We start from the raw sequence: 115,343 nt of genomic DNA, 5'->3' as shown, positions 1-115,343 counted from the left end.
TCGAGCCGTTCAACACGTCAAAAGCCGCCAGTCTCACACCGGCGGCCTCAACCTCAGACGATAGAGAGAATCGATTGTCCGGGAGCATCAGAACAACGATTTCGCAGCCACAGCCGCGGCGCCCACCAGCGGCGCGGGCAACACCCAGAACAGCAGCACGACCACGCTCGATGCGCCCAGCACCAGCTTCAGCACCGGCGTCATCGGCTCATAGGGCGCCTTCGGCTCGTCGAAGTAGATGATCTTGACGACGCGCAGATAATAGAACGCTCCCACCACGCTCGTCAGCACGCCGATGATCGCCAGCGTGTAGAGCCCCGCCTCGATCGCCGCACCGAACACATAGAGCTTGCCGAAGAACCCGGCCCACGGCGGAATACCGGCGAAGGAGAAGAAGATCATCGCGAAGAAAAACGCGAGCGCCGGCTGCGAGCGGGACAGGCCGGCGAGATCGTCGATCCGGTCCACATAGACGTTGCCGTTGCGCAGCGCCAGAATACCGGCAAAGGCGCCGAGTGTCGTGGCGAGATAGATCGCCGTGTAGATCAGCACCGCCTCGACGCCCTGGGGAGTACCCGCCGCCAGTCCGACCAGCGCGTAACCCATGTGGCCGATGGAGGAATAGGCCATCAGCCGCTTGATGCTGCGCTGGCCGATCGCCGCGAACGAGCCCAGCGCCATCGATGCCAGTGCCACGAACACGATGATCTGCTGCCACTGATCGACGATCGCCGGGAACACCCCCATCAGCACGCGCACGATGAGCGCCATCGCCGCCATCTTGGGAGCCGCCGCCAGGAAGGCCGTGACGGGCGTCGGCGCGCCCTCGTACACGTCCGGCGTCCACATATGGAACGGAACCGCCGAAATCTTGAACGCCAGACCCGCGATGATGAACACCAGCCCGAAGATGAACAGCACGCCATGCCCACCGGCCAGCGCCGCGGCGATATCGGAGAAGACGATGCTGCCCGTCAGCCCGTACACCAGCGAAGAGCCGTAGAGCAGCATTCCCGACGACAGGGCGCCCAGCACGAAATACTTCAGCCCGGCTTCGGTGGAGCGCGCGTTGTCGCGGTCGAAGGCGGCGATGACGTAGATCGCAAGGCTCTGCAGCTCCAGTCCGACATAGAGAATCAGCAGGCTGTCGGCCGAAATCATCAGCAGCATGCCAAGTGTCGACAGCAGCACCAGCACCGGGAACTCGAACTTGTCGAGCCGTTCCCGCACGAAGAACTCGCGCGACATCGCGATAGCCGCCGCCGAGCCGATCAGCGCCAGCAGCTTCCAGAACCGGGCGAAACCGTCGAGAACGAACGAGCCGTTGAACGCCACGATCTTCTCCGGCCCCTGGAAGGCCACAGCAATCCCCGCCAGCACCAGCAGGACGAGCGCGAGCGCGTTGACGAGGCCGCTCGCACGGTCGCCCCTGACCGCGCCGATCAGCAACAGCGCCAACGAGCCTACGGCGAGCAGCAGTTCCGGCAGCACCACGCCAATCGCCGGGAGAGTCACGGATGTCATCGCTCTGGCCTCATTGCACGGTAACGGCTGCGGTCTTGACGAGCGCAAGCGCCGCTTCGGTAGATTTTAACAGATGCTCCGTCGCCGGAGCGAACACGTTCAGAATGTCATCGGGCCGCACGCCGTACCAGATGATGAGCAGGATCAGCGGCACGACGGACGCAATCTCACGCCGATCGAGATCAAGGATCGACTTGAGGCTTTCCTTCTCCAGCGGCCCGAAGATCACGCGCCGGTAGAGCCAAAGCGCATAGGGCGCGGACAGGATGAGGCCCGTCGCGGCGAAGAACGCAACCCAGGGATTGGCGCGGAAGGCGCCGGCGAGCGTCATGAACTCCCCGATGAAGCCGGACGTGCCCGGCAGGCCGATGTTCGCCATCGTGAAGATCATGAATGCCACCGCGTAGTGGGGCATGCGGTGCACCAACCCGCCATAGGCCGCGATCTCGCGCGTGTGCATGCGGTCGTAAATGATGCCCACGGCAAAGAACAGCGCCCCCGACACAAGGCCGTGCGAGATCATCTGGAACATCGCGCCCTGAATGCCCTGCTGGGTGAGCGTGAACAGCCCCATGGTGACGAAGCCCATGTGCGCGATGGACGAATACGCGATAAGCTTCTTGATGTCCTGCTGCGCCAGCGCCACCAGCGAGGTGTAGATAATCGCCACCACCGACAGCGCGAAGACTAGCGGCTGAAAGTAGACCGAGGCATCCGGGAACATGGGGATCGAGAAGCGGATGAAACCGTAACCGCCCATCTTCAGCATGATACCGGCCAGGATGACCGAGCCCGCCGTCGGCGCCTCGACGTGCGCATCTGGCAGCCAGGTATGCACCGGCCACATCGGCATCTTGACCGCGAACGAGGCGAAGAACGCAAGCCACAGCCAGATCTGCAGGTTCGGGTCGAATTTGAACGCCAGCAGTGTCGGAATATCGGTCGTCCCCGCCTGCCAATACATGGCAAGGATGGCGAGGAACATCAGCAGCGAGCCGAGCAGCGTGTAGAGGAAGAACTTGAAGCTGGCGTAGATGCGCCGCTTGCCGCCCCAGATGCCGATGATAAGGAACATCGGGATGAGGCCGGCCTCGAAGAACACGTAGAACAGCACCAGATCGAGCGCCACAAACACGCCGAGCAGCGTCGTTTCCAGCACGAGGAACGCCACGTAGTAGGCACGCACGCGCGAGGTGATCGAGTTCCACGACGCCGCGATGCAAAACGGCATCAGGAAGGTGGTCAGCAGCACCAGCGGAAACGAGAACCCGTCCACGCCGAGCTTGAAGGTCACGCTTTCGGCGAGCCACGGATGCGTCTCGACAAGCTGGAAGGCTGGATCGGCTGCATCGAACCGACCCCACGCGACGAGCGAGACGACGAAGGTGATGATCGTCGTCGCCAGCGCGATGGAGCGCGCGTTCGATTGCACGGCCGCGTCGTCGCCGCGCAGTGTCAGGATGACCGCCGCGCCGACCAGTGGCAGCAGCAGCAGGCCCGAAAGGATGCCAAGGCCAAACATCAGATCGCGCCCCCGAAAATGTACCAGGTGACAAAGGCCGCGACGCCGACAAGCATCGCGAATGCGTAGTGGTAGACGTAGCCCGATTGCAGCTTGACGACACGCCCCGTCACATCGAGCACCCGCGCCGAGACGCCGTCAGGCCCGAAGCCGTCGATCAGCCAGCCGTCGCCCCGCTTCCACAGGAAGTTGCCGAGCCGTTTGGCCGCGCGCACGAACAGGAAGTCGTACAGCTCGTCGATGTACCACTTGTTGAGCAGGAAGCGGTAAAGCAGCGGATTGGCGGACGCGAGCTGCTGCGGCTTCGCCGGATCCAGCACATAGAACCACAACGCGATCAGGAAGCCGGCGACCATCATCACGAACGGCGCAAGCTTCACCCACAGCGGCACCTCATGCATCTCGTGCAGGATGTGGTTGTGTTCACCCGTGAAGATCGCGCCCTTCCAGAAGGCGTCATACCCCTCGCCGATGAACGCGCCCGAGAACACGAGGCCCGCGAACAGCGCGCCCAGCGACAGCACCACCAGCGGCCCGCGCATCACCCAGGGACTTTCGTGCGGTGTATGATCGTGGCCGTGATGTTCGTCATGCGCGTGGTCATCATGCGCGTGATCGGCATGAGCATGACTGGCATGAGCATGCCCCTCTTCGGCATCGCTCCCCCAACGCGGCTTGCCCTCGAAGGTGAGGAAGTAGAGCCGCCAGGAGTAGAACGACGTCATCAGCGCCGCGAGCACCGTCGCGATAAAGGCGAAGGTCGCGCCCGGTGCGTGCGAGGCGTAGGCCGATTCGATGATCGCGTCCTTGGAGTAGAAGCCCGCCGTGAAGGGAAAGCCCGTCAGCGCCAGCGTGCCGACGGTCATGGCCGCGGCCGTGAAGGGAATGTACTTCCGCAGGCCGCCCATCTTGCGCATGTCCTGCTCATGGTGCATCGCGTGGATCACCGAGCCGGCGCCGAGGAACAGCAGCGCCTTGAAGAAGGCGTGCGTGAACAGGTGGAACACGCCCGCACCGTAGGCGCCGACCCCGAGCGCCACGAACATGTAACCGAGCTGCGAGCAGGTCGAATAGGCGATCACGCGCTTGATGTCGTTCTGGACGAGACCGACGGTTGCCGCGAAGAAGGCCGTCACCGCGCCCACAACGATCACTACCGACGAGGCGTCCGGCGCGTATTCAAACACCGGCGACATGCGCGCGACCATGAACACGCCCGCCGTCACCATGGTGGCGGCGTGGATGAGAGCGGAGACCGGTGTCGGGCCCTCCATGGCGTCCGGCAGCCAGGTGTGCAGCAGGAACTGCGCCGACTTGCCCATCGCACCCACGAAGAGCAGCAGCGACACCAGCGTGAGCGCATGCCATTCGAAGCCGATGAAGTGGAACGTCGCGTCCTTCAGTTCACCCGTGCGCGAGAAGATGTCGCTGAAGGCGACCGAATCGAACAGCACGAAGGTCAGCAGCAGACCGAGCATGAAGCCGAAGTCACCGACGCGGTTGACGATGAAGGCCTTCATCGCTGCCGCGCAGGCCGACGGCTTTTCGTACCAGAAGCCGATCAGCAGGTAGCTCGCGAGGCCCACGCCTTCCCAACCGAAGAACATCTGCACCAGATTGTCCGCCGTCACCAGCATCAGCATGGCAAAGGTGAACAACGACAGATAGGCGAAGAAGCGCGGCCGCGACGGATCCTCGTGCATATAGCCGATGGAGTAGAGGTGCACCAGCGCCGACACGGTATTGACGACGACCAGCATCACCACGGTCAGCGTATCGATGCGGAACGCCCAGTCGACGACGAGCGAACCCGACGTGATCCAGCGCGCCACCGGCACGGTGAACGTTTCCGTGCCGAACCCCACGGAGATGAACGCTACCCACGACAAGAGCGCGGATACGAACAGCAGGGACGTGGTGACGATCTCGCTGGCGCGCGCGCCGAGAAACCGGCCGAACAGGCCCGCGACAAGGAAGCCGACAAGCGGCAGAAAGACGATTGCCTGGTACATTCGGCCTGCCCTCAGCCCTTCATCAAGTTGATATCCTCAACCGCGATGGTGCCGCGGTTGCGGAAGTAGACCACCAGAATGGCAAGCCCGATCGCCGTCTCCGCCGCCGCCACGGTCAGCACGAGAAGCGCGAAGATCTGCCCCGCGATGGTGTTGGTGAATATCGAGAATGCGACGAGGTTGATGTTCACCGCCAGCAAGATCAGCTCGATCGACATCAGGATGACGATCACGTTCTTGCGGTTGATGAAGATGCCGAACACACCGAGCGTGAACAACACCGCCGCCACCGTGAGGTAATGAACGAGCCCGATTTCCATTTTCCCTCGCCCTCCTCAGACACCCTGCCTCGACGGCACTTTCTTCAACTCGATGACGGTCTTGTGCGAGCGTGCCACCTGCTCGGCGATATCCTGGCGCTTCACGTTCGGCTTGTGGCGCAGCGTCAGCACGATCGCGCCCACCATTGCCACCAGCAGCACGAAGCCCGCCGCCTGAAAGGCGAACAGATACTGCGTATAGAGCACCTGCCCGATGGCCTGCGTGTTCGTCACCCCCGCGGCCGGCGCATCGGCGACGGCGCCCGCCGCCACCTGCAGGCTCGCCGGATCGGCGAACAGCGTGCCCACGACCATGACGAGTTCGATGAGGAACACGATCGCCACCAGCGCACCGACAGGCAGGTATTGCAGGAAGCCCGCCTTCAACTCGGCGAAGTCCACGTCGATCATCATCACGACGAACAGGAACAACACCGCCACCGCGCCGACATAGACGACAACGAGCATCATCGCCAGAAACTCGGCGCCGATCAGGACGAAGAGGCCCGCCGCGTTGAAGAACGCGAGGATCAGGAACAGCACCGACGTCACCGGGTTACGCCCGGCGATCACCATGAACGCCGACGCGATGCAGATACCCGCAAACAGATAAAAGAAGGCCGCTGCAGCCATGCCCGGATCCCGCCTTTGTGGCCCTGTCAGCAAACTTCCGCATGATGACACAGCCGATTGATATCAAACGATAAACCCGGCGAACCGGGTTCAAATTCAGCGATAGGGCGCGTCCGCCGCGATGTTGCGGGCTATTTCCCGCTCCCAGCGCGCGCCGTTGGCCAGAAGCCGCTCCTTGTCGTAATAGAGTTCCTCGCGGGTCTCCGTCGCGAACTCGAAGTTCGGCCCCTCGACGATGGCATCGACAGGGCAGGCTTCCTGACAGAAGCCGCAGTAGATGCACTTCACCATGTCGATATCGTAACGGGTGGTGCGGCGCGTGCCGTCGTTGCGGCGCGGCCCCGCCTCGATGGTGATGGCCTGCGCCGGGCAGATCGCCTCGCACAGCTTGCACGCGATGCAGCGCTCCTCCCCGTTCGGATAGCGGCGCAGCGCATGCTCGCCGCGAAACCGCGGACTGATCTGCCCCTTCTCGTAGGGGTAGTTCAACGTCGCCTTCGGCTTGAAGAAATAGCGCATCGACAGCAGAAATGCCGACACGAACTCCTTCAACAACAGCGCCCTCGCAGCCTGATCGAGCCTCATCGCCCGCCTCGCTCTTTTAATACCGCGCACCCGTGCGCGAACCTCAACCACCGATGGCAAGGCCCATCAGAAAGCCCGCCAACGGAAACAAGATCACGGTACCGGCCAGCACCATCCGCCGGAAGCCGATGGCCCACCGTTCGAGTTCGTCTCGCGTCATGGCCACCGGTTCGTCCTCGTCGCATTCCGCCGCGTCGAGCCACGCCTCGATGACACGGGACGCAAGCCCGTATCCGATCAACCCCATTGACAGGCCGAGAAGCCCGCCAATTACCGCCGCCTGCGGCACAACCGCCGGCAGGCTCACCCGGCTTGCGCCCAGCCAGTCAACTTCAGCACGAACGCAACCGCGATCACCATGACGAGCGAGATCGGCAGGAACACTTTCCAGCCAAGCCGCATCAACTGGTCATAGCGATAGCGCGGCACGAAAGCTTTGGTCATGGCGAACATGAAGAACACCAGCGACATCTTGATCGTGAACCACACCACGCCCGGCACCCAGGTGAACGGGGGAATGCCGATCGGCGACGTCCAGCCCCCCAGGAACAGGATCGACGTCATCGCGCACATCACCATGATCGACACATATTCGCCGAGCATGAACAGCAGGTAGGGCGTCGAGCCGTACTCGACCATGAAGCCGGCCACAAGTTCCGATTCCGCTTCCGCCAGATCGAAGGGCGGCCGGTTCGTCTCGGCGAGCGCCGAGATGAAGAAGATGACCAGCATCGGGAAAAGCGGCAGCCAGTACCAGTTCAGGAACGTCAGCCATGGCAGGCCGAGCGACGTCGCGAGCCCGTGATCCTGCTGCGCGCGCACGATCTCGTTCAGGTTGAGTGATCCCGCGCAGAGCAGCACGGTGACGATGACGAAGCCAATCGACACCTCGTAGCTGACCATCTGCGCCGCCGAACGCAGCGCGCTGAGGAACGGATATTTCGAGTTCGAGGCCCAGCCGCCGATGATGATGCCGTAGACGCCAAGTGACGAAATCGCCAGGATGTAAAGAACGCCGACATTGATATCGGCGATCGCCCACCCGTCCGCGACCGGGATCACCGCCCAGGACGCCATCGCCAGCACGCAGGTGATCAGCGGCGCCAGCAGGAACAGGAACTTGTTCGAGCTGTCCGGGATCGTCGGTTCCTTGAACACGAACTTCAGCAGGTCCGCGAAGGACTGGAACAGACCATAGGGGCCGACGACGTTCGGCCCGCGCCGCAACTGCACGGCCGCCCAGATCTTGCGGTCTGCGAGCAGGATATAGGCGATGAACACCAGCAGCGCGACGAGCAGCAGCAGGCTCTTGCCGAGGATGAGCAGCACCGTGAGCAGTGTTTCCATCGATCCGCTCCTATTCTGCTGCCTGACGGGTGACGCCCAGTGCAAGCGCCGAGCATTCCGCCATGATCGCCGACGCGCGGGCAATCGGGTTTGTCAGGTAAAAGTCCGTCACGGGCGATTCGAAGCCCGCCCGCTCCACCGCGCCGCCCAGCGCCGCGAGCCGCTCGATGGCAACCGGATCGGCCGGCTCCACCGCGTCGATCCGCGCCAGATGCGGATGCGACACGAACAGCGACTGGCGCAACTGCGCGATGTTGTCGAACGGCAGCCTGTGGCCCAGCACATCCGAAAGCGCCCGGATGATCGCCCAGTCCTCTCGCGCCTGCCCCGGCGGGAACACCGCCCGGTTGGCAATCTGCGCCCGCCCTTCCGTATTGACGTAGATGCCGGACTTTTCCGTATAGGTCGCGCCGGGCAGGATGACGTCGGCGCGGTGCGCGCCCTGATCGCCATGCGTGCCGATGTAAACCACGAACGGACCGTCCGCGACCTTGATCTCATCCGCGCCGAGCAGGAACAGCACATCGACGCCGCCCGCTGCCTGATGGGCCGCATCGAGCCCGCCCTCGCCCGGCACGAGGCCGAGATCGAGTGAACCGACCCTCGCCGCCGCCGTATGCAGCACCGAGAACCCGTTCCAGCCGTCCTTGACGGCGCCAGCTGCCAGCGCTGCACGCGCCGCGAGCGACAGAACGCCGAGGCCGTCCGGGCGCGTCAGCGCGCCCTGCCCGACGACGACGAGCGGCTTTTCGGCGTTCTTCAACACTTCCGCGAAGGAATGCGTGCCGTCGGCAACGGCCGCCAGCGTCTCGGGCCCGGCGCCGAGATAGGTGTGCGTATAGGTCAGGTCGACCGGCTCGCCTATCACGCCGACCGACAGGTTGCCGCCCCGCCAGCGCTCGCGGAGGCGCGCATTCAGCACAGCCGCCTCGCGGCGCGGGTTGGTGCCGACGAGCAGCACTGCATCCGCCTCGTGCACGCCCGCGATGGTGGCGTTGAAGATGTAGCTTGCGCGCCCGAGAATAGGGTCGAGCACGGTGCCGTCCTGCCGCCCGTCGATGTTGGGCGAGCCGAGCCGCTGTAGCAGCGATTTCAGCGCGAAGCTCTCCTCGGCTGCCGCGAGATCGCCGACGATGGCGCCAATCCGGTCAGCCGCCGCCGCTTTTACCTTCTCGGCCACGCGCGCGAAGGCTTCCTGCCAGGTGGCCGGGCGCAGCCGGCCATTGTCGCGCACGTAGGGCTGGTCGAGGCGCTGCGTCTTCAGCCCGTCCCAGATGAAGCGGGTCTTATCGGAAATCCATTCCTCATTGATGGCCTCGTTCACACGCGGCATCACGCGCATCACCTCGCGCCCGCGCGCATCGACCCGGATGGATGAGCCCAGCGCGTCCATCACGTCGATGGATTCGGTCTTGAGCAGTTCCCAGGGGCGCGCCTTGAACATGTAGGGCTTCGAGGTCAGCGCGCCGACGGGGCACAGGTCGATGACGTTGCCCTGCAGCTCCGACCGCATCGCGCTTTCGAGATAGGTCGTGATCTCCATGTCCTCACCGCGCCCGATAGCGCCGAGGTCTGGCACACCCGCCACTTCCGTGACGAAGCGAACGCAGCGCGTGCAGTGGATGCAGCGGTTCATGGAGGTGCGAACCAGCGGGCCGATATACTTGTTCTCGACCGCGCGCTTGTTCTCGGCGAAACGGCTCGAATCGACGCCGTAAGCCATCGCCTGGTCCTGCAGATCGCACTCGCCGCCCTGATCGCAGATCGGACAATCGAGCGGATGATTGATGAGCAGGAACTCCATCACGCCCTCGCGGGCCTTCTTCACCATCGGCGATCCGGTGAGGACCACCGGCGGCTCGCCGTTGGGGCCAGGGCGCAGGTCGCGCACGTTCATGGCGCAGGAGGCCGTGGGCTTGGGCGGGCCGCCCTTCACCTCGACGAGGCACATGCGGCAGTTGCCGGCGATCGAGAGCCGCTCGTGGAAGCAGAAGCGCGGCACTTCCGCGCCCGCCGCCTCGCACGCCTGCAGCAGCGTGTACTCCGCCGGGACGTCGATCTCCTTGCCGTCTACGATGAGCTTTGCCATCGACCTTTCCCTTATTCCGCCGCCACCAGCACCGGCTCGCCATGCGGATTGGCCGCATAATCGTCGATGCGCTTCTCGATCTCGTGGCGGAAATGCCGGATCAATCCCTGGATGGGCCACGCCGCTGCATCGCCCAGCGCGCAGATCGTGTGGCCTTCGACGCGCGTCGTCACGTCGAGCAGCAGGTCGATCTCGCGCTTCTGCGCCCTGCCCTCGGCCATGCGCGAAATCACGCGCCACATCCAGCCCGTGCCCTCACGGCAAGGGGTGCACTGGCCGCAGCTCTCGTGCTTGTAGAACGCCGAGATGCGAGCGATCGCCCGCACGACGTCGGTCGACTTGTCCATCACGACCACCGCCGCCGTGCCGAGACCGGTCTTCATGGCACGCAGCGTATCGAAGTCCATCGGCGCGTCGATGATCTGCTCGGCCGGCACGAGCGGCACCGAGACGCCGCCGGGGATGACGGCGAGCAGGTTATCCCAGCCGCCCCGGATGCCGCCGCAATGGCGGTCGATCAGCTCGCGGAACGTGAGGCCCATCGCCTCTTCCACGTTGCAGGGCGTGTTCACGTGCCCCGACACGCAGAAGAGCTTCGTGCCCGCGTTGTTCGGCCGCCCGATGCCCGAGAACCACGCCGCGCCCCGGCGCAGGATGGTGCCAGCAACTGCGATCGACTCGACGTTGTTGACCGTCGTCGGGCAGCCATAGAGCCCCATGTTGGCCGGGAACGGCGGCTTGAGGCGTGGCATGCCCTTCTTGCCCTCAAGGCTTTCGAGCAGCGCAGTCTCCTCGCCGCAGATATAGGCACCCGCACCGTGATGAACATAAATATCAAAGGGATAGCCGTGGATGTTATCCTTGCCCACGAGCTTGGCCTCGTAAGCCTCGTCGACGGCCTTCTGCAGCGCGATGCGCTCCGCGATATATTCGCCGCGCAGATAGACATAGGCAGCGTGGGCACCCATGGCGAAGGACGCAATCATGCAGCCCTCGATCAGCAGATGCGGATCGTGGCGCAGGATCTCGCGGTCCTTGCAGGTGCCGGGCTCAGACTCGTCGGCGTTCACGACGAGATAATGTGGCCTGCCGTCCGACTTCTTCGGCATGAACGACCATTTGAGGCCGGTCGAGAAGCCGGCGCCGCCGCGCCCGCGCAGGCCCGACGCCTTCATCTCGTTGATGATCCAGTCACGGCCCTTTTCCAGCAGGAACTTCGTGCCGTCCCAGTTGCCGCGCTTCAGCGCTTCCGTCAGGCCCGGGCTATGGCGGCCGTAAAGGTTGGTGAAGATGCGATCCCTGTCAGCCAACATCGCGCTCACCCTTTCGTCTTGTCATCGGCCGCACGGTCCGCGGCTTTCGGCGCCGTATCGGGAGCTGCAGCCTGCTGGCTCTCGGGCTTGATCGGTTCCTTGCCCTCGGCCACACGGTGAGCCGGCGTATCCGCCACCTGCTCGCCGGCGCGCGTCGTCGCGGGCTTGGCCGGCTCCGGCACCGCCGCCTCGCGCTCGGCAAGAGCTGCCTTCTCGGCGGCCGCCTTTTCCTCCGCCGCCTTGGCCGCGGCCTCGGCGCGCGCGCGCGCCTCCTCTTCCTCGAAGCGCTTGCGCCAGCTACCCACCACCGAGCCGTCGTAGAGCGACGGCTCAAGCAGCGTATTAATCGCATTCAGCGGCTCGGAGGCCACGCGCCCGTTCTGCGGCCCGGGCTTCACCGGACGGCCCGCAGCGAGATCGTCGAGCAGCTTGTTGAAGCTCTCCGGCGTCAGATCCTCGTAGTAGTCGTTGTTGATCTGCACCATCGGCGCGTTGCAGCAGGCGCCGAGGCATTCCACCTCCAGCCACGAGAACAGCCCGTCCTCGGTGACGTGCCCCTGATGGCCGACACGCTGTTCCAGCACGTCCTGAATGTCCTGCGCGCCGCGCAGCCGGCACGGCGTCGTGCCGCAGAACTGGATGAAATAGCGCCCGACCGGCTGCAGGTTGAACATGGTGTAGAAGGTAGCGACCTCCAGCACCCGGATGTACGGCATCTTCAGCAGGTCGGCGATGGTGCGGATCGCCGGCTCGGAAACCCAGCCACCACCCTGCTCCTGCGCCTTCCACAGCAGCGAGATCACGGCCGAGGCCTGACGCCCCTCCGGGTACTTGGCGATGATCCGCTCAGCCCAAGCCGTATTCTCCGGCGTGAAGGCAAAGCCTTCCGGCTGAATTTCCTTTGGCGCTAGCCTGCGAACGGACATACCGTCACCCACTTCCTTGATCGCGTGAGAAACTCAGCGATCCACCTCACCGAACACGATATCGATCGAACCGAGGATTGCCGAGACATCGGCCAGCATGTGGCCCTTGCACAGGAAATCCATGGCTTGCAGATGCGCGAAGCCCGGCGCGCGGATCTTGCAGCGGTAAGGCTTGTTGGTGCCGTCCGCCACCAGATAGACGCCGAACTCGCCCTTCGGCGCTTCAACCGCCGCGTAGACATCGCCGGCGGGCACGTGGAAGCCTTCCGTGAACAGCTTGAAATGATGGATGAGCGCTTCCATCGAGCGCTTCATCTCGCCGCGCTTGGGCGCCACCACCTTGTGGTCCGCGCTGGACACGGGCCCCTGCCCGGCCGGCTCGCGCAGCTTGGCGATGCACTGGCGCATGATGCGCACGGACTGGCGCATCTCCTCCATGCGGATCACCTGCCGGTCATAGCAGTCGCCGTTCTTGCCGACGGGGATGTCGAACTCCATCTCCTCGTAGCATTCATAGGGCTGCGCCCGGCGCAGGTCCCAAGCCGCGCCCGAGCCGCGCACCATCACGCCCGAGAAGCCCCACGCCCAGCAGTCCTCCAGCGATACGACGCCGATATCGACGTTGCGCTGCTTGAAAATGCGGTTGGGGAGCACGAGGTCTTCGAGATCGTCGCAGACCTTCAGGAACGGATCGCAGAATGCCTCGATATCGTCGATGAGATCGAGCGGGAGATCCTGATGCACGCCGCCGGGGCGGAAATAGTTGGCGTGGAGACGCGCGCCACAGGCCCGCTCGTAGAAGATCATCAGCTTCTCGCGCTCCTCGAACCCCCACAGCGGCGGGGTGAGGGCGCCGACGTCCATCGCCTGCGTGGTGAAGTTCAGCAGATGCGCCAGAATGCGGCCGATCTCGGAATACAGTACCCGGATGAGCTGGCCGCGGCGCGGCACCTCGATGCCGAGGAGTTTCTCAACCGCGAGCACGAAGGCGTGCTCCTGATTCATCGGCGCAACGTAATCGAGCCGGTCGAAATAAGGCGTCGCCTGCAGGTAGGTCTTGTACTCGATCAGCTTCTCGGTGCCGCGATGCAGCAGGCCGATATGCGGATCGACCCTCTCCACGACCTCGCCGTCAAGCTCCAGCACGAGCCGCAGCACGCCGTGCGCCGCCGGGTGCTGCGGGCCGAAGTTGATGTTGAAGGTGCGAACGTCCGCCTCAGCCATGATTTCCGTCCTGACCGCCCGTGAAGAAAGCGATCGTTTCCGCTTCCGTCATCTTCTCCGTCTCGTTCGCGAGGGCGTAATAATCCGGCTTCACGTCGTAGAATATCTCGCTCGTCAGCCGCACGCCGTCATGTTCGCCGAAAGCCGCCACCGCGACCGCGTTATGGGCGCCGTCTTTCTGCCGCCAGAACAGGGACGAGCCGCATTCGCGGCAGAAGCCGCGCTCGCCCCACTCCGACGAATCGTAGATGCCGAGGGCGTCGCCCTTCACCATCGTGAGTTCGCCGCAGCGGCGTGCGAACCAGATGCCGCCCGACCAGCGCTGGCACATCGAACAATGACAGACGCCCGCCTCGTCGTTCTCCGGCACGGCCGTGAACTCAACCGCGCCGCACAGGCACCGGGCATTCAGGACAGCGTGACTCATGACGGCTTGCCTCCCGCCTTTTCGTCGCCCGGCAGCACATAGTCCGGCCCTTCCCACGGCGACAGGAAGTCGAAGGTCCGGAACTCCTGCACCAGCTTCACGGGCTCGTAGACGACGCGCTTCTTCTCGTCGTCGTAGCGCACCTCGACGTAACCGGTGAGCGGAAAATCCTTGCGCAGGGGGTGCCCCTCGAAACCATAGTCCGTCAGCAGGCGGCGCAGGTCCGGATGATCCGCGAACAGCACGCCGTAGAGATCGTAGGTCTCGCGCTCGTACCAGTCGGCGGCGGGAAACACGCCCACGGCGCTGGGAACCGGCGAGAACTCGTCCGTCTGCACCTTCACCCTGATTCGCCGGTTATGGCGCGGCGACAGCAGGTGATAGACGATATCGAAGCGCTCGTCGCGGTCGGGATAGTCCACGCCGCAGATATCGGTAAAATTGATGTAGAGGTTCGCCGGATCGTCGCGCAGGAAAGTCAGCACCGCGACAATGGCTTCGCGCTTCGCCAGCACCGTCAGCTCGCCGTAGGCGACGAGCGTGCCCGTCACCGCGTCGGGAAGCGCAGCGGCAATAGCAGCCGCATGCTGCTCCAGCGGGGAGAGCAGTGGCCCCGCCTCCTGCACCTTGTCCTCGGTATCTGCGCTCATCGCGACAGCCCTCCCCTAGCGCTCGATCGTGCCGACGCGACGGATCTTCTTCTGCAGAAGCAGCACGCCGTAGAGCAGCGCCTCTGCTGTCGGCGGACAACCCGGCACGTAGATGTCGACCGGCACCACGCGGTCGCAGCCGCGCACCACGGAATAAGAATAATGGTAGTAGCCGCCACCGTTCGCACACGACCCCATCGAGATCACGTAGCGCGGTTCGGGCATCTGGTCATAGACCTTGCGCAAGGCGGGCGCCATTTTGTTGGTCAGCGTGCCGGCGACGATCATCACGTCCGACTGGCGCGGGCTGCCGCGCGGCGCGAAGCCGAAGCGCTCCACGTCGTAACGCGGCATCGACACCTGCATCATCTCCACGGCGCAGCAGGCAAGGCCGAAGGTCATCCACATCAGCGAGCCGGTGCGCGCCCAGTTGATCAGCTCGTCCGTCGCGGTGACGATGAAGCCCTTGTCGGCCAGTTCATCGTTGATGCCGGTGAAGAACGGGTCGTTCGCACCGACGGGCTTGCCCGTGTTCGGGTCGATGATGCCACGCGGCGCGGGAGCCACCAGCGTGCCGGGCGCGCTCGCCCCTGCCGCCGGACCGCCGGGTTGTCCGATCAATCCCATTCGAGGGCTCCCTTCTTCCATTCATAGACGAAGCCGACGGTGAGCACGCCGAGGAACGCCATCATCGACCAGAAGCCGAGCCAGCCAAGTTCCCCGAACGTGATCGCCCACGGGAACAGGAACGCCACTTCCAGATCGAAGATGATGAACAGGATGGCCACCAGATAGAAGCGGACATCGAACTTCATGCGCGCGTCATCGAAGGCGTTGAAGCCGCATTCGTAGGCCGACAGTTTTTCCGGATCGGGATTCTTGTAGGCGAGGAGGAACGGGGACACGAGCAGCGCAAGGCCGATCACCAGCGAAACCCCCAGGAAAATGACCAGCGGCAGATAGTCCGACAGCAAATCCTGCATTCGATCCTCCAACGGCATCCCCCTTCCGGAAAACCGGACGAGGCGGTGGCTCACGAAACATGAGCCTGAGCGCGCGAGCCGTATCCAGAAACATTCCGGCGGAAACTACAGGAAAACCTGAAAAATTCCCCGCCTTAGACCGGTTCGCATGTGCGACGAAGGCTTATCGCACGCTCCGCCACGACGCAAGTACCCCCGGCGACCTTCACCCTTGTTTTTGCTTGCCCTACGACTTTAGGCTAAGGTGACGAAGTGTCCTACGACACGGAACGTTCTGCCATTTCAAGCGTTATGGTTTTAACGCAGGGATATGTCAGGAGATATGTCATGCACGATGATCTGCTAAAACCCGCCCGCCTGCAGTACTGGTCACCCGGCCGCCACGCCCGGCCCGAGCACGCGATCGATTTCCCCACGTTGGAAGACGCCGTCGCCTTCGCGATGACGCATCACAACGCCAACCGGGAGATTGCGTGGATCCGCACCGAAAGCGGCACGACGCTGCTGCCGTCCCGCATCGCCACGCTCTGGGAACTGCGCACCAACCGCGCCGCCTGACGTGCGGGCCGCGGAAGAGAGACGCGGGGAAGAAAGCGTCGCGGGACGGTCCTCACCGTGCCGCGACGTGCCTGCGTGCCGGAGACGGCTGTCAGTAGTCCCACTCCATGCCGATGCCGACCGAACCCGCTCCTTCCGCACCGGCCTCGCCCTGCAGCTTGATGTGGTCGGTGATGTTCACGTCCACCGTCACGCGGCTCGACGCCGGCGTCGCCCCCTGCTTGATGCCGAGATATATATTGTCGTTGATCCGCTTGCCGATGCCCACGTCGACATTGCCTGAGTCGTCCGCGCCGACGTCCACCGAATCAACGCCCAGCGACCGTCCGAGGCTTCCCAGCGCATCGCCGCCGCCCACGCCGGTGAGCTGCGCGATGGCCTGCGCCAGCCGGATGGTCTGCGAGGTCGAGAGCCGCGTAACCGGCCGTCCGAACAGCAGCCGTGCGAACACCTCGTCGCGCGGCAGTTCCGGCTGCGACGAGATCGAGATCTTCGGATTGGACGCATAACCCGAGACTCCGATCTGCGCCGTGACGTCGGAGGCGGGCGCCTCCGCGAGGAAATCGAGCGTCGGATCGAGGCTGCCCCCCACGAACGACACCTCCCCGCGCGAGAAGGTCAGCGTGCGGCCGACCACGGCGAGCGTGCCGCGCCGCATCTGGAAGCCGCCGTCGATCATCGGCGCGCCGCTGTCGCCGCGCACCCGGAGCGTTCCGCCGAGTTCCGCGTTGATGCCCTGCCCGCGCACGAAGACCCGGGAGGGCGCATTGATCGCCACGTCGAGTCCCAGCACGAAGGGTTTCGACGCTGCCGCCTGCGCGGCCGCGGCCTCCTGCCGTTCGATGCGCGCCCGTACACGCGGCGGCGGATGCACGTGCTGCACCTCGATGGGCGCGAGCGACAGCGGAAAGCGGTTGGGAATCGTGATCTGCAGGTTGTCGACGTTGATCGCGCCCGCCAGCTTCGGCGAGTGGGCTAGCGGCCCGGTGATGGCGAGGTCGAGGTTCGAGACCATGTTGACCATCTCGCTCGACACGAGCTGCGCCTTGTTCGCCTTGATCGTGATGTTACCCGGGAAGCCCGCGGCCGGATCGACGGCCACGCGCCCGGCGCCGTTCACTGTGCCGCCGTTGCGGGTGCGGGCGGAGAGGCTGGTGATCACAAGTTCGCGCTCGCTGCCCGTCACCACCGCCTGGATGTTGTCGAAGAACAGCCCCTGCACCGGGTCCGAGAACTGCCCGCCGGCGACGCGCACCGTGCCGCCAACCGCCGGCGCCGCCGTGGTGCCGCGCAGACGCAGGTCGATGTTCGCCCGGCCCGTCAGCGTCTGGCCGCTCGCCGAAAGGATGGTGTTGGCGATGCCGAGGTCGATCGGCCCGGTCACGGCGAGGTCGAGGTTGCCGTCGCCGAGCGGCGCCGAGCCCTGCACACGCAGCGTGACGTCGTTCTGCGCCCGGATGGTCGAATCCGTGGTCACGCGCCCCTGCCCCAACGTGCCGCTCGCGGCGATGGCAAGCGGCCTCACGCCGGCGTTCGACATCGCCGGCAGCGTCAGCCCTGCCACGTTGAGGCGGTAGCGCCCGTCCGGCCGCGCGGCGGCGCCGGTCACGTTCGCATCGCCGGACACCGTTCCCGCAAGGCCGAGGTCGGGCGCGAACAGTTCCGCGACGGCGAGCGGGAAGTTCTGGATCGTGGTGTTGATATTGAGTCGCTCGCCGGCGTCGCCTGCCACGCGCAGCCGCCCGCTGCCCGAGCGCACTTCGAGGCCGGCAATGCGCACCGTGCCGCCGGAGAGGTCGATACGCGCATTGGGCGCGACGTCAAGACGCTGGCGCCCGCGCGATACCCGCGCCTGGCTGATGGTGATGCTCGTCGCCTCGCCCAGAGCCACTCGTGCGGCTGCATTGACGTCCGAACCCTGCACGACGCCATCGATGCGCACATCGCTCGCCTGTCCGGTTCCCGTCGCGGTGATTGTGGCGCGCGGCACGGCAACGCCGCTTGCGATGGCCTCCGTCACATCAATCCGCGCGTCGAACACAGGCCGGCGCAGGAGATCGCGGCCGGAGGCATCGATGCGCGCGCTGCGCAGCGAGGCGCCGAAACCCGCGAACTGGTCGATGCCGCCGGAGACCCGCGCGTTCTGGCCGCCGTTCACCGCCGCAAGATCCGCCTGCAGGTTCACCCGGCCGCCCAGTTCCGTAAGCAGCAGCGGCCCGAGATCGCCGAGATTGCCGGCAACGACATTGACGCGCCCGGTCGCGAGTTGCGCCGCGTTGAGCGCCACCGCGCCCTTGACCGAAACGGAGCCCAGCGCGATATCGAGGTCGTCGACGCGGGCCGCCCCGTCGCGGGCGCGGGCGAAGCGCCCGGTGCCGCGTGCCGCCTTGCCGTCGACAGAGCCGCCGAGCGCGAGCGTCCCGCTGACGGCACCAAGCAGATCCTTTGCATCCACGTCGAGTTTCAGCGCCTCGATAGGCCGCCCCATGGCGCGGGCCTGCGGCACCGACACGGTCGCCTTGCCGTCGAGCTTGTCCAGATTGCCGGTGAGCGCCACGGTGATATCGCCGCGCCCTTGCAACTGTGAATCAACCTTGGCGAGATCGGGCAGCGACAGTTTCGCTACCACGTCGGCCTTGCTTTGCGTGGCCGAGCCGTTCGCCGACAGATTGACGTGCGCGCCGTCGACCTTCAGCGCCTTGAAGCCGAAGCTGCCGTCCTCGCCGCGTTCGACGCCGCCCGCGAGCGTGAGCTTGCCGCCCGTCAGGCCGTCCGCCTGCGCCACGCCGGTGCGCAGCCCCTCCGCCGCGCCGTCGAGCGTGACGGACAGGCGCGAAAGATCGAAAGCCACATCGACATCGGCATCGAGCCGCGCGCGGCCCGCCAGTTCCGGCCCGGCGAACGCCCTGAGCGCCGCGAGGTCGGCCTTCTCCAGCGCCACCTTGCCGATGATCTCGTCCGGATCGACGATACCGGCGAAACGCAGCGAAAGCGGCGCGAGCGCGAGATGAGCGCTGTCGATCTTCGCCACCAGCGTCCGATCCGCGCTGCCGCGCACGGCGAGCTTCGCCGCGCCGCCAAGTGCCTGGGTGAGCGCGGCGTCGGGCGTGGCGATGCCGGCGATATCGCCGTCCACCGTCAGGTCGAAGCGCGTTGCCTCGTCGGCGACCGGCCCCTTGCCCAGAACATGCGCGGCGATTTTCACCTGTCTGGCGCGATAGCCCGTCGCCGCGAGGTCGCCCGCGGCGATCTCCGCCGTTGCGTCAAGTGCGGAAAGCGTGCCGCCCACGTTCACATCGAGTGTCGCGCCGGACCACGAGACGGGCGCGAGATGCGCGAACACGAGCGGCGGCCCCGCCGTCACGCGCGCACTGCCGGAAACCGCCTCCGTCGCCGGATCGAAGCTGCCCTGCGCGGTGAGCGCGGCCGCTGCCGATGTCAGTTTCGCCTGCGTTACGGCGATCTTGCCGTCGTCGTCGAAGCGCGCGGTCACGGCGAGCGCGCTGCGGCCGCTGGCGAGCGGCGCCACGGTCTGCGGCAGCAGCGCGGCGATGTCGGCGTCGATGGCCGCCGTCAGCACGCGCCCGGCATCCTGCCGCTTCACGGCGATCTCGCCGTTGGCACCCGCCTTGCCGGCAAGATCGAGCCGCAATTGCCCCTGCCAGTCATCGAGCGGCCCCGCCCCCTTTGCCGCGAAGCTGAGCGGCGGCAGGTCCGGCACGCCCGCGACTTGCGACACGATGCCGCCGGCCGGCTCCTGCGCCAGCACGTCAAGCGTCAGCACTTCGCCCTCCGGCGCGTAGCCGAAGCGGCCGGTGATGCGCCCCTCCTGCCCGTCGATGCGGTCGACGGCGAGATCGACGTTGAGCCCCTGCTTCAGATCGACGAGTTCGGCCGAGCCCTTCACGGCAAGGCTCGCCGCCTGCCCGAACAGCGCCGGGCCGAGCGCCACCTCGCCCACCTTCAGCTCGTTGAGGCGAATGCCGAACGGCAATTGCGGCAGCCCGCCACCCGCCGGCGGCGTCTCTGCCGCCGCCGCGCCCGAAGACGCCGGCGCGCGCGCCACTGCCACCTTGTCCGCCTCGACGACCGAAATATCGAGCACGCCCGAGAGCAGCGCGAGCGGGCTCCACGCCAGCCGCGCGCGGTCGACGTCGAGCCACACGCCCGTCCCGTCGCCGACCTTGACGTCACGCACCGTCATGTCGAATGGCACCGCGCCTTCCAGCCGGCCGATGGACAGCGACAGGTCCGGTCCGTTCGCCACGCTCTCGATGATATCGACCAGCGCGGCGCGCCCGGTGTCGGTGCGGGTCATGAAGAAGAACCCGCCCACCGCCGCCACAGCGACGCCGCCTGTCAGTCGCAGCAGCAAGCCCGCGAGTCCCAGCTTCCCCCGCGTACGTCTTATGTGGCCGCGCCGATATCCGTTGTCATCGTTCAAAACGCTTGTCCCAGGCTGATGTAAAGTCCATAGGGCGGATCGCCCTTCTCGCGGTTCAGACCGCGCGCGACATCGAGGCGGATAGGGCCGATGCTGGTGTAGTAACGCAGGCCCAGACCCGCCGAATACCGCAGCGTCTCGTTGAACTCCGGCGTCGACGAGCGGAACGCCATGCCCGCGTCCGCGAACGCCACGACGCCGATGGTGTCGGTGACCTTGGCGCGCAGCTCCGCCGAGCCCTCGAACAGGCTGCGCCCGCCCACCACGACGCCAGCGGCGTCGGCCGGCCCAAGACTCTGGTAGTCGTAGCCGCGGACCGAGCCGCCGCCGCCGGCGAAGAAGCGATGCGGCGGCGGAACGCTCTCCAGTCCCGACCCGACGATGGAGCCGACGCGCGCCCTGCCCGCAAGCACGTAGCGCCTGTCCGCGTCCAGCGGCAGGTAGCCGGAGGCGCTGACGTCGATTTTCGTCATGTCCACAGTCGAGCCGAGGAACGACGGATAGGGCGTGACCTTGCCGGAAAGCCGCACGCCCCGCGTGGGATTGAGCTTGTCGCCGGTGTTGTCGTAGGCAAGCTGCACCGGCAAGCCGACCAGCGTATACCAGCCGCTGTTGGTGTAGCTGGTGTTGGTGGGCGCCGTATACTTGGCGCGCTCCACGTCGATGCCGATCTGCCCCGTGAGTTCGTCGGAGAAAGTGCGCTTCACGCCGACCGAGCCGATGACGCCCTGGCGCGTGTAGGTTTCCGTGATCTCCTTCAGCGCCGCGACGTCGGCGACGAGATCGTCCTTCACCGTGAAGATGCCGGGCTTCAGGAAACTGGCGCCGACCTTGTAGCCGAGTTTGTCCAGCGTGGTTGCGCGGCTGCGACCGTTGATCGTGTTGACATCGGTGCCCGAAACCTGCGCCTCCAGCCGTAGCCGCTCCGCGCCGCCGAACAGGTTCCTGTGGCCCCAGTAGACGTTGGCGGCCGGCCCCTCCGTGGTGGAATACTTGGCGCCGAAGCCCACGAAGCGCGGCAGCCGTTCGCTCACCTTCACCTCGATCGGCAACTCGTTCCCCGCCGTCAGATGCTCGGCCTCGACGACGCGCACGGAGTCGAACACGTCATACGCGCCGAGTTCCCGCCTCAGTCTGGCGATCGGCTCCGGCGAGAACACATCGCCTTCCTTGAACGGCACCCGCGCACTCACGAAATCCGGATCGAGCCTTTCGGTTCCCGAAACCGTCACCGGCCCGAAGCGGGCCTTCGGCCCGGTGTCGACGTGAAACACGACGTCCATGACGAGGCGCGAGTGATCCACCGTCGCCTGCCGCCCCGGCACCCGCGCAAGTGCATATCCCTGATCGCGGAAATAGCTGACGAGCGCCGCTTCCGTGCTGAGGACGGCGCTGCTCACCGCCGGCTCGCCGGCCCGGATGCCGAGCTTCTCCCAGTCCGGCGACGGCAGCGGCCGGCGCGTCGTGGCATCGATCAGCGCGAAGCGGCCGAAGGAATAGCGCTTGCCGGGCGTCACGGCGATGCGTACCGGCACCGGTCCCGGATGGCGCGCGGCCTCGATCCGTCTCGCGGCATCCGGACTGTCGAGCGGCGCGCCGGCGAGCGTGATATCGACGCGCCCGTTGTAATAGCCCAGCGCCTCCAGCGCCGAGATCAGCCGGCCCTTGTCCGCGTTGGCGCGGGCGATGAGCCCGATCGCGCCCGACGGCAGTTGCCGCCTGAGACGTTCGAGATCGGACACCTCCGTCAGCTTCGTCGCGGCGCTGTCTTCGGGAATGTCGAATGTCACCGTGTAGGTGACGCCGTCGGGCACCGGTATGGGCTCGGCCTCCTCCTGCGCCTCGCGCCCGAGGATCCGGTCGTAGAGGCGGCCGAAGAACGAGCGGCGCGGCTTGTCGTCCGCCGATGCGGAGGCCGGGGTATCCTGCGCCCATGCGCGGCCCGCCTCCGGCCCCGGCGCATACACGAGTGCCGCCAGCGCCAGCGCGGTCAGCGAAATGCCCCGGCGCGCACCCGCGCCGGCACAGGGGTGCCTCCGCCCGCAGGCCGGCGAAAAGGCCGCTTCGCGGATCGGATCGGGAGCCGGTATGGTTCTCTCTTCAGTCACGCAACGTCGGGCCTCTCACGCACACTTTCTCACCAGATGCATCCGCGCGAAAGCTAATTACGCCCCGTTCATGCCACGAATGAGGCACTTCGGACGAGAATGCGTCGGCTCGCCAGTTCCGGGACACAACGGCACGGGCCCGACGAAACTGATGACAGGATGCTTATAACAAGCCTCCTTTGGCGATTGGTTAACGCTAAACCGTCATCCAGCATTCATTGCGCCAATCGGAAAGTCTCGCACAAGCGCACCCATGGCATTGTCCGGGGACAGCGAGCGGACGTGAAATCCGGGCCGCGCCGCCCCACTGTCATCACATGCGTATGCTTTGCCATAGCATGGCGCATGCGCCCACCCACCTTGCATCCAAGTCGTCAGCGAGATGTTATACGACCATGCTGGATCAGATTTTCCGCCTAGCGGGCATTATCGATTTGGGCGTCACGGACGCGGATAAAACCGGCACGGATAATACCGGCCCGGAAAGAGCCGGCTCGCGCGGGGAAACCGTGGACGGCGAGGAGAGCGGTGAGCGGCCCGAACAGGAAATGCCAAACATCTCCCCCCGTGATGCAGGCAAGCGGGCGGCACCCGCCGCGCCGCAACTGGGGCTTGCGCTCGGCGGCGGCGCGGCGCGCGGCTGGGCGCACATCGGTGTGATCAAGGTGCTGGCGCGGGAGGGCCTGCGGCCGGCCGTCATCGCCGGCACGTCGATCGGCGCCGTGGTAGGCGGCTGCTATGCCGCCGGCAGGCTCAGCGAGCTGGAAGCCTTCGCCCGCTCGCTCACCAAGCGCCGCATCGTCTCGCTGATGGATTTCCACCTCAACGGCTCTGGCCTGCTCGGCGGCGACCGCCTGCAGAAGCTGCTGCACGAGCATCTCGGTCCGACGCAGATCGAGGACCTGCCGATCCGCTTCGCGGCGGTGGCGACTGAACTCGGCTCCGGCCACGAGGTCTGGCTGACGCGCGGGCCGCTGGCGGAGGCACTGCGCGCCTCCTATGCGCTGCCCGGCGTGTTCGACGCCATCCGCGTGCGCGGCCGCTGGCTGATGGACGGCGCGCTGGTCAATCCTATCCCGGTGACGACGGCGCGCGTTCTGGGAGCGGAGGCGGTGATCGCTGTCAACCTCAATGGCGACCCGCGCGCCCGCGCCGCCATCATGCCCGCGATCGACCTCGACACGGAGGACGATCCGCCGGCGGATGCCTCTGGATCGGGCGACAGCCTGCGCCGCAGCTTCTTCGCGCCGCTGCAGAACGCCCTGCCCGCGACGCTCGCCGCCGGGCCGTTCAGCGCCAGCGTATCAGGCCCGCGGCGCGAACGCGGCCCCGGCCTTGCCACCGTGCTGATGGACGCCTTCAACATCACGCAGGATCGAATCGCCCGCTCGCGCCTGGCGGGCGATCCGCCGGACATCACCATCTCCCCCCGGCTGGCGCGCGTCGGCCTGTTCGACTTCGACAACGCCGCCGAGATCATCGAACTCGGAGTGCGCGCCACCGAACGCGCCTTGCCCGACATCGAGGAATACCTGACGGGCAGGCTCACGTAAGCGGCGGCTTCAGGCCGTCGCGATATATTCGCGCAGCGCCTGGTGCTCGTTCTCGAACTCCGCCAGACGGTGCTTGACGACGTCGCCGATGGAGATGATGCCCGAAAGTCGGCTGTCCTCCATCACCGGCACATGGCGGAAACGGCCCGCCGTCATCATTTCCATCACGTCGTCGAGGGTGTCGTAAGGCGTGCAGGTCTTCACCCGCGACGTCATGACGCGCGACACGGTGTTGTCGAGCGCGCGCGGACCTTCGCCCGCGAGCACGCGCACCACGTCGCGTTCCGACAGAATGCCGAGCACAGCGCCGTCGACGCCCGTCACCACCAGCGCGCCGACACGCCGCTCCGCCAGCACGTCCACTGCCTCGCGCAAGGTCCGCTGCGGCGAGATGGTGATGACCGAACGTCCCTTGCCGTTCAGGATCGCAGTAACTGTGGTCATGGTGACCTCCCTTCTGATCGTGCCTCCTCTCTCACGGGCATTCGCTGCTTAACCGGAGAGAACCCTTATGCCCGTCTGCGCGGGCTTTACATCTATTCCATTGTGCCTTCCGTCGCCCGTGAAGGCAAGGCTTCCCTTCAGTGTTGCCCGCCCCGGCGGCGGGAGACGGGATCGAGCGGCAGGAAAAGCACGAGCCCCGCGAGGAAGCCGCCGATGTGCGCCTCCCACGCAATGGCGCCTTCCGCGCCCATGATGCCCGATGCGAAGCCAGCGAGCAGGTTGATGACGAACCATGCGACGATGAACGCCAGTGCCTGCCTGTTTTCCAGCAGCGCGATCAGCGGCTGCGCCGGCGCATCGAACCCCCGGCCCCCGCGCCCGAACAGGGCGCCGCCGCCCGAGAACACGAAGCGCGACGCCGCCGCCATGACGCCCGAGATCGCGCCCGATGCACCGACCATCGGCAACACGTCGTCGGGACGCATCAGCCAGTAAAGCAGCGCCCCGGCAACGCTCGACAAGACGAACAGCACCAGAAACCGCACGGTGCCGAACCGCCGCGCCACCGGCGTGCCGAACGCCAGCAGCCACAGGGCATTGAACGCCAGATGCATCCAGGAAGCATGCAGCAGGCCGTAGGTCAGCGCGGCCCAGGGCGCCGACCCGGTCGACAGCACATAGCGGGTGAGCGCCATCTGCTCGCCGCCGCCGGCGACCGCCGCCTCGACGATGGCCTGCGCCTGCGCGGGATCGAAGAACAGCGTCAGCCGGGCGGGAATGAAGGCGAACGTGAGCATCGCCTCGACTGCGGTACTTCCGGAAAGCAGCGACCGCAGGCCGTGCACCAGCACAAGGGCGGCGATGATGGCGACGATCACGGTCGGCGCATTCACGATCGGCTCGCGCGCCGGCGCGCGACGCGGATACGGATCGGGCCGATAGTCGGGCGGAGGAAGGTCTGACACGGGCACCTGCGCTGAATGGGAACGGCCGCGCGGGCGGACCGCGCACAACGCCCGCGACACTATCACGTCGGTGCGCGGTCCGGAAAGACGCTCCGGGCAGGGGCGCAGGATGCCGTCCACATATCGCGCCGCTTCTTTTCGGGTGCGGTCTTGACAGATCGGACAGCAACTGCATGTTTCCTGTCCGTTCACTTGTGATATGGCATATACCGGCGTTGGGCGGTCAGGGAATCAGACGATACGATGACGGATAACGATGATCTTTTCGGCTCGGCGGGGGAGGCCGCGGGCTCCCGGTCGGCCGCGACGGCCAGATCGGCCGCGGCCGGCAAGTCCTCCGTGACGTCCAGATCGTCCGCCGCCGCAAGGCCCGCGAGGAAGCCGGCCGCGGCGGAGCCCGCGCCCGCGTCCACCGAGGCCAGCTACACCGCCGCCTCCATCGAGGTGCTTGAGGGGCTGGAGCCGGTGCGGCGGCGCCCTGGCATGTACATTGGCGGCACGGACGAGAAGGCGCTGCACCACCTGTTCGCCGAAGTCATCGACAACGCCATGGACGAGGCGGTGGCCGGGCACGCGAGCTTCATCGAGGTGGAACTGGAGGCTGACGGCTTCCTCAGCGTCACCGACAACGGCCGCGGCATTCCCATCGACCCACACCCGAAGTTTCCGGACAAGTCGGCCCTCGAAGTCATTCTCACCACCCTGCATGCCGGCGGCAAGTTCGATTCGAAGGCTTACGAAACCTCGGGCGGCCTGCACGGCGTGGGCGTGTCCGTCGTCAACGCGCTCTCCGAAAAGCTGGAGGTCGAGGTGGCGCGCGGGCAGACGCTCTACCGGCAGGATTACGCGCGCGGGCTGCCGCTCGGCCCGCTGCAGACGGTGGGGCGCGTGCACAACCGGCGCGGCACCAAGGTGCGCTTCAGGCCCGACGCCGAAATCTTCACCGCGGGCTCGCGCTTCGACCCCGCCCGCCTCTTCCGTATGGCGCGCTCCAAGGCCTTCCTGTTCGGCGGTGTCGAGATTCGCTGGCGGTGCGCGCCGGCGCTGCTGGCCGGCAACGACAAGGTTCCGCCCGAGGCCACCTTCCGTTTTCCCGGCGGCCTGAAGGACTATCTCACGCAGGAGATCGAAGGCCGCACACTCGTCGTCGACGGCCTCTTTTCCGGGCGCATCGACAAGTCCGGCGGCGACGGCAGGCCGGGCGGGCACGGCTCGCTCGAATGGGCTATCGCCTGGTATGCGGAGGACGACGGCCATGTCGCCTCATACTGCAATACCATCCCGACACCCGAGGGCGGCACGCATGAACAGGGCCTGCGCAACGCCCTGCTGCGCGGCCTGCGCGACCACGCCGAGCGTGTCAACCAGAGCAAGCGCGCGGCCCAGATCACGGCGGAAGACGTCATGGTTTCCTGCGCGGCCATGCTGTCCGTGTTCATCCGCGAACCGGAGTTCCAGGGCCAGACGAAGGACAGGCTCGCGACCGCCGAAGCTTCCCGCATCGTGGAAAGTGCGGTGCGCGACGCCTTCGACCACTGGCTCGCCGCATCGCCCCAGCAGGCGGGCCGCCTGCTCGACTGGACGGTGGACAGGGCCGAGGAACGGCTGCGACGCCGTGCCGAAAAGGACATCGCCCGCAAGACGGCAACCCGCCGCCTGCGCCTCCCCGGCAAGCTCGCGGACTGCACGAAGGCGGGGGCAGCGGGATCGGAGCTTTTTCTGGTGGAGGGTGATTCGGCGGGCGGCTCGGCCAAGCAGGCGCGCGACCGCGCCACGCAGGCCATCTTGCCGCTGCGCGGGAAAATCCTCAACGTGGCTTCAGCCGGACGCGATAAGCTCCTGCAGAACCAGCAGATCGCCGACCTCATGCTGGCGCTCGGCTGCGGCATTGGCTCCGCCTACCGCGGCGCGGATCTCCGCTACGAAAAGATCATCATCATGACCGACGCCGATGTGGACGGCGCGCATATCGCCTCGCTCCTCATCACCTTTTTCTGGCGCCAGACGCCGCGCCTCATCGACGAACAACATCTCTACCTCGCGGTGCCGCCGCTGTTCCGCCTGACCCACGGCGGCAAGACCGTCTACGCGCGCGACGAGGCGCACCGGCAGGAACTCATGCGCACGACGTTCAAGGGCAAGAAGGCCGAGATCGGCCGCTTCAAGGGCCTTGGCGAGATGCTGCCGGCGCAGCTCAAGGAAACCACCATGGACCCACGCAAGCGCACCCTGCTGCGCGTCGTCGTCGAGGAAGACGCGCGCCCGCAGACCAGCGATGCCGTGGAAAGGCTGATGGGCAACAAGCCGGAAGCGCGCTTCTCCTTCATCCAGGAAAACGCCGCCTTCGCCACGGATCTCGATATCTGACGCGGGGCGGCCGAATATCTCCGCGGGATGCCGAAAAAAGCCGCGCGGCGGAGGCAAGTTTTAACGATCATGCCGAATAGTGACGCTTGCGGAACACATTAAGAACTTGTATAGTGTTCGTGTTTCGTTTCATGGAATCCCGTTCCACGAAATGCCGCAGGGCGCTGATCCGGGAAGGATGTGTAGACCATGTTGACGCGCAAGCAACACGATCTGCTTCGTTTTATTCATGAACGCATGCGGGAATCCGGGGTTCCGCCTTCGTTCGACGAGATGAAAGATGCGCTTGATCTGCGCTCCAAATCGGGCATTCACCGCCTCATCATCGCGCTGGAGGAACGCGGCTTCATCCGACGCCTTCCCAACCGCGCCCGCGCTATCGAGGTGATTCGCCTGCCGGAGGCATTGTCCGCGCCGGTTCCGCGCGGGCGGTTCAGTCCCAGCATCGTCGAGGGCGGCCTCGGCCGGGACGGCGGCGCTGTGCGGGAAAGCGGACGCGAGACTGCGAGCCCGGTACGCGCCAGCGGGAACGTCTTGCGCGCCGCGGGCGAGCGGGTGAGCATCGATTCGGGTGAAGCGACGGCCGGCAACACGACGCAGATCCCCGTGATGGGGCGAATCGCGGCCGGCACGCCGATCAGCGCGATCCAGAACAGCAGCCACACGCTGGCGCTGCCGCCGGAGCTGCTGTCGTCGTCGGGGGAGCACTTCGCCCTTGAGGTGCGCGGCGATTCGATGATCGAGGCCGGCATTCTCGACGGAGACACGGTCATTCTGCGCAAGCAGGATATGGCGGAGACGGGCGATATCATCGTCGCTCTCATCGACGACGAGGAAGCTACCCTGAAGCGCCTGCGCAAACGCGGCTCCTCCATCGCGCTGGAGGCGGCCAATCCTGCCTACGAAACAAGGGTGCTCGGCCCCGACAGGGTGCGCATCCAGGGCAAGCTCGTCAGTCTGGTCCGCCGTTACTGAGGCGTATCGGGCAGCGAACACGCGAGCAGGCGTCTCTTCCGGCGCCATTCTCCGCAAAGCTTTGATTTGGCAAGTCTTTTATTTCAACGATTTAGCTGATCAGATCATTCCACCTGATCGGAGTGTACTCTAGCGTCCTGCGGGCCGGCGCCAGGGCCGCCCTTCCCCGCCGGCCACATTGCTGTCATGCGTGCTTTCCACGATCAGTCCGCCATTGCCGGATGTCAGCGCGATGGCGCCCAACCGTTGCAGGTCTTCGCGATCGATCACATAGGCTGCGGCACAGTCTGGCGGCGTCTGGCGGGGCGTGATCAGCAGGGCGGCGCGCCTGCAATCCTCGGCGAGCGCAGCGGGGTCGCGGGTGAAGGCGACGCTGCGGCCATCGGCGAGCCGGGCGACGCAGCCGAACCTGTCGCAGGCGACGTTGTGTTTGAGCGCGGGATCGTCCGCTCGGCGCCCGTCGCCGTCCGCCTTCAACCACTGCTCGACGACGAAGGCGGAAGGATTGCCGAGGATGACGAATCGACCGCCGGCGCTCCGCACGGCGGCGCCGCGTCCCTCGCGGTCGATGCGAACGTCGGGCCGCGCGGGCGCGGCGGCAAACGCAACACCGACCGCCACCGGCAGAACAGCGAGCCACCGCAGCGGCGTCGACCACAGGCAGGCCCAGAGCATACCGAAGGCGAGCAGCGAAAGGGCGCCGACGCCGAAAGCCGGCACGACGACAACAGCGCCGGGAAAGCCGGCGGCGATCCGCGCGCCCGCCAACACCGGCACGGCAGCGAGGCCGGCGAGATGCCAGAAGGGGCCATCGAGACCGAGCGGATAAAGCGCCACGGCAAGGAAGGAGAACGGCATGACCACGAGTTCGACGATGGGCAGGCCGAAGGCATTGCCCAGGATTCCCCACGGGTTGAAGGTCTGGAAGTGATAGGTGCTGAAGGGCCCGGTCGCGAGCATCGCCACGACTGTGGTCATGACGCTCATCACCGTCATCCGGTAAAGCCGCCCCTGCCGCCCGTCGGCGGAGGACGCACCCGGCGGCCCGCCTTCCCGCAGTGGCAGGGCGTTCGCCGCCGGCTCGGGGTCATCCCACCGCTCGAAGAGCGCGATCAGTGCCGCCACGCCGGCGAACGACATCTGGAAGCTCGGACCGAGCATGGCTTCGGGCTGCAATGTCAGGCACACCAACGCTGCGAGCGCGAGGTTGCGCATGGAAAGCGCCGGCCGATCGGCGAGAATCGCACCCATGACGATCAGCGTGACGCACAAAGCCCGCAGGGTATCGATTCCCGCCCCGGAAAATACGCAATAGCCGCTCGCGCCGACGATACCGATGACGGCGGCGATTTTCCGGATCGGGTAGCCGACCGCAAGGCCGGGAATCAGCGCAAGCGACAGGCGGGTGAGAAAAAAGAGCGTGCCGGCGACGAGCGTCATGTGAAAGCCGCCGATGGAGACGACATGGTAGATGCCGGCGGCGCGCAGCGCCTCGTTGGTCTCGTCGGCGATAAGTCCCCGCTTGCCCGTCACCAGCGCGGCGACGAAGGCCGCCTCCTGCCCTCTCACCCGCGTCTCGTGCGCCGTTTCCGCGCGCTTGGCACGGGTTGCCGGTGCCCGCTCTTGCCCGCCGGCCGTCTCGACGATACGGTCCGTCAACAGGTTGCGCTGCACGTCGATCCACGCCGCAAGCCGCGTAAGCAACGTCGCGTCTGCTGTCGCGGAACCGTTACCTTCGGGAAGCCGCAACGGTCCCGTCGTCGAGCCGACGGCGCCGATACGGCCGAAAAACGCATCCCGCGCGAAGTCGTAACCGCCCGGCCGCGCCGGTCCGGGCGGCGGCACGAGCCGCGCCGTCACCTGAATGCGTGTACCCGCTTCTATCTTGACGCCTTTCCGGAATGTCACGCGCACCCGCGCCGGCCGCTCGTCCGGCCCGAGTCCCGCGAACGAGGACACGTCGATCACCGCGCGCGGCCCTTGCAGGCGCTTCTCCACCGAGCGGACGTAGCCTTCGAGCGGCCCGATGACGATGCGGTCGAGAACGGGCTGCATCACAAGCGCCGTCCGCAGGGAGCCGGCCGAGAAGCCGAGAAAGAGCGCGCCAAGGAAAATGGCCGTCAGGCGGGTACGCCACGAATGGCGCAGCAGGAAAGCAGCCACGGCCGCAGCCGCCGCGAACAGCGGTGCGAGCCAAGGTGCCGGCTCCTGGTCTGCCGAGAAATAGAGAGCGATTCCAAGTCCGTAGACCACCGGCAACCACAGAAACGGCCGACGCCGCCCCGCCTCGGTCCGCAGCCAGTGCAGCAGGATGTCCCGCCAGCGGTCACCGAATCGGCCGATGCCGATTCCCGCCCATCGGGCCGGCCGCGCAGGCAGGACGCTGATCCATCGGCGTTCCCCGCCCATCGATTGCCCGCGCTCCCTACCCCGCAGCCCCAACTCGTGTTACACCGCCTACTATCACCGTTCCGGGCGCTTCGGCCAAGCCCGATCCGCCACATTTGGCACAAATGGATGGCGTATCAGGCCCGGAATGTCCTTTTCATCGTCAACGTTTTCCGGAATATCCGCTGCAATGTCCGCTCCTGTCGTCACGCGCTTTGCCCCTTCCCCCACCGGTTTCCTGCATATCGGCGGCGCACGCACCGCTCTTTTCAACTGGCTGTATGCGAAGCACCACAAAGGAAAGATGCTGCTGCGCATCGAGGACACCGATCGCGAACGCTCGACGGAAGCGGCGGTCGAGGCCATATTCGACGGGCTGCGCTGGCTCGGGCTGGACTGGGATGGCGACGCCATCCGCCAGTTCTCGCGCGCCGGCCGCCACCAGGAAGTGGCCGAGACGCTGCTCGCGCAGGGGAAGGCCTATTATTGCTACGCAACGCCGCAGGAGCTGGAGGCGATGCGCGAGCAGGCACGCGCGGAAGGCCGGCCGATGCGCTATGATGGCCGCTGGCGCGACCGCGGTCCCTCGGAGGCGCCGGCCGACGTTCGTCCGGTGATACGCCTCAAGGCGCCGCAAACCGGCGAGACCGCCATCGACGACCTCGTGCAAGGCCGTGTCTCGTGGCAGAACGAAAATCTCGACGATCTGGTGCTGCTCCGCTCTGACGGCACGCCGACATACATGCTCGCCGTCGTCGTCGACGACCATGACATGAGCGTGACGCACATCATCCGCGGCGACGATCACCTCACCAACGCTGCGCGGCAAAAGCACATCTACGACGCGCTCGGCTGGCCCGTGCCGGCGATGGCGCACATCCCGCTGATTCACGGACCGGACGGGGCGAAGCTGTCGAAGCGCCATGGCGCGCTTGGCGTCGATGCCTACCGCGCCATGGGCTACCTTCCCGGCGCCCTGCGCAATTATCTGGTGCGCCTCGGCTGGAGCCACGGCGATCAGGAAATTTTTTCCACAGAGGAAATGATCGCCGCGTTCAGTCTCGAAAACGTCGGACGCTCCCCGGCGCGGTTCGATTTCGCCAAGCTTGAGAATCTCAACGGTCACTACATGCGCGCGGCGGATGATGCCGAACTCGTCGCTGCCGCCGAGCGCATCCTGCCCGAAGTGGGGCCAGCCCGCGGCCTGCCGGACGCGCTCGACGCGGTGACGCGGGACAAGCTGCTCACGGCCATGCCCGGCCTGAAAGAGCGCGCGAGGACATTGGTTGAACTCATTGAAAGTGCGTATTTTATCTTTGCCGCCCGCCCGCTCGCCCTCGACGACAAGGCCCTCGGCCTGCTCGGAAACGGCGGCCGGGAACGACTGGCGCTGGTCGCCGAGAAACTCGCGGCGGCAGGCGAATGGACGCCGGAGACGACCGAAAACGTGGTACGGGAGACGGCGTCCGAAGCCGGCGTGAAGCTGGGCCAGATCGCGCAGCCGCTGCGCGCGGCGCTCACCGGGCGTGCCACCTCCCCCGGCCTTTTCGACGTTATGGCCGTCCTCGGGCGCGAGGAAAGCCTTGCCAGGATACGCGACCAGCTGGCAGTCGCGTAACCGGCGCCTCCCGCGTTACAACGTTGGAAAAATGAAACCCGCGACGTGTTTCTGAACGGCGCGGCTTTCGGTAGGGAGATTGCCGCACGTCGGGCCGAAACGGATTGCTTCGCCCGGTTCGACACGCGGCCGGCGCCACACGGTCCCGGCGACGGGAGAGGGGCCCGATCTTTCACATGCTTGAACGGCTGCCATGAATGCGCTACGCAAGCATCCGTCTTACCTCGATCGGATCGAAAACCACAGATTGTCGCGGATTTTTCATTATCATTTCAATCCCGGCTGTGCGGCTTTCGCTAGATCACTCAGCAAAGGGATTCATCCATGAGCGTGAAGACGAGCACGTTGACGATCGACGGGAAGGCGATCGAACTGCCGGTTAAAGCTGGATCGATTGGTCCCAGCGTCATCGACATCGCCCCGCTTTACAAGCATACGGGGATGTTCACCTACGATCCCGGGTTCACCTCCACCGCGAGCTGCGAATCGCAGATCACCTATATCGATGGTGACGAGGGTGTGCTGCTGTATCGCGGTTACCCGATCGAGCAGCTCGCCGAACACGGCGACTTCCTCGAAACCTGCTACCTGCTGCTCTACGGCGAACTGCCGACGCTGGCCCAGAAGCAGGACTTCGACTATCGCGTCACGCGCCACACGATGGTGCATGAGCAGATGACCCGGTTCTTCCAGGGCTTCCGCCGCGACGCGCATCCCATGGCGGTGATGGTCGGCTCCGTCGGCGCGCTGTCGGCGTTCTATCACGACTCGACCGACATCTCGGACCCGCAGCAGCGCATGATCGCCTCCATGCGCCTGATCGCCAAGATTCCGACCCTCGCGGCAATGGCCTACAAGTACTCGATCGGCCAGCCGTTCGTGTATCCGAAGAACTCGCTGGACTACACGTCGAACTTCCTGCACATGGCGTTCTCGGTGCCGTGTGAGGAATACGTGCCGAACCCGGTGCTGTCGCGCGCGCTCGACCGTATCTTCATCCTGCATGCCGACCACGAGCAGAACGCCTCGACGTCGACGGTGCGCCTCGCCGGTTCGTCCGGCGCCAATCCTTTCGCCTGCATCGCTGCCGGTGTCGCGTGCCTGTGGGGCCCTGCCCACGGCGGCGCAAACGAGGCGGCGCTCAAGATGCTGGAGGAGATCGGCACAGTCGACCGCATCCCGCACTTCGTCGCAAAGGCCAAGGACAAGAACGATCCGTTCCGTCTCATGGGCTTCGGCCACCGCGTGTACAAGAACTACGACCCGCGCGCCAAGATCATGCAGCGCACCACGCACGAGGTGCTGAGCGAACTCGGCATCAAGGACGATCCGCTGCTGGAGGTCGCACTCGAACTGGAGCGCATCGCGCTGCATGACGAGTACTTCATCGAGAAGAAGCTCTATCCGAACATCGACTTCTACTCCGGCATCACGCTGAAGGCGCTCGGCTTCCCGACCTCGATGTTCACGGTGCTGTTCGCACTCGCGCGCACGGTGGGCTGGATCGCGCAGTGGAAGGAGATGGTCGAGGATCCGTCCCAGAAGATCGGCCGTCCGCGCCAGCTCTATACCGGTTCGCCCCAGCGCGACTACGTGCCGGTCGAGCAGCGCTAGAGCGCGTTCCGATCAGAATTCGCTCAAAATAAGGAATTCAGAAGCTGTCCTGTTTCAACGTAAACGGGACAGCTTCTAACGCATAAAACCGGAAAATGGATACCGTTTTCCGGACAATATGATGCGAAAATAATTGAATAGGGCGGCGACACGATTCTTGGTTTACGCGCGCCGCCCTTGCCTCGCTCATAATATCATGTCGGCATCAGATGGCCGCGGATCTCGAATCCGCGGCCATTTTTTACGCGCCGCGTCATGCGCCATGGCGTGATTCTTCCAACCCGCGGCCAGCCTGTGGCAATTTTGCCCGCATTTTCGCCACATACGATGTGAATTCAGGCACCCGGACCCCTGAGAGGGCTGGACAACATGCCAAAATTCGACTGCTATAGGCTCGGTCGGGACCGCGATGACGGCCAGATTCAAACATGGTTCTGATGGAGTTCGATAGCCGGTCGGAATACCCGGCATCTTGATTGCCAAGACATACTTATTGTCAAGACAGCCTGCTAACCGAGACGGACGGACAGGTTTTCGATCGGCCGCATACCGCGTGAGGCGGCTGGAAGAGATCTGTTTTCCGGTTCGGATTGTCCGGCGGAGCTGATAATCTTCAAAAAATACTCAGGGGGCATCTCATCGATGGAAGTTTTCGTGCAGCAGCTCATTAACGGGCTGACTCTTGGTTCAATTTACGGCCTCATCGCCATCGGCTACACGATGGTATTCGGCATCATCGGCATGGTGAACTTCGCCCATGGCGATGTGTTCATGGTTTCCGCCTTTATAGCGCTGATCTTTTTCCTGCTGCTGACGACGTGGCTCGGGGTCAGTTCCCTCGCGATCGCGCTGCTGATCGTGCTCGTGCTGGCCATGGCGATGACCGCGCTCTGGGGCTGGACGCTGGAACGGCTGGCCTACCGACCGTTGCGCGGCTCGTTCAGGCTGGCGCCCATGATCTCGGCCATCGGTGTCTCGATCTTCCTGTCGAATTTCGTCCAGGTGGCGCAGGGAGCGCGCAACAAGGCAGTGCCCCCGATCATTTCCGACGTGATCGTGCTGTTCGAGCGGGACGGCTATGCGGTCGCGCTGTCCTACAAGCAGATCATCATCATGGCGGTCACCACCGTGCTGCTCACCGCCTTCTGGTTCGTGGTGCGCAAGACGTCGCTCGGCCGGGCGCAGCGCGCTTGCGAACAGGACCGCAAGATGGCGGCGCTGCTCGGCATCGATGTCGACCGCACCATCTCGCTGACCTTCGTGCTGGGCGCGGCGCTCGCGGCGGTGGCGGGCACGATGTACTTCCTTTATTACGGCGTGGTCGGCTTTTCAGACGGCTTCGTGCCGGGCGTGAAGGCGTTCACGGCGGCCGTTCTCGGCGGGATCGGCTCACTGCCGGGTGCCGTGCTCGGCGGGCTGATCATCGGCCTCGTGGAAACGCTGTGGTCCGCCTATTTCTCCATCGAATACAAGGACGTCGCCGCCTTCTCGATCCTTGCCATCGTTCTCGTCTTCATGCCGTCGGGCATTCTCGGCCGGCCTGAAGTCGAGAAAGTTTGACGGCGGGGGGCAGACGATGACCGCTTATCACAACGCTGTTTCTCCTACAGCGACGGCCAGGCCCTCCGCCCTGGTGCAGGCGCTGCGCGAGGGCGCGGTCGCGGCGCTGGTGATGCTGGGGCTGTCGTTCCCGATCCTGCTCTTCCGCACGGATCAGGGCCCGAGCCTGCAGCTCGTCCTCACGCCCCGCGTCGGCCTGGTGGCGACGCTGTGCGCCATCGCCTTCGCCGCGCGCGTGCTGGTCCATCTCAACGCCGTGCGGCGCGAACGGGCGGCTGCGGCACGCGCGGCGAACGCGCGGACCGTCGCGAAGGGGGCTGAAGCCGCGCCGGGCGCCGTCGCGCGCATCATGGGGACGATCGGCGTGCCGCTCTTCCTCGGCATGGCGATCACGTTTCCGCTGCTCGCGAGCCTCGCGGCAGGCAGCCTCAACGGCGCCCGCTACTGGATCGACCTCGGCATCCTGATCCTCACTTATGTGATGCTCGGCTGGGGGCTCAACATCGTCGTGGGCCTCGCCGGCCTTCTCGACCTCGGCTACGTGGCGTTCTACGCGGTGGGGGCCTATACCTACGCCCTGCTGTCGACGACGTTCGGCCTGTCGTTCTGGATCTGCCTGCCGGTGGCGGGCGTGCTCGCGGCGTTCTGGGGCATCATACTCGGCTTTCCCGTGCTGCGGCTGCGGGGGGATTATCTTGCCATCGTGACGCTCGCCTTCGGCGAGATCATCCGGCTGGTGCTGATCAACTGGGTGGAACTCACCAACGGGGGCGCGGGCATTTCGTCCATTCCGCGCGCGACCTTCTTCGGCATCCCCTTCGAGCGCGGCGAGGGCGGCTTCGCGGCAACGTTCGGCCTGCCATTCAACGCCATGCACCGCATCGTGTTCCTTTACTATCTCATCCTGGTGCTGGCGCTGGTCACCAACGCCGTTACCATGCGGCTGCGGCGGCTGCCCATCGGGCGCGCGTGGGAGGCGCTGCGCGAGGACGAGATCGCCTGCCGCTCGCTCGGCATCAACACGCGCAACACGAAACTCACGGCTTTTTCCATCGGTGCGGGCTTCGGCGGGTTCGCGGGCGCGTTCTTCGCCGTGCGGCAGGGCTTCGTCAGCCCGGAGAGCTTCAACTTTCTCGAATCGGCAATCATCCTCTCAGTCGTGGTGCTGGGCGGCATGGGGTCGCAGTTCGGTGTCGCGATCGCGGCCGTCGTGATGGTTGGCGGGCCGGAACTGCTGCGGCATCTGACATTCACAAAGGCGATATTCGGCGCCGATTTCGATCCCAACGACTATCGCCTGCTGATATTCGGTCTTGCGATGGTCGTGATGATGGTATGGCGCCCGAGAGGGCTGATCGCGCACCGCGATCCCTCGATCGTACTGAAGGAGCGCAAGGCGATATCGGGGTCGCTCGTCAAGGAAGGGAACGGATAATGCGTTGGGAGAACGATCCCATTCTCACCGTGGAGCATCTCCGGATGCGCTTCGGCGGACTCGTGGCGGTCAACGATCTGTCCTTCAAGGTCGGCCGCCGGGACGTCACGGCGCTGATCGGCCCCAACGGCGCGGGCAAGACGACCGTCTTCAACTGCATCACGGGCTTCTACAAGCCGAACGAGGGCATGCTGACGCTCCGGCAGACCGACGGCGACGCCCATCTTCTGGAGCGCCTGCCGGGCCATCGCATCGCGCAGGACGCGCGGGTGGCGCGCACGTTCCAGAACATCCGGCTGTTCTCCGGCATGACAGTGCTCGAAAACCTGCTGGTGGCGCAGCACAACACGCTGATGCAGGCATCCGGCTTCACGCTCGCCGGCCTTTTCGGTCTGCCCGGCTTCCGCAACGCGGAGAAGGCGGCGGTCGAGAAGGCGCGCCACTGGCTGGAGAAGATCAACCTGATCGACCGCGCCGACGATCCTGCGGGCGATCTGCCTTACGGCGACCAGCGGCGGCTGGAGATCGCGCGCGCCATGTGCACCGACCCAGTGCTCCTGTGCCTCGACGAACCGGCGGCGGGCCTCAACCCGCGCGAAAGCCAGGAACTCAACACGCTGCTGCTGTCGGTGCGCAATGACCACGACACCGCCGTGCTGCTGATCGAACATGACATGTCAGTTGTGATGCAGATATCCGATCACGTCATCGTGCTCGATTACGGCACCAAGATCGCGGACGGCACGCCGGAGGAAATCCGCAACGATCCGCGCGTCATCGCCGCCTATCTCGGAGTGGATGACGAAGAGGTCGAGCAGATCGAGGCGGAGGTGGGGGCATGAGCGCCGTGATGCAACAGGAATCCGCGAGGGCGCCGCTGCTCTCGATCCGCGGGGTGAAGACCTATTACGGCAACATCATCGCGCTGAAGGGCGTCGATATCGACGTCAACGAGGGCGAAATCGTCACCCTGATCGGGGCGAACGGCGCGGGCAAGTCCACGCTGATGATGACCATCTTCGGCAGCCCCCGCGCGCGCGAGGGCACCATCACCTATGCGGGACGGGACATCACCCGCCTGCCCACCCACGAGATCGCGCGGCTCAACATCGCGCAATCGCCGGAAGGGCGGCGGATATTTCCGCGCATGACGGTGTACGAGAACCTGCAGATGGGCGCGGCCATCAACCAGTTCGCCCATTTCGACGCCGATCTGGAGCGGGTCACCGTGATGTTCCCGCGTCTGAAGGAGCGCCTGCACCAGCGCGGCGGAACGCTCTCGGGCGGCGAGCAGCAGATGCTGGCGATCGCCCGCGCGCTGATGAGCCGGCCGAAGCTGCTCCTGCTTGACGAGCCCTCGCTCGGCCTCGCGCCGCTCGTCGTGAAGCAGATTTTCGACGTCATCCGCGAACTGAACCGGAAGGACGGCATGACGGTGTTTCTCGTCGAGCAGAATGCCTATCATGCGCTCAAGCTCGCGCACCGCGCCTATGTGATGGTGACGGGCGCCATCACGCTTTCGGGCAGCGGGCGGGAGTTGCTGGAAAATCCGCAGGTTCAGGCCGCATATCTGGAAGGCGGGAGGTAAACATGCAGGGCATTCTTTACGAAGAATCGTCGGTGTGGCTGTTCCTGTTCGTCACGCTGGTGCTCGGCGGCGGCGCGGCGTGGATGACGGGGCGCGCGCTGGCGGTCACCTGGGCGCCGGTGTGGCAGGGGATCGTCTACTTCCTGCTGCTGGGGGCGGCGGTGCGCTTCATCCATTTTGCGCTGTTTCATGGCACGCTGTTATCGCTACATTACTATCTCGTCGACTCGGTCTTCCTGATCGTCATCGGTCTCGCCGGGTTCCGCTATACGCGCGCACGGCAGATGACGACCCAGTATTCGTGGCTTTACACACGGACGGGTCCTTTCACCTGGCGTGACAGGAACGCGGCGTGACGCTTCACCGTGGTGAATTTTATCGTGAACGGAGGGGTTATGTAATGAAGAAAACGATCGTTGGAACTCTGGCTCTGGGCCTGAGCCTTGCGTTGTCCGGCGCGGCCTTCGCGCAGGTGAAGATCGGCATCGGGGCGCCGCTGACCGGCCCCAACGCCGCTGTCGGCGACCAGTTCCAGAACGGCGTGGAGCAGGCCGTCGCCGATCTCAACGCGGCGGGCGGCATTCTGGGCGAGAAGATCGAGGTGAGCCTCGGCGACGACACGTCCGATCCCAAGCAGGGCGTGTCCGTGGCCAACAAGTTCGCGGGCGAGGGTGTGAAGTTCGTGGTCGGCCACTATAACTCCGGCGTGTCGATCCCGGCGTCGGAAACCTATGAGGAAGCCGGCATCCTCCAGATCTCGCCCGGCTCAACGAACCCCGTCTTCACCGAGCGCGGTCTGTGGAACACCTTCCGCACTTGCGGCCGGGACGACCAGCAGGGCGCTGTCGCGGGCGAATATCTCGCCAAGCACTACAACGGCAAGAACATCGCCGTCGTCCACGACAAGACGCCCTATGGCAAGGGTCTCGCGGACGAGACCGTGAAGGCGCTGCAGGCCAAGGGCCTGAAAGCCGTCGTCTACGAAGGCGTCAACACCGGCGAGAAGGACTACTCCGCCCTCGTCTCCAAGCTGAAGGCGGCCAATGTCGACGTGGTGTACTTCGGCGGCCTCTACACGGAAGCGGGCCTGATCACCCGCCAGATGCGCGACCAGGGCCTTTCCGCGCCCCTGATGGGCGGCGACGGCATCGCATCATCTGAGTACGCGGCCATCGCCGGTCCCGGCGCGGCAGGCACGCTGATGACCTTCAGCCCCGATCCGCGCAAGAACCCGGCCGCGCAGCAGGTGGTCGAGAAGTTCAAGGCCAAGAACTTCGATCCCGAGACCTACACGCTCTACAGCTATGCCGCCGTGCAGGTGCTGGCGCAGGCCGCCGAGGAAGCGAAGTCGCTCGATCCGGAGAAGGTTGCAGAGACCATTCGTTCCGGCAAGGCCTTCAAGACCGTGATCGGCGATCTGTCGTTCAACGAAAAGGGCGATATCACCCGTCCGGACTACATCGTCTACGAATGGCGCAAGACGGCTGACGGCAACGTCGGCTACTCGGGCAACGAGGTCGAATGACCGTCGGCTACCCCCGACATTCAGAAACCCCGGCGGGCAATCGCCGGGGTTTTTCGTGGAAAGGCCGCCGGATGGCTGAGAAAACAGCCATCACGCCCCTGCCTGCCGCTATCCGATCTGCCCGAGCGCCGGAAACGTCTCCAGCAGCCAGAACGAGAACTGGTTGATGCTCCCGGTGAGAAAGGCGATGCCGGTGAGCACCAGCAGGCCGCCCATCACCTTCTCGACAAGGGCGAAGCGGGTACGCATGCGCCGGATGAACGACACCAGCGGCTTCATGACGAAGGCGGTGGCGATGAAGGGAATACCGAGGCCCAGCGAATAGACGGCGAGCAGGCTCGCCCCGCGTCCCACGCTGTCCCCCGACCCCGCGACCGCGAGAATGGCGGCGAGGATCGGGCCGATGCACGGCGTCCAGCCGAAGGCGAAGGCCAGCCCCATGACGTAGGCGCCCCAAAGCCCGGCGGGCTTGTCCAATTGCATGCGCGCCTCGCGATAGAGGAAGCCGAGGCGGAAGACGCCGAGGAAATGCAGCCCCATGATAATAATGACGATGCCGGCCAGCATGCCGAGCACGTCGAGATACTGCCGCACGACCTGCCCCAGCGCGGAGGCGGTCGCTCCGAGCAGGACGAAGACGGTCGAGAAGCCGGCCACGAACAGCAGCGAGGCGAAGAAGGCCCGCCGCGTCACGCCCGCGTCGTGGCGTTTGGTCAGACTGTCAAGCGTCGTTCCGGTGAGGAACGTGACATAGGGGGGCACCAGCGGCAGGACGCAGGGGCTCAGGAAGCTCAGGAGGCCGGCGAGAGCGGCCGCTGGATAAGTGACGTCGATCATGCAAGGGCTTGTATCCGCGAGGCCCCGTCCGCGGCAATATGGCATGAACGCGCATGGGCCGATATAGCGGCAATTTGATCGGCGAAAGTTCCGGAGGGCAGCATGGCGGATGAAACGCACAATCTGATCACCGATGTTCCGGGCCTGTGCGTCGGGCATGCGCACGATGCCGGCGCTGCCACCGGCGTCACGGTAGTGGTGTTCGACGAAGCGGCCGTCGCCTCGCTCGCCATTCTGGGCGGCGGGCCGGGCGTGCGCGACACCGCCCTGCTCGAACCGGAAATGACGGCGCAGGCCGTCGACGCGCTGGTGCTTTCGGGCGGTTCCGCCTTCGGGCTCGATGCGGCCGGCGGCGCCATGAGCGCGCTGGCGCGCCACGGGCGCGGCTATGCGGTGGGAAGCGTGCGGGTGCCGCTGGTGCCGCAGGCTGTGATATTCGACCTCCTCAACGGCGGCAACAAGCCCTGGGCCTCGGGCGTCGGGGCGCCGCCGCACCGCGAACTCGCCGAGCAGGCGGTCGAGGATGCACTCGCGTCCAGCGGGGTCTTCGTGCTCGGCACAATCGGCGCGGGCTATGGCGCCACGACGGTGAACCTCAAAGGCGGCATCGGCTCCGCCAGTGCACGCACCACGGAGGGCCACAGTGTCGGCGCCATCGTGGCCGTGAACGCGGTGGGGTCGGGCGTAATCGGCGGCGGCCCGCACTTCTGGGCCGCGCCGTACGAGCAGAACGCGGAATTCGGCGGGTTCGGCCTGCCGCCCTCCATTCCGCCGGAAGCGCTTGTGCCGCGTTTCAAGGGCGGGCCGGGCGAGAATACGACGATTGCCATCATCGCCACCGACGCGGCGCTGACCAAGGCGCAGGCAAAGCGTCTGGCGCTCGCTGCTCACGACGGCATGGCACGGGCGTTGCGCCCCTCCCACGCGCTGCTTGACGGCGACACCGTCTTCGCCGCCTCGACGGGCAGACGGCCGCTCGGCCCGTCGCCCTATGAACTGTCGGCGCTCGGAGTTGCCGCTGGCGATTGCCTGGCGCGGGCGATTGCACGCGGCATCTTCGAGGCGACGGCCCTGCCCTTCCCCGGCGCGCAGTTGGCCTGGCGGGACAGGTTCAGCCCAACGCCGCGATAAGCGCGCGCACCTCCGCCGCAGGATCGGCCGCGCGCATCACGCCGCCCATGACAGCGACGCCGGCAGCGCCCGCCGCGAGACAGACAGGAGCGGAATTCGCATCGATGCCGCCGATGGCGATCACCGGCACGCGCGCCGCCTGCACGATGACCGCGAGACCCGTCGCGCCAAGCCACGGCCCATAACCCGGCTTGCTGGCAGTGGCGAAGGCCGGACCGGCGATAATGTAGTCGAGGTGGGCGGGATCGGCGTCGCGCGCCTGCTCCGGCGTGTGCACGGACTGGCCGATGAGCGCATCCTCGCCGAGCACGGCCCTCGCCGCCGCCGCGTTGGCGGCCTCCGGCAGATGGACGCCATCGACCCCCGCCCGCAACGCAATCTCCGCCGCGCCGTGAACGGTGACGCGCCCCCCGACGGCGGCGGCGCGCCGCTTGAGGTCGCGTGCGAGTTCCACCTGCGCGTCGGCGTCCAGATCCTTCTCGCGCAGGCTGATCCAGCGGCAGCCACCCGCGAAGGCCGTGTCCGCCAGCGGCCCCAGCCCGCCCGCGCCGCCCGCAAGCTGACGCCTGTCGGTGACGATGAGGACGGACGGCGCTGGAAGCCGCCGGTTCACGATTCGATCAGGCCGAGCTGCGGGCTCGATGCCTCCGCGTTGCGGCGCCGGGGAATCCGCCCGGCGAGATGCGCCAGCCTGCCGCCGGCCACCGCGTGCCGCATCGCCATGGCCATGCGCACGGGATCGTTGGCCTTGGACACCGCCGTGTTCAGCAGCACCGCCGAGCAGCCGAGTTCCATGGCGAGCGCGGCGTCGGAGGCCGTGCCGATGCCGGCGTCCAGCACCACCGGCACGGCGCTCCGCGCGCAGATCATCTCGATCATGTGCGGGTTGGAGATGCCGAGGCCCGATCCGATCGGCGAGCCGAGCGGCATCACGGCGGCCGCGCCCGCGTCCGCCAGCTTCCTGCAGGCGATGGGGTCGTCCGTGCAATAGGGCAGCACCACGAAGCCCTTGTCGACGAGTTCGGCGGTGGCGCGCAGCAGTTCCTCGACGTCCGGATACAGCAGTTCGCGGTCGCCGATTACCTCCACCTTCACCCAGTTGGTGCCAAGCGCCTCGCGCGCGAGTTCCGCCGTCAGCACGGCATCGCGCGCAGTCTGGCAACCCGCCGTGTTGGGCAGGAAATGCACCGCGCCGGCGAGCACGTCGACGAGGCTCTCGGCCGCACCTGTCAGGTCGATGCGGCGGATGGAGGCCGTGGTCATCTCGGTGCCGCTTGCCTTCACCGCGTCCAGCATCGCCTTCTGGTTGGGATAGCCCGCCGTGCCGAGGAACAGGCGCGATGTGAACGTGCGCCCGGCGATAACCAGCGGGTCGTCGTGAATGTCCGTTGCCATGATATCAGCCGCCCTGCCTTGCCTGCACGATCTCGATGCGGTCGTCGGCGTGCAGCGCCGTCAGCATCCACCTGTCGCGCGGCAGCACCGCGCCGTTCAGCGCCACCGCCACGCCGCGCGTGTCGAGGCCGATGTCGTGCCGGGCGAGAAGCGCCGCCAGCGTCGCGTCGCCGACCTGCTCGCTTCTGCCGTTTACACGCACCTGAATTTCACTCATTTTCCCGATCCCGGTTCGATCTTTTCAGCTTATGCCGCATGGGCATGAAAACGTTCCAGCGCGAAGGGCGCCGCCAGCGGATCGTGCTCGCCGTCCAGAATGAAGCGCGAGACGATGTCGGCCGTCACCGGCGTGAGCAGGATGCCGTTGCGGTGATGGCCCGTGGCGTAGACGAGGCCCGCGACCGGCCCTGGCCCCAGGATGGGCGCGTCGTCGCGGCTGCCGGGCCGGAAGCCCGCCCACGTCTCGATCAGCGGCAGTTCCTCGATGCCGGGCAGCGCGCGCCAGGCGTTCTGCAGCAGCGAGAGGATGCCGCCCGCCGTCAGCCTGTCGTCGAAGCCACGCTCCTCCGCCGTCGCGCCGACGATGAGCCGCCCGTCGATACGGGGCACGAGGTAGACGCCGGATGCCCAGACCACGTGGCGAATCAGCGGGTTACCTGCATCCATGCCAACCGCCAGCATCTGCCCCTTGATGGGCCGCACGGGCGGGCGAATGTCCGGCGTGAGTCCGCCGATACTGCGCGACCATGCGCCCGCCGCGAGCACGACGGTGGATGCCGCGTGGCGCTCGCCGCCGACTTCGACACCCGCCGCGCGGCCGTTTTCGATGACGATGCGCTCCACCGCCGCATCCTCGCGCAGGTCCACGCCGGCGCCGATTGCCGCGGCACGCAGGGCAGCGGCGAGTTTGCGGTTGTCGACCTGATGGTCCTCCGGGCTCCAGACCGCGCCGCTGGTGCTCGCCAGCAGCGGCTCTCGCGCGCGCACCTCGCCAGCCGGCAGCCATTCAACGGGCAGGCCGGCCTTTTCCTGCAGCGCGAAGTGGTGGCGAAGCCGCGCTTGCTCGTCGGCATTGAGCGCCACATGCAGCGTGCCCTCGCCGCGAAGACCGACCGACAGGCCGGTCGCGGTTTCGAGTTCGGCGGCGAAGCCCGGCCACAGGCGCTGGCTCTCGCGGTTGAGGGGCAGAAGCCAATCCTCGCCCGGCTCAAGCTCGGTGCAGGCGGCGAGCATGCCCGCCGCCGCATGGCTCGCGCCGCTGCCGGCCTTGCCCTTGTCGAAAACGGTGACGTGCGCCCCACGGCCGGCCAGTCGCCACGCGACCGACAGCCCGATGACACCGGCACCGACAATAATAATGGAGTCAGACGACTGCGTAACCAACGGCGCCTCCCTACGCTGGAATGACCCAGACAGGTTCGATGGGTATTATCTCAGCCGCGCCCGATGCGCGGCACCCCAGTGCCTATGGTTGGAACATCGTATCTTTTGCCGACTTTGGCAAGTGGAATCGCGCAAGAAGCAGGGTGCGGCGAGGAGCCTCAGGTCGCCGCGCCGTCCTCAAGCGCATCCTCGTCGTCGCGCAGCGCGTCATCGTCGCTGGGCGACGGCACCGAGAAGCTGCGCGGCAGGCGCCCGTCGAGGAAGCCCGCGCCCCTGAGGTCCTCAAGGCCGGGCAGTTCGTCGATGGAGGCAAGGCCGAAGTGGGAGAGAAATTCCGGCGTGGTGCCGTAGGTCACGGGGCGCCCGGGCGTGCGGCGGCGGCCGCGCAGCCTGATCCAGCCCGTTTCCATCAAGGTGTCGAGCGTGCCGCGCGAGGTGGCGACGCCACGGATTTCCTCGATCTCCGCCCGTGTCACAGGCTGGTGATAGGCAATGATCGCCAGCACCTCAAGCGCCGCGCGGGAAAGCCGGCGTGGCTCTTCCACCTCCCGCACCAGCGAAGGCGCTAGATCGGGCGCAGTGCGGAACGCCCACTTGCCCGCCACCCGCGCGAGAGTGACGCCGCGCCCTGCGTAGTCGGCTTCAAGCCGCGCGAGGATGCGCGCGAGATCGGCATCGCCGGGGATGCGCGCGGCAAGCTCCTCCTCCGCCACGGGTTCGCGCGAGGCGAACAGGATCGCCTCGACCACGCGCAGCGCGCGCGCTTCGGCAGCGCTGTTGCCGTGGTCCGTCATGCCACCTCCCGCACCGTGTCCGGGTCCCCGCTGTGTGGCGCGCCGGCACGCCGGCGCAGCATGAGGGGGGCAAACGGCGCGTCCTGCCGGATGTCGACGTGGCCCTCGCGCACCATCTCCAGCATCGCCGAGAGGGCGGACGCGCGCACCGTGGCGCGCATGGCGGGCGTCGCCATGTAGCTTTCGAGCCATGGGTCGAGCATCGTCCATTCGATCGCCCCGCCGACGAGGCGCTGCAAGGCCTCGCGCGCCTCCGCCAGCGACCACACCGTCCGCTTCTGCAAGGTGACGCGGGCGTTGACCATCCGCTGCCGGTTGTCCGTATAGGCCCGCAGCAGTTCGAACAGGGAAACGTTCCACTTCGCGCGCGGGACGATCGCCATTTCCTCCGGCGCGCCGCGCGCCAGCACATCGCGCCCGAGGCGCGGCCGTCCGGCGAGCTGTTGCGCAGCGCGGCGGATCGCCTCCAGCCGCCGCAGACGCAGCGCCAGCACGGTGGCCAGATCCTCCGCCACCGGCTCCTCCGCCGGCGCGGGCGCGGGCAGAAGCAGGCGGGATTTCAGGAAGGCGAGCCACGCCGCCATCACCAGATAGTCGGCGGCGAGTTCAAGGCGCAACTGGCGGGCGGCCTCGATGAAGGCGAGATACTGCTCCACCAGCGCCAGAATGGATATCTGCGTGAGGTCGACCTTCTGGCGGCGCGCGAGTTCGAGCAGCAGGTCGAGCGGCCCCTCGAAGCCGTCGACATCGACGATCAGCGCGGGCTCCGCCTCGCGCTGCTGCGGCGCGTCGAAATCGTCCGACATGGTATCCGCGCGGGATGCCCCGTCCGCCACTCTTGCCAGTTCCCTTTATCGCAGCAGTTCAGCCATGGCGGCCGGATGCCGCTCCGTCCATCTTGCTTGCACGTGATCTGTCCGAAAAGTGGCAGCCACTCTTCCGGATCATGCGTCGGAGCGCGCGCGCCCTTCCGTCGGATCGCCCTGCGCCGGCGCAACCGCGCTGACGAGAGGATTGGTGCTGGCGGGCCGATTTGCAAGTGCGGCGGCGACCGCGGCCTCGAACCGCAGGCGCTCATCCACAGGATCGAAGGCTTCCGGCGGATGCTCCAGCAGACCGAGCGCCCGCGCGGCGCGGACGGCGGCCTCCCCGGCGAGGTCGGGCGCGGCGGCGGCGAGTTCCCGCATCTCCGGCAGGACGCCGTTGCAATGCAGCGCGATGTCACAACCGGCAGCGAGCGCGGCAACTGCCCGTTCGCCGATGGTTCCCGAGAGCGCGTTCATCGACAGGTCGTCCGTCAGCAACAGGCCGCCGAAGCCGATGTGGCCGCGCACGATACGCTCGATCACGATGGGCGACACGGTCGCCGGCCGGTCCGGGTCGACGGCGGCATAGACGACATGCGCCGTCATGGCGAGCGGCGCGTCGGCGAGCGCGCGGAACGGCACGAAGTCGTGCGCGGCAAGCTCCGCCTCGCTCGCTTCCACGACGGGCAGCGCCCTGTGGCTGTCGGCGTTGCCCCGCCCGTGTCCGGGAATATGCTTGACGACCGGCAGCACGCCGCCGGCGAGATATCCCGCCATCGCCGCACGACCCAGCGCTGCGACGCGCTGCGGTTCCGTGGCATAGGCGCGGTCGCCGATCACGTCGTTCGCGCCCGCGACGGGCACGTCGAGCACGGGCGCGCAATTGGCGGTGATGCCGACGGCACGCAGATCCGCCGCGATCAGGCGCGCGCCGAGACGAGCGAACTCGCTCTCCATCAGGCCATAGACCGCGCCCGGCGGATAGGACGGCCAGTGCGGCGCGCCGAGGCGCTGGACACGTCCGCCTTCCTGATCGACGAAAACCGGCGCCTCAGGTCGGCCGACGCTCTCGCGCAGCGCCGCCGTCAGCGCCCGCACCTGATCGGGAGAGACCACATTGCGCCTGAAAAGGATGAACCCCCAGGGATCGGCGCTGCGGAAAAGCGCGCGTTCCTCATCCGTCAGCGTGGGGCCAGCACAGCCCAGAACCAGCGCTTTCATGCAACCAAACCCGTATCCATCGCCAGCGTATCGCCGCTATCTGCTGCCCGGCCTCTGGCCGGACATGCGGAAGCGTCCGCCGGTCCGTCAGACCGGCAAACGCCCCGCGTTTTCCTCATCGCGGCCTTCACGCCTCAGTTGCGCGCCACGAAGCACTGACCGCCCGAGGCCTGGATGCGTACGCACAGCGCCGTCGCGGCATCGCGCGTGGGGAAGGAACCGACCCGCAGGCGGTAGATGGTGCGTCCGCCAGCCTGCGCGCGCACGATATTGGGCGAGTAGCCGGAGAGTTCCCCGTGGCGACGCTGCAGGGAGGCGAACAGGTTGCGCGCCTCGCCCTCGCTGCCGGGGGCCGCGAGTTGCACCGTGAAGTTGCCGCCGGCCGCCGTGGGCGAGACGGGCTGCGGCGCGGCAGGCGCCGGCGCGGCCGCGACCTGCTGGTTGGGGCGGCCGGCCTGCGGGCTGATCTGCAGCGGCGCGATCTGCATGGGCGCGCGCGTCGCCGGACGGTTGACGCCGGCCGGACGCGGAACGGGCGCCGCCGCAGGCGTTGCAGCGGCGGGCTCCGCGACGGCAGGCGCGGTCACGGCGGGCGTTGCCGGCGACGAGGTTTCCGGCGTTGCCGTGGCGAGCTGCTCGATGGTGGGCGCGGCGGGCGCCGGCGCCGTGGGTGTTGCCCGCCCGTTCGACGGCAGGATGCTGCCGTCGGGGCGCACGGACACGGTGCGCACGCGCTTCGGCTCGCCGAGCGCGACCATGGCCGGGCTCGTGGGCTCCGGTGCCTCGGGCAGCGTCACGTCCGCCGCGGCGCCGGGCGGCGTCGTGGTCGTGGTTTCGCCCGCCTGCGGCATGGCCTGGCCCTGCTGGCCCAGCACCTGATTGATGTCGACGGGCTGCTCGCGATTGTCGACCACCACCGAGCCCTCGCCGGTCGGCGCCTGGTTGGTGTGCTCGTATATCGCCTTGTTTGTATTGGGTATTTCCGCACCGCCGGGGGTTTCGGGCTCAACCTTCACCGGCTGGCCGTCAGCGGTGATGACAGGCGGCTCGCCGCTGGCGCTCTCTCCGCTGCCGCCCCTGAACATCAGCGTACCCGCCAGCGCCACGGCGCCGAGACCGAGCGCGACGGCCGCGATGACGAGGCCGCGGCGACGGCGCGGCGCCGGCTCCGCATAGCCCACATCGGCATAGCCGTCTTCGTAACCGTCATCCGCTGCCTGCTGGCGGCCGTCATCGGCGTAAACGCCGTAACCGTCCTGCTGCGCGCCATAGCCATTTTGCGCGGGGGCGGCCTGCGTGCCGTAACCGTCCCATTCCCGCTCGTCGGGGCCGGGCGCGTTGCCGGAGGCGGCAAGCTGGTACGCATCCTGTGCGTAATAGTCGTCGGCGGAAGGCCGGGGCGTGCCGGACGCGCCTTCCAGTTCGCGGCTGAATTCCTGTGCGTAGACATCCGGCGCCGGCTCCTTCGCCACCGGAACCGCCGGGCTGCGCAGCCACTCGGGCATGGGCTGCGAAGGATTCGGCTGCGAAGGATTGGGTTGCGCCAGCTGTTCCTGCGGCTGTGCCTGCACGCCAGGCTGGGCCGGGCGCGGGCTGAGATGGGCGAAGGCACGTTCGATCTCGTTCACCCAGTCGGGCTGCGGGCCCCCGGCGGCTGGCGCGGGTGAAGGCGCCGGAGGCTCTACCGGCCGTACGGGCGCGGGCCCCCTGGACTGGGGAAGCCCCTGCCCGACGAGGCGCGCGAGTTCCGCAAGCGGATCCTCGCCGCGTGGCGCCGGAGCGGGCGTGCGCCAGTTCTGCTCTTCAAGACCGTCTCTGTCACGCATGACGTGGGCTCTGCTGTTGTTACTCATGGGTGCAGTGATCCTTCAGGCAAGCCTGGATTCATGCCAGGCGGGAGGCCGACCGAAACACCGACGGGGCCAATCCGGTCCAGGCCAGTCCACCACCACATTCACGCCAACCGTCGAACAGCCACCCTCTCACGAAGAACGCCGTGTCCGCACCTTCAGCGCATTTCATCAGGCGCTGCCACTCCCAGAACGGCAAGCCCGGACGCCAGAACCGACCGGACCGCCTCCACGAGAGCCAGCCTCGCCGCCGTCAACTGTCTGTCAGTTTGATTAACAAACCGTAATTGCGGCGCATCCTTGCCCCTGTTCCACAGGCCATGGAACGCAGCGGCCAGTTCATACAGATAAAAGGCCACCCGATGCGGCTCATGGTTCGAGGCGCCGGCTTCGATCACCCGGGGGTACTGCGACACCAGCTTGAGTATATTTATTTCCGCTTCGTCCGCCAAGACGGCGAGATGCGCCTCGCCAAGCTTTTCCCGGCTCGTGTCGAGATCAGGCAAGGTCTCGCGCGCCTGCCGGAAGATCGACGCGCAGCGCGCGTGCGCATACTGCACGTAGAAAACGGGATTATCCTTCGACTGCTCCACCACCTTGGCGAGATCGAAATCGAGAGGGGCATCGTTCTTGCGGTAGAGCATCATGAAGCGCACCGCGTCGCGCCCCACCTCGTCGATCACCTCGCGCAGGGTGACGAAGCTGCCCGCACGCTTCGACATCTTCACCGGCTCGCCTTCCCGCAGCAGCTTCACGAGCTGGGCGAGAAGCACGATCACCTTCACGTCATCGCCGCCCACCGCGCGGCCCACCGCCTGCAGGCGCTTCACATAACCGCCGTGGTCGGCGCCCAGCACGTAGATGAGGTCCCTGAAGCCGCGCACGTACTTGTCGCGCAGATAGGCGACGTCGGCGGCGAAATAGGTGTAGCTGCCGTCCGACTTCACGAGCGGCCGATCGATGTCGTCACCGACGTCCGTCGCGCGGAACAGCAACTGCTCGCGGTCCTCCCAGTCCTCCGGCAACTGGCCCTTGGGCGGCGGCAGGCGCCCGGTATAGACGAAGCCGCGCTCCTGCAGCGCGTGGATCGTCGAGCTGATGGCGCTGTCCCCGTTCCCCGCGTGCAGGGTGCGCTCCGAGAAGAAGACGTCATGGCGGACGCCGAGCGCCGCGAGGTCGTCGCGGATCATGTCCATCATCGCATCGATGGCGACATCGCGCACCTGCGGCAGCCATTCGGCCTCCGGCTTGTCCAGCAACGCGCGGCCGTATTCCCCGGCAAGCCTCTCGCCCACCGGGACGAGATAGTCGCCCGGATAGAGTCCTTCGGGAATGCCGCCGATGGCTTCGCCCAGCGCCTCGCGGTAGCGCAGGAAGACGGAGCGCGCCAGCACGTCCACCTGCGCCCCGGCATCGTTGATGTAGTATTCGCGCGTCACGGCATGGCCCGCGAAGGCGAGGAGCGAGGCCAGCGCGTCGCCGAACACCGCACCGCGTCCATGGCCGACATGCATGGGCCCCGTGGGATTGGCGGAGACGTATTCCACGTTGACCGGCCGATCCGCCTTCGCTGCGCCGCGCCCGAAATCCGCGCCCGCGCCGAGCACCGCGCCGAGCACCTCGTGAAACACCTCGTGCCTGAGCCGCAGGTTGATGAAGCCCGGCCCCGCTGTCGCAGCGCTTTCCACGCCCTTCTCCTGCGCGAGGGCGGCGACGAGGAGCTGCGCGAGCGCACGCGGGTTGGTGCCGGCGGGCTTCGCCAGCACCATCGCGGCGTTGGTCGCGAGATCGCCGTGCGCGGGATCGCGCGGCGGCTCCACCACCACCCGCGACAGGTCAAGCCCTTCCGGCAGCTTGCCTTCCGTCACCAGCTTCTCGATGACGGCGATGAGCCGGTGCTGATAGATGTCGAAAATGTTCATGAATGCCTCGATGCGCCGGCAACGGCCCCGTGCCGGTTCATTGCAAATGCTGACGCGCGGCCTATCGCAATTCCGGGGTATCGTCAAACAGGCGCCTGTGCGCATCGAGGGCGTAGCTGTCGGTCATGCCGGCGAGATAGTCGGCCACGCGCCGGCGCAGACGGGCCTCGTCCGCGCTCTCCAGCCCCTCCTGCCATTCGAGCGGCATCAGGCGCGGCTCCGCGAGCAGACGCTCGAACAGATCGCGCACGACGCGGTCCGCGCCCTCGCGCACGTGCACGACGCGCGGATGCCGGTACATATAGGAGAACAGGAAGGCCTTGATGTCCCGGTCCGCCGCGATGATGGCGGGCGAGAACGCCACCACCGGCGCGCGGGCATGGCGCACGGCCGAGGCATCGGCGGGGGAGAGCGCCGCGATGCGCGCCTCGCTCTCGCGGATCACGTCCTCAACGAAGCGCGTGATGATGCGCCGGCCCAGCTCATGCACGGTGCGAACGCTTTCGAGGCCCGGATACCGCGCCGCGATCTCGTCCAGCAGGCCGGCGACGAACGGGATGGCGCGCAGATCCGCGAGCGTGAACAGGCCCGCACGCAGCCCGTCGTCGATGTCGGCGGCGTCATAGGCGATGTCGTCGGCCAGCGCGGCGGCCTGCGCCTCCGCGCTGGCGAAGGTCGAGAGTTCGAGAGCGTGGACGGCGTCATATTCGAGGATGGCGCCCGGCACGCCGGTCGCCCTGTATCGCCCGAAGGGCCGGCCCTCCGCGTCGCAGAGCGGTCCGTTGTGCTTGACGAGCCCCTCAAGCGTCTCCCACGTCAGGTTGAGGCCGTCGAAGCCCGCGTAGCGGCGCTCCAGCCGGGTGACAATCCTGAGCGCCTGCGCGTTGTGATCGAAGCCGCCGAAGCCCTTCATGCAGGCGTCCAGCGCCTCTTCGCCCGTGTGGCCGAAGGGCGTGTGGCCGAGGTCGTGCGACAGCGCGAGCGCTTCCGCCAGATCCTCGTCGAGGCCCAGCGCGCGGGCGAGCGCGCGGGCGATCTGCGACACCTCGATGGTATGCGTGAGGCGCGTGCGGTAGTGATCGCCCTCGTGATAGACGAACACCTGCGTCTTGTGCTTCAGGCGGCGGAAGGCCGTGGAATGGATGATGCGGTCGCGGTCGCGCTGGAACTCGGACCGCGTCGGCGACGATTCCTCCGGAAACAGCCTGCCGCGCGTTGCAGCCGGATCGCTCGACCACGGCGCCCGCCACCGCTCGCCATGCAGCGGCCTCCTGAATATGGCCTTGTCGAAAACGTTCAAGACACCGATCCCCTGATAATCTCTCCGGCCAGCATGCCGGCGGCGGGCAGCGGCCATTCACAACGCGCCCGTTGCAGCGGGCCGGTCCCCGCATTACCTTTGTGCGTGAGGTACCACGGACGGACAGTATCGCAATACAAAGGTTGCAGCGCCATGACCATCTCACCATCCACCGGGACGACGGACGCCGCAAGCCCGATCACGCTGACCGACAGCGCGGCGCGGCGCATCAGGCGTGTACTGTCGAAGGAGCCCGAAGGGGCGATGCTGCGTGTCAGCGTCAACGGCGGCGGTTGCTCCGGCTTCCAGTACGCCTTCGACATCGACAGAACCCGTAACGACGACGATATCGTGGTGGAGAAGGACGGAGCCGTCGTGCTCGTCGATTCCATCTCCCTGCAATATATGGACGGCTCGGTGCTCGACTTCGTCGACGATCTGATCGGCCAGTCGTTCAAGATCGACAACCCCCACGCCGCGGCCTCCTGCGGCTGCGGCACCTCGTTCTCGATCTAGACAGGAAGGATCGTGGGCGTTTGCGCCCGCGATCCGGAAACGCACCCCCTACGTCAGCCACAGCCTCTCGACCTGTTGCCGAAACCCGCCTGTTCTTTATTCGTTCCAAACGATGTGTTACTGCTTATTTCCGTTGGATCAACCGGAAGGCAAGACAATGGAAGACAGGCGCACACTGTTTCGACAACTACACCAAAACCCCGGGACGTTCATTATTCCCAATCCGTGGGATGTCGGCACCGCCCGTATTCTCGCGGCCATGGGCTTCCCGGCTCTTGCGACGACCAGCGCCGGCATGGCGTTCTCCATGGGAATAGCGGAGGGCCTGGCGCCCCGCGAGGATGTTCTTGCACATTGCAAGGCGCTGGTGGAGGCAACGCCGCTCCCCGTTTCGGCCGATCTTGAAAAGGGCTTCGGAGACAGTCCCGCGAGCGCGGCGGAAACCGTTGTGGCCGCCGCCGGTATCGGCCTCGCGGGGTGCTCTCTCGAAGACCACACGGGCGATCGGCGGCAACCGATCTACGATTTCAACCACGCTGTGGAGCGCATCGAGGCGGCGGCGCAAGCCTGCCGGTCTCTTTCCCACGATTTCATCCTGACGGCGCGCTGTGAGAACCTCCTCTGGGGGCGCCCGGATCTCGACGACACGATCAGGCGTCTGCAAGCTTTCGGGAACGCCGGAGCGGATGTTCTTTATGCTCCCGGGCTCACTGATATCGACACGATCCGGACTGTATGTGCAGCTGTCAGCAAGCCGGTCAACGTCGTCATGGGCATGCCGGGAGCAACTTTCGGCGCAACGGAACTGGCGGAGGCCGGGGTCAAGCGCATCAGCGTCGGCTCGGCCCTGGCGCGCCTGGCCTTCGGTGCATTCGTGCGCGCGGCGCGGGAGATGCAAGCTCATGGCACCTTCCGGTTTTCGGAGCAGGCCATGGGCTTCGCCGAACTGGAGGGATTCTTTACCGGAGAGGCGAAAACCTGACGTCGTTCTCCCGCCGCTCCCCTTGCCTGAACGGCAACAATCTGTCATAAGCGCCGCTTCATCAGAGTCGCCCGGCTAAAAGGGCTGCCGTGGCGGTTCGATGTGCTTTCGAGCAACATCAGGCCGATTCATCCCCGCGCACGCGGGGAAGGTGCGGTATTACGAAAGGAAGCCAAATGCCCAAGCTGAAGACGAAATCGGGCGCCAAGAAGCGCTTCAAGATCACCGGCACCGGCAAGGTCGTCGCTGCCCAGGCGGGCAAGCGCCACGGCATGATCAAGCGGACCAAGAAGTTCATCCGCAACCAGCGCGGCACCATGACCCTCTTCGAGGGCGATGCCAAGAACGTGAAGCAGTACTTCCTGCCCAACGGCTGAACCTTTTCCGTTTCCACCCGGTATTTTGAGGAGCCAAAGCAATGGCCCGCGTCAAACGCGGCGTGACGTCTCACGCCAAGCACAAGAAGGTTCTGAAGGCAGCCAAGGGCTTCTACGGCCGCCGCAAGAACACCATCCGCACCGCCAAGGCCGCCGTCGACCGGTCGATGCAGTACAACTACCGCGACCGCAAGGTGAAGAAGCGCACTTTCCGCGCGCTCTGGATCCAGCGCCTCAACGCGGCGGTGCGCGAATACGGCCTCACCTACAGCCGATTTATCGACGGTCTCGGCAAGGCGGGCGTCGATGTCGATCGCAAGGTTCTCTCCGATCTCGCCATCCGCGAGCCGGAGGCCTTCAAGGCGATCGTGGAAAAGGCGAAGTCGGCGCTCCCCGCCGCAGCCTGATCCATTGATGCTTCAAGGCCGGGCATACCAATGCCCGGCCCCCTCCTTTCCGGGATCCGTGCGTGACGGCAACGCCTTGCCGCGAAACGTATCGATGTGGCCGGAAGGGCTTGACGGTTCCCCGGCCATTGCCGACAAGCAGGCAGCCAGTGCCAGCTTGCAGTGTCATCTTGGCGCGCCGAGGAACATATGTCCGATCTTTCCCATCTCGAAACATCCCTGATCGAAGCCGTCAACGCCGCAGCCAGCGAGGCGGCGCTGGAGGCCGTGCGCGTCACCGCGCTCGGCAAGAAAGGCTCCGTCTCCGAACTGCTGAAGACGCTGGGCAGCATGACCCCCGACGAGCGCAAGGAACGCGGCCCGTTGATCAACGGTCTGCGCGACCGCGTCGCCGCCGCCCTCGCCGACCGCAAGGCCACCCTGCAGGAAGAGGCGCTTTCCGCCCGCCTCGCGCAGGAGCGCGCCGACGTGACGCTGCCCGTGCAGGAAGGCCCGCAGACCCGCGGGCGCATCCACCCCATCAGCCAGGTCATCGACGAGTTGACGGCGATCTTCGCCGACATGGGCTTCGCCATCGCCGAGGGGCCGGATGTCGAGACCGATTTCTACAACTTCACCGCGCTGAACTTCCCCGAAGGCCATCCGGCGCGCGAGATGCATGACACGTTCTTCTTCTCTCCCGACGCGAAGGGTGAGCGCAAGGTGCTGCGCACGCACACGAGCCCCGTGCAGGTGCGCACCATGCAGGGGCAGAAGCCGCCGATCCGCGTCATCTGCCCCGGGCGCACCTATCGCTGCGACTCGGACCAGACGCACACGCCGATGTTCCACCAGGTGGAGGGCCTCGTCATCGATCGCTCCGCCCACTTCGGCCACCTGAAATGGATTCTGGAGGAGTTCTGCAAGGCGTTCTTCGAGGTGCCGAATGTGAAGATGCGCTTCCGCCCGTCGTTCTTCCCGTTCACGGAGCCGTCGGCGGAGGTGGATATCCAGTGCGCGCGCAAGGGCGGCGACATCCGCTTCGGCGAGGGCGAGGACTGGCTGGAAATTCTCGGCTGCGGCATGGTGCATCCGAATGTGCTGCGCAATGTCGGGCTCGATCCCGATGAGTATCAGGGCTTTGCCTGGGGCATGGGCATCGACCGCATCGCCATGCTGAAATACGGCATGCCGGACCTGCGGCCGTTCTTCGAGGCGGATGCGCGCTGGCTGTCTCACTACGGCTTCCGCCCGCTCGACCTGCCGTCGCTGGCGGGCGGCCTGAGCGTCTGATCCGAAATCCGGGACAAGGAAGCAAAGCGATGAAATTTTCTCTCTCCTGGCTCAAGGATCACCTGGCGACGGACGCCTCGCTCGACGAGATTCTCGACGCGCTGAACCGCATCGGCCTTGAGGTCGAAGACGTCGAGGACAAGGCGAAGGAGCTTGCGGCCTTCCGGATCGCGCATATCCTCACCGCCGAGCAGCACCCCAATGCCGACCGGCTGCGCGTCTGCTCCGTCGACACCGGCGAGGGGGCGCCCGTGCAGATCGTCTGCGGCGCTCCCAACGCGCGCGCCGGGCTGAAGACGGTATTCGCGCCGCCCGGCACGCATATTCCCGGCAAGGACATCACCATCGCTGTCGGCGCCATCCGCGGCGTCGAGAGCCGGGGCATGATGTGCTCGCCCGAGGAACTCGACCTGCCCGGCGACAGCAGCGGCATCTTCGAGTTGCCGGACGATGCGCCCGTCGGCGCATCCTATGCCGCGTGGGCCGGGCTCGACGATCCGGTCATCGATGTTGCCGTCACGCCCAACCGCCCGGATGCGCTGGGTGTCGCCGGCATCGCGCGCGATCTCGCGGCGGCGGGGCTCGGCAGCCTGATCACGCCCGACGTGGCGCCGGTGGCGGGCGAAGGCGAGAACCCGGTCAGGGTCATCCGCGATTTCGCACCCGGTGACGAAAGGCTCAACCCCGCCTTCGCCCTGCGCCTCGTGCGCGGCGTGAAGAACGGCCCCTCCCCCGAATGGCTGCAGAAGCGCCTGACGGCCATCGGCCTGCGGCCGATCAACGCGCTCGTCGACATCACCAACTACATCACCTTCGACCGCGGCCGGCCGCTCCATGTGTTCGATGCGGCGAAGGTGAAGGGCGACCTCGTCGTCCGCCGGGCGCGCGCCGGTGAGGAGTTGCTGGCGCTCGACGGCAAGACGTACAGGCTCGATGAGGGCAACGTCGTCATCGCCGACGACAACGGCCCCGAGTCGCTCGCGGGCATCATGGGCGGCGAGCATTCGGGCTGCGACGAGAACACGACGGACGTGCTGATCGAGTCCGCGCTGTGGGACGCCTTCACCATCGCCCGCACCGGCCGCGATCTCGGCATCATCACGGACGCCCGCTACCGTTTCGAGCGCGGCGTCGACCCCGCCCTCACGGTGCCGGGGGTGGAACTTGCCACGCGGCTGGTGCTCGACCTCTGCGGCGGCACGCCGTCCGAGGTGACGCTGGCGGGCGCGGTGCCGGATGCAGAGCGCACCATCGCGCTGCCATGGGCGGAGGTGAAGCGCCTCACCGGCCTCGACATCGCGCATGACGACGCGCGCGCCATTCTGCAGGCACTCGGCTTCGTCGTGACGGGCGACGGTGACACCGTGGACGTCGTCCGCCCCTCGTGGCGGCCGGATGTGGAGGGCAAGGCCGATCTCGTCGAGGAAGTCCTGCGCATCGCCGGCATCGACAACGTCACCTCGACGCCGCTGCCGCGCATCGAGCCCGGTATCACGAAGCCGGTGCTGACGCTGCTGCAGCGGCGCACGCGCCTCGCCCGCCGGCTTTATGCTTCGCGCGGGCTGGTCGAGGCGGTCACGTGGTCCTTCGTCAGCAAGGCGGAGGCGGAGCTGTTCGGCGGCGGCGACGCGCGGCTGGCGCTCGCCAACCCCATCGCCGCCGATTTGTCGGACATGCGCCCGAGCCTGCTGCCCGGCCTGATCCGCGCAGCGCAACGCAACGCCGACCGTGGCTTCGGCGATGTCGCCCTGTTCGAGGTGGGGCAGGTGTTCGCCGACGACACGCCCGAGGGCCAGACGACGAGCGCCGTCGCGCTGCGCCGAGGCTCCGCGCGGGCGGAAGGCGTGGGCAAGCACTGGGACGGCGGCGGCGAGGATGTCGGCATGTTCGACGCCAAGGCCGATGCCTTCGCCCTGCTGACGGCGCTCGGCATCGCCACGGCCGGCGTGCAGGTCGTCCCCGGCGGCCCGGCATGGTATCATCCTGGCCGCTCCGCGACCTTGCAGTTCGGGCCGAAGACCATCATCGGTGCGTTCGGCGAGTTGCACCCGAAGGTGCTGCAGGCGCTCGACGCGAAAGGGCCGCTCGCGGTGGCGGAAATCGTGCTAGACCGCCTGCCCGCCCCCAAGGAGCGCCCGACGAAGGCGCGGCCCAAACTCGTGCTGTCGGACTTCCAGCCGCTCAGCCGCGACTTTGCCTTCGTGGTCGATGCGGATGTCGCCGCCGGCGATATCATCAAGGCCATCCAGGGCGCGGAACGGGCGCTGATTTCGGACATCCGCGTGTTCGACATCTACGAGGGGCCAGGCATCGAGGCTGGCCGGAAGTCCGTCGCCACCGCCGTCACGCTGCAACCTGCCAGCAAGACGCTGACGGAGCCTGAAATCGAGGCAATCTCGCAGCGCATTGTCGAGGCAGTTGCCAAGAAAACCGGCGCAACGCTGCGCGGATAGGCCTTCCCGGCGCGCCGGCACGGTGACAGACTGAAAAGGGCCATGATTCCATTGCCCTTTTCCCCTTACATCGCCTAGAATCTGTCCTGTTTACGTTGAAACAGGACAGATTCTAGATTCCTTATTTTGAGCGGATCCTGATCGATCAGATGATTCCATCAGAACGTCTGGCGCTCTAAACAGGACAGGCCGATGACCATGCTGCGCGCTGCCTCCCCCCACGACCTGCGGGCCATCGCGGACCTGGGGCAGAGGCTTGAGGAGATCGAGGCCTGGCATGGTGGCGACAAGACCGTCCTGCGTGCGGCGCTGATCGACGCGCTGCGCCAGGCGCTCGACGAGGGCCACGCCGAGGCCGAGGCCGCGCTGATGCAGGACCAGAACGGGCTCGCCTGCGCGCGCCGCCTGTCACGCCTCACGGACGCCGTCGTGCGCGCCATCCACGCGGTGACGGTCCGCCATTTCCATCGCGTCAACGTTCCCTCCATGGGCGAGCGGCTGGCGCTGGCGGCTGTCGGCGGCTACGGCCGCGGCACCATGGCGCCGCATTCCGACGTCGACCTGTTGTTCCTGCTGCCCTACAAGCAGACCGCATGGAGCGAAAGCGTCGTCGAGACGATGCTCTACATGCTGTGGGACCTGAAGCTGAAGATCGGCCACGCCACCCGCTCCGTGGACGAATCGCTGCATGAGGCGCGGGGCGACATGACCATCCGCACCGCCCTGCTGGAGGCCCGCTTCCTCACCGGCGAAAAGAAGCTCTTCGAGGAACTCGAACACCGTTTCGCGGCGGAAGTCGTCGCCGGCACCGAGCAGGAGTTCGTCGTCGCCAAGCTCGCCGAGCGCGACACGCGCATCGCCCGTGCGGGCGCATCGCGCTATGTGGTGGAGCCCAACGTCAAGGAGGGCAAGGGCGGGCAGCGCGACCTCAACATCCTGTTGTGGCTGGCGCAATACGTCTACGGCGCGCGCACGCCCGATGCGCTGATCAAGGTCGGGCTGTTCGACAGCGCGGAGGCGGCGATGTTCCGCCGCTGCACGGAGTTCCTGTGGCGTGTGCGTTGCCACATGCATTTCGCCTCCGGGCGGGCGGAGGAGCGGCTGTCGTTCGGTCTGCAGCGCACCGTCAGCGAGCGAATCGGCTACGCGCGCCGCGACGGCATGTCATCGGTGGAGCGCTTCATGAAGCGCTATTTCCTCGTGGCCAAGGATGTCGGCGACCTCACCGCCGTCGTCTGCGCGGCGCTGGAGGCACGCCACGCCAAGCCCGAACCCGTGCTCGACCGTTTCATGCGCCGCCTGCGCCATCCCCGCCGCGTGCGGCTGGGAGCGAGCGGCTTCCAGGTCGACAACAACCGCATCACTGTCACGGGTGACGACGTCTTCAGCCGTGATCCGGTCAACCTGCTCCGCCTGTTCTGGCTTTCCGACAGGCACACGCTCGCCATCCATCCCGACGCGACGCACCTCGCGCGCCGTTCGCTCAAGCTGATCGACAGGGCCGTGCGGGAGGCACCGGAGGCCAACCGCCTGTTCCTGGACATCCTCACCTCGCGCAACGCCCCCGAAACGGTGCTGCGGGCCATGAACGAGGCGGGCGTGCTGGGGCGGTTCATTCCGGAGTTCGGCCGCATCGTCGCGCTGATGCAGTTCAACATGTATCATCATTACACGGTGGACGAGCATCTCATCCGCACGCTCGGCGTGCTGGCGCGAATCGATGCTGGCGAGATGGAGAGCGAGCATCCGCTGTCGCACCAGATCATCCACACCATCCAGCACAGGCGCGCGCTTTATGTCGCGGCCTTCCTGCACGATGTCGCCAAGGGGCGGCCGGAGGACCATTCGATCGCGGGCGCGAAGATGGCGCGCACGCTGGGGCCGCGTCTGGGCCTCGACGCCGCCGAGACGGAAACGGTGGCGTGGCTGATCGAAAACCATCTGGTGATGTCGACGGTGGCGCAGAGCCGCGACATCGCCGATCCGGAGACGATCCGCACCTTCGCCGCCAACGTGCAGACGCTGGAGCGGCTGAAACTGCTGCTGATCCTCACCGTCTGCGACATCAAGGCCGTGGGGCCTGGCGTGTGGAACGGCTGGAAGGGCGAGTTGCTGCGCACGCTCTACTACGAGACCGAGCCACAGCTCACCGGCGGCCACTCGGCCATTTCCAGCCACCAGCGCGTCGCCCACGCGCAGGCCGAACTGCGCAAGGCGCTGGAGGACTGGGACGAGGCGACCTTCGATGCCTACAAGGCGCGCCATTATCCCGCCTACTGGCTCAAGGTCGATGTATCCCGCAAGATCAAGCATGCACGCTTCATCCGCGAAACGGAGGCGGCGGGGCAGACGCTCGCCATCGCCACCGGGACCGACAAGTTCCGGGGCGTCACGGAACTGACCGTGTTCGCGCCCGACCACCCGCGCCTGCTCGCCGTCATGACCGGTGCGTGCGCGGCCTCGGGCGCCAACATCGCCGACGCGCAGGTTTTCACCACCACGGACGGCCTCGCCCTCGACGACCTGTTCCTCACCCGCGCCTTCGAGGATGACGACGACGAGTTGCGCCGCGCGCAGAAGATCGCCCGCACCATCGAGAGCGCCCTGAAAGGGCAGTTGCGCATCGCCGATCTGGTGGACCAGCGCCGCCCGCGCACGCCCAAACGCCCCTTCAACGTGCCGACAGAACTCATTATCGACAACAGTCTGTCGAAAAACTACACGGTGCTGGAGATCGCTGGCCTCGACCGGCCGGGCCTGCTCTACGACCTGACGACGGCGCTCGGGAAACTCAGCCTCAACATCGCCTCCGCCCACATCGTTACATTCGGCGAGAAGGCGGTCGACGCCTTCTATGTCACCGATCTCATCGGCGCCAAGATCACACAGCCGGGGAAGCAGGCGGCGATCCGCAAGGCGGTCATCGCTGTGTTCGACGACGAGGACGCCGGGCCGGGCTGAAGCCCGCCGCGACCGGCAGCTGGCGGCGATTTCCCGCATACCCTTGATTTTCCCGCGCCGAACGATGATATCGTCGCGAGGTGCTTTCCGTTCGGCAGAATCGGAAGGTTTTCGTTATTGTCCCTGTCACACCTAGCATCGATGGACCATGACCCAGAACATTAACGAGCGTGCGGAGGCAGCGGCCACCGACGGGACCGCCGACATTGAAACCGCTTCCGAGCAGACGATCGACGCCGGCCAGATCGCCCAGCTGGAGGCGGAGAAGACGGACCTGAAGGACAAGCTTCTGCGCACGCTGGCGGAAATGGAAAACATCCGCCGGCGCACGGAGCGCGAGCTTGCCGATGCCCGCACCTACGGCATCACCTCATTCGCCCGCGACGTTCTGTCCGTCTCCGACAACATCCGCCGCGCGCTCGACGCCATTCCGGCCGAGCAGCGCACGGCCGACGGCCCCCTGAAGGGCTTCGTCGACGGCATTGAGCTGACCGACCGGGAACTGGTGAAGACGCTCGCGCGCCACGGCGTGACGGAAATCTCGCCCCGCGGCGAGAAGTTCGATCCCCACCTGCATCAGGCGATGTTCGAGATCCCGGATGCGTCGGTGCCCAACGGCACCGTGGTGCAGGTGATGCAGACGGGCTTCAAGATCGGCGAGCGCGTGCTGCGCCCTGCTCTTGTCGGCGTCTCCAAGGGCGGCGCGAAGGCGCCGCCTGCACTGGACGACGATACGCCGATCATCTGATCGGCGCCGGCGGCGCGATGACGGGCGGCGGCAGGGGCTGGAACTGCTGCTGCCGCATTTGCTGATCGCGGAGCTGGTTCATCTGGAACTGCAGTTGCTGGTCGCGCTGCTGCGTGTCGAGCTGCTGCTGCAGCTGGCGGTTGGTATCCTGCAGCACGCGCTGCTGCCGCGTCTGCTGGGCCTGCGCCGCACCTGCGAGCAGCATGGCGGCAGCGACAACGGCGGCTGCTGGCGCCCGCCCTCTCAGGCCCCGGCCTGCTGCCGGTCCTACATGCTCAAACGTCGCGCCCATGATGGCGAACTCCCCCGACAAACGGTTCTCATACCGTATATATAGGATGTCGCGCCGCTATCCGCGACGGTTTTCGCGCGTGATGGCCTGACCTGTGCGCCGCGGTCAGCGGCCGCGCGTCGTGCGCTCGGGCGTGAGTTCGAAGCGCTTGTTGAGACGCTCCACCCGCGCGGATGTGAGTTCCGCCGCGCAGAAGCCGTGCTTGTCCTCCTGCTTGTAGTTGCGGCAGACCATGGCGCGCTCCGATGAAAAGGCCGCCTGCTCGGCAGCGGCATCGCGCTGCTCCGCGCCGGAGAGCCGCCTCAGCAGCTTGCGCGACACCTCCCGCATCTCGCGTTCGGCCTTGCCACGCTGGCGCTCGATGGCAGACGTGCGGCTGGCGAGTTCGTCGCCGTCCGGCCCCCAGAGCCCCTCCGGCTCCAGGCGGCAGTCTGCCTGCACGAAGGTGCACTCGCCGTCGGGAATCGAGACGCGCACAGCGTGCGGGAGCACTTCCACGACCAGTGGGCAGACGGGCGACTGCAGCCGGTAGCGCGACTGGCTGTAGGGTTCCTCGATGCGCAGCATCGGCGCCGGGCCGTCGCTGCCGAGGTCTATCGCGCAGCGGGCGGCACGGTCGGAAATGAGATGCCCGAAGGCCTGCAGGCGCAACCCGGCGACGCCGGGCTGCTGCTCGGTGATCGTGAGCCGCCCGCCCTCATGCACCGGCAGGCCATTGCGGTGGAAAACCTGTCCGAAGATATTGTCCGGCAAGGGCGCGGCCGGCGTGGCGGCGCGCGGCGGCGCTGCCGGTTGCGCGGCACCGGGCGCGGCGGGCGGCGCACCCGGCGCGGGCGTCTGCGTGGGAGGCGCGGGACGCGCCGGCCGGGCCGGGGAAGGCTGGCGCGGCGTGGCGCCTGCGGGCTCTGCGGGGTGGCTGACGGCGCCGGGCAGCACGAGCGGGCCCCCCGTCTGCGCCTGGGCCGCCGACAACGGTATCCACAGCGCCAGCGCCAGCGAAACGGACTTCTTCACGATGCTGGTGCCCCCCGTCATGCGACCCTCATTGCAAGCTTATGCTTTACGGACGCCGACTTTACCAGTCTTCCATAAACGTCGCGCTAACGGCAGCAGCTCCAGGGCTGTTTATAACTGGACTGTTTATAACCGCCCTGTGCCGCCGGGACGAGGCGGCGCGCCCAAAAATGTTCTGGCGACAGGGACATCCGGCACTTGCGAAGCAGACAAAAAACGACCACTTGATCTGACAGACGCGATACCGTCATCCTTGCTGCCGGCAGGTTCACACTTGCGGGCGGTTCGGGCCGGTCCTATATACGCGACCGACGCGCGGTAGAGCGTTGGCGGGCTCCACGCGGGCCCGTCCGATGTCAGTTACAGTCAAGCCATAAACCGGATCGCTACGGGGTCCGGGGGGCGGTCTGCTTGAAAGTGAGGGATCTCCATGGGTAAGGTTATCGGTATCGACCTCGGCACAACCAATTCCTGCGTCGCAGTGATGGAAGGGACGACGCCGAAGGTCATCGAGAACGCGGAAGGCGCGCGCACGACGCCCTCCATCGTCGCATTCACGGACGACGGCGAGCGCCTCGTCGGCCAGCCGGCCAAGCGCCAGGCGGTGACGAATCCGGAGCGCACGTTCTTCGCCATCAAGCGCCTGATCGGTCGCTCCTACGACGACCCGCTGACGCAGAAGGACCTTAACCTCGTCCCCTACAAGATCATTCGCGCCGCCAACGGCGATGCCTGGGTGCGCGCGGACGGCAAGGATTACTCGCCCTCGCAGATCTCCGCCTTCGTCCTGCAGAAGATGAAGGAAACGGCGGAAGCGCATCTCGGGCAGCCTGTCACGCAGGCCGTGATCACCGTCCCCGCCTACTTCAACGACGCGCAGCGCCAGGCCACCAAGGACGCCGGCAAGATCGCCGGCCTCGAAGTGCTGCGCATCATCAACGAGCCGACGGCAGCCGCCCTCGCCTACGGTCTCGACAAGCGCTCCACCGGCACCATCGCCGTGTACGACCTCGGCGGCGGCACGTTCGACGTGTCGATTCTCGAGATCGGCGACGGCGTGTTCGAAGTGAAGTCGACGAACGGCGACACGTTCCTCGGCGGCGAGGACTTCGATAACCGTCTGGTGGAATATCTGGCCGACGAGTTCAAGCGCGAGCAGGGAATCGACCTGCGCAAGGACAAGCTCGCCCTGCAGCGCCTGAAGGAAGCGGCGGAGAAGGCCAAGATCGAGCTGTCGTCCGCGGCCCAGACCGAAATCAATCTGCCCTACATCACGGCCGACGCGACGGGCCCGAAGCATCTCGCCATCAAGCTGTCGCGCGCCAAGTTCGAGCAGCTCGTCGAGGACCTGATCGAGCGCACCGTCGAGCCCTGCCGCAAGGCACTCAAGGATGCGGGCCTCGCGGCCGGCAGCATCGATGAGGTCGTGCTCGTCGGCGGCATGACGCGCATGCCCAAGGTGCAGGAAGTCGTCAAGCAGTTCTTCGGCAAGGAGCCGCACAAGGGCGTCAACCCGGACGAGGTCGTCGCCATCGGCGCCGCGGTGCAGGCCGGCGTGCTGCAGGGCGACGTGAAGGACGTGCTGCTGCTCGACGTGACGCCGCTGTCGCTCGGCATCGAGACGCTGGGCGGCGTGTTCACGCGCCTCATCGACCGCAACACGACCATCCCGACCAAGAAGAGCCAGGTGTTCTCCACGGCCGACGACAGCCAGACGGCGGTTACGATCCGTGTGTTCCAGGGCGAGCGCGAGATGGCGGCGGATAACAAGCTGCTCGGCCAGTTCGACCTGATCGGCATTCCCCCCGCGCCGCGCGGCGTGCCGCAGGTCGAGGTGACGTTCGATATCGACGCCAACGGCATCGTCAACGTGTCCGCCAAGGACAAGGCGACGAACAAGGAACAGACCATCCGCATCCAGGCCTCGGGCGGCCTGTCCGAGTCCGACATCGAGAAGATGGTCAAGGACGCCGAGGCGCATGCCGCCGAGGACAAGAAGCGCCGCGAGCTTGTCGAGGCCAGGAACCAGGCCGAGGGGCTCATCCATTCCACCGAGAAGTCGGTGGAGGAGCACGGCGACAAGGTGGGCGCGGCCGAGAAGACCGCCATCGAGAGCGCCATCGCCGACCTGCGCAAGGCGCTGGAAGGCGAGGACCTTGAGGCCATCAAGGCGCGCACGAACGACCTGATGCAGGCTTCGCTGAAGCTGGGCGAGGCCATCTACAAGGCGGGCCAGACCGCCGAGGGCGCCGCTGCCGGCGAGCAGGCGGAAGCGGGCGCGGGCGCCGCCGGACAGGGCGAGGATGTGATCGACGCCGACTTCCAGGAAGTCGACGACGACAAGAAGAAGCGCGCCTGATTTCATGACGGCCGGCCCGGCGTTCGCGCCGGGCCGTTTGCATCTTCTCGCATCGACAGCGACAATGCGGTTGGTGGGTTTGCCCTGCTTCGTCGGGGTACGGCGGGACCGACGACGTGATGGGGTCCGGTCATCGAAGGCAGGAACGGATGGCCAAGAGGGATTATTACGAGGCGCTGGGCGTTTCGCGCGGAGCGGTGGACGCGGAAATCAAGGTGGCCTTTCGCAAGCTGGCCATGCAGTATCACCCGGATCGGAATCCGGGTGACGCGCAGGCGGAAGCGCAATTCAAGGAAATCAACGAAGCCTACGAGGTCCTGAAGGATCCGCAGAAGCGCGGCGCCTACGACCGGTATGGCCATGCGGCCTTCGAACAGGCCGGCGCGCCGGGCGCCGCAGGCTTCGGCAACGATTTCTCCGACTTCATGACGGACATCTTCGACACGTTCTTCGGCGACACGCGCGCAGGCCCGCGCCAGCGCGGCGCGGGCGGGCGGGAACGTGGCGCGGACATGCGCTACAACCTCGAAATATCGCTTGAGGATGCGTATTCCGGCAAGACCGAGACCATCGAGGTGCCGTCCTCCGTCGTGTGCGAGGCCTGCACGGGCACCGGTGCGCGGGCCGGATCGAAGCCGCGCCAGTGCCCCACCTGCGGCGGCGCAGGCCGCGTGCGCGCCCAGCAGGGCTTCTTCGCCATCGAGCGCACCTGCCCCACCTGCCAGGGGCGCGGCCAGATTATCGAGAATCCTTGCGCCGTATGTGCCGGCGCCGGCCGCGTCACGCGCAACCGCACCCTCTCCGTGAATGTTCCGCCTGGCGTCGAGGACGGGACGCGCATCCGCCTGACGGGCGAAGGCGAGGCCGGTCTGCGCGGCGGACCGCCGGGCGATCTCTACATCTTCCTCTCGGTGCGGCCGCACGAACTCTACCAGCGCGACGGCGCGGACCTGTTCTGCCGCGTGCCGATCTCCATGGTGACGGCGGCGCTCGGCGGCGAGTTCGACGTGCCGACCGTGGCCGGGCAGGAAGTGCGCGTGCAGGTGCCGGCGGGCACCCAGACAGGCAAACAGTTCCGCCTGCGCGGCAAGGGCATGCCGGTGCTGCGTTCCCGCGATTTCGGCGACCTCTACATCCAGGTCGTGGTCGAGACGCCGCAGAACCTCACGCGCCGGCAGAGGGAACTGCTGGCCGAGTTCGAGAAGGAATCGTCCGGCGACACACATCCCGAGAGTGCGGGATTTCTGGCGCGGGTGAAGGATTTTTTCGAAGGCTTGGGAGGCGCTTCCTGAGAAATCGGTGAAATTCGCGCCGCTCCGGCTGCAAAATGCCATTATTGGCATTCGTTTTCATTGGATTTCCTAATCCGGACAATGCATTTTCAAGGCGGAAGGGTGTATCCGTGGGGGTGCGCCTGAGTAACCTCCACCAGCGAGGAAAGTCACACCCGTGTCTGAGCAACCCGTTCCCGAACAACACTTCTCCCAGAAACCCGGCCCGCGGCCGTCCCTCCTCAAGGACAAGCCGCAAGGCATCCGGGACGATGCGCGGTTTCTGAAATCGTGGGTGGAGCATCCGCTCGTCACCGGCGCGGTCAAGCCTTCGGGGCGTGCGCTCGCGCGCACCATGGCGAACTACATCGACCCCGCGCTGCCGGGCTTCGTGATTGAACTGGGGCCGGGCACCGGGCCCGTCACCGAGGCCCTGCTGAAGCGCGGACTGGCGCCCGAGCGGCTGGTGCTGGTGGAGTTCAACCCCGACTTCTGCAAGCTTCTGCGGCAGCGTTTCCCCGCCGTCAACGTCATTCAGGGCGACGCCTACGGCCTGGGCGAAACGTTGCGCGGCATTGTGCGGGAGCCGGCGGCGGGCGTCGTTTCCAGCCTGCCGCTGTTCACCAAGCCGTTGCCCCAGCGCCTGGCGCTGCTTGAGGACGCATTCTCGCTGATGCATCCGGGGGCGCCGTTCGTCCAGTTCACCTATGCCGTCGTGCCGCCCATCCCGAAGGAAGGGGGCAGCTACAGCGCCAGGCCGTCCGGCCGGGTATGGTGGAACCTGCCGCCGGCGCGTGTCTGGGTCTATCGCCGTGGCAAGTGACACGGCCCGCGACAGGCTGATCGTCGCCCTCGACGTGCCGGACGCCGGACAGGCGCGCGCGCTCGTGGAGCGGCTCGGCGACAGCGTGTCGTTCTACAAGCTCGGCATGGAAATCGTCTACGGCGGCGGGCTGGACCTTGCCAGCAGGCTGGTCGGCGAGGGCAAGCGGGTCTTCCTCGATCTCAAGCTGCACGACATCCCGACGACGGTCGAGCGGGCGACGGCGCAGATCGCGCGCATCGGTGCGACATTCCTCACCGTTCACGCCTATCCGCAGACGCTGGCAGCCGCCGTGTCGGGCAAGGCCGGATCATCGCTGAAGATCCTGGGCGTCACCGTCATGACCTCCTACGACAACGCCGATCTCGCCGCCGCCGGATACAGGTCCGGCGTGCGGGAGACGGTGGAGCGGCGCGCGCTACAGACGCGGGATGCGGGTGCGGACGGCATCATCCTGTCCGCCGCGGAAGTGGCGGAGCTGCGTGCCCTCGTCGGCGCCGACCTGCTGCTGGTGACACCGGGCATCCGCCCCGCCGGATCCGATGCGAACGACCAGAAGCGCATCGTCACGCCGGGCGAGGCGATCCGTGCGGGCGCGGATTATCTTGTCGTAGGCCGTCCCGTGACCGCCGCCGGCGATCCGCGCCGCGCGGCCGAGGCGATTGTCGAGGAAATCGCCGCAGCGTCGGCGCCGTAAGAATATCCGCGCATCCCGGCAAGCCTTCGGGAGCCGGACGCCAAGGAGGAAACAATGGCCAAGGGCTATCTCATCGCCCGGATCGATGTGACCGATCCCGACCAGTTCGCCGTCTACGCGAAGCTGGCCGCTGGCGCCAGCGCCAGGCACGGCGCGCGCGCCCTCGTGCGTGGCGGCCGCTTCGAGACGCTGGAGGGCGCGCCACGCGAGCGCAACGTGATTCTCGAGTTCGACAGTTTCGAGAAGGCGCGCGACTATTACTACTCGGACGACTACCAGGCGGCGAAGCAGGAGCGTGAGAACGCCAGCGTCGCCGAGTTCGTTGTGGTCGAGGGCGTGGATTGATCCATTCTTGCTTCAGGTGACGATTCAATGAGTGATTTTCGGCTTGTCGTTGTCGGGGCGGGCGGACGCATGGGCCGCATGCTGGTGCGCACGGTCTCGGAAGCGGCGGGGGTAACGCTCGCCGCCGCCATCGAGCGCCCCGGCGCCGCCGAACTCGGACGGGATGCCGGCGAACTCGCCGGCGTGGGCCCGCTCGGCGTGCCGGTGACGGAGGATGTCGCCGCCGCGTTCGCGACTGCGGACGGCGTGCTCGACTTTACCCGGCCCGAGGCATCGGTCGCCTTCGCGCGCGAAGCGGCACGCGCCGGAGTGGTGCACGTCATCGGCACCACGGGCTTCGCCGAGGCGGAGCTTGCCGAGATCGACCGGTCCGCGCAGGAAACAGTCATCGTGCGTTCTGGCAACATGAGCCTTGGCGTCAATCTGCTGGCGGCGCTGGTGCGCCGCGCGGCCAGGACGCTGGACGCGGATTTCGACATCGAGATCCTCGAAATGCACCATCGGCACAAGGTCGACGCGCCGTCCGGCACGGCGCTGCTGCTGGGCGAGGCGGCGGCGGCCGGGCGCGGCATCGCGCTGAAGGATCACGCCCAGCGGGTGCGCGACGGCTACACCGGCCCGCGCACGCCCGGCGACATCGGCTTCGCAACGTTGCGCGGCGGCTCCGTCGTGGGCGAGCATAATGTGATCTTCGCGGCCGCCGGCGAGCGCATCGAACTGGGCCACCGGGCGGAGGACAGGGGCATCTTCGCCCGCGGCGCCGTCAAGGCTGCCGTCTGGGGCAAGGGCCGCGCGCCGGGGCTTTATACGATGGCCGACGTGCTCGGCATCGCGGATATATGATAAACGCGATAAGATCGCCTGAGTTTTCGATTCCGCCTGTGGGAGATTGCTGAATGTCGCGCCTTCTTGTGCTCGTCCGTCACGGCCAGAGCGATTGGAACCTGAAAAATCTGTTCACCGGGTGGAAAGACCCCGATCTGACGGAAGCAGGCATCGCCGAGGCGCGCGCAGCCGGCAGGAAGCTGAAGGAACAGGGCATCGTCTTCGACCGCGCCTACACCTCCGACCTGATCCGCGCCCAGCATACGCTCGCGCTGATTCAGGAGGAACTCGGCCAGACGGATCTGCCTGTCGTGCGTGACCTGGCCCTCAACGAGCGCAACTATGGCGACCTTTCCGGCCTGAACAAGGACGACGCGCGCCAGCGGTGGGGCGAGGAGCAGGTGCATGTGTGGCGCCGCTCCTACGACGTGCCGCCGCCCGGCGGCGAAAGCCTGAAAGATACGGTTGCCCGCGTGCTGCCATATTATGTCCAGAACATTCTGCCGGCAGTGCTACGTGGCGAGAAGGTGCTGGTGGCGGCGCACGGCAACTCGCTGCGTGCGCTGCTGATGGTGCTGGAGAGGCTGACGCCCGAGACGATCCCGACGGTGGAACTCGCCACAGGCGTGCCGCTGGTCTATCGTCTCAACGCCGACAGCACCGTGGAGTCGAAAGCCATTCTGGAAGCGTGACCGGCGGTCATCGGGCTGCGCGGGCAAGAACGGGAGAGCAGATGAAAGCGGCTGGCAGGAGGAGTCTCATCGCGCTGGCGCTTCTGTGCGGCGTGGGGTTTGTGCCGGGCGCGCTGCTTGGTGCCGTTCCGCCCGCGTTCGCCGAGGAAGCGCCCGTGCGCGTGTTTCCGCCGGGGCTCGGCATCGGCCTCGTACCGCCGGCCGAAATGGTGCCCTCGGACCGCTTCGCCGGCTTCGAGGACGAGGCGCGCGAGTCCGCCATCATCCTGATGGAGATGCCGCCGGAACTGTTTGCCGGACTCGAAAAGGACCTGCGCGACCCGAAGCGCGAGCCGCAAGGGTTCGAGCTGATCCGGCGCGAGCCGTGGCCCGTGGAGGGCGGCAAGGGCGTGCTGGTGGAAGGCCGCCACGATATCGACGGCAAGAACGTCTACAAATGGGTGCTGGCGCGCGGAACGGCATCGGCCGCTTCGGCGGTAACGTTCCAGGTTTCCGAGCGGGCGCGCGACATCTATACGGACGATGTGGTGCTGCGCACCTTGCGCTCGCTTGCACAGCGCGACCATGCCGGCCTGCTGGCGGAGCTGGGCACGCTGCCCTTCACGATCGACGAGGCCGACGGCAAGGACAAGCGGCCCGCTTTCCGCATTTCCCGCGTGATTTCTGGCAGTTCCGTGATGCTGACGCTCGGCCCGAAGGACCTGGTGCAGGGCGCGGAACAACCTGTGATCATCATCGGCGGCAGCAAGGCGGCTATCGCCGGCGCGCTGGAACAGGACCGCTTCGCCCGTCAGTCTTTCGGGAGCCTCTCGGGCGTGCAGGGGATGCAGATCCGGCGGGGAGAGGGCGTCACGCGCGACGGCGTCGCGTGGCACGAGATGGAGGCCGACGCGCAGGATGCCACGACCGGCGCGAAGGTGCGGGTTCTGCAGGCCATCCGCTTCGACCGCGCGCAGTTCATCCGCTTCGTCATCGTCGCCCGGCAAGGAGTCTGGAAGGACGCCACTGCCTATTTCGAGCACCTGCGCGACACCGTTCGCCCGCGCCCGGAAGCCGCGGGCACGGAGACGAGAAACGAACCCGAATGACAATGGCCGGATGCCGGTAGCCACGTCACGCGAGGGCTCGCGAACTGGCTATATTGGTATAGAATGAAAACAGAACTGTTTCCGCATGCCGATTCCGCCCGTGGATCGGCCCTGAAGGTTGAACGCGCTTCCGTGACCGATCCGTTGCCCGACAAATCCGTGCCCGTCCCTTCCCTGTCGCTCGGCGAGAAGGCACGGCGGGCCGTGCAGCCGCAAGTCCCCTACCTCACGGGGCTGAATCTGGAGCAGCGGCGCGCGGTCGAGACGCTGGAGGGCCCGCTGCTCGTGCTGGCAGGCGCGGGTACGGGCAAGACGCGCGTGCTGACCACCCGCATCGCGCACCTCATCGCCACCGGCCGTGCTTTCCCCTCGCAAATCCTGGCGGTCACCTTCACCAACAAGGCCGCGCGCGAGATGAAGGAACGCATCACCGCGCTGGTGGGGGCGGTCGCGGAAGGCATGCCGTGGCTCGGCACCTTCCACGCCATCGGCACCAAGATCCTGCGCCGCCATGCCGAACTGGTCGGCCTGAAGAGCGACTTCACCATCCTCGACACGGATGACCAGATTCGCCTGCTGAAGCAGATCATCCGGGCGGAAAACCTTGACGACAAGCGCTGGCCGGCGCGGCAACTGGCGCACCTCATCGATAGCTGGAAAAACCGCGCCCTGACACCGGACAAGGTCTCCGCCGGCGAGGCGCAAGGCTTCGCCAACGGGCGTGGCGCGGCGCTTTACAAGCTCTATCAGGAGCGCCTCAAGGTGTTGAACGCGGTCGATTTCGGCGACCTGCTGGTCGAGACGATCCGCCTGTTCCGCGAGAATCCGGACGTGCTGGCCCGCTATCAGGACCGCTTCCGTTATATTCTCGTGGACGAGTATCAGGATACCAACGTCGCGCAATACCTGTGGCTGCGTCTGCTGGCACAGGGGCGGCAGAACCTCTGCTGCGTCGGCGACGACGACCAGTCGATCTACGGCTGGCGCGGGGCGGAGGTCGACAACATCCTGCGCTTCGAGCATGATTTTCCGGGCGCCGCCGTCGTGCGCCTCGAACGCAATTACCGCTCCACCGCGCACATCCTCGCCGCCGCCTCCCATCTCATTGCCCATAACGAGGACCGGCTCGGCAAGACGCTGCATACGGACGGCGCCGCGGGCGAGCCGGTCGCCATTACCGGCGCCTGGGACTCGGAGGAGGAAGCGCGCCAGATCGGCGAGGTCATCGAGACGCTGCAGGCGCAGGCGCATCCGCTGTCGCAGATTGCCGTGCTGGTGCGCATTTCCGCGCAGATGCGCGAGATCGAGGACCGCTTCGTCCAGCTCGGCCTTCCCTATCGCGTCATCGGCGGGCCGCGCTTTTACGAGCGGCTGGAGATTCGCGATGCACTCGCGTATTTCCGCTGCGTCGTGTCGCAGGCTGACGATCTCGCCTTCGAGCGCATCTTCAACACCCCGAAGCGCGGGCTGGGCGACGCGACGCTGCAGATACTGCACGCCTATGCCCGCCACGCCGGCATTCCGCTGATGCAGGCGGCACGCGCACTCATCGAGACCGAGGAGCTGAAGCCGAAGCAGCGTAGCACCCTGCGCGATCTGCTTGCCGCCTTCGACCGCTGGTCGCGGCAACTGGAAACGGTGCCGCACACGGAACTCGCGGAAATCGTGCTCGACGAATCGGGCTACACCACCATGTGGCAGAACGACCGGTCGCCCGAGGCGGGCGGGCGGCTGGACAACCTCAAGGAACTCATCCGCACGCTGGAGGAATTTCCTGATCTGCAGGCATTTCTCGAACACGTATCGCTCGTCATGGACGCTTCGGAGGGTGATTCGCACGAGCGCGTCTCCCTGATGACGCTGCACGCCGCCAAGGGCCTCGAATTCGATACCGTCTTCCTGCCCGGCTGGGAGGAAGGGCTGTTCCCCAACCAGCGCGCGCTCGACGAGCAGGGCCGGGCGGGGCTGGAGGAGGAGCGCCGCCTCGCGTATGTCGGCCTCACGCGCGCGCGCAAGTCGGCGCGGATCATGTTCGCCTCGAACCGCCGAATCCATGGCCTGTGGAACGCCACCGCGCCCTCCCGATTCATCGATGAGTTGCCGGAGGCACATGTCGAGGTCAAGGAGGCGCCGGCCGCATTTTCCTATGGCAATTATGGCCGCAGCCGCTTCGACCAGGGCAGCGGGGCCTTCGGCTCCACCTACAATACACCCGGCTGGACGCGGGCGCGCCAGAACAGCGGGCCGGGCTTCGGCGCGCCCACGGGCGCGCCGCCGGGCGGGCGCCGGGGCGGCGGCCATGGCCACACCATCGAGGGCGAGATCGTGGCCCGCGCCGCAGCCTCTTCCGCCTTCCGTGCCGGCGACCGGGTGTTCCACCAGAAGTTTGGCCCGGGCACGGTGGCCGCGGCCGACGGCAACAAACTGACGATCGACTTCGACAAGGCCGGGCGCAAGGCCGTGATCGACAGTTTCGTCAAACCCGCGTAAGCGTTCGGGACTTTTCCTTTTCATTCGGGACACCGACGATGCCGATGTATGAGGGCCTGCTGCCGCCCAACCCTACCCACGTCCTGCGCTTCGATACGGACGAGAATGCCGCCCAGGCCATGACGGCGCTGCTCGGCGAAGTGTTCGACCCCGCCGAGACGGCGGTTGCTTCGTTCGAGACCGAGGACGGGCACTGGCATGTCGAGGCCTATTTCGCCCATGCGCCGGACGAAGCGGGCGTGCGCGACCTGCTGCGCCTCGTCATCGGCGACCGGGCGGATGAGGTGACCTTTTCCGCCATCGCGCAGAAGGACTGGGTCCGGGCCAGCCTCGACGGGCTGAAGCCGGTGCGTGCCGGGCGCTTCCTCGTGCACGGCAGCCATGACCGGCATACCGTCCGCACCAATGACATCGCCATCGAGATCGACGCCGCGCTTGCCTTCGGCACCGGCCACCACGGCACGACGCTCGGCTGCCTGCTGGCGCTCGCGGATGAATTGCGCCGCCGCCGCCCGCAACGGGTGCTCGATGTCGGCACGGGAACCGGCATTCTGGCGCTTGCCGCCGCGCGCGCCGTCCGCCGCAGGGTGGTCGCGGGCGATATCGACCCCGTCGCCGTCGCGGTAGCGCGCGCCAACGCACGCCTCAACGGCGCGGGCCAATTCATCCGCTACTATGCCGCGCCCGGCGTGCGCCACGCGCTGGCGAACCGTCCGCGCCGCTTCGACCTCGTCTTCGCCAATATTCTGGCGAAGCCCTTGCGCCAGCTTGCCCCCGCCATTGCGGGCGTTCTCAGCGGGCCGGGTACCCTCGTGCTTTCCGGCCTCCTGCCGCGCGACGTGCCGGGCGTGCTCTCGGCCTATGCCGCGCAGGGCCTGCGCCTCTGGAAGCGCTCGGAACGCGAGGGATGGGCGACGCTCGTGCTCAGGCGCGGCGGAGCGGCACCCGGAACCGCACGCGCACACCGGCGCCCGGCAGGGTGAGGCGCCGGCGCAGATGCGACGAATGCGGTTGCTTAGGCGGCGGGCATGTGACATATATTGCGTGAAAACTGGCGTATTTTACATTGCTTTATCAGCTTTTTTGTTCCTTTTAAGGATATCGTCATGCCCACGATCGCCGCCGCAAGCTATATTCCCAACCTGAGCGAAGCGCAGCTCTCGGCTTTGCTTTCCGGCTCCGACGCCACTGCCGGGGCCAGCCTGTACAAGTTGGCCGCCAACGCCGCCGCCGGCGACGCCGACAGCATTGAGCTGCTGCTGAATCTGTCCGCGCGGGCCGACGCCATCGGCGACGAAGCCGAATCGATCCTGTTCAATCTCTTCTCCGGCCGGGCGGAAGGCAGGAGCGGCATCGCCGATCTCGTGGCCGCGGATGCCCTGCGCTTTTACGAACGCAACAAGGATTTGCGCGGCAAGGGCAAACTGTCTCCGGAAACCGCGGACAAGCTCACGACGCCATCCGCGCTTCTCTATCTGGCAGGCGCGGGCGCGGCGCAGATCAACGCGGCCGCAACCCGTTCTGAAATCGCCAGCGTGCTCGGTCAAGATGCCATTCTCGATACCGTCTTCCCCCTGCTGCCGTCGGGCCGGCGGGATGATCCGTGGAGTCACAACAGATTCCTGTCAAGCATCGAGGTGGACACGGCGATCGCCGCGCTGGCGAACGATAACGCCAACCAGGGTGACGTCTCGGCGCTCGGCGCCACCGAGATCGGTTATCTCGACATCAATGCACTGCTCGACGAACTGTCGAAAAGCGACAGGCCTATATTCGTACCCCTCAACGACGACGACCACTGGATGAGTCTCGTTGTTTACAAAGATGAGACCAGCACGCCCCGCGCAGTCTTTTTCAGCTCAAGAACGGGTTACTACGAGGGCCGCGAGCTTGCTTCGGGCCAGCGGGCGCCGGGCGTCAAGGCCCCCCTGCTCAATGCGCTGGCGGCCCTTGGAATCAAGGAAAACAGCATCACGGTCATCGAACAGGACATGCAGGACAATGTGCCCGACGGCTGCGGGCTGTTCACCGTGGAAGCGTTCTGGCGCGTGTCGGAAGGGGTGCGAATGGGAATGCCCCCCGAGGACGCCCTGCATGATCTCGTCGACGACTTCGTCGATATACCAGCCGAAGAGCAGGCCCGCTTCAATATCGATGCACGGCGGCAGATCCACGGCACCCTGCTCGCTTCCATGCAAATGCACGGGCAGTAAAGCCGCCGCCATCCCGGCGGCGGGACATCATCCCCGCCGCTTGGCGATCGCGTCAAATGCCTGCAGCCCGGCCAGCAATGTCTCCAACTGGCTGAGCGGCACCATGTTGGGGCCGTCGGAAGGCGCGGCGTCCGGATTCTCGTGGGTTTCGATGAATACACCCGCGACACCGACTGCAACCGCCGCGCGCGCCAGCACCGGCACGAAACGCCGTTCACCGCCCGTCGAAGCGCCCTGCCCGCCCGGCTGCTGCACGGAATGGGTGGCGTCGAAGATCACCGGCGCGCCAGTCGTCTGGGCCATGATGGGCAGTGCGCGCATGTCGCTGACCAGCGTGTTGTAGCCGAAGGAAACACCACGCTCCGTCACCAGCACGTTGGGATTGCCGCTCTGCGTTATCTTGGCGGCAACGTGGCGCATGTCCCAGGGGGCAAGGAACTGGCCTTTCTTGACATTCACCGCCCGCCCCGTCTGCGCGGCCGCGACCAGAAGATCGGTCTGGCGGCAGAGGAAGGCCGGAATTTGCAGCACATCCACCGCCTCTGCCACGGGCGCGCATTGCTCCGGCAGGTGAACGTCGGTGAGCACCGGCAGGCCGAGCGTTTCGCGGATCTCCGCGAAGATCGGCAGCGCCTCCGCAAGGCCCACGCCGCGCGCGGCCTTGATGGAGGTGCGGTTCGCCTTGTCGAACGACGTCTTGAACACCACGCCGATGCCGAGCCGCCCCGCGATCTCCCTGATCGCGGTGGCCACTTCCAGCGCATGCGCGCGGCTCTCAAGCTGGCACGGTCCCGCGATCAGCGCCAGCGGCAGTTCGTTGCCGAACCGGACAGCCCCTGCCCCTTCGCCGACGGTGACGATCGTCTGTTCGCCCTGTGCGTGCGTGTCGCTCAACTAATCGCTCCCGAAATCTGTCAGATCGCCATGCAGGCCGAGTTGGCGATGCCCGCCGTCAGCGATACCGCACCCAGAAACGTCGCCGCCGCGACCTCGCCATCCGCGATACGGCGCGTCAGGTCGGGGATGACGAGCCGGGCGAAGCCATAAGCGAGGATCTGCACGACGATGGCGATGAGCCCCCACACCACCAGATCGACGACGGTGCTGGTGTTGACGATGGCGCTGGACAGCGGCAGCGCGAAGCCGATGAGGCTCAGCCCCAACGACAGCGCCGCCGAGACGACGTTCCGCCTGATCAGCGTGAACTCGTTATGGGACGTTGCGAAAGTATAGATGAGCAGATACAGGCCGACGAGAAACGTCGCGATGATGAAATCGATCAGAAAATCGATGAACTGTCCCAGCGTCGTTACCATCGCCGCCAATCCCCCACTGCCACCGCTTTCGCCATACCACGGAAGGGGTGCTGCATACCAGCGCCCCGGTTGTCTCGTCAAACCAGCCGGCTTTGCTTGAGCGCCGCCTCGATGAAACTTCTGAACAGCGGGTGTGGCGCGAAGGGGCGCGACTTCAGTTCCGGATGGAACTGCACGCCGACGAACCAGGGATGGTCCATCCGCTCCACGATCTCCGGCAGCAGGCCGTCCGGCGACACGCCCGAGAAGCGCAGGCCCGCCGCCTCCAGCCGCTCGCGATAGTCCATGTTGACTTCATAGCGATGACGATGACGCTCGGAAATCTCCAGCGATCCGTAGATTTCCGCCACCCGGCTGTCCGGCGCGAGTTCCGCCTTGTAGGCGCCGAGGCGCATGGTGCCGCCAAGGTCGCTGTCCGCGCGGCGCACCTCACGCAGGTTGCCCTTCGCCCATTCCGTCAGCAGGCCGACGACGGGCTCGCTCGTGGGGCCGAATTCCGTGGAATTGGCCTCCTCGATACCCGCCAGCGACCGCGCGGCCTCGATCACCGCCATCTGCATGCCGAAGCAGATGCCGAAATAGGGCACGTTGTGCTCGCGGGCGAAGCTCACCGCCTTGATCTTGCCCTCCGCCCCGCGCTGGCCGAAACCGCCCGGAACGAGAATGCCGTTGACGTGTTCGAGGAAAGGCGCGGGGTCCTCCCGCTCGAAGATCTCGCTCTCGATCCAGTCCAGGTTGACCTTCACCCGGTTGGCGATGCCGCCGTGGGTGAGCGCTTCGATAAGCGACTTGTAGGCATCCTTGAGGCCGGTATACTTGCCGACGACGGCAATGGTCACCTCGCCTTCGGGGTTCTTGACCCGCTCGGAAATCGCCTTCCAGGCGCTGATGTCGGGCTCCGGCGAGCCCTCCATGCCGAAAGCGGCCAGCACCTCGTTGTCGAGCCCCTCCGCGTGGTAGGCGATCGGCACATCGTAGATGGAAGCTGCGTCGCAGGCTTCGATCACCGCGCTCTCGCGCACGTTGCAGAACAGTGAAAGCTTGCGCCGCTCCTCCACGGGGATCGGCCGGTCCGTGCGGCAGAGCAGGATATGCGGCTGGATGCCGATGGAGCGAAGCTCCGCCACCGAATGCTGGGTCGGCTTCGTCTTCAGCTCACCTGCGGCCGGGATATAGGGCAGCAGCGTCAGATGCATGAACACGGCATGGTTGCGCGGCAGTTCCTGGCCGAGCTGGCGAATCGCCTCCAGGAACGGCAGGCTTTCGATGTCGCCGACCGTGCCGCCGATCTCCACCAGCACGAAGTCGACATCGTCGTTGCCGTCGAGAACGAAGTCCTTGATGGCATTGGTGACGTGCGGAATGACCTGGATGGTGGCGCCCAGATATTCGCCCCGGCGCTCCTTCGTCAGGATATCGAGATACAACCTGCCGGTGGTGACGTTGTCGTCGCGCGTGCAGGGGCGGCCGGTGAAGCGCTCGTAATGGCCGAGATCGAGGTCGGTCTCGGCGCCGTCGTCCGTCACGAACACCTCACCGTGCTGGTAAGGGCTCATCGTGCCCGGATCGACATTGAGATAGGGGTCGAGCTTGCGCAGCCGCACGCGGTATCCGCGCGATTGCAGCAAGGCACCCAGCGCCGCCGACGCGAGGCCCTTCCCCAGGGAAGAAACGACACCACCAGTGATGAAAACGTACCGCGCCATGGAGACTCTCAATCCCCTCCCGTCGAAAAAGACCGATAGGGCAGCGGACGGAAAACCGAAATCACGCCGTCGCTCTATCTCTTCGCATACGCATCAAATCCCCCGGAAACGGCACCCGTTTCGTGATTTGACATTCCGGAGCGCTTTCCGATCAACCGCAAACATCCGATCGACGGAAACTCGCTCAAAAATCAAAAACTCGCAGACCGCTTCCCGATCTAAGCGCAACGTATTCCCTTGTCACGCCATTTGGAACGCATACCAGACCGACCCAAAGAGAAAGGGCCGGAACTCCGGCCCTCGTTTGCGGAGGCTACCGTTTCACCGGCAGTCCCTTACTCTGCATTCGGCACCTGCGGCCCGCTCGGAACGGCCGGCGCGGGGGCGGGTGCTGGCGCGGACGGCGCCTCAAGTTGCTGCAACTGCTGGAGCCGCTGGAAGCCGCTGTCGCCGCTGGGAGCACCGGACGGAGCGGTCGCGCCGCCCGTGGCGCCATCGAAGATGGACCCCGGCGCCGTCTGCCGGCCGGCGAGAATCGTCAGGCCGAGGCTCGTCAGAAAGAACAGCGCGGCCAGAATGGCGGTGGTGCGGGTGAGCACGTTGGCCTGCCCGCGACCGGTCATGAAGCCCGCGCCGCTGCCTCCGCCGCCCATGCCAAGGCCGCCACCTTCGGAGCGCTGCAGCAGCACGACGCCGACGAGTGCCAGCACAATAACGAGATGAACGACGATCAGAACGCTTTGCATATCATAACCCAGACGAGCCACATTTCAGGCATACGCCCCCGCCGGCGGAAGCGGCGCACGGATACCGGAAGCAGGCTGTAACATAAACATCATGTGACCGCAAAGAAAGGGGCGGTGCGATTTTCGCGTTTCCCCGCTTTTCCGGTCAGCGGTAATAATCAGCGATGGCAAGGAAATCGGCGGCTTCCAGGCTCGCGCCACCCACCAATGCACCGTCGACATGGCTCACCGACAGCAGGTCGAAGGCATTGTCGGGCTTGACGGAACCGCCGTAGAGGATGCGAATCGCCGCCCCGGCCTCGCCATAGCGCTCGACGAGCGCCGCGCGGATCGCCGCATGCACCTCCGCCACCTGCGCGGGCGTCGGCGTCAGCCCCGTGCCGATGGCCCAGACGGGCTCATACGCCACGACGAGATCGTCGCCGTTCGCCGTTTCGGGCAGCGAGCCGGCAAGCTGCGCGCGCACCACGTCGAGGGCGTTGCCGCCCTCGCGCTGCCCGCGGGTTTCGCCGACGCAAACGACCGGTGTCAGCCACGCATCGCGCGCGGCGAGCGCCTTGGCACGCACGACCGCGTCCGTCTCGCCGTGGTCGGCGCGCCGCTCGGAATGGCCGACAATCACGTAGGAGGCACCGGCGTCCGCGAGCTGCGGCGCGGAGACATCGCCCGTGTGCGCGCCGGACGCCTTGACGTGGCAATCCTGACCGCCGACCGAGACGCCCGAGCCGACCGCCACCACGCCGAAGGTGACGGTGAGCGTGGCGGGCGGGCAGATCAGAAGCTCGACCTTGCTGCGCAGCGCCGCGTCATAGCCCTGAATGATCGCCGCAAAAACCCGCGCCGACAGCTTGTTGCCGTTCATCTTCCAGTTGCCCGCGACGAGCGGGCGCGGGCGCGCCGATGTCATGCCATCCCTCTTCAAAAGCGTTTCTTCCACCAACGATGCATGCGGAAACGTGCTTGCAAATCCGTTCCCTGCAGCCTGCACCTTAGCCACGATCGCGGCACCGTGTCACCCTGTATATCGCGCCGGCGCGCTACCGCAAGACCGTCGCCCGCACCCACCACGCGGGATGCAGCCGCTGCAGTTCCCGGCTGGCGAGCGCCGCGCGGCTGCGGGTGTCGAACAGGCCGAACACCGTGGCGCCGGAGCCCGACATACGCGCCAGGCGGCACCCCGGCCGCGCGCGCAGCGCCGCCAGCACATCCGCGATGACAGGCGCGATCCGCAGCGCCGGCGATTCGAGATCGTTCCGCGTCTCCCGCAGCAGCGACCACAGCGCCTCCGGCGTCGGAGCGGCAGACACAGGCGGATGCGCGCCGCTCGCGGCATCCTCCCCCGGCGCAAGCCCGAGCGCGCGAAAAACCGCCGGCGTGGAAACGGCCACACCCGGATTGACCAGCACGGCGGGAAGCGCCGGCAGATGCAGGGGCGGCCCCACGATTTCCCCCGTCCCCGCCATCCGCCGCGCGCACGGGTCGAGACAGACGGGAACGTCCGACCCGCTGGCGCGCGCCGCCTCCAGCAGCCGGGAATCATCGGCCGGAATGCCATTGAGTTCAGCCAGCAGACGTAGCGCTGCCGCCGCGTCGGACGAACCGCCGCCGACACCGGCCGCGACGGGCAGCCGCTTCGTCAGGCGAAACGCACCCGCCCGCAGCGCGGGGCAGCGCTGCTGCAGGGCGCGTGCCGCCAAGAGAACCAGATTGTCGGCAACATCGCCGGAAGCCTGCGCCGTGGGGCCTTCGACGGACAGGGAAAGCGCATCGCCCGGCGTGAGGCGCAGCCGGTCGCCGAAACCCGCGAATGCCACGAGGCTGTCGAGCGCATGGAAGCCGTCTGCGCGCCGCCCGAGAATGTGGAGCGACAGATTGACCTTGGCGGGAGCGCGCGCGACGAGCGCCCCGCCGGCCATCCACCGCCCCCCCGCTTGCAGGCCATTCACCTGTCGGGAGCTTCCGACGGCACGGCGGGCGCCGGGGCCGGCGTGCCGGCGGGCACGGGCGCATCGTGTTTCGGCTTCCCTTCGCCGGCGGGCGCCGTCTCCGTCTCGGCCTTGATCACCTTGTCCGCCTTCTGCGGCGCGCTGGCGTCGGGCGCGCGGGTATCCTTTTCGTCGGGAAGCCCGTTCTTGATCTTTTCGAGAATCTTGGGCAGCTCTTCCGGCTCCGGATTGAGATCGCGCGCGTGGTTCCACTGGAACACGGCCTCGATGCGCCGGCCCACGCGCCAGTAGGCATCGCCCAGATGATCGTTGACGACGGATTCGGACGGCTTCAGTTCGATAGCGCGCTCAAGCTCCCGCACGGCGTCCTCGTAGCGGCCGAGCTTGTAATAGGCCCAGGCCAGGCTGTCGGCGATGTAGCCGTCGCGCGGCTTCAGCTCGACGGCGCGCTTGAGCATGTCGAACGCCTCGTCGATGTTCTCATTGCGGTCGACCCAGGAATAGCCGAGATAGTTCAGGATCAGCGCCCGGTCGCTGCCGATGCCTTCCCCGCCGAGTTCCAGCGCCCTCTTCAGGTCCGCCTCGGCCTTGGGCCATTGCTTCGACCGCTCGTAGGCGACGCCGCGGAAGTAATACAGCATCCAGTGGCTGGAGTCGGGCTTGCCCGCCTGCGCGATGGCGCGGCTATACGTCTCCGCCGATTCGGCATAGAGCTTGCGCGCCTGCTGCACGCCGCCCAGCGCCGACAGCACGTCGATGTCGTCGGGCTGGCGTTCCAGCACCTTCTTCAGATAGGCGATGGCGTCGTCGTGGCGTTCGAGCGCGTTGAGTGCGCCGGCGATCTGGATATCCGCGCTCGTGCGCAGCGGCGACTTGGCCGGCACCTTGTCGAAAGCGTCGATGGCGGCCTCATGCAGCTTCAGGCGCGACAGAATGTCGCCTCGCGTCATGGAGGCCAGCGCGTGCTCCGGATCGAGATGGAGTGCGAGGTTGAGGTAGATGAGCCCGGCCACCTCATCGCCCTGCCCGTTGCCGGCGGCGCCGAGGCCGTAGAGCACCTCCGCCGCGCCCTGCTGCGGCGTGGAGACGAGCGGCGCAAGCTTGCGCCCGGCCGCGAGTTCGGCCAGCGCATGACGCACAACGGGATGGCGCGGCAGCAGCGAATCGAACCGCTCGTAAACCGCCCGCGCGTCGTCCGGCTTGCCGCGATAGGAGAGAACGCGCCCGAAAGCGTCGACGACCCGCAGCGTCGTGCCTTCCGCGCTGTGGGCGGCGCGCAGCCGATCCTCGCCCTGCCGCGCGCTGCCGAGATAGGTCGCGATCAGGCCGGCGTGAAAGTCGCGGAATACGTTATAGACGCTCTCGCCGGTGAGATTGTCGACGGTGCCGACCGCCTCGGCGAAGTTCTTCGATCCTGCCCAGCTCCATGCGTTCAGCAGCGTGGCGGTGATGTCGGCCGACCGCCCGCGCCCGCCCCGGTTGAAGAAACGGCGCGCAGTGACGTACTGCTTCTTCTGCAGGGCTTCGACGCCGAGCACCAGTTGCGCCAGCCCGTTGTTACGATCCGTGCGTGCGACGTCGCGCGCCAGCGCGATGGCCTCCGGCATCGAGCCGTTGGCGAGAAAGGCGACGAAACCGCGCTCGCGCAGATCGGGATTGCGCGGATCGGCCTTCAGCGACTCGCGGAAATAGACCGCCGCCGCCCGCGTATCGCGCGAGGCGCCGGCGATGATCGCCGCCAAGAAATTGCCGTCGAGGGTTTCGGCAGGGGCGTAATCCGGCAGGATATCGTCGATAACGGACGTGCGCGCCAACGAGGGACCGACGCCGGCCCCGGACAGGACAGACACGAGCAAAGCGAGGCGCGCCACGCTTTCCAGGCGCGCGAAGCGCGCAAGGCGCGCAAGAGACATACCAGCCACCGGCAAATTCCCCGATCACGAATCCGGCCTGATACCGGTTCGAACAGTCTCTGCCAGAATGGCCCTTTCCGCGCCTGCGAGCAAGACGTCGCCGGTGCATCGCACGAAATTGTGGTGAGCGCGCCTTTAACGCCGCAGGCTCACGCTGGCGCAGGTGTCCTTCCGGATGCCTCGTTTTCGGGCAGTGCCGATAACGCCGCCGGACGGGGGCCGCCGTTCGCCCAGTCCAGCAGCTCGACCGTGTGCACCACCGGCACGGTTTCCCCCGCGACGGTGAAACCCTGCCCGATCTGGGTCATGCAGCCGATGTTGCCCGTGGCGACGATCCCGGCGCCGGTTTTCCTGATGTTGCCGATTTTGCGGTCGCGCAGTTGCTGCGCGATTTCCGGCTGCAGCATGTTGTAGGCGCCGGCCGAACCGCAGCAGATATGCCCTTCCGGCACGTCCTTCACCGTGAAGCCCGCCTTCCTGAGCAGGTTCTTCGGCTCGTCGCGGATCTGCTGGCCGTGCTGCATCGAGCAGGCGGAATGGTAGGCGACACTGAGCCCGCGCGTGCCGGGCTGCCAGTCGATCTTCAGCGCCGTGAGATATTCGGTGATGTCCTTCGCCAGCGCCGACACCTTCGCCGCCTTCCCGGCCCATTCCGGATCGTCCCGGAACATGAAGCCGTAGTCCTTGATCGTCGTGCCGCAGCCGGATGCCGTGACGATGATCGCGTCGAGCCCGTCACCGTCGATCTCGCGCGTCCAGGCGTCGATGGTCTGGCGGGCGAGCGTATGCGCCTGGCTCTCGCGCCCCATATGGTGCACCAGGGCGCCGCAGCAACCTTCCTCTGCCAGCACGACCTCGATACCGTTGCGTGTCAGCAGCCGGATGGTGGCAGCGTTGATGCCGGGGTCGAGCACCGGCTGCGCACATCCGCCAAGCAGCGCCACCCGCCCCCGGCGCTCGCCGATGGCCGGGATGACGCGCCGCCCGGCCGCATCATTGTCGGCCTCGGGCAGCCGGACCGGCGCCAGCGCGAGCATCGCCGAAAGCCTTCGGCCGACGCCCGGCACGCGCGCAATGACCCCGGCGAATGGCCGCGCCAGCGCGGAGGCCCGCAGGGCGAGGCGGAAGCGGTCACGGTAGGGCAGAACGGCGGCGATCAACGCGCGCACGAGCCTGTCGGCGAGGGGGCGTTTCCACGTCTGCTCGATATGAGCGCGGGCGTGGTCCACCAGATGCATGTAATGCACGCCCGACGGGCAGGTCGTCATGCACGACAGGCAGGAAAGGCAGCGGTCGACATGCTTGACCACCGGCGCCGTGGCGGGCTTGCCGCTCTCCAGCATGTCCTTGATCAGATAGATGCGCCCGCGCGGAGAATCCGCCTCGTCGCCGAGCAGCAGATAGGTCGGGCAGGTGGCCGTGCAGAAGCCGCAATGCACGCAGGTGCGCAGGATGCTCTCCGATTCGCGCATCTGCGGCGAATCGAGCTGTTCGGGACGGAAATGCGTCTGCATCGTTCAAACTCCCGCCGTCATGCGGCCCGGCTCCAGCACGCCTTCCGGATCGAAGGCACGCTTCAGTTCCCGGCTGAGGCGCGCCAACGGTTCGGGCTGCGGCTGGAAAACGGACACCGCCGCGCGCACCTCGACCGGCGCGCGCATCAGCGTGGCGTGGCCGCCATGCTGCGCCACGGCCGCGCGGACCGCCTTCTCGCCCGCATCCTCACCAGCCGGCGTCGACAGCCAGACGAGCCCGCCGCTCCAGTCGTAGAAATGGATCGCCTCGCGCTGGGCTTTCACCGCCGCCACGATGTCCGGCCCCCGCGCCGGCGCGGCGGAAATGCGCCACACCGCCCGCTCCCGCGGCTCCGCGACCGGCGCGGCATCGCGCACGCGGGACCAGACCAGGCGGCTGTCGTCGTCTTCCAGCAGCGAGTGGCCGCCGAAGGGCGCGAGCCTTTCGCCCAGCGCCGCGACTCTGTGGCGCACGGAAAAAGCCGAGCCCTCCAGCCGCAGCAGCGTCAGCGCCGGCTGCGGTTGCCCGCCATCGTGCCAACCGTCGGGCAGATGCGCCGCGCCGCTGACGCCATAGGGCGAGCCCATGGCGTCGCACAGCGCCGCCACGCCCCGCCGGTCATCGAGCCCGGCGAGCGCCAGCGTGATCTCGGCCTCGGGAACCGGCAGCACCTTGAAGGTCACCTCGGTCAGGAAGCCGAGCGTGCCCCATGATCCAGCCAGCAGCTTGACGAAGTCGAGACCGGTGACGTTCTTCATCACCCGGCCGCCGGATTTCACGATTTCGCCGCGCCCGTTGACGAACCGCACGCCGATCAGGCTGTCGCGGCAGGCGCCCGCCATGATGCGGCGCGGGCCCGACCAGTTGGCGGCGACGATGCCACCGATGGTCTGCTCGCCGTCCGTTCCCATCAGCAGCGCCGGCTCCGGCGGCTCGAACGTCAGCCGCTGCCCGCGCGCGGCCAGCACCCGCGCCACGTCGACGAGCCGCGTGCCGGCGCGCGCCGCGATCACCATCTCGGAGGGCTCATAAAGCGTGATGCCCTGGAGGCCGAGCGAGGTCAGGCAGTGCCCCGCGTTGCCCGGCCTGCCGATCCCCGCCTTCGTGCCGCTTCCCGCCAGCGCCAGCGGCGAGTGCGCCGCCTGCGCCTGCCTGATGACATCCGCCGCTTCCGCCTCGGACGCGGGCGCGTAAACCGTCATGCGTTCCATCCCGATGTGCTTGCGTTATTGTGCCGTGAGCCGCCCGTCGAGCGGAAAAACCTTGGCCGGGTTGAGCAGCCAGCGCGGATCGAAGACTGCCCGCGCCCGCATCTGCTGCTCCAGATCGGCGCGATTGTACTGATAGGTCATCAGGTCGCGCTTCTCGATGCCGACGCCGTGCTCGCCGGTGAGGCAGCCGCCCACGTCCACGCACAGCTTCAGGATTTCCGCGCCCGCCTTCTCCGCCCGCTCCAGATCGCCGGGCTTGGCGACGTCGTAGAGGATGAGCGGGTGCAGGTTACCGTCACCGGCGTGGAAGATGTTGGCGACGCCGAGGCCGTTTTCCGCGCAGATTTCGGCGATTCGCCGCAGCACCAGCGAGAGCTGGCCCGTGGGGATGGTGCCGTCCATGCACAGATAGTCGGCGATACGCCCCATCGCGCCGAAGGCCGACTTGCGCCCCTTCCAGATCGCCGCGCTCTCCGCAGCGGACTGGGAAACCCGGATCGCCAGCGGATCGAACGTACGGGCGATGGCCTCGATCTTCGCCAGTTCGTCCTCGATTTCCTCTTCCGATCCTTCCACCTCGACGATGAGCATCGCCTCCGCGCCGGTGGGATAGCCCGCCTTGGCGAAATCCTCGCAGATGCGAATGGCAGGGCCGTCCATGAATTCGAGCGCCACGGGAATGATGCCGGCGGCGATGATCGCCGTGACGCACGCGCCCGCCGTCTCGCTCGACGAAAAGCCGATCAGCAGCGGCCGCGCGCCTTCCGCCATGGGCAGGATGCGCACCGTCGCCTCCGTCACGAGGCCGAGCTGGCCCTCCGCACCCGTGAGCAGGCCGAGCAGGTCGTAGCCGGCCGCGTCGAGATGATCGCCGCCGATCTCGACGACGGTGCCGTCCATCAGCACGAGCTTCACGCCCATCAGGTTGTTGGTGGTCACGCCGTACTTCAGGCAATGGGCGCCGCCGGAGTTCATGGCGATATTGCCAGCGATGGTGCAGGCGAGCTGGCTGGACGGATCGGGCGCGTAGAAGAAGCCCTCGGCCGCGACTTCCTGGCTGATGGCGAGATTGGTGATGCCGGCCTCGACGCGCGCGGTCCTGTTGGCGTAATCGACATCGAGCACCCGGCGCATTTTCGAGACGCCGATCACCACCGAATCGGGGGCCGGGATCGCGCCGCCGGCGAGCGACGTGCCCGCTCCCCGCGGCACGATCTTGATGCCCTCGCGGTTGCAATAGGCCATCACCGCCGCGGCTTCCTCCGTCGAGGACGGCAGCACGACGGCGAGCGGCACCTGCCGGTAGGCGGCGAGCGCATCCGTCTCGAAGGCACGCCGCTCGTCCTCGCTCGTGATCAGCGCGTCCGGCGCGACGAGCCGCGCGAGATCGGCCCAGATGGCCTCGCGGCGCGCCAGTATGGCGGGGTCTGGTTCGGGAAAGGCAATCGAGGCCATGACGGTTCACCGTTTCCAACGCACCTGCCGACCGGATGGAAGCACCCGATCGCTCGGAAGTCGCGTCAATAAGGGATCGCAGACACGGACGCGGCCGAGTCTGGAACGCTTCGAACAATGAACAGCGCCCGCCCGCGCAAGTCAATGCACGGACGGGCGACAGACCTTTGACGAAATCGCACTATTGAGTGTCAGGGCGCGACGGGCACCGGGGCGGGCGCGGGCGGGGCAGCAGCGGGCTGCACGCCCGGGGCGCCGCCGGCGGGCGCCGCTTCCATGCCGACGAGGGCGATTTTCAGATAGCCGGAGGCGCGCAGGAGGTTCATCACCTCCATCAGTTCGCCGTAGGCGACTTCCTTGTCGGCGCGCAGGAAGATGCGCTCCTCGCGGTTGTTCTGCGTGAGGCGGTCGAGTTCGGCCTGCAGCACCTCGCGTTGCACGGCCTGCTCGCCCACGGAAAGCGTGAGATCGCTCTGTACCGTCAGGTACAACGGCTTGTCGGGCCGCTGCTGCGGCGTCGCGTTGGAGGCCGGCAGGTCGACCTGCACGTCCACCGTCGACAGCGGCGCAGCGACCATGAAGATGATCAGCAGCACGAGCATCACGTCGATGAACGGGGTGACGTTGATCTCGTGGTTTTCGGAGAGGTCGTCCCCCTCCTGCAGACGTCCCGCCATCGCGCCTACTCCGCCGCCGAACGCAGCGGGGCGACGTGCGCGCCGCCCGCCTGCCCATTCCGGTGCCGGTTCGCCGCGTTACGGTCGAGATCGCGCGACAGGTGCCGCAGCACCTCCGCAGATGCATCGCCCAGCAGCGCCTTGTAGCCGCTGATCGAACGCGCGAAGACGTTGTACACGATCACCGCCGGAATGGCCGCGACGAGGCCGATGGCCGTGGCGAGCAGCGCCTCGGCGATGCCTGGGGCCACCACGGCGAGGTTCGTCGTGTTCGACTTCGCGATGCCGATGAACGAGTTCATGATGCCCCACACCGTGCCGAACAGACCAACGAACGGCGCTGTCGAGCCGATGGTGGCGAGCACGCCCGTGCCGACGCTCATGCGCCGCCCTGCCCGCGCCTCGATGCGCGACAGCAGGATTTCCGCGCGCTCCTTGATGCCCCCGGCCGGCAGGTCGCCCGAGCGCTGCGCCTCGTCGAGCGCCCCGCGCACGAACTGCGCCACCATGCCGCTGCCGCCGCGCCCGACACGGAACGCAGCCTCCGCCTCATTCAGGGTCTGGGAGCGCTTCACGATCTCGTGACCGGCACGCACCCTGCGGCGCGCGACGAAGAGTTCGAGGCTTTTCGCGACCCACACCGTCCACGTCACCAGCGAAGCGAACACGAGGCCGAGCATCACCGCCTTCACGACGATATCCGCCTGAAGGAACATGCCCCACGGCGAAAGATCGTGCAGGCCCCCTTCGCCCTCCGGCGGCGTCAGCGACGGCAGGTCGGGCAGCAATTCGGTGCCGGGCAGGCTGCTGCCGGCCGCTTCCGGAACAGCGCTCTGCTGGGCATCCGGCGAAATCGGCTGCGGCGCGGCCGGTGCAGTGCCATCGGTCACGGAGCCCGCCGGAGCATCGCTGGCCGCAGGTTGGGGCGCACCGGCCACCGGGGCCGGCTGCTGGGCGACGGGCACCTCGGGCGGCGACACGGCGGGAACCTGGCCCTGCGGCTGGCCCAGCGTCGCGCCCTGCCCTTGCGTTGTGCCCTGCGCAGGCGTTTCGGACGTGGGCGCCGCCGTTTGCCCCCACGCCTGAGATGCCAGCAGTGACGAAGCCTGCAGCGCGACTGCAATCGCCAGCATCGGAACGAGGCGGCGCGCGATCGTTCTGCAGGCAACGGAAGAGCGCAAAGCCGGAACGGTAGCCATCGGATCGGTTCTCACTTCATGTTTCATGAGAGCGCCGCCGCCTTCCACCGAGCCGCGCGCACGCCCCCTCACTTCCTGTTGTCCCGCTCTTTCAAACCGGAAAAGCGGCATTCGCCTTTCCCGCGACTGCTCCAGGCGGCGGAACACCCCCGCAACACGAAAAGCGGTCCCTTTCGCTCTCGCCAGGGGCCGCATATTCTTCTGTCCGGAGTCTTGAAACCTGGTCTCTGTCATCCACATGCGCGCTTTGTACGCTCCGCGCGCGCCTTGTTCAACAACGATCTATTTTAACTATTCCAATATAAAAACAAATATCGCGCAGCTGGCAACGATTTTCTATGCTCTATTATCAATTCCGGGACATATATACAGTTTCACACGCTTCGATTGCCTATCGCGAAAGAAATTTCACGGCTCAGATTTCTCTTTATGAAGAAAATATAAAACATAGACATTTCTTATAACGCCATTCCGGATCAGCGGACAAGAAATCGCAGCCGTATCGCCGACCGCTCTCTTTGCTCATACATCGAACCGGGCCAGGAAACGGGAACCCACTTTTGACTCGATGCTCCGGTTCCTGCTCATTCGGCCGCCCAGCACACAGCTGAAAAACGCGGCGAAGGCATGGTCACGATAAATTTGCCGGGCAGCAAAATGCGACAGCCTGCAAACGTTGTTTATTCGCCGGCCGCTTTACCTTATAAGCACGCGATCAACTGCACCCTACCCGGGAACGACAATCATGCACCGCCTCGTTTCACTGCTTTCCATCGCCCTCGTTGCGGGCTCGCTCGCCGGCTGCGCGGGCATGACGCTGACGCCGCAGCAGCGCGCGGAGCGTCAGCTTGGCGTGCCCGAGTACGTGCAGGTGCAGACGCGCCGCCCGCCGATCGGCAGCACCCTGCGGTAAGCGCCTGCCATGCGGGACAGACTTCAGGCGAAGAGTTCCGGCCGCCTCAGCCGCAGCGCCTGCACGGTTGCGTAGCTTTTCAGGTCTGAAAGCGCGCCGCTGTCCACCAGCGCCGCGAGTTGTGCGAGCGGCAACTCCACGACGGTGATGCCCTCGTTCTCTTCGGCGAGCCCGCCACCAGCCGCCACGCGGTCCGCCTGCGCGTAGGGCGCGAGGTAGAGCGCGATACGCTCCGTCGATATGCCCGGCATCGGCCAGGCGTCGACGACGTGGTCCAGCGCGCCGAGCCGCAGGCCGCCTTCCTCCATGGCCTCGCGGCGCACGCAGGCCTCGCGCGTTTCATCGTCCTCCAGACCGCCGGCGATGATCTCCAGCAGTGCCGTGTCGCCGGACACAAGGTGGACCGGCGGTCGGAACTGGCTGACCATGAGCGCGACGCGCCGTTCGGGATCGTAGGCGAGCACGGCCACGGCCGCGCCGTGATCCTCGATCTCCCGGCGGATGATCTGCCCGTCGGGGAGCCGGATGGTCGCGATCATGAAGCGGCCCCAGCCCTCGTGGACGATCTTGGTGTCGGTGATCTCGAAGGCCATCGGTCAGCGCCGCCTGGCCAGCGCGCCGTCGACATCGCGGACCGCGCCACGTGCCGCCGAGGTGGTCATCGCCGCATAGGCCCTGAGCGCCGCCGAAACGTTGCGCTTGCGCGGCCCCGGGTGCCATGCGTCCGGCCCGCGTGCCTCCATCTGCGCACGCCGACGGGCGAGTTCCTCGTCCGGGATGGCGAGGTGGATGCGCCGCGCCGGGATGTCGATCTCGATGATGTCGCCTTCCTCCACCAGCCCGATGGCGCCGCCCTCCGCTGCCTCCGGCGAGACGTGACCGATGGACAGGCCCGAGGAACCGCCCGAGAAGCGCCCGTCCGTGATCAGCGCGCAGGCCTTGCCGAGCCCCTTCGATTTCAGGTAGCTCGTCGGGTAGAGCATTTCCTGCATGCCCGGGCCGCCGCGCGGGCCTTCATAGCGAATGAGCACGATATCGCCCCTGCTGATGCGCCCGCGCAGGATGGCGTCCACCGCAGCATCCTGGCTCTCGAAAATCCGCGCCGGTCCGGAAAATACCAGAATCGATTCGTCGACGCCCGCCGTCTTCACGATGCAGCCTTCTTCCGCCAGATTGCCGTAGAGCACCGCAAGGCCGCCGTCCTTCGAGAAGGCGTGCTCGGCGTTGCGGATGACACCCGTCTCGCGGTCAGCGTCGAGTTCCTCCCAGCGGCTCGCCTGGCTGAAGGCAACCTGCGTCGGCACCCCGCCGGGAGCGGCGCGGTAGAATTCGCGCACCGACTCGCTGTTAGCGCGGGTGATGTCCCAGCGGTCGATGGCGTGCCCCAGCGTCGGGCTGTGAACGGTCGGCAGATCGGTCTCCAGCAAACCCGCCCGGTCCAGCTCGCCCAGAATGGCGAAGATGCCGCCGGCGCGGTGAACGTCTTCCATATGCACATTGCCAACTGCGGGCGCGACCTTGCAGAGCACCGGCACGCGGCGCGAGAGCCGGTCGATGTCGGCCATGGTGAAATCGACCCCCGCCTCATTGGCGGCGGCAAGCAGATGCAGCACCGTGTTGGTCGACCCGCCCATGGAGATGTCGAGCGCCATGGCGTTCTCGAACGCGGCGAGCGTGGCGATGGAGCGCGGCAGCACACTCTCGTCGTCCTGCTCGTAGTAGCGGCGCGCCAGGTCTACGATCAGGTGTCCGGCCTCGACGAACAGGCGCCTGCGGTCGGCGTGGGTGGCGAGCGTCGAGCCGTTGCCCGGCAGCGAGAGCCCCAGCGCCTCCGTGAGGCAGTTCATCGAGTTGGCGGTGAACATGCCCGAGCACGAGCCGCAGGTCGGGCAGGCGGAACGCTCAATGGCCTGCACATCCTCGTCGGACACGCTGTCATCAGCGGCGGCGACCATCGCGTCGACCAGATCGAGCGCCTTCACCTTGCCGCTCAGGACGACCTTGCCCGCCTCCATCGGCCCGCCGGAAACGAACACGGCGGGAATGTTGAGCCGCAGCGCCGCCATCAGCATGCCGGGCGTGATCTTGTCGCAGTTCGAAATGCACACCATCGCGTCGGCGCAATGGGCGTTGACCATGTACTCGACCGAATCCGCGATGATCTCGCGCGAGGGCAGGCTGTAGAGCATGCCGTCGTGGCCCATGGCGATGCCGTCGTCGACGGCGATCGTGTTGAACTCCTTCGCCACGCCGCCCGCCTGCTCGATCTCCCGCGCGACGAGCTGGCCGAGGTCCTTCAGATGTACGTGTCCCGGAACGAACTGCGTGAACGAGTTGACGACGGCGATGATCGGCTTGCCGAAGTCGCCGTCTTTCATGCCCGTGGCGCGCCACAGACCCCGCGCGCCCGCCATGTTGCGGCCGTGCGTGGTGGTTCGGGAACGATATGCTGGCATCCTGACCTCTTCAAAGACATCGCAATCGGACCGGCGCTACAGCCATGCGGGACGCCGCGCCGACCTCCTCCAAAGGTGCCGCCCGCTGACGGCCGGCACCTGAAACTTTATTGTCTATATCATTTCCATGCGTAACACCATCAGCCCCGGCCTTTGGCCGATGCCGACGCATACCGCACAAACGACGCGCGGACCTGATAAGGAACGAAACGGCACGGACGAACATGACAGCCATGCATGACGATCATGCATTTCGCCGCGCCGCCTGATCCTTTTCATTTGTTGCGCACGTCAACCCGCGCGGGCACGCCGCTCCGTCAGATTGCTCAGTCCGTCAGTTCCCATGTCACCGTGACGGAAGCACGGAATTCCTGCTCGCCGGCTTCGACGGGCACCGGCGCCGCCTTGGCCGAGAACGCATCGGCGCGCGCCGCCTGGAGCTGGAAGGCGCGCGGCTGCGGTCGTCCGAAGGAACCGCCGTCGATGGCGATGACCTTGCCGAGCTTCACACCCGCCGCCTGCGCGAAGATATCCGCCTTGCGCCGCGCATCCTCGACGGCCTGCGCGCGTGCCTTGTCAAGCAGCGGCGCGTCGTCCGCCACGTCGAAGCTGATGCCGCCGATCTGGTTGGAGCCGGTGGCGATGGCCGTGTCGAGAATGCCGCCGAGCTTGCCGAGGTCGCGCACGCGCACCGTCAGCGTGTTGCGCACCTCGTATCCGTCGATACGCGGCGCCTCGCTGCCGCCGTTTTTCGGATAGACGTAGCGCGGCTGCACGGAAAAGCCGTTCGTCGCCAGGTCGCGCTGCTCGATACCCGCCTCCTTGAACGCCGCGACCACTGCGCCGGTTGCCGCCGTGTTCTCCCTCGTCGCGTCGCTCGCGTTCTTGCCCTGTGTCACCACGCCGACAATGACGCTGGCGATGTCCGGCACGGCCTGCACGACGCCCTCGCCGGAAACCGTCAGCACGCGCGGAGGCTCGCTCCGGCCGCCGGCGGTCTGCGCCTTCGCGGCCAGCGGCAGCGCCACGAGCCCCGCGAGCACGCCGCCCGCGAACGCGGCCGCTGCCGCCTGGCGGGCGAATCGACGGCCCGGGGTGAGCTTCTGAGAAAAGGTCATGCGTGCGTTCCTCCTGGAAAAGCGCCTGTACCAGCGCCCGAACGTCCGTTCCGGCGCATCATGATGCAGAAAGATTACCGCGTCATCACGAATGCGGCCATCATGCGCGGCATTCGGGCGGGCATAAGGCGCGCGCCGCGGCCATCCGCCGCCTTTTCCAACCATGCTCCGAATTGCGATATTTCTGCCGCTTTGCTCCGGTTTCTGGAACCCGCTTGCCGGCAAACGGATGCATCGGCAACCAATCCGTGGCATGGATGGCGGCACCAGACCGATGCCCGCTCACCTGCCCCAACCCACGGAACGACGATGAGCACCTACCGCCTCGACCGCCTGCTTGCCCCCCAATCAATTGTCATCGTTGCCGATACGGAAGCCGATGCCAGCCTGGTCTGCAGGATCGCGGGCAATCTCGACGCGAGCCAGTTCTCGGGCAAGCGCGGCTTCGTCGGCCCGCACCCGCCCGCGGCCGTCGACGGCTTCGAGAAGGCCGAAACGCTCGATGCGCTCTCCTTCGTGCCGGATCTCGCCATCGTCGTCTCGCCGCGCGCCGCCGTGCTGAAGCGGGTGCAGGAAGCCGGCGCGCGCGGCGTGAGCGGCGCCGTCATCGTCGCCGACCGGTTTGAGGCAGACACGGACGGCAAGACGCTCTTCGGCGAGATCGAGGCGGCCGCGCGCCGCCACAGCCTGCGGCTGATCGGGCCCAACAGCATAGGCCTCCTCTCTCCCCACGCCCACCTCAACGCCAGCCTCGCCGGCAGCCCAGCCCAGCCGGGCGACCTCGCTCTGATCACGCAGTCCGGCGCACTGGCGGCCGGCGTGATCGAATGGGCGCACCAGCACGATGTCGGCTTCTCGGGCGTCGTCTCCATCGGCGACCAGATCGACGTCGACTTCGGCGACATGCTCGATTATTTCGCGCTGGAGCGGCACACCCGCGCCATCCTGCTCTATGTCGAATCGGTGCAGGACGCGCGCAAGTTCATGTCGGCGGCGCGTCTGGCCGCGCGCGCCAAGCCGGTGGTGGTCATCAAGTCCGGCCGTCACAGGCAGCATCCCCACACGGCGGAGACCCACACTGCGGCGCTCGCCGGGCCGGACGCCGTCTACGACGCCGCCTTCCGCCGCGCCGGCCTGCTGCGCGTCATCGACCTTGACGAGCTGTTCTCCGCCGCCGAAACCCTGGGGCGCGTTCGCCCCTTCCCCGGCAAGCGGCTGGCGATCGTCACCAACGGCGGCGGCATCGCCTCGCTCACCGTGGACCGGCTGATCGACTTCGGTGGCGCCATCGCCTCGCTCTCGCCCGCGACGCTCGAAGCCCTCGACGCCGCCCTGCCGGAGCACTGGTCGCGCACCAACCCGATCGATCTCGGCGGCGACGCGGACGGGCCGCGCTACGTCACCGCCCTCGACCACGTGCTCGCGGACCGCGCGAACGACGGCGTGCTGGTGCTCAACGTGCCGCTCGGCCCCGCCTCCTCGCTCGATGTGGCGCGTGCCGTCGTCGACACGGCCGCCGCCTATCGCCGCCAGCGCCATTCCGCCAAGCCGGTACTGACCGTCTGGTACGGCGACCGGGCGGAAGTGGGCAAGCTGTTCGACGCCGCGCGCATCCCCAACTATTCCAACGAGGCGGAGGCGGTGCGCGGCTTCACGCATCTGGTGCGCTATCGCGAGGCGCTCGGCGAGCTGATGGAGACGCCGCCGAGTCTGCCGGCCGACTTCCAGCCCGACACGCAGGCGGCGCGGGCCGTTGTCGACGAGGTGCTGGCAGCGGGGCGCACGTGGCTCGATCCGCTGGAAGTGGGGCGGCTGTTCGACGCCTACCAGATCCCGATCACGCCGGCGCGGCTTGCGCGCGATGCCGACGACGCGGTTGCCGCCGCCGGGCACTTCTTTGCGGAGGGCCTGCCGGTCGCCGTCAAGATCCTCTCGCCGGATGTGGTGCACAAATCCGACATCGGCGGTGTGCGTCTCAACCTCGCCAACGAGGGCGCGGTGCGCGAGGCGGCGAACGACATTCTGGAACGCGCCGCCCGCCTGCGGCCCGAGGCACGCATCACGGGCCTCACCGTTCATCCGATGATGATCCGCCCCAAGACGCGCGAGCTGATCGCCGGCATCGCGGACGATCCGGTGTTCGGCCCCGTCATTGTGTTCGGGCGCGGCGGCACGGCGGTCGAGGTCATCAACGACAAGGCGCTCGCCCTTCCCCCGCTCGATCTGCGGCTTGCCGAGGACCTCATCGCCCGCACGCGCGTCTCGCGCCGCCTCAAGGCCTATCGCGACGTGCCCGCGGCCGACGAGCAGGCGGTGGCGCTCACGCTCGTCAAGCTGGCGCAGCTGGCCGCCGACCTGCCGGAGGTGCGCGAGATCGACATCAACCCGCTGCTCGCCGATCACACTGGCGTCATCGCCGTCGACGGGCGGGTGAAGGTGGCCGCGACGGCGCACGCGAAGGGCCCGTCCGGTCATCCGCGCTTCGCAATCCGCCCCTATCCGCAGGAATGGGAACGCCGCACCACTCTTTCGGACGGCACGCCGATCCTGCTGCGGCCCGTGCGCCCGGAGGACGAGGAGATGTTCCGCACTTTCCTCACCCGCGTGACGCCGGACGACCTGAGGCTGCGCTTCTTCACGCCGATCAAGGATTTCAGCCATGCCTTCATCGCCCGGCTGACGCAGCTCGACTACGGCCGCGCCATGGCCTTCGTGGCGATCGACGAGGCCTCCGGCGACATGCTGGGCGCGGTGCGCCTGCATGCAGACGCCAACTACGAAGCCGGCGAATACGGCATCATGACCCGCACCGACATGCGCGGCAAGGGGCTTGGTTGGCTGTTGATGACCTCGATCATCGAATACGCGAAGGCCGAGGGTCTCAAGGCCATTGAGGGGCAGGTACTGCGCGAGAACACCATGATGCTCGCCATGTGCGCGCAGCTCGGATTCACCTCGCGCCCCGACCCGGACGACGCGGGCGTGCGGCTGGTCAAGCTGGAGGTGACGTAAAGACGCTTTCCGGCCTGTTCCGATACTTCATGCAGACCGCTGCCAGATACCGGCTGCTGCGAGGCATGTCGTGCCGGCCCCGGGTCACCACCGCACCGCATTCGCCCATGCCCGGAAAGGACAGAACCCGCACGCACCCCGCCCGGCCGATGCAGGCAGCGGGCGAAGTGGGCGCGAAAGCCCGCCCGGAGACAGTTTCAGCAAAAGTGAACGCCGCTTTTGCTGAAATTCTATAAAAACAAAATCATAGGCCGTCGTTGCATTTCAACGAAACGTAGAAATGGGCTGAAAGCGCGCCGGACCGTCATAGCCCGAGAGCGCCTTCCGGTCAGACGGAAATCATCCGGTCGCTAAAAACGCGCTCACCATCGAAGACTCATGGAGCACGATCCGATGTCTTCAGATCGGATCGTGCCCTGGCGCGTCAAACCGAAAAACGGTACCTTTTGGGTTGGATTTGATGCAGGAAACCAACGGATAGAGCGGCGGCACGCTTCCGGTTTCACGTCCGCCGCGCTGCAGCAGCGTCGCGCCTTATCCCTGCTTGGAATTCAGCGTATCGTTGACGAGGTTGCACATCTCGTAGAGGGCATTGATATTGCCGCTCAGCGTTTCCTGCTGAACCTCCTTGTAGGCCTTTTCATCGGCTCCTTGCATACCGGCGGGCGGTTTCGCCGGCATCCAGTGGGCAAGGTTGACGTGCGTCAGCGTCGGCATGTCGTTTTCCTTCCCCGGGAACACGACCTTGTATCGGGAGTTGATGAAGGCATCCTTGGAGGCCTTGAAGTGCTCTATGCGCGCCTTGATATCGTCCCGCATATAAAGGAGCTGGTTGACGGAAAGCCTGGAAAGATTGTCCTTCATGATGACGTCGGTCTTGGCAGCGGCATCGACCGCATCGCCCAGTTTACCGACACCGCTCGAGATGGTGATGTTCGCCGCCGGCGCCGTTACAGGCCGCGTCGATATGACATGAAGGAGTTTTCCGTCCCGCGCCCTGGCCACCTCGTCATTCCGCCAGAAAGCCTTGAAACCCTCCCATATGCCCCCCAGGCCACCGGTGACCCGCGTATTCTTCGCGCGTCCCCAGTCGCCGCCATTGACCTGGGCCTCAATCCGGCTGGCGAGGATATTTCCCGCCCTCAGGTCGACCGCATTGCCGGAAATCTTTTGCCCCGTGTTGTTGTAAGATGGATTTTTCAGGATGACGAACTTGTGTGTGTTGTCGTCATTGTCGTCATATTCGCCGACGGCATAGGCATTCATATCGTCGGTCGGGCCATTGTCGAAATACGACTTGAGAGACCGTGCGATCCTGTCCTCATCGTATTTTTCCAGCAGGAGCCGCTTCTCCTTGAAACGATCCCCGGCCTCCACCGTGCCGAGGAACTCCTCGACATGTTCGAGATTCCCGGCGCGATCGGGATTTGCCTGCTCCGCATAGGCGCGATAAGCTTCCAGCAGCCCCCGATAGGCGATGCCGGCTTCATACCTCGCCATTTCGGCCCCCTTGCCACCGAACTTGATGCAAAGCGGTGTGCCGTCAATCAGCAGCTGCTTCTCCTGATTGAACCTCGGCGTGCCGGCGAGCTTATTTTTCAGTTTTTTCGCCATCCTGCCGGGACCGCTCAAAGATTCCAGAAGGTCCTTGACAGCGAGCAGACTGACCGGCTTTCCATCCCCTCCGGGGAGGTCTTCCCAGTGGAACAAGATCTTGTACGCCGGACGGGAGGAAGCATTGATTTCTTCGCTGCCGGCCCGCGGCCTGGAGGCCGCCCCTGCAGCTGCTGTCGGCTCCCCGGTCTGCGCCGGCGACACCGCCGGCATAACCGGCAACTCGTCGTCACCGTGAGACGGCTCACCACTATCAGGAAGCCGCGGCTGCGGACGGGAGGGCCCCACAAGACTCAAATCGCCGCCGCCGCGGACGCCGGGATGCCCCCGAACGGAATCGCTGGCAGTACGATTGAGCAATCCAGAATGCGAAACATTCACGTCCTCGGAAAACGACTGCGACGGAATGCCCTCACCCGGCGTCCGCCGGCCCTCTATGCCCGCCTGAACGCACACATCCTTCATCGCAACGGCATCCTGCTGCAACGGCTCACCCTGGGGGCCTGCCTGCGTGGCCTCCCCCCTTGTCTCGGTAGCCTGCCGCAACATCGCTATCATCGCCGCGGACTGCGCATCGATCTTAGCTAGCAGCTGCTGATACTCCCGATCCAGTTTTGCGAAGAGTTTTTCACCGGCGGCCTGCCGGGCCTTCCACCCCTGAAGCCCCCTCCCGCCATTCGCGGCATCGAGAACACCGTCAGCCGCGCGCGGCGATGCGGGTTGCGAGAGCGTCGCCCCGCCCTTTCTTTTCGTGAAGAAAGTGCCCGAATGCCGAACCTGAACGGACGTCTTGTCTTCGGCAAATTCGGAAAGAGAAACAGGAATAGAAATATGACTAACAGGAGAAAGAGGAGGTGTGATCATCTCAATAACCTTTCAAGCAATAAATGGCCAACATTAATGGCGATCCATTCAGCATCATAAACCTGTATATAAATTTTTATTTCGACCAACGGCAGCGATCCCAAAGCCACGAAACAAAGATGCGCCGCTGTTCAACGTCCTTGAAGAAAATCATAATACGACATTTTTGACGTGTATCTTGCTTAAATCAAGACACCTTTGTCTCAGCATCGACTCCGCCGGCAGGCTCCGTTAACGGGCCGCCGGAGGACAATCTTCGTCCGCTGGCGCGGCGGACAGAACCCTGGAACAGGCCGCCGCACCGCTCCTCGTTCAGGTAGCCGATGTATCCGGATCGCAGACCCGTTTCCGGTTCGACGCTTCGGCAAAACAGCCGGGCCGTCACGGCTTGCCGACGGCCCTGTCCTCTCACGACCGGGAGTTCAATACCCCGTTGACAAGGCCGAGCATTTCCTCGAGAGCGCCGATGTTGCCCTTCAGCACTTCCACCCGGACAGTCTTGTAGGCCTCCGAGAGGCCCCTCCAGGTATCGCCGGGCGCCGGCGGCATCCACCGGGCAGGGTTGATGTGCGCCAGCAGCGGCATGTCGTCTGCGTCGGCCGGGAACACGATCCTGTATACGGCGCCGATGAACGCATCTCCGGAGGCCTCGAGGTGCTTCTTGCGTGCCTCGATACTCTCCCGCAGATAACTGAGCTGGCTGGTAGAAAGCCCGGACAGGTTCTTCTTCATGACGGCATCGGCACTGGCCGCATCGCCGGGGCCGCTCGCAGTGACGGCGTTCGCTCCCGGCGGCGGCGTAACGTGAAGATACTTTCCGTCGCCTATCCTCGCCACGCCATCGCCCCCTACGGATACCCCGATACCCGCTATCATGCCAGCAGTCCGCGCCTTCACCACGCTCTCCAGGTCGCCGTTGAGGACCACGGCCTCGACATCGCTCGCGAGAACGTCCCCCGCCCGCAAATCGACCACGTTGCCCTTGATTCCCCGCCCGTTGTTATCGAAGGAAGGATTTTTCAGGATGGCGAACCCGTTCGCCTTGCCTTCCGCATCCTCGTATTCGCCGACGGCATAGGCGTTCAGCTCGTCGGCCGGGCCATTATCGAAATACGCCTTGAGAGACCACACGAGCGTATCCTCAGCATACCTCTCAAGTAGAAATTTCTTTGCCTCAAAATTATTACAGGCCATCAGCCCGTCAAGAAATTTCTTGATATGGCAAGCTTCTCCGAACAGACGAGGATCTGTATCCATACCAATTACTTTATATGTGTGAAGCAATTTCTGATACGCAAGACTGATTTTATACCTCATTATCTCACGCGGACAGCCAAATTTGATACAGATCGGCGTATCGTCGATCAGCAGCAGTTTCTCCCTGTCGGGTCCGATCTCCTCAACGCGCGCCCCGCCGAACATGCCCCTCAGCCGACCCACGATTTCGTTGAGATTGTCCGCACCTTTCAAACAGTCCGCGAGCTTTTCCGGAGAAAGAACCTTTCCATTGACATAGAGTGAGGAGTACGGCCCCGTATCCCGCCCGCGACATTCGTCCCAGCCGTACAAAGACTTGTATGCCGGGCCAGACTGACGGATCGGATGCGTAGCCTTCGCGATTTTCCCCGCCTCCACGCCGCCGATACCGGCCTGCGGAAATAGCACCGGAGGCTCATCGGGCACTTCGTCGGCAGGCACGGGCGGCGCATCGGCGACGACCGTCTGCACGGACGTTTCCTTCAACTCGGGACGCAGTGGCGGAACATCGGCGGCGACCGTCTGCGCGGACGTTTCCTTCAGCTCGGGACGCCGCGGCGGAACATCGGCGGCGACCGTCTGCGCGGACGTTTCCTTCAGCTCGGGACGCCGCGGCGGATCGCCGGCGACGACCGTCTGCACGGATATTTCCTTCAGCTCAGGACGCGGCGGCGGAACATCGGCGGCAAGCGTCCGCGACGGCAATTCCTTCGTTGCAGGTTTCTCCTGTCGTATATGCTGCAGCAATAGCGTCATAGACCTGAGGTAATATGCATCAGCATATTTGATCATATGACTGTAAGTCTGCCTGATGCCGTTGATGAGATCCTCATCAGCCCGCAAACGGACGGTCCGGCCCTGAAGCTCCCTGCCGTTGCTCGCCGCATACAGAACACCGCTCGCCGCGCGCGCCGGCAATCGCTGCCCGACATCATCCACGCCACCGCCCCTGACAGCGCCGCCCGGGCACGGCCCTCCGTCTTCGGCAGGGTTAGGATTGAAAGGAAACTGAACAGAAGCAACAGGAGAATAAATCATAGTCATTTCAATGACCTTCTGAATAATTAATAACAAACACTAACGGCACAACAGATATCATCACAAATTTTTATGCAGCATCAGGCTGCGGCAAACGGCGTCCTGCAAAACACAAAAAAAGACATGTCAGCGATCAGCATTATCAAAGCAACACACACTACGGCGTCAGTATCATCATATACTGCGCGCTACAAGTCATATTCGTCACAATTCCGTCGTTTCTGCTTGCGTCGCCCATGAAAATGGGAAACGCGGGGGCGAGGCGCTCGCCCCCGCCGCCGGCGCCCGATCAAATCGAACAAAGACTTGTACGCCGTGCCGGGCGGCGCCCTGGCACCTCAACTGCGGGTTCGGGGAACCGGTCCTGCGGTCTTCTCGTCATCCCCGGCGGGTGTATCAATACTGATGACGTCCGCCAGAGGCCTACCCGACGAAAAATCCCATTTCATTTTCATCCGCGCGAGCGCAACGCCGTCCTGCTCGCATTCCTCGTCTGAAACAAGCGGCTCCGCTTCGTCGGGAAGCGGCTGCAATCGCGCCGCAACGGCCTCGGACTGCATGGCAACATTCTCACCGACAGCCCAACTGACCGTCCGCCCCTGAAGCTCCCCGCCACCCCTTGCCGCATCGAGAATGCCGGCGGCCGCATGCGTTTGCAGCCGCTGCATGAGCCCGGCGATGCCGCTGCCCGCGATCGGACCGTCGGGCGACCGAGCCTGGCCCTGCGCCCCGGGTGCGCCCAGTTCCTGAATGGCAGGCAGAGGAGCCGCAAAAGAAATCTGAGATATAGCCATGTCAGATACCCTTCAAGTGTTTGATAGTCCATCAAGACAACCAATAATATATAATAAAATTCATATAAATAAAAAAGTTAACATTTAATTCAAATATAAAAACAACAATAAAATAAAAATTTTTATCATCTTTGAAATTATTTACATGGAATTATTATCAAAATATCTTTCGTATAACAAGAAATATATTTCACAATTCTGCCTTTCGCTGTCGTGCCTTCCATAAGAGAGGGCCGCCGACGGGCGGCCCTCGTCCGTTTTCGAAATGGCTGGAGCGCGGCTTATCCCGCCTGGGATTGCAGCGTGTCGTTAACCAGGCCGAGCATCTCGTCGAGGGCTTTCACGTTGTCGGCCTGCACTTCCTGCTGGATCTCCGTGTAGGCCTTCGCATCAGCCTTTGAAAGACCGGCCGGCGGCTTCGCCGGCATCCAGCAGGCAAAGTTGAGATGTGTCAGCGTCGGCATGTCGCTGGCCCGACTCGGGAACACGATCCTGTATCCGGAGTCGAGGAAGGCGTCTCCGGAGGCCTCGAAGAGCTTCTTACGCGCCCCGATATCGTCCCGCAGGTATTGGAGCTGGTTGCGGGAAAGCCTGGAAAGATTCTCCTTCATGATGGCGGAGGTATCGTCGTCCATAGCGGCATCTGGCCCCGCCAACGGCGGCACAACGTGAAGGTGCTTTCCGCCCGCCCTCCGGACCATGCCGTCGTGTTGCAGGGAAACTCTTACGCCTGCCGGCGAGCCGCCCTGATCGTCATTGGCCTGAACATCGATCCAGCAGGCGATGATTCCGCCCGCCTGCAGATCGACGGCGTTGCCGCCGATCTTCCGCCCATAGTTATCGTAGCGGGGGTTTTTAAGGATGACGAACCTGTTGGCGCTGCCCGCGACATCCTCGTATTCGCCGACACTCCAGGCGTTCACTTCGTCGGCGGGGCCGTGATCGAAATACGCCTTCAAAGTCCGCACGATCGTGTCCGCGTCATATCTCTCCAGCAGGAATTGCTTTTCCATGAATGGAATGGTCTTATCCGCAATCCCGTCGAAAGACGACTTGATATCGTCAAGCTCTCCCGCGTTCTCGTGCCCCGAAAGCAGACGACGCGCCTCATGGTGCTCCAGAAGCTTCCTGTAGGCGATGCCGGTTTTATATTTCGCTACTTCGGTCTCGCTGCAGCCGAACTTGATGCAGATCGGCGTGCCTTCGATCAGCAGGACCGGCTCTCTTTCCGGCCCCAGCGTCTCTGTGCGTATCTCGCCGAACCCGTTGATCAGTTCGTGGTCACCCCTCGTCAGTCTATCCACCACTCCCTCGAGATCACGCGCTTTCAGCAGGAGGCTCGCGAGGACGTTCGTATTGAATCTTCCTCCATTGACAGTGAGACTGGGAATCACCTCACCCCCGATGGCGCGAACCGCGCCAAGAACGCCGAGCCCCAGCGGCCGGCCATTCGGCCCGCGGCACTCATCCCAGTGGAGCAAGGACTTGTACGCCGGGACGAGCGGCTCATCGACATCGCCGACGGGCTGGGGAACCGGCCTGGCGGCGCCAACCCCCTCGGTTGCCCTGGCCTGAACCCCGCCGGGCATCTGCGCAGGCGCACGGTTTGCGAAAGGCGCCATCGTAGAATAGTCCCATTTCGCTTTCATCAGCGCGGGTACGGCATCAGCTGGAATGAACATGTCGTAAGGCGGCGGAGCGCTGGCAGCCTCATCCGGAAAGCCCGGATTCTCTCCGGCAGCAGGCGACGCGAATGACGCCACGCCAACGGCGGGCGGCCGCGCCGGCGAAGCCTCGCGTTGCTGCCGCGCGGCTCCGTCACCTGTCTGTATGACCGGCTTCCTCGCGGCGAGAATCTTCTGCCGCTCCGACACGTAACCCTCGACCTCCGTCTGTGAAAGCGCCTCTTCCGCTGCAAGATCCTGCTGCTGCATCGACGCCGTAACGCCTTCGGGTCGCCCTGCGATTGTCGGGTTCGGCTGCTTGCCGTTCGGTCCGAGATCCTCGGCAGACCCTTCCTCGCGACCCGCGCGGACAGCCCGGCCGGAAAGCTCCCTGCCGCCGCCCGCCGCGTCGAGAACGCCGGCCGCCGCGCGCGCAGGCATACGCTGCGTCAGCAGCACGTCCACGCCGCCGTTTGTGTCCTGACCGCCGGGACCAGTCGCCTCTTCCTCGTCAAGCTGCGGGTCAGCGGGCAGGGAAGCAAAAGAAACGGAATAAATAGTCATCTCAATAACCTCTCGAATAATGCACAACCAACCTGAATATCGTCTCGGACGACATCAAATTTGTATAGAGCGCCGCGTGGGGGCCAGAATCTGTTTTGTTTACGTTGAAACAGGACAGATTCCAGGTTCCTTATCTTGAGCGAATTCTGGTCGATCATATGATTCCATATGATCGGAACGCGCTCTAACGGCCACCCTCCCTCCAGACAAAAAACAAAGACGCACCATCCGATCGGCACCATCGATCCGACGTTCGATGTGTCGTTTTATCATTATATGTCGCGAAATAAAGTCATATTTGTCACAGCCTGGCCTGCTTTCAGGCCGGGCTGGCCACAAAAAGGGCAATCGCGGACTGCCCTCATCCGCCACCGGAATGGGCCGGAGCGTGGCCTGTAGCATTTCGACATTTCATTGAAACGCCGAAATGCTATAAGTTTTTGATATTACATGTTTTCTTCACGAAAACCGGTATCCGCTTTGCTTGAAAACGCTTTATTGCGCCCGGGATTTCAGCGCATCGTCGACGAAGCGGAGCATTTCGCAGAGTCCCATCATCTGTCCGGTGGCCGCTTCCGCGTGATGCAGCTGGTAGTTTCGCGCATCGGCTTCTGAAAGATTGGCGGGCGGCTTCGACGGCATCCAGCGTGTGACATTGACGTGCGCCACCGTGGGCATATCGTCTTTGTTTGTCGGAAACACGATCCTGTATCCGGAGCCGACGAAAACGTCCTCGGCTATAGCGATTTTATCTATACACGCCCAGATACTGTCATGTAGATAGCTGAGCTGGCTGGCGGAAAGCCGGGAGAGATGCGCCTTCATGATGCTTTTGGTATAGGTCTCGGCGCCCGGATCATTCTCAGCCGCCGGCTGCGGCATGGGCACAACATGAAGTACTCTGCTGCCCAATGTCCTGGCCGCGCCATCGTTTTCTACGCAGACCTCGATACCCGCGATCTTGCCGGCAGCCTGTGCGTTCTCGATGCGTTTATTGTCACCGCCGTTGACCTGGGCTTCGATCCGGCTTGCAAGGACGTGCCCGACCATCAGATTGACCGCATCGCCGGAGACCTTCCGCCCCCGGTTATCATAGGAAGGGTTTTTCAGGATGACGAACCTGTTTATCGCGCCTGCCGCATCCTTGTATTCTCCGATAGCGTAGGCATTCATCTCATCGGACGGCCCGTGTTTAAGATATGCTCTAAGAGATTCAGCAATAATTTTATCGGCATATATATTATACAGTATCCGCGTCTCCTCAAGGAGAGGACCGGATTTTATACTGTCGATGAATGCCATGATACGGTCGATTTTCCCGACCTCATCAGGTTCCATGTTTCCGCAAGACAGTTGATAGTTGTTCAGCAGCCGCCGATAGGCGAGGCCGACGTCGTACCTCGCCAGTTCGTTGCCGCTGCCAAACTTGATGGCGATAGGCGTGCCACTGATCAGCACCAGCTTCTCCCTGTCGGGCCCGATCGTCTCCAGGCGCACCTTGCGGAACTGCGCCTCCAGCCGTTCCGCGACTTCGTCCAGATTTCTCGCGCCTTCCAGCAAGCGCGCGAGAGTGCGCGGAGCAAGCTCCTGCCCGTTGACAAGGAGCGGATAGAGGGGTTCCTCTTTCGCCCCCCTGAGGCTCTCCGCGTTCCCGCTGAGCATCTCTCCATGTCGTCCACGGCACTCATTCCAATTGAACAGGGACTTGTACGCCGGGCCGGACAACGCATGGACATCGGCACCCTCACCTGGCGCCCACACCTCGGCGGCGGCCGTCTGGATGCACACATCCCTTGTCACAGGACGCGCCTGCTGCCGCAGCGGCATCTTCCCCATGGCAGTCTGTGTTGACACTTCCGTTGTCCTGACGTTGTCGAACCGCCTCAACAACGCCGTAGCGCTCGCGAACTGTGTCTCGATCAGTTTACCCAGCTGCTTGTAATCTTGCCCGATTCTTTCACAATCCTGCTCAATTCTAACGAGATCCTCCTCATAGGGGGACCGCCGGATCGCACGGCCCTGAAGCTCTCTGCCGCCGCTCGCCGCGTCGAGAATGCCGCCCGCCGCGTGTACCGGCGGCCGAAACGTGAGCCCGGCCATGCCGCCGGGGCCCTGCGCCCCTTCATAGACCAGCGTCGGGATAACGGGTGGAAGAGCAGCAGTAGAAGGAACAGGAAGCATGCTCATATCAATAACCTTCCGAATAATGGATAATAAGCCTGAATATTGCTTCAGCCGCCATCGCAGCTTGTATGGAGATCAGCAGGAAAGCTGACGAAAGCGCCCTGCAAAACGAAAACAAAGAAGTGCTGGAGTGGCGGACGTAGAGCGGGAATTGCACGGCCACGCCACCTATTTAGTTTCGCATCAAATTTATCCAGAAACGGCAGTCGTTCCGCGATTCGATGCACCGTCGATCGGCACCATCGGAACAATGCGCAACATGGCGTTCTTATCGCCATATCTTGCGGATAACAAGCCGTTTATGTCTTGTTCCAACCTACCTTCGCCCGGCCATAAAAAAGGGCCGCCCCGGGGCGGCCCTCGTTCACCATCCAGACGGCGCGCTCTAAAGCGTTTTCAAGCAAAGCGGATACCGGTTTGCGTGAAGAAAGCGCGTAATATCAAAAACTTATAGCATTTCGGCGTTTCAATGAAATGTCGAAATGCTATAGGCGCGTCAGTTCTTCGTCTTGTCGACGAGCGCCTTTTCCTGAATCCAAGGCATCATCGCGCGCAGCTTCGCGCCCACTTCCTCGATGGGGTGGGCGTTGTTGCGGGCACGGGTGGCCTTGAACGACGTCTGGTTGACCTTGTTCTCCAGCATCCAGTCGCGCGTGAACTTGCCGGACTGGATGTCCGTGAGCACGCGCTTCATCTCAGCCTTGGTCTCGGGCGTGATGATGCGCGGGCCGGTGACATACTCGCCGTATTCCGCCGTGTTCGAGATGGAGTAGTTCATGTTGGCGATGCCGCCCTCATAGATGAGGTCGACGATGAGCTTCGTCTCGTGCAGGCACTCGAAATAGGCCATCTCGGGCGCATAGCCGGCTTCCACCAGCGTCTCGAAGCCGGCGCGGATCAGCTCCACGAGGCCGCCGCACAGCACCACCTGCTCGCCGAAGAGGTCGGTCTCGCACTCTTCCTTGAACGTGGTTTCGATGATGCCGGCGCGCCCGCCGCCGTTGGCCGAGGCGTAGGAGAGCGCGATGTCGTGGGCGTTGCCCGTCGCGTCCTGGGCGATGGCGATCAGCGTCGGCACGCCGCCGCCGCGCACGTATTCGGAACGCACGGTGTGGCCGGGGCCCTTGGGCGCCACCATCAGCACGTCGAGATCCTTGCGCGGCTCGATCAGGTTGAAGTGGACGTTCAGGCCGTGCGCGAAGAGGAGCGCCGCACCCTCGCGCAGGTTGCCGCGCAGGCTCTCGTTGTAGATGTCGGCCTGGAGTTCGTCGGGGGTCAACAGCATGACGACGTCGGCCCACTTGGCGGCCTCTGCCGGCGCCAGCACCTTGAGGCCCTCGGCCTCGGCCTTCTTCACGCTGGACGAATCCGGACGAAGTCCGACCGCGATGTCCTTCACGCCGGAATCGCGCAGGTTGAGCGCATGGGCATGACCCTGGCTGCCATAACCGATGATCGCGACCTTCTTCCCCTTGATGAGATTGATGTCCGCGTCACGATCGTAATAAACACGCATAAGATGCCCTTTCCCTGGCAATATCGTTGTGGCCGAGACGCCACGCACGGTTACTTTCTTCCCCGCCTTGCTGATAATGAGCGAATGGCGGGACGGTCAAGCGGATTTCCGGCCCGCGCCATGAAAGCGCGATACGGATCCTGTATACTGTCACGGCATCACAACGACCTGGCGGAGGAAATGCCATGACGGAAGCTGTCGAAACGGTCCTCGAATTCTGGCGCGAGGCCGGACCGTCCCTGTGGTTCGCGCACGACGAGGCTTTCGATGAGGCCGTGCGCGAACGCTTTCTCGCGCTTTACGAGACCTTCACGGACAACGATCATATCCGCGACCATCGCCATCCTTGGGAGGCGACGGCGGACGGTGCGCTGGCGCTCACCATCGTGCTCGACCAGTTTCCCCGCCAGATGTTCCGCGGCACGGCGCGGGCCTTCACGGCCGATCCGCTGGCACTCGCCGTGGCACGGCGCGCGCTCGACGCGGGATACGACCAGCTGGTGGCGCCCGATCTGCGCGGCTTTTTCTATCTGCCGTTCATGCATTCCGAAAACCTCGCCGACCAGGACCGCTGCGTTGCGCTCTATGAAGCGCTCGGCAATGAGGAAGGACTGAAATACGCGCACATCCACCGCGACTGCATCGCCCGCTTCGGCCGCTTTCCCCACCGCAACCCGATGCTGGGGCGCGAGACGACGCCCGATGAACAGGCGTATCTCGACGGCGGCGGTTTCAAGGGCTAGAGTTTTTCTCATTTTGATTGACGCAAAAAGCTGAAAAACTCTTGAGCCCACGCGGCGCTTGAACGTTGGAAAACGACGTTTTCAGCCAGAGAGAAACGTCGGCGTGCTTCCGTTTCCAGCGGAAGCACGCTAGAGCATTTTTCAATCACTCGTGATCGCCAAATGCTCTGCGATTCTTTCATTCAAGCGCTTTCAAGCCGAGTGGATACTATTTTCCGTGAAGAAAGCGCGCAATATCAATAACTTATAGCATTTCGGCGTTTCAATGAAATGTCGAAATGCTATAAGCGAATTCTTATCGATCAGATGATTCCATCTGATCGATAAGCGCTCTAGAGCGGTTCCGCGCCCCGGCTGAGCGCCGCGATGCCGGTCCGCGACACTTCCACGAGGCCGCAATCGGTCATCAGGCTGATGAACCGCTCGGCCTCGTCGGACGCCCCGGTGAACTCGAAGATGAACGACTTCAACGTCGCGTCGACCGTCTTCGCCCCGAACGCCTGCGCCAGCCGCAGCGCCTCAAGGCGATGCTCACCCTGCCCCACGACCTTGAGCAGCACGAGTTCGCGCTCCACCGCCTCGCCCTCGACGGTCAGGTCCGTCACCCGGTGAACGGGCACGAGGCGCGAGAGTTGCGCCTTGATCTGCTCGATGACAGCGCGCGTCCCCCCCGTGACGATGGTGATGCGCGACAGATGCGCCTCGTGCTGCGTCTCGGAAACGGTGAGGCTTTCGATATTGTAGCCGCGCCCGGAGAACAGGCCCGCGATGCGCGCCAGCACGCCCGGCTCGTTGTCGACGATGACAGCAAGCGTGTGGCGGAATTCAGGGGTCGGCGGCGGTGCGTCGGAATAGATCGATGACATGGAAAGGGTTCCGCGGGATGACGTGCCGGTGGGTGAAGATTGCAGCAGTGAAGGCGAAAAGTGTTTCATGACGGTTACCAGTTCTGCCCGGTGTTACGGCGGCGGCGCCGTCACACCAGCGCCTTGCCCTTGTCGTCGATGACGGAGCCGATGTCCGTCGCCGCGTCGCCCAGCAGGATTTCGTTGTGCGCCTTGCCGGAAGGGATCATCGGGAAGCAGTTTTCGGCCGGGTCCACAATGCAATCGAAGATCACCGCGCGCGGCGCGTCGAGCATCTGGGTGATTGCGGCGTCGAGATCCTCCGCCTTGTCGCAGCGAATGCCGATTGCGCCATAGGCCTCGGCGAGCTTGACGAAATCAGGCAATGCGTCGGAATAGCTTTCCGAATAGCGCCCGCCGTGCAGCAGCTCCTGCCATTGGCGCACCATGCCCATGTATTCGTTGTTCAGGATGAAGATCTTCACCGGCAGCCTGTATTGCAGCGCGGTGGACATCTCCTGAATGTTCATCTGGATCGAGGCCTCGCCCGCCACGTCGATAACAAGTGCGTCCGGATGGGCGATCTGCGCGCCGATAGCCGCCGGCAGGCCGTAGCCCATGGTGCCGAGCCCGCCGGACGTGAGCCAGCGGTTCGGCTCCTCGAAGTGCAGGAACTGCGCCGCCCACATCTGATGCTGACCGACTTCGGTCGTGATGTAACGGTCGCGGCCGCGCGTCAGCGCCTCCAGCCGCTCCAGCGCATACTGCGGCTTGATGAAGCGGCCGTCAGCGCGGTAGGCGAGGCAGTTGCGGCCGCGCCAGCGGGCGATGTCCGCCCACCAGGGCGCATAACGCTGCCTGTCGATGGCGGGTGCCGTCTCCTTCCACACGCGCACCATCTCGCGCAGCACGTGGGCGCAGTCGCCGACGATGCCGATGTCGATCTTCACCGTCTTGTTGATGGACGAGGGATCGATGTCGATATGGATCTTGCGCGCGTGCGGCGCGAAGGCGTCGAGCCGCCCGGTGATGCGGTCGTCGAAACGCGCGCCGACCGCGATGATCAGGTCGGCGTCGTGCATGGCGAGATTCGCCTCATACGTGCCGTGCATTCCGAGCATGCCGAGGAACTGCGGGCTGGATGCGGGGAAAGCGCCGAGCCCCATCAGCGTGGAGGTGACGGGGAAGCCGGTGAGGCGTGCCAGTTCCCGCAGCAGGGCCGAGGCCTCCGGCCCGGCGTTGATCACGCCGCCGCCGGTGTAGAAGACGGGCCGTTGCGCGCGCGTCATCAGCTCCACAGCCGCGTTGATGCGCACCGGATCGCCCTGCACCGCGGGCCGGTAGGTCTTGTGCTGGTTGTCGGCGAGCCGCACGTAGGCGCCGGCCTCGAACTGGATGTTCTTCGGAATGTCCACAACCACCGGGCCGGGCCGGCCGTGGCTCGCCACATAGAACGCCTCGTGCAGGATGCGCGGCAGGTCGGCGATGTCCTTCACCAGATAGTTGTGCTTCGTGCAGTGGCGGGTGATGCCGACCGTATCCGCCTCCTGGAAGGCGTCGGAGCCGATGAGATAGGTCGGCACCTGCCCCGTGATGACGACGAGCGGGATCGAGTCCATCATGGCGTCGGTGAGGCCGGTAACCGCGTTCGTCGCGCCCGGGCCGGAGGTCACGAGCACGCAGCCCACCTTGCCGGACGAGCGCGCGTAGCCCTCCGCCGCGTGCACGGCGGCCTGCTCGTGGCGGACGAGGATATGGCGGACCTTGTCCTGATGAAACAGCGCGTCGTAGATCGGCAGGACAGCGCCGCCCGGATAGCCGAAAACATGCTCGACGCCCTGATCCTGGAGCGCCCGTATCACCATTTCGGCGCCGGTTATCGTTTCACTCATCGCCTTAGACTCCGTTACTTCCTGCCGTCGCTGCGGCATTCTCCCGTTTCCGATGCGGTGGCGATCCGTTTCAGGCAACAAAAAAGGGCCCCGAAGGACCCTTGTGCGCCATCAGCCGGATCAGCGGGTTATTCCCGCTCCGTCGATGGCGCCCCCGTTACGATAAGGTTCATGTGCATGATGCGCGTGCTTTCCTCAAAGTTGCTGAAAAGCTAGTCCAGACGAAACGATCGGTCAAGCGCAAACCCGTCAAAAAAGGGGAAATAAGATCGCCCCGTTGCATCGGCGCGGCAGCGCCGCGTCATGCCCCGTCGTCCGGCGTCACGATCTCGGTCGGCCTGCCGCGGTAGCCGATCGCGAGTACGTAGAGTTCCGCCGAATCGCTGCGGCTCGCCGCCGGCTTGACGTGGCGCACGGTGGTGAAATCGCGCTTCATGTCGGCCAGCAATGCGTTCTCGGTGCCGCCCTGCAGCACCTTGGCGAGGAAGCCGCCGCCCGGCGCGAGCACCTGCCGCGCGAAGTCGAGCGCGGTTTCCGCCAGCCCCATGATCTTCAGGTGGTCCGTCTTCTTGTGGCCGGTGGCGTTGGCGGCCATATCGGACAGCACGAGATCGGCCGGCCCGCCCAGCAGTTCCATCAGCCGCGCGGGAGCCTCGGGGGCGAGGAAGTCGAGCTGGATGAAATCCACACCCGGCATGGGCTCGATCTCCAGCAGATCGATGCCGACGACCCGGCCCCTGCCAGCGCCGATGCCGACCTTGCGCGCCGCCACCTGCGACCAGCCGCCCGGCGCGGCGCCGAGATCGACGACGCGCTGGCCGGGCTTCAGCAGCTTGTATTTCTCATCGATTTCCAGCAGCTTGAACGCCGCGCGCGAGCGGTAGCCCTCGCGCCTGGCGCGTGCCACATAGGGGTCGTTCAACTGGCGTTCCAGCCAGCGGGCGGAAGCGACGGAGCGCTTGGCCGCCGTCTTCACACGCACCTTCAGCGCGCGCGTGCCCTCGCCGGCCTTGCCCTTGCCGCCGCTCCGTTCCGTACTCACGCCTTCGGTCCCCTGTCCCAGACGTTATCTTCCCGCATCATGTTGAGCAGGATGCCCTCGCGCAACCCCCTGTCGGCGACGCGCAGGCGCGGGCTCGGAAACGCGCGGCGGATAGCCTCCAGAATGGCGCAGCCTGCGAGCACGAGGTCCGCCCTGTCATTGCCGATGCACGGGTTGGCCACCCGCTGCGCATAAGAGCAGTTCAGCAGATGGGCAATGGCCTCGCTGACGTCGCGGTCTTTCATCCACAGGCCGTCAACCTGCCGCCGGTCGTAGCGGGGCAGGTCGAGATGGACGCCGGCGATGGTGGTGACGGTGCCCGAGGTGCCGAGCAGGTGGAAGCCCTTCATCCGCGATGCGTCGCGCGCGCGCCAGGCGAATGGCGCGAGGTGGCGCTCGACCTCCCTCACCATGGCGGCGAACACCGCGGGCGTGACCTCGACGCCGCCATACCGCTCGGCGAGCGTGACGACGCCCATCGGCAGCGATTCCCACGCGCGCACGCAATGGCCGCTGTCGTCCCTGCCGTGATGGCCATTTTGGCGCGAGGCGCCACCGTGGTGGCGTCCGCGCCCCTGCGCCCCCTGGGTGCGGCCGTTGCCGCGTCCCGCATGCTTGCGCGCGCATGTCCAGACGAGTTCCGTCGAGCCGCCGCCGATGTCGAACACGAGCACGCTCTCCGCCGCCGGGTCGGCGAGCCCGGTGCACCCGCTGACAGCGAGCAGCGCTTCCGTCTCGCGGTTGACGATTTCGAGCATCAGTCCCGTCTCGTCCTCGACGCGGTCGATGAAGTCCTGCCCGTTGGCCGCGGCGCGGCAGGCTTCGGTCGCGATCATGCGCGCCCGCCCCACCCGGCGCGCATCCATCTTCGCCCGGCAGACCTTCAACGCCTCGATGGCGCGGGATATGGCGTCCTCACCCAGCCGGTTGACGCTGGTCAGCCCCTCGCCCAGCCGTACGATGCGCGAGAAGGCGTCGACGA

The 115,343-nt window shown here is 65.8% G+C and carries 95 protein-coding genes and 1 riboswitch (2 of these 96 running past the window's edge); of the genes, 35 read left to right on the top strand and 60 right to left on the bottom strand.

The features are described 5' to 3' along the window. From ACFFJ7_RS07955 to ACFFJ7_RS07875, 17 genes are all read right to left on the bottom strand, one after another. A protein-coding gene (locus ACFFJ7_RS07955; protein WP_166948668.1) for a biotin--[acetyl-CoA-carboxylase] ligase crosses the window boundary here: on the bottom strand, positions 1–88 show its 5' end (the start). Its footprint begins 716 nt before the window's first position; the window shows 88 of its 804 coding nt (coding positions 1–88); it begins with the start codon at positions 86–88; its stop codon lies off the left edge, out of view. Next, complete coding sequence (nuoN, locus tag ACFFJ7_RS07950; protein WP_166948667.1) at positions 88–1,524, bottom strand: NADH-quinone oxidoreductase subunit NuoN; 1,437 nt, start codon at positions 1,522–1,524, stop codon at positions 88–90. Before nuoN ends, ACFFJ7_RS07955 begins: the two co-directional genes overlap by 1 nt. A gap of 10 nt (positions 1,525–1,534) precedes the next feature. Further along, positions 1,535–3,046, bottom strand: coding sequence for an NADH-quinone oxidoreductase subunit M (locus ACFFJ7_RS07945; RefSeq protein WP_377591667.1), 1,512 nt, complete (start codon positions 3,044–3,046; stop codon positions 1,535–1,537). Further along, positions 3,046–5,058: an NADH-quinone oxidoreductase subunit L gene (nuoL, locus tag ACFFJ7_RS07940; protein WP_166948665.1), complete on the bottom strand. Its 2,013-nt coding sequence runs from the start codon at positions 5,056–5,058 to the stop codon at positions 3,046–3,048. The genes ACFFJ7_RS07945 and nuoL overlap by 1 nt, the downstream gene beginning before the upstream one ends. An 11-nt stretch (positions 5,059–5,069) precedes the next feature. Beyond that, on the bottom strand, positions 5,070–5,378 hold the full coding sequence (nuoK, locus tag ACFFJ7_RS07935; protein WP_166948664.1) for an NADH-quinone oxidoreductase subunit NuoK: 309 nt from the start codon (positions 5,376–5,378) through the stop codon (positions 5,070–5,072). 15 nt (positions 5,379–5,393) lie between these two features. Beyond that, positions 5,394–6,011 (bottom strand): NADH-quinone oxidoreductase subunit J, encoded by a 618-nt coding sequence (locus ACFFJ7_RS07930; protein ID WP_166948663.1) that lies wholly within the window; start codon positions 6,009–6,011, stop codon positions 5,394–5,396. A 96-nt stretch (positions 6,012–6,107) separates the two neighbouring features. Further along, the gene (gene nuoI, locus ACFFJ7_RS07925) at positions 6,108–6,596 is read right to left on the bottom strand and encodes an NADH-quinone oxidoreductase subunit NuoI (RefSeq protein WP_166948661.1); all 489 of its coding nucleotides are present in this window, start codon (positions 6,594–6,596) and stop codon (positions 6,108–6,110) included. Positions 6,597–6,639: 43 nt separating this feature from the next. Beyond that, positions 6,640–6,903 carry a hypothetical protein gene (locus ACFFJ7_RS07920; protein WP_377591664.1) on the bottom strand — a complete coding sequence of 88 codons (264 nt, stop codon included), beginning with the start codon at positions 6,901–6,903 and terminating at the stop codon, positions 6,640–6,642. Next, positions 6,900–7,943 carry an NADH-quinone oxidoreductase subunit NuoH gene (gene nuoH / locus ACFFJ7_RS07915; protein ID WP_377591662.1) on the bottom strand — a complete coding sequence of 348 codons (1,044 nt, stop codon included), beginning with the start codon at positions 7,941–7,943 and terminating at the stop codon, positions 6,900–6,902. Before nuoH ends, ACFFJ7_RS07920 begins: the two co-directional genes overlap by 4 nt. Before the next feature lie 10 nt (positions 7,944–7,953). Further along, positions 7,954–10,032 (bottom strand): NADH-quinone oxidoreductase subunit NuoG, encoded by a 2,079-nt coding sequence (nuoG, locus tag ACFFJ7_RS07910; RefSeq protein WP_166948647.1) that lies wholly within the window; start codon positions 10,030–10,032, stop codon positions 7,954–7,956. An 11-nt stretch (positions 10,033–10,043) separates the two neighbouring features. Then, the gene (gene nuoF / locus ACFFJ7_RS07905) at positions 10,044–11,345 is read right to left on the bottom strand and encodes an NADH-quinone oxidoreductase subunit NuoF (RefSeq protein ID WP_166948644.1); all 1,302 of its coding nucleotides are present in this window, start codon (positions 11,343–11,345) and stop codon (positions 10,044–10,046) included. Between the two features lie 5 nt (positions 11,346–11,350). After that, on the bottom strand, positions 11,351–12,271 hold the full coding sequence (nuoE, locus tag ACFFJ7_RS07900; RefSeq protein WP_377591659.1) for an NADH-quinone oxidoreductase subunit NuoE: 921 nt from the start codon (positions 12,269–12,271) through the stop codon (positions 11,351–11,353). A gap of 33 nt (positions 12,272–12,304) precedes the next feature. Continuing rightward, positions 12,305–13,495 carry an NADH-quinone oxidoreductase subunit D gene (locus ACFFJ7_RS07895; protein WP_377591657.1) on the bottom strand — a complete coding sequence of 397 codons (1,191 nt, stop codon included), beginning with the start codon at positions 13,493–13,495 and terminating at the stop codon, positions 12,305–12,307. Continuing rightward, positions 13,488–13,922, bottom strand: a complete 435-nt coding sequence (locus ACFFJ7_RS07890; protein WP_377591655.1) for a GFA family protein — start codon at positions 13,920–13,922, stop codon at positions 13,488–13,490. Before ACFFJ7_RS07890 ends, ACFFJ7_RS07895 begins: the two co-directional genes overlap by 8 nt. Beyond that, complete coding sequence (locus ACFFJ7_RS07885) at positions 13,919–14,572, bottom strand: NADH-quinone oxidoreductase subunit C (RefSeq protein WP_377591653.1); 654 nt, start codon at positions 14,570–14,572, stop codon at positions 13,919–13,921. The genes ACFFJ7_RS07890 and ACFFJ7_RS07885 overlap by 4 nt, the downstream gene beginning before the upstream one ends. A gap of 15 nt (positions 14,573–14,587) precedes the next feature. Then, entirely contained in the window at positions 14,588–15,199 is a 612-nt protein-coding gene (locus ACFFJ7_RS07880) for a NuoB/complex I 20 kDa subunit family protein (RefSeq protein ID WP_377591651.1), read from the bottom strand. Beyond that, positions 15,190–15,555 (bottom strand): NADH-quinone oxidoreductase subunit A, encoded by a 366-nt coding sequence (locus ACFFJ7_RS07875; protein ID WP_166948624.1) that lies wholly within the window; start codon positions 15,553–15,555, stop codon positions 15,190–15,192. Before ACFFJ7_RS07875 ends, ACFFJ7_RS07880 begins: the two co-directional genes overlap by 10 nt. Before the next feature lie 327 nt (positions 15,556–15,882). Here ACFFJ7_RS07875 and ACFFJ7_RS07870 point away from each other — a divergent pair, with 327 nt between their 5' ends. Next, positions 15,883–16,113, top strand: coding sequence for a hypothetical protein (locus ACFFJ7_RS07870; RefSeq protein WP_166948622.1), 231 nt, complete (start codon positions 15,883–15,885; stop codon positions 16,111–16,113). Positions 16,114–16,204: 91 nt separating this feature from the next. On the opposite strand, the gene ACFFJ7_RS07865 is transcribed toward ACFFJ7_RS07870, so the two are convergent. Next, positions 16,205–20,488 (bottom strand): translocation/assembly module TamB domain-containing protein, encoded by a 4,284-nt coding sequence (locus ACFFJ7_RS07865; RefSeq protein WP_377591648.1) that lies wholly within the window; start codon positions 20,486–20,488, stop codon positions 16,205–16,207. A gap of 65 nt (positions 20,489–20,553) precedes the next feature. Then, positions 20,554–22,665, bottom strand: a complete 2,112-nt coding sequence (locus ACFFJ7_RS07860) for a BamA/TamA family outer membrane protein (protein ID WP_166948618.1) — start codon at positions 22,663–22,665, stop codon at positions 20,554–20,556. Positions 22,666–23,060: 395 nt separating this feature from the next. On the opposite strand from ACFFJ7_RS07860, the gene ACFFJ7_RS07855 reads away from it, so the two are divergent. Next, entirely contained in the window at positions 23,061–24,218 is a 1,158-nt protein-coding gene (locus ACFFJ7_RS07855; RefSeq protein ID WP_377591645.1) for a patatin-like phospholipase family protein, read from the top strand. A 9-nt stretch (positions 24,219–24,227) separates the two neighbouring features. On the opposite strand, the gene ACFFJ7_RS07850 is transcribed toward ACFFJ7_RS07855, so the two are convergent. After that, complete coding sequence (locus ACFFJ7_RS07850; RefSeq protein ID WP_166948616.1) at positions 24,228–24,662, bottom strand: CBS domain-containing protein; 435 nt, start codon at positions 24,660–24,662, stop codon at positions 24,228–24,230. Between the two features lie 137 nt (positions 24,663–24,799). After that, positions 24,800–25,627, bottom strand: a complete 828-nt coding sequence (locus tag ACFFJ7_RS07845; protein WP_377591643.1) for a rhomboid family intramembrane serine protease — start codon at positions 25,625–25,627, stop codon at positions 24,800–24,802. Positions 25,628–25,870: 243 nt separating this feature from the next. Here ACFFJ7_RS07845 and parE point away from each other — a divergent pair, with 243 nt between their 5' ends. Together parE and lexA are read left to right on the top strand one after the other, a co-directional pair. Next, the gene (gene parE, locus ACFFJ7_RS07840; protein ID WP_377591641.1) at positions 25,871–27,994 is read left to right on the top strand and encodes a DNA topoisomerase IV subunit B; all 2,124 of its coding nucleotides are present in this window, start codon (positions 25,871–25,873) and stop codon (positions 27,992–27,994) included. A gap of 189 nt (positions 27,995–28,183) precedes the next feature. After that, complete coding sequence (gene lexA, locus ACFFJ7_RS07835) at positions 28,184–28,969, top strand: transcriptional repressor LexA (protein WP_166948611.1); 786 nt, start codon at positions 28,184–28,186, stop codon at positions 28,967–28,969. 129 nt (positions 28,970–29,098) lie between these two features. Here the strand turns inward: lexA and ACFFJ7_RS07830 are convergent, their stop codons facing one another. Beyond that, on the bottom strand, positions 29,099–31,378 hold the full coding sequence (locus tag ACFFJ7_RS07830) for a ComEC/Rec2 family competence protein (protein ID WP_377591639.1): 2,280 nt from the start codon (positions 31,376–31,378) through the stop codon (positions 29,099–29,101). Positions 31,379–31,547: 169 nt separating this feature from the next. Between ACFFJ7_RS07830 and gltX the strand changes: the two genes are divergently transcribed. The 8 genes from gltX (at position 31,548) to ACFFJ7_RS07790 (ending at position 40,697) form a co-directional block, all read left to right on the top strand. Beyond that, positions 31,548–32,975 carry a glutamate--tRNA ligase gene (gene gltX, locus ACFFJ7_RS07825; RefSeq protein WP_166948607.1) on the top strand — a complete coding sequence of 476 codons (1,428 nt, stop codon included), beginning with the start codon at positions 31,548–31,550 and terminating at the stop codon, positions 32,973–32,975. 324 nt (positions 32,976–33,299) lie between these two features. Continuing rightward, the gene (gene gltA / locus ACFFJ7_RS07820) at positions 33,300–34,589 is read left to right on the top strand and encodes a citrate synthase (RefSeq protein WP_166948605.1); all 1,290 of its coding nucleotides are present in this window, start codon (positions 33,300–33,302) and stop codon (positions 34,587–34,589) included. Between the two features lie 642 nt (positions 34,590–35,231). Further along, positions 35,232–36,149, top strand: a complete 918-nt coding sequence (locus tag ACFFJ7_RS07815) for an ABC transporter permease subunit (RefSeq protein WP_377591636.1) — start codon at positions 35,232–35,234, stop codon at positions 36,147–36,149. Between the two features lie 16 nt (positions 36,150–36,165). Continuing rightward, positions 36,166–37,584, top strand: a complete 1,419-nt coding sequence (gene livM, locus ACFFJ7_RS07810) for a high-affinity branched-chain amino acid ABC transporter permease LivM (protein ID WP_377591634.1) — start codon at positions 36,166–36,168, stop codon at positions 37,582–37,584. Next, positions 37,584–38,426: an ABC transporter ATP-binding protein gene (locus tag ACFFJ7_RS07805; protein ID WP_166948599.1), complete on the top strand. Its 843-nt coding sequence runs from the start codon at positions 37,584–37,586 to the stop codon at positions 38,424–38,426. The genes livM and ACFFJ7_RS07805 overlap by 1 nt, the downstream gene beginning before the upstream one ends. Next, positions 38,423–39,172: an ABC transporter ATP-binding protein gene (locus tag ACFFJ7_RS07800; RefSeq protein ID WP_166948597.1), complete on the top strand. Its 750-nt coding sequence runs from the start codon at positions 38,423–38,425 to the stop codon at positions 39,170–39,172. Before ACFFJ7_RS07805 ends, ACFFJ7_RS07800 begins: the two co-directional genes overlap by 4 nt. Before the next feature lie 2 nt (positions 39,173–39,174). Then, the gene (locus tag ACFFJ7_RS07795; RefSeq protein ID WP_166948595.1) at positions 39,175–39,528 is read left to right on the top strand and encodes a DUF6867 family protein; all 354 of its coding nucleotides are present in this window, start codon (positions 39,175–39,177) and stop codon (positions 39,526–39,528) included. Positions 39,529–39,572: 44 nt separating this feature from the next. Beyond that, on the top strand, positions 39,573–40,697 hold the full coding sequence (locus tag ACFFJ7_RS07790) for a branched-chain amino acid ABC transporter substrate-binding protein (RefSeq protein WP_166948593.1): 1,125 nt from the start codon (positions 39,573–39,575) through the stop codon (positions 40,695–40,697). A gap of 108 nt (positions 40,698–40,805) precedes the next feature. Here the strand turns inward: ACFFJ7_RS07790 and ACFFJ7_RS07785 are convergent, their stop codons facing one another. Next, complete coding sequence (locus ACFFJ7_RS07785; RefSeq protein ID WP_377591630.1) at positions 40,806–41,534, bottom strand: cytochrome c biogenesis CcdA family protein; 729 nt, start codon at positions 41,532–41,534, stop codon at positions 40,806–40,808. A gap of 102 nt (positions 41,535–41,636) precedes the next feature. Between ACFFJ7_RS07785 and ACFFJ7_RS07780 the strand changes: the two genes are divergently transcribed. Then, the gene (locus ACFFJ7_RS07780; protein ID WP_166948589.1) at positions 41,637–42,665 is read left to right on the top strand and encodes a P1 family peptidase; all 1,029 of its coding nucleotides are present in this window, start codon (positions 41,637–41,639) and stop codon (positions 42,663–42,665) included. Here ACFFJ7_RS07780 and ACFFJ7_RS07775 read toward each other — a convergent pair. The 10 genes from ACFFJ7_RS07775 to ACFFJ7_RS07730 form a co-directional block, all read right to left on the bottom strand. Further along, positions 42,646–43,278, bottom strand: a complete 633-nt coding sequence (locus tag ACFFJ7_RS07775; protein WP_166948587.1) for a thiamine phosphate synthase — start codon at positions 43,276–43,278, stop codon at positions 42,646–42,648. The two genes, ACFFJ7_RS07780 and ACFFJ7_RS07775, sit on opposite strands and share 20 nt — an antisense overlap. Then, positions 43,275–44,060: a thiazole synthase gene (locus ACFFJ7_RS07770; protein WP_377591628.1), complete on the bottom strand. Its 786-nt coding sequence runs from the start codon at positions 44,058–44,060 to the stop codon at positions 43,275–43,277. Before ACFFJ7_RS07770 ends, ACFFJ7_RS07775 begins: the two co-directional genes overlap by 4 nt. A gap of 4 nt (positions 44,061–44,064) precedes the next feature. Beyond that, a complete protein-coding gene (gene thiS / locus ACFFJ7_RS07765) occupies positions 44,065–44,277 on the bottom strand; it encodes a sulfur carrier protein ThiS (protein WP_166948583.1) in 213 nt (70 codons plus the stop codon). Positions 44,278–44,306: 29 nt separating this feature from the next. Further along, complete coding sequence (gene thiO, locus ACFFJ7_RS07760) at positions 44,307–45,443, bottom strand: glycine oxidase ThiO (RefSeq protein ID WP_377591625.1); 1,137 nt, start codon at positions 45,441–45,443, stop codon at positions 44,307–44,309. Next, a riboswitch (TPP riboswitch) is annotated at positions 45,433–45,531 on the bottom strand. Its footprint overlaps the gene before it by 11 nt. 70 nt (positions 45,532–45,601) lie before the next feature. After that, positions 45,602–46,237 (bottom strand): SMC-Scp complex subunit ScpB, encoded by a 636-nt coding sequence (gene scpB / locus ACFFJ7_RS07755; RefSeq protein WP_377591623.1) that lies wholly within the window; start codon positions 46,235–46,237, stop codon positions 45,602–45,604. Further along, positions 46,234–47,043: a segregation and condensation protein A gene (locus tag ACFFJ7_RS07750; RefSeq protein WP_166948976.1), complete on the bottom strand. Its 810-nt coding sequence runs from the start codon at positions 47,041–47,043 to the stop codon at positions 46,234–46,236. Before ACFFJ7_RS07750 ends, scpB begins: the two co-directional genes overlap by 4 nt. A 138-nt stretch (positions 47,044–47,181) precedes the next feature. Continuing rightward, positions 47,182–48,264, bottom strand: a complete 1,083-nt coding sequence (gene nagZ, locus ACFFJ7_RS07745; RefSeq protein ID WP_377591621.1) for a beta-N-acetylhexosaminidase — start codon at positions 48,262–48,264, stop codon at positions 47,182–47,184. A 134-nt stretch (positions 48,265–48,398) separates the two neighbouring features. After that, positions 48,399–50,090, bottom strand: a complete 1,692-nt coding sequence (locus tag ACFFJ7_RS07740; RefSeq protein WP_377591619.1) for an SPOR domain-containing protein — start codon at positions 50,088–50,090, stop codon at positions 48,399–48,401. A gap of 182 nt (positions 50,091–50,272) precedes the next feature. Further along, positions 50,273–52,036, bottom strand: coding sequence for an arginine--tRNA ligase (gene argS / locus ACFFJ7_RS07735; protein WP_377591617.1), 1,764 nt, complete (start codon positions 52,034–52,036; stop codon positions 50,273–50,275). A 61-nt stretch (positions 52,037–52,097) separates the two neighbouring features. After that, on the bottom strand, positions 52,098–53,336 hold the full coding sequence (locus tag ACFFJ7_RS07730) for a deoxyguanosinetriphosphate triphosphohydrolase (RefSeq protein WP_246224991.1): 1,239 nt from the start codon (positions 53,334–53,336) through the stop codon (positions 52,098–52,100). A gap of 153 nt (positions 53,337–53,489) precedes the next feature. Between ACFFJ7_RS07730 and erpA the strand changes: the two genes are divergently transcribed. The 8 genes from erpA (at position 53,490) to grpE (ending at position 63,052) form a co-directional block, all read left to right on the top strand. Then, a complete protein-coding gene (erpA, locus tag ACFFJ7_RS07725) occupies positions 53,490–53,852 on the top strand; it encodes an iron-sulfur cluster insertion protein ErpA (protein ID WP_166948571.1) in 363 nt (120 codons plus the stop codon). Positions 53,853–54,009: 157 nt separating this feature from the next. Next, positions 54,010–54,834 carry an isocitrate lyase/PEP mutase family protein gene (locus tag ACFFJ7_RS07720; protein WP_377591615.1) on the top strand — a complete coding sequence of 275 codons (825 nt, stop codon included), beginning with the start codon at positions 54,010–54,012 and terminating at the stop codon, positions 54,832–54,834. A gap of 176 nt (positions 54,835–55,010) precedes the next feature. Continuing rightward, positions 55,011–55,211: a 50S ribosomal protein L35 gene (gene rpmI, locus ACFFJ7_RS07715; RefSeq protein WP_166948567.1), complete on the top strand. Its 201-nt coding sequence runs from the start codon at positions 55,011–55,013 to the stop codon at positions 55,209–55,211. 41 nt (positions 55,212–55,252) lie between these two features. Continuing rightward, positions 55,253–55,618: a 50S ribosomal protein L20 gene (gene rplT / locus ACFFJ7_RS07710; protein ID WP_166948565.1), complete on the top strand. Its 366-nt coding sequence runs from the start codon at positions 55,253–55,255 to the stop codon at positions 55,616–55,618. A 189-nt stretch (positions 55,619–55,807) separates the two neighbouring features. Then, positions 55,808–56,890, top strand: a complete 1,083-nt coding sequence (gene pheS / locus ACFFJ7_RS07705) for a phenylalanine--tRNA ligase subunit alpha (protein WP_166948563.1) — start codon at positions 55,808–55,810, stop codon at positions 56,888–56,890. 29 nt (positions 56,891–56,919) lie between these two features. Further along, positions 56,920–59,343: a phenylalanine--tRNA ligase subunit beta gene (gene pheT, locus ACFFJ7_RS07700; RefSeq protein ID WP_377591611.1), complete on the top strand. Its 2,424-nt coding sequence runs from the start codon at positions 56,920–56,922 to the stop codon at positions 59,341–59,343. Positions 59,344–59,535: 192 nt separating this feature from the next. Beyond that, the gene (locus tag ACFFJ7_RS07695) at positions 59,536–62,304 is read left to right on the top strand and encodes a [protein-PII] uridylyltransferase (RefSeq protein ID WP_246224989.1); all 2,769 of its coding nucleotides are present in this window, start codon (positions 59,536–59,538) and stop codon (positions 62,302–62,304) included. A gap of 148 nt (positions 62,305–62,452) precedes the next feature. Continuing rightward, a complete protein-coding gene (gene grpE, locus ACFFJ7_RS07690) occupies positions 62,453–63,052 on the top strand; it encodes a nucleotide exchange factor GrpE (RefSeq protein WP_377591609.1) in 600 nt (199 codons plus the stop codon). Here the strand turns inward: grpE and ACFFJ7_RS07685 are convergent. Together ACFFJ7_RS07685 and ACFFJ7_RS07680 are read right to left on the bottom strand one after the other, a co-directional pair. Further along, the gene (locus ACFFJ7_RS07685; protein WP_377591607.1) at positions 63,045–63,344 is read right to left on the bottom strand and encodes a hypothetical protein; all 300 of its coding nucleotides are present in this window, start codon (positions 63,342–63,344) and stop codon (positions 63,045–63,047) included. The genes grpE and ACFFJ7_RS07685 overlap by 8 nt on opposite strands. A 105-nt stretch (positions 63,345–63,449) precedes the next feature. Next, entirely contained in the window at positions 63,450–64,379 is a 930-nt protein-coding gene (locus tag ACFFJ7_RS07680; protein ID WP_377591605.1) for a hypothetical protein, read from the bottom strand. 409 nt (positions 64,380–64,788) lie between these two features. Here ACFFJ7_RS07680 and dnaK point away from each other — a divergent pair, with 409 nt between their 5' ends. The 11 genes from dnaK (at position 64,789) to ACFFJ7_RS07625 (ending at position 77,161) form a co-directional block, all read left to right on the top strand. After that, positions 64,789–66,717 carry a molecular chaperone DnaK gene (gene dnaK, locus ACFFJ7_RS07675; RefSeq protein WP_377591603.1) on the top strand — a complete coding sequence of 643 codons (1,929 nt, stop codon included), beginning with the start codon at positions 64,789–64,791 and terminating at the stop codon, positions 66,715–66,717. A gap of 149 nt (positions 66,718–66,866) precedes the next feature. After that, positions 66,867–68,009 carry a molecular chaperone DnaJ gene (gene dnaJ, locus ACFFJ7_RS07670; RefSeq protein WP_166948551.1) on the top strand — a complete coding sequence of 381 codons (1,143 nt, stop codon included), beginning with the start codon at positions 66,867–66,869 and terminating at the stop codon, positions 68,007–68,009. A gap of 241 nt (positions 68,010–68,250) precedes the next feature. Next, on the top strand, positions 68,251–68,811 hold the full coding sequence (locus ACFFJ7_RS07665; protein ID WP_343042495.1) for a class I SAM-dependent methyltransferase: 561 nt from the start codon (positions 68,251–68,253) through the stop codon (positions 68,809–68,811). Beyond that, complete coding sequence (gene pyrF / locus ACFFJ7_RS07660) at positions 68,801–69,508, top strand: orotidine-5'-phosphate decarboxylase (protein WP_377591601.1); 708 nt, start codon at positions 68,801–68,803, stop codon at positions 69,506–69,508. Before ACFFJ7_RS07665 ends, pyrF begins: the two co-directional genes overlap by 11 nt. A gap of 54 nt (positions 69,509–69,562) precedes the next feature. Then, on the top strand, positions 69,563–69,853 hold the full coding sequence (locus ACFFJ7_RS07655; RefSeq protein WP_166948545.1) for a DUF1330 domain-containing protein: 291 nt from the start codon (positions 69,563–69,565) through the stop codon (positions 69,851–69,853). A gap of 27 nt (positions 69,854–69,880) precedes the next feature. After that, the gene (gene dapB / locus ACFFJ7_RS07650; RefSeq protein WP_377591598.1) at positions 69,881–70,696 is read left to right on the top strand and encodes a 4-hydroxy-tetrahydrodipicolinate reductase; all 816 of its coding nucleotides are present in this window, start codon (positions 69,881–69,883) and stop codon (positions 70,694–70,696) included. A 53-nt stretch (positions 70,697–70,749) separates the two neighbouring features. Continuing rightward, positions 70,750–71,370, top strand: coding sequence for a 2,3-bisphosphoglycerate-dependent phosphoglycerate mutase (locus ACFFJ7_RS07645; RefSeq protein WP_166948541.1), 621 nt, complete (start codon positions 70,750–70,752; stop codon positions 71,368–71,370). Positions 71,371–71,411: 41 nt separating this feature from the next. Beyond that, the gene (locus ACFFJ7_RS07640) at positions 71,412–72,458 is read left to right on the top strand and encodes a hypothetical protein (RefSeq protein ID WP_377591595.1); all 1,047 of its coding nucleotides are present in this window, start codon (positions 71,412–71,414) and stop codon (positions 72,456–72,458) included. Positions 72,459–72,521: 63 nt separating this feature from the next. Continuing rightward, positions 72,522–74,948, top strand: coding sequence for an ATP-dependent helicase (locus ACFFJ7_RS07635; RefSeq protein WP_377591593.1), 2,427 nt, complete (start codon positions 72,522–72,524; stop codon positions 74,946–74,948). A 44-nt stretch (positions 74,949–74,992) separates the two neighbouring features. Then, on the top strand, positions 74,993–75,931 hold the full coding sequence (locus ACFFJ7_RS07630; protein WP_377592111.1) for a 50S ribosomal protein L11 methyltransferase: 939 nt from the start codon (positions 74,993–74,995) through the stop codon (positions 75,929–75,931). 123 nt (positions 75,932–76,054) lie between these two features. After that, a complete protein-coding gene (locus tag ACFFJ7_RS07625) occupies positions 76,055–77,161 on the top strand; it encodes an ElaD/SseL family deubiquitinase (RefSeq protein ID WP_377591591.1) in 1,107 nt (368 codons plus the stop codon). A 27-nt stretch (positions 77,162–77,188) separates the two neighbouring features. Here ACFFJ7_RS07625 and kdsA read toward each other — a convergent pair whose 3' ends face one another. From kdsA to exbB, 12 genes are all read right to left on the bottom strand, one after another. Further along, complete coding sequence (gene kdsA, locus ACFFJ7_RS07620) at positions 77,189–78,022, bottom strand: 3-deoxy-8-phosphooctulonate synthase (RefSeq protein ID WP_377592110.1); 834 nt, start codon at positions 78,020–78,022, stop codon at positions 77,189–77,191. Between the two features lie 53 nt (positions 78,023–78,075). Beyond that, positions 78,076–78,477 carry a DUF350 domain-containing protein gene (locus ACFFJ7_RS07615; protein ID WP_166948533.1) on the bottom strand — a complete coding sequence of 134 codons (402 nt, stop codon included), beginning with the start codon at positions 78,475–78,477 and terminating at the stop codon, positions 78,076–78,078. Positions 78,478–78,554: 77 nt separating this feature from the next. Beyond that, positions 78,555–80,183, bottom strand: a complete 1,629-nt coding sequence (gene pyrG, locus ACFFJ7_RS07610; protein ID WP_377591589.1) for a CTP synthase — start codon at positions 80,181–80,183, stop codon at positions 78,555–78,557. 335 nt (positions 80,184–80,518) lie between these two features. Next, positions 80,519–80,929, bottom strand: coding sequence for a preprotein translocase subunit SecG (secG, locus tag ACFFJ7_RS07605; RefSeq protein WP_377591587.1), 411 nt, complete (start codon positions 80,927–80,929; stop codon positions 80,519–80,521). A 145-nt stretch (positions 80,930–81,074) separates the two neighbouring features. Next, positions 81,075–81,836 (bottom strand): triose-phosphate isomerase, encoded by a 762-nt coding sequence (gene tpiA / locus ACFFJ7_RS07600; RefSeq protein WP_166948527.1) that lies wholly within the window; start codon positions 81,834–81,836, stop codon positions 81,075–81,077. Positions 81,837–81,966: 130 nt separating this feature from the next. Continuing rightward, the gene (locus tag ACFFJ7_RS07595; protein ID WP_377592109.1) at positions 81,967–82,845 is read right to left on the bottom strand and encodes a 4-(cytidine 5'-diphospho)-2-C-methyl-D-erythritol kinase; all 879 of its coding nucleotides are present in this window, start codon (positions 82,843–82,845) and stop codon (positions 81,967–81,969) included. Positions 82,846–82,871: 26 nt separating this feature from the next. After that, positions 82,872–84,788 (bottom strand): tetratricopeptide repeat protein, encoded by a 1,917-nt coding sequence (locus ACFFJ7_RS07590; RefSeq protein ID WP_377592108.1) that lies wholly within the window; start codon positions 84,786–84,788, stop codon positions 82,872–82,874. 149 nt (positions 84,789–84,937) lie between these two features. Further along, complete coding sequence (gene glcF, locus ACFFJ7_RS07585) at positions 84,938–86,302, bottom strand: glycolate oxidase subunit GlcF (RefSeq protein ID WP_377591584.1); 1,365 nt, start codon at positions 86,300–86,302, stop codon at positions 84,938–84,940. 3 nt (positions 86,303–86,305) lie between these two features. Next, complete coding sequence (gene glcE, locus ACFFJ7_RS07580) at positions 86,306–87,505, bottom strand: glycolate oxidase subunit GlcE (RefSeq protein WP_377591582.1); 1,200 nt, start codon at positions 87,503–87,505, stop codon at positions 86,306–86,308. Positions 87,506–87,529: 24 nt separating this feature from the next. After that, a complete protein-coding gene (locus ACFFJ7_RS07575) occupies positions 87,530–88,969 on the bottom strand; it encodes an FAD-linked oxidase C-terminal domain-containing protein (protein WP_166948521.1) in 1,440 nt (479 codons plus the stop codon). A 191-nt stretch (positions 88,970–89,160) separates the two neighbouring features. Beyond that, complete coding sequence (gene exbD / locus ACFFJ7_RS07570; protein ID WP_166948519.1) at positions 89,161–89,646, bottom strand: TonB system transport protein ExbD; 486 nt, start codon at positions 89,644–89,646, stop codon at positions 89,161–89,163. 5 nt (positions 89,647–89,651) lie between these two features. Beyond that, positions 89,652–90,845: a tonB-system energizer ExbB gene (gene exbB / locus ACFFJ7_RS07565; protein WP_377591579.1), complete on the bottom strand. Its 1,194-nt coding sequence runs from the start codon at positions 90,843–90,845 to the stop codon at positions 89,652–89,654. 745 nt (positions 90,846–91,590) lie between these two features. Here exbB and ACFFJ7_RS07560 point away from each other — a divergent pair. Then, entirely contained in the window at positions 91,591–91,758 is a 168-nt protein-coding gene (locus ACFFJ7_RS07560) for a hypothetical protein (RefSeq protein ID WP_166948517.1), read from the top strand. A gap of 23 nt (positions 91,759–91,781) precedes the next feature. Here the strand turns inward: ACFFJ7_RS07560 and ACFFJ7_RS07555 are convergent, their stop codons facing one another. The 3 genes from ACFFJ7_RS07555 to ACFFJ7_RS07545 form a co-directional block, all read right to left on the bottom strand. Next, positions 91,782–92,351 carry an NUDIX domain-containing protein gene (locus ACFFJ7_RS07555; RefSeq protein WP_377591577.1) on the bottom strand — a complete coding sequence of 190 codons (570 nt, stop codon included), beginning with the start codon at positions 92,349–92,351 and terminating at the stop codon, positions 91,782–91,784. A gap of 3 nt (positions 92,352–92,354) precedes the next feature. After that, a complete protein-coding gene (gene ilvD / locus ACFFJ7_RS07550; protein ID WP_377591575.1) occupies positions 92,355–94,214 on the bottom strand; it encodes a dihydroxy-acid dehydratase in 1,860 nt (619 codons plus the stop codon). A 326-nt stretch (positions 94,215–94,540) separates the two neighbouring features. Next, positions 94,541–95,332, bottom strand: coding sequence for an SIMPL domain-containing protein (locus ACFFJ7_RS07545; protein WP_166948511.1), 792 nt, complete (start codon positions 95,330–95,332; stop codon positions 94,541–94,543). A gap of 309 nt (positions 95,333–95,641) precedes the next feature. Here ACFFJ7_RS07545 and ACFFJ7_RS07540 point away from each other — a divergent pair, with 309 nt between their 5' ends. Then, positions 95,642–98,344 (top strand): bifunctional acetate--CoA ligase family protein/GNAT family N-acetyltransferase, encoded by a 2,703-nt coding sequence (locus ACFFJ7_RS07540; protein WP_377591573.1) that lies wholly within the window; start codon positions 95,642–95,644, stop codon positions 98,342–98,344. Between the two features lie 534 nt (positions 98,345–98,878). On the opposite strand, the gene ACFFJ7_RS07535 is transcribed toward ACFFJ7_RS07540, so the two are convergent. The 6 genes from ACFFJ7_RS07535 to ilvC all read right to left on the bottom strand — a co-directional run bounded on the left by ACFFJ7_RS07535 (position 98,879) and on the right by ilvC (position 109,839). Continuing rightward, complete coding sequence (locus ACFFJ7_RS07535) at positions 98,879–100,822, bottom strand: hypothetical protein (protein ID WP_377591570.1); 1,944 nt, start codon at positions 100,820–100,822, stop codon at positions 98,879–98,881. 408 nt (positions 100,823–101,230) lie between these two features. Further along, positions 101,231–103,018 carry a hypothetical protein gene (locus tag ACFFJ7_RS07530; protein ID WP_377591568.1) on the bottom strand — a complete coding sequence of 596 codons (1,788 nt, stop codon included), beginning with the start codon at positions 103,016–103,018 and terminating at the stop codon, positions 101,231–101,233. 437 nt (positions 103,019–103,455) lie between these two features. Next, positions 103,456–103,911, bottom strand: coding sequence for a hypothetical protein (locus ACFFJ7_RS07525; RefSeq protein WP_377591566.1), 456 nt, complete (start codon positions 103,909–103,911; stop codon positions 103,456–103,458). A 281-nt stretch (positions 103,912–104,192) separates the two neighbouring features. Continuing rightward, the gene (locus tag ACFFJ7_RS07520) at positions 104,193–105,845 is read right to left on the bottom strand and encodes a hypothetical protein (RefSeq protein WP_377591564.1); all 1,653 of its coding nucleotides are present in this window, start codon (positions 105,843–105,845) and stop codon (positions 104,193–104,195) included. Between the two features lie 789 nt (positions 105,846–106,634). Continuing rightward, positions 106,635–108,326 (bottom strand): hypothetical protein, encoded by a 1,692-nt coding sequence (locus ACFFJ7_RS07515; protein ID WP_377591562.1) that lies wholly within the window; start codon positions 108,324–108,326, stop codon positions 106,635–106,637. Between the two features lie 493 nt (positions 108,327–108,819). Next, a complete protein-coding gene (gene ilvC / locus ACFFJ7_RS07510) occupies positions 108,820–109,839 on the bottom strand; it encodes a ketol-acid reductoisomerase (protein WP_166948493.1) in 1,020 nt (339 codons plus the stop codon). Between the two features lie 185 nt (positions 109,840–110,024). Here ilvC and ACFFJ7_RS07505 point away from each other — a divergent pair, with 185 nt between their 5' ends. After that, positions 110,025–110,582, top strand: coding sequence for a DUF924 family protein (locus ACFFJ7_RS07505; protein WP_377591560.1), 558 nt, complete (start codon positions 110,025–110,027; stop codon positions 110,580–110,582). A 332-nt stretch (positions 110,583–110,914) separates the two neighbouring features. On the opposite strand, the gene ilvN is transcribed toward ACFFJ7_RS07505, so the two are convergent. From ilvN to ACFFJ7_RS07485, 4 genes are all read right to left on the bottom strand, one after another. Continuing rightward, positions 110,915–111,448, bottom strand: coding sequence for an acetolactate synthase small subunit (gene ilvN / locus ACFFJ7_RS07500; RefSeq protein ID WP_166948489.1), 534 nt, complete (start codon positions 111,446–111,448; stop codon positions 110,915–110,917). A 110-nt stretch (positions 111,449–111,558) separates the two neighbouring features. Further along, positions 111,559–113,319, bottom strand: a complete 1,761-nt coding sequence (locus ACFFJ7_RS07495; RefSeq protein ID WP_377591558.1) for an acetolactate synthase 3 large subunit — start codon at positions 113,317–113,319, stop codon at positions 111,559–111,561. A 301-nt stretch (positions 113,320–113,620) separates the two neighbouring features. After that, positions 113,621–114,361 (bottom strand): RlmE family RNA methyltransferase, encoded by a 741-nt coding sequence (locus ACFFJ7_RS07490; RefSeq protein ID WP_377591556.1) that lies wholly within the window; start codon positions 114,359–114,361, stop codon positions 113,621–113,623. Continuing rightward, on the bottom strand, positions 114,358–115,343 hold the 3' portion of the coding sequence (locus tag ACFFJ7_RS07485; protein WP_166948964.1) for a Ppx/GppA phosphatase family protein. Its footprint extends 160 nt past the window's final position; the window shows 986 of its 1,146 coding nt (coding positions 161–1,146); its start codon lies off the right edge, out of view; it ends in the stop codon at positions 114,358–114,360. The genes ACFFJ7_RS07490 and ACFFJ7_RS07485 overlap by 4 nt, the downstream gene beginning before the upstream one ends.

Source organism: Pseudochelatococcus lubricantis (assembly GCF_042432495.1).
GTDB lineage: Bacteria > Pseudomonadota > Alphaproteobacteria > Rhizobiales > Beijerinckiaceae > Pseudochelatococcus > Pseudochelatococcus lubricantis.
This window is presented reverse-complemented; position numbering and strand designations above follow the sequence as displayed.

What these genes read in the sequence shown, in the direction of transcription:
- rplT (WP_166948565.1), top strand. Translation starts at nt 55,253, where the DNA reads ATGGCCCGCGTCAAACGCGGCGTGACGTCTCACGCCAAGCACAAGAAG.
- nuoE (WP_377591659.1), bottom strand. Translation starts at nt 12,271, where the DNA reads ATGTCCGTTCGCAGGCTAGCGCCAAAGGAAATTCAGCCGGAAGGCTTT.
- ACFFJ7_RS07855 (WP_377591645.1), top strand. Translation starts at nt 23,061, where the DNA reads ATGCTGGATCAGATTTTCCGCCTAGCGGGCATTATCGATTTGGGCGTC.
- nuoG (WP_166948647.1), bottom strand. Translation starts at nt 10,032, where the DNA reads ATGGCAAAGCTCATCGTAGACGGCAAGGAGATCGACGTCCCGGCGGAG.
- ACFFJ7_RS07805 (WP_166948599.1), top strand. Translation starts at nt 37,584, where the DNA reads ATGCGTTGGGAGAACGATCCCATTCTCACCGTGGAGCATCTCCGGATG.
- pyrG (WP_377591589.1), bottom strand. Translation starts at nt 80,183, where the DNA reads ATGGCGCGGTACGTTTTCATCACTGGTGGTGTCGTTTCTTCCCTGGGG.
- lexA (WP_166948611.1), top strand. Translation starts at nt 28,184, where the DNA reads ATGTTGACGCGCAAGCAACACGATCTGCTTCGTTTTATTCATGAACGC.
- thiS (WP_166948583.1), bottom strand. Translation starts at nt 44,277, where the DNA reads ATGAGTGAAATTCAGGTGCGTGTAAACGGCAGAAGCGAGCAGGTCGGC.
- erpA (WP_166948571.1), top strand. Translation starts at nt 53,490, where the DNA reads ATGACCATCTCACCATCCACCGGGACGACGGACGCCGCAAGCCCGATC.
- ACFFJ7_RS07695 (WP_246224989.1), top strand. Translation starts at nt 59,536, where the DNA reads ATGACCATGCTGCGCGCTGCCTCCCCCCACGACCTGCGGGCCATCGCG.
- ACFFJ7_RS07770 (WP_377591628.1), bottom strand. Translation starts at nt 44,060, where the DNA reads ATGGCAACGGACATTCACGACGACCCGCTGGTTATCGCCGGGCGCACG.
- nuoH (WP_377591662.1), bottom strand. Translation starts at nt 7,943, where the DNA reads ATGGAAACACTGCTCACGGTGCTGCTCATCCTCGGCAAGAGCCTGCTG.
- ACFFJ7_RS07880 (WP_377591651.1), bottom strand. Translation starts at nt 15,199, where the DNA reads ATGGGATTGATCGGACAACCCGGCGGTCCGGCGGCAGGGGCGAGCGCG.
- ACFFJ7_RS07680 (WP_377591605.1), bottom strand. Translation starts at nt 64,379, where the DNA reads ATGACGGGGGGCACCAGCATCGTGAAGAAGTCCGTTTCGCTGGCGCTG.
- ACFFJ7_RS07495 (WP_377591558.1), bottom strand. Translation starts at nt 113,319, where the DNA reads ATGAGTGAAACGATAACCGGCGCCGAAATGGTGATACGGGCGCTCCAG.
- ilvD (WP_377591575.1), bottom strand. Translation starts at nt 94,214, where the DNA reads ATGCCAGCATATCGTTCCCGAACCACCACGCACGGCCGCAACATGGCG.
- nuoL (WP_166948665.1), bottom strand. Translation starts at nt 5,058, where the DNA reads ATGTACCAGGCAATCGTCTTTCTGCCGCTTGTCGGCTTCCTTGTCGCG.
- scpB (WP_377591623.1), bottom strand. Translation starts at nt 46,237, where the DNA reads ATGACGGACCACGGCAACAGCGCTGCCGAAGCGCGCGCGCTGCGCGTG.
- ilvC (WP_166948493.1), bottom strand. Translation starts at nt 109,839, where the DNA reads ATGCGTGTTTATTACGATCGTGACGCGGACATCAATCTCATCAAGGGG.
- ACFFJ7_RS07555 (WP_377591577.1), bottom strand. Translation starts at nt 92,351, where the DNA reads ATGGCCTTCGAGATCACCGACACCAAGATCGTCCACGAGGGCTGGGGC.
- ACFFJ7_RS07515 (WP_377591562.1), bottom strand. Translation starts at nt 108,326, where the DNA reads ATGAGCATGCTTCCTGTTCCTTCTACTGCTGCTCTTCCACCCGTTATC.
- ACFFJ7_RS07740 (WP_377591619.1), bottom strand. Translation starts at nt 50,090, where the DNA reads ATGCGTGACAGAGACGGTCTTGAAGAGCAGAACTGGCGCACGCCCGCT.
- ACFFJ7_RS07815 (WP_377591636.1), top strand. Translation starts at nt 35,232, where the DNA reads ATGGAAGTTTTCGTGCAGCAGCTCATTAACGGGCTGACTCTTGGTTCA.
- ACFFJ7_RS07615 (WP_166948533.1), bottom strand. Translation starts at nt 78,477, where the DNA reads ATGGTAACGACGCTGGGACAGTTCATCGATTTTCTGATCGATTTCATC.
- ACFFJ7_RS07630 (WP_377592111.1), top strand. Translation starts at nt 74,993, where the DNA reads ATGTATGAGGGCCTGCTGCCGCCCAACCCTACCCACGTCCTGCGCTTC.
- ACFFJ7_RS07930 (WP_166948663.1), bottom strand. Translation starts at nt 6,011, where the DNA reads ATGGCTGCAGCGGCCTTCTTTTATCTGTTTGCGGGTATCTGCATCGCG.
- ACFFJ7_RS07595 (WP_377592109.1), bottom strand. Translation starts at nt 82,845, where the DNA reads ATGGCCGGCGGGGCGCTCGTCGCGCGCGCTCCCGCCAAGGTCAATCTG.
- pheT (WP_377591611.1), top strand. Translation starts at nt 56,920, where the DNA reads ATGAAATTTTCTCTCTCCTGGCTCAAGGATCACCTGGCGACGGACGCC.
- exbB (WP_377591579.1), bottom strand. Translation starts at nt 90,845, where the DNA reads ATGGCTACCGTTCCGGCTTTGCGCTCTTCCGTTGCCTGCAGAACGATC.
- ACFFJ7_RS07945 (WP_377591667.1), bottom strand. Translation starts at nt 3,046, where the DNA reads ATGTTTGGCCTTGGCATCCTTTCGGGCCTGCTGCTGCTGCCACTGGTC.
- ACFFJ7_RS07625 (WP_377591591.1), top strand. Translation starts at nt 76,055, where the DNA reads ATGCCCACGATCGCCGCCGCAAGCTATATTCCCAACCTGAGCGAAGCG.
- ACFFJ7_RS07885 (WP_377591653.1), bottom strand. Translation starts at nt 14,572, where the DNA reads ATGAGCGCAGATACCGAGGACAAGGTGCAGGAGGCGGGGCCACTGCTC.
- ACFFJ7_RS07850 (WP_166948616.1), bottom strand. Translation starts at nt 24,662, where the DNA reads ATGACCACAGTTACTGCGATCCTGAACGGCAAGGGACGTTCGGTCATC.
- ACFFJ7_RS07560 (WP_166948517.1), top strand. Translation starts at nt 91,591, where the DNA reads ATGCACCGCCTCGTTTCACTGCTTTCCATCGCCCTCGTTGCGGGCTCG.
- dnaK (WP_377591603.1), top strand. Translation starts at nt 64,789, where the DNA reads ATGGGTAAGGTTATCGGTATCGACCTCGGCACAACCAATTCCTGCGTC.
- ACFFJ7_RS07590 (WP_377592108.1), bottom strand. Translation starts at nt 84,788, where the DNA reads ATGTCTCTTGCGCGCCTTGCGCGCTTCGCGCGCCTGGAAAGCGTGGCG.
- ACFFJ7_RS07780 (WP_166948589.1), top strand. Translation starts at nt 41,637, where the DNA reads ATGGCGGATGAAACGCACAATCTGATCACCGATGTTCCGGGCCTGTGC.
- ACFFJ7_RS07545 (WP_166948511.1), bottom strand. Translation starts at nt 95,332, where the DNA reads ATGACCTTTTCTCAGAAGCTCACCCCGGGCCGTCGATTCGCCCGCCAG.
- parE (WP_377591641.1), top strand. Translation starts at nt 25,871, where the DNA reads ATGACGGATAACGATGATCTTTTCGGCTCGGCGGGGGAGGCCGCGGGC.
- glcE (WP_377591582.1), bottom strand. Translation starts at nt 87,505, where the DNA reads ATGACGGTTTACGCGCCCGCGTCCGAGGCGGAAGCGGCGGATGTCATC.
- dapB (WP_377591598.1), top strand. Translation starts at nt 69,881, where the DNA reads ATGAGTGATTTTCGGCTTGTCGTTGTCGGGGCGGGCGGACGCATGGGC.
- secG (WP_377591587.1), bottom strand. Translation starts at nt 80,929, where the DNA reads ATGCAAAGCGTTCTGATCGTCGTTCATCTCGTTATTGTGCTGGCACTC.
- dnaJ (WP_166948551.1), top strand. Translation starts at nt 66,867, where the DNA reads ATGGCCAAGAGGGATTATTACGAGGCGCTGGGCGTTTCGCGCGGAGCG.
- ACFFJ7_RS07640 (WP_377591595.1), top strand. Translation starts at nt 71,412, where the DNA reads ATGAAAGCGGCTGGCAGGAGGAGTCTCATCGCGCTGGCGCTTCTGTGC.
- ACFFJ7_RS07790 (WP_166948593.1), top strand. Translation starts at nt 39,573, where the DNA reads ATGAAGAAAACGATCGTTGGAACTCTGGCTCTGGGCCTGAGCCTTGCG.
- ACFFJ7_RS07655 (WP_166948545.1), top strand. Translation starts at nt 69,563, where the DNA reads ATGGCCAAGGGCTATCTCATCGCCCGGATCGATGTGACCGATCCCGAC.
- ACFFJ7_RS07895 (WP_377591657.1), bottom strand. Translation starts at nt 13,495, where the DNA reads ATGGCTGAGGCGGACGTTCGCACCTTCAACATCAACTTCGGCCCGCAG.
- ACFFJ7_RS07785 (WP_377591630.1), bottom strand. Translation starts at nt 41,534, where the DNA reads ATGATCGACGTCACTTATCCAGCGGCCGCTCTCGCCGGCCTCCTGAGC.
- gltX (WP_166948607.1), top strand. Translation starts at nt 31,548, where the DNA reads ATGTCCGCTCCTGTCGTCACGCGCTTTGCCCCTTCCCCCACCGGTTTC.
- glcF (WP_377591584.1), bottom strand. Translation starts at nt 86,302, where the DNA reads ATGCAGACGCATTTCCGTCCCGAACAGCTCGATTCGCCGCAGATGCGC.
- ACFFJ7_RS07685 (WP_377591607.1), bottom strand. Translation starts at nt 63,344, where the DNA reads ATGGGCGCGACGTTTGAGCATGTAGGACCGGCAGCAGGCCGGGGCCTG.
- ACFFJ7_RS07795 (WP_166948595.1), top strand. Translation starts at nt 39,175, where the DNA reads ATGCAGGGCATTCTTTACGAAGAATCGTCGGTGTGGCTGTTCCTGTTC.
- ACFFJ7_RS07800 (WP_166948597.1), top strand. Translation starts at nt 38,423, where the DNA reads ATGAGCGCCGTGATGCAACAGGAATCCGCGAGGGCGCCGCTGCTCTCG.
- ACFFJ7_RS07830 (WP_377591639.1), bottom strand. Translation starts at nt 31,378, where the DNA reads ATGGGCGGGGAACGCCGATGGATCAGCGTCCTGCCTGCGCGGCCGGCC.
- ACFFJ7_RS07750 (WP_166948976.1), bottom strand. Translation starts at nt 47,043, where the DNA reads ATGTCGGACGATTTCGACGCGCCGCAGCAGCGCGAGGCGGAGCCCGCG.
- nuoF (WP_166948644.1), bottom strand. Translation starts at nt 11,345, where the DNA reads ATGTTGGCTGACAGGGATCGCATCTTCACCAACCTTTACGGCCGCCAT.
- grpE (WP_377591609.1), top strand. Translation starts at nt 62,453, where the DNA reads ATGACCCAGAACATTAACGAGCGTGCGGAGGCAGCGGCCACCGACGGG.
- ACFFJ7_RS07540 (WP_377591573.1), top strand. Translation starts at nt 95,642, where the DNA reads ATGAGCACCTACCGCCTCGACCGCCTGCTTGCCCCCCAATCAATTGTC.
- ACFFJ7_RS07720 (WP_377591615.1), top strand. Translation starts at nt 54,010, where the DNA reads ATGGAAGACAGGCGCACACTGTTTCGACAACTACACCAAAACCCCGGG.
- tpiA (WP_166948527.1), bottom strand. Translation starts at nt 81,836, where the DNA reads ATGACATCGGCGCGCCCGCGCCCGCTCGTCGCGGGCAACTGGAAGATG.
- livM (WP_377591634.1), top strand. Translation starts at nt 36,166, where the DNA reads ATGACCGCTTATCACAACGCTGTTTCTCCTACAGCGACGGCCAGGCCC.
- nuoK (WP_166948664.1), bottom strand. Translation starts at nt 5,378, where the DNA reads ATGGAAATCGGGCTCGTTCATTACCTCACGGTGGCGGCGGTGTTGTTC.
- exbD (WP_166948519.1), bottom strand. Translation starts at nt 89,646, where the DNA reads ATGGCGGGACGTCTGCAGGAGGGGGACGACCTCTCCGAAAACCACGAG.
- gltA (WP_166948605.1), top strand. Translation starts at nt 33,300, where the DNA reads ATGAGCGTGAAGACGAGCACGTTGACGATCGACGGGAAGGCGATCGAA.
- ACFFJ7_RS07635 (WP_377591593.1), top strand. Translation starts at nt 72,522, where the DNA reads ATGAAAACAGAACTGTTTCCGCATGCCGATTCCGCCCGTGGATCGGCC.
- ACFFJ7_RS07575 (WP_166948521.1), bottom strand. Translation starts at nt 88,969, where the DNA reads ATGGCCTCGATTGCCTTTCCCGAACCAGACCCCGCCATACTGGCGCGC.
- ACFFJ7_RS07525 (WP_377591566.1), bottom strand. Translation starts at nt 103,911, where the DNA reads ATGGCTATATCTCAGATTTCTTTTGCGGCTCCTCTGCCTGCCATTCAG.
- argS (WP_377591617.1), bottom strand. Translation starts at nt 52,036, where the DNA reads ATGAACATTTTCGACATCTATCAGCACCGGCTCATCGCCGTCATCGAG.
- ACFFJ7_RS07645 (WP_166948541.1), top strand. Translation starts at nt 70,750, where the DNA reads ATGTCGCGCCTTCTTGTGCTCGTCCGTCACGGCCAGAGCGATTGGAAC.
- ACFFJ7_RS07535 (WP_377591570.1), bottom strand. Translation starts at nt 100,822, where the DNA reads ATGATCACACCTCCTCTTTCTCCTGTTAGTCATATTTCTATTCCTGTT.
- nuoN (WP_166948667.1), bottom strand. Translation starts at nt 1,524, where the DNA reads ATGACATCCGTGACTCTCCCGGCGATTGGCGTGGTGCTGCCGGAACTG.
- rpmI (WP_166948567.1), top strand. Translation starts at nt 55,011, where the DNA reads ATGCCCAAGCTGAAGACGAAATCGGGCGCCAAGAAGCGCTTCAAGATC.
- ACFFJ7_RS07520 (WP_377591564.1), bottom strand. Translation starts at nt 105,845, where the DNA reads ATGCAGCAGCAGGATCTTGCAGCGGAAGAGGCGCTTTCACAGACGGAG.
- ilvN (WP_166948489.1), bottom strand. Translation starts at nt 111,448, where the DNA reads ATGTCATCGATCTATTCCGACGCACCGCCGCCGACCCCTGAATTCCGC.
- ACFFJ7_RS07505 (WP_377591560.1), top strand. Translation starts at nt 110,025, where the DNA reads ATGACGGAAGCTGTCGAAACGGTCCTCGAATTCTGGCGCGAGGCCGGA.
- nagZ (WP_377591621.1), bottom strand. Translation starts at nt 48,264, where the DNA reads ATGAAAGCGCTGGTTCTGGGCTGTGCTGGCCCCACGCTGACGGATGAG.
- ACFFJ7_RS07875 (WP_166948624.1), bottom strand. Translation starts at nt 15,555, where the DNA reads ATGCAGGATTTGCTGTCGGACTATCTGCCGCTGGTCATTTTCCTGGGG.
- nuoI (WP_166948661.1), bottom strand. Translation starts at nt 6,596, where the DNA reads ATGAGGCTCGATCAGGCTGCGAGGGCGCTGTTGTTGAAGGAGTTCGTG.
- ACFFJ7_RS07870 (WP_166948622.1), top strand. Translation starts at nt 15,883, where the DNA reads ATGCACGATGATCTGCTAAAACCCGCCCGCCTGCAGTACTGGTCACCC.
- ACFFJ7_RS07890 (WP_377591655.1), bottom strand. Translation starts at nt 13,922, where the DNA reads ATGAGTCACGCTGTCCTGAATGCCCGGTGCCTGTGCGGCGCGGTTGAG.
- pheS (WP_166948563.1), top strand. Translation starts at nt 55,808, where the DNA reads ATGTCCGATCTTTCCCATCTCGAAACATCCCTGATCGAAGCCGTCAAC.